Annotated in this window: 115 protein-coding genes (1 of these 115 running past the window's edge); 68 read left to right on the top strand and 47 right to left on the bottom strand. The window is 66.9% G+C overall.

The genetic code is table 11. The annotated features are described in order from the left end of the window. Nucleotides 1–710: 710 nt before the first annotated feature. Nucleotides 711–1754, bottom strand: coding sequence for an amidohydrolase family protein (locus ACZY1G_RS18930; RefSeq protein ID WP_463823294.1), 1044 nt, complete (start codon nt 1752–1754; stop codon nt 711–713). Nucleotides 1755–1780: 26 nt separating this feature from the next. Here ACZY1G_RS18930 and ACZY1G_RS18925 point away from each other — a divergent pair, with 26 nt between their 5' ends. The 3 genes from ACZY1G_RS18925 (at nt 1781) to ACZY1G_RS18915 (ending at nt 3905) form a co-directional block, all read left to right on the top strand. After that, nucleotides 1781–2215, top strand: coding sequence for a MarR family winged helix-turn-helix transcriptional regulator (locus ACZY1G_RS18925; RefSeq protein WP_463823293.1), 435 nt, complete (start codon nt 1781–1783; stop codon nt 2213–2215). A gap of 129 nt (nt 2216–2344) precedes the next feature. Further along, nucleotides 2345–2917, top strand: coding sequence for a TetR/AcrR family transcriptional regulator (locus tag ACZY1G_RS18920; RefSeq protein ID WP_463823292.1), 573 nt, complete (start codon nt 2345–2347; stop codon nt 2915–2917). 61 nt (nt 2918–2978) lie between these two features. Beyond that, on the top strand, nt 2979–3905 hold the full coding sequence (locus ACZY1G_RS18915; protein ID WP_463823291.1) for a class I SAM-dependent methyltransferase: 927 nt from the start codon (nt 2979–2981) through the stop codon (nt 3903–3905). Between the two features lie 325 nt (nt 3906–4230). On the opposite strand, the gene ACZY1G_RS18910 is transcribed toward ACZY1G_RS18915, so the two are convergent. From ACZY1G_RS18910 to ACZY1G_RS18895, 4 genes are all read right to left on the bottom strand, one after another. Beyond that, entirely contained in the window at nt 4231–5475 is a 1245-nt protein-coding gene (locus ACZY1G_RS18910; protein WP_463823290.1) for a hypothetical protein, read from the bottom strand. 108 nt (nt 5476–5583) lie between these two features. Then, nucleotides 5584–5712: a hypothetical protein gene (locus tag ACZY1G_RS18905; RefSeq protein WP_463823289.1), complete on the bottom strand. Its 129-nt coding sequence runs from the start codon at nt 5710–5712 to the stop codon at nt 5584–5586. A gap of 115 nt (nt 5713–5827) precedes the next feature. Next, nucleotides 5828–6004, bottom strand: a complete 177-nt coding sequence (locus ACZY1G_RS18900; protein ID WP_463823415.1) for a 2-oxo acid dehydrogenase subunit E2 — start codon at nt 6002–6004, stop codon at nt 5828–5830. 12 nt (nt 6005–6016) lie between these two features. Continuing rightward, the gene (locus ACZY1G_RS18895) at nt 6017–6874 is read right to left on the bottom strand and encodes a TIGR03620 family F420-dependent LLM class oxidoreductase (protein ID WP_463823288.1); all 858 of its coding nucleotides are present in this window, start codon (nt 6872–6874) and stop codon (nt 6017–6019) included. Between the two features lie 304 nt (nt 6875–7178). On the opposite strand from ACZY1G_RS18895, the gene ACZY1G_RS18890 reads away from it, so the two are divergent. Beyond that, entirely contained in the window at nt 7179–8201 is a 1023-nt protein-coding gene (locus ACZY1G_RS18890; RefSeq protein WP_463823287.1) for a metallopeptidase domain-containing protein, read from the top strand. Between the two features lie 46 nt (nt 8202–8247). On the opposite strand, the gene ACZY1G_RS18885 is transcribed toward ACZY1G_RS18890, so the two are convergent. Next, entirely contained in the window at nt 8248–9453 is a 1206-nt protein-coding gene (locus ACZY1G_RS18885; protein WP_463823286.1) for a benzoate/H(+) symporter BenE family transporter, read from the bottom strand. A 40-nt stretch (nt 9454–9493) separates the two neighbouring features. Between ACZY1G_RS18885 and ACZY1G_RS18880 the strand changes: the two genes are divergently transcribed. The 5 genes from ACZY1G_RS18880 to ACZY1G_RS18860 all read left to right on the top strand — a co-directional run bounded on the left by ACZY1G_RS18880 (nt 9494) and on the right by ACZY1G_RS18860 (nt 15626). Then, entirely contained in the window at nt 9494–10021 is a 528-nt protein-coding gene (locus ACZY1G_RS18880) for a helix-turn-helix domain-containing protein (RefSeq protein ID WP_463823285.1), read from the top strand. A 63-nt stretch (nt 10022–10084) separates the two neighbouring features. Continuing rightward, nucleotides 10085–11761 carry a GMC family oxidoreductase gene (locus ACZY1G_RS18875; protein WP_463823414.1) on the top strand — a complete coding sequence of 559 codons (1677 nt, stop codon included), beginning with the start codon at nt 10085–10087 and terminating at the stop codon, nt 11759–11761. A 216-nt stretch (nt 11762–11977) separates the two neighbouring features. Next, a complete protein-coding gene (locus ACZY1G_RS18870; RefSeq protein ID WP_463823284.1) occupies nt 11978–12343 on the top strand; it encodes an SDR family NAD(P)-dependent oxidoreductase in 366 nt (121 codons plus the stop codon). A 44-nt stretch (nt 12344–12387) separates the two neighbouring features. Next, nucleotides 12388–13635, top strand: a complete 1248-nt coding sequence (locus ACZY1G_RS18865; protein WP_463823282.1) for a glycosyltransferase — start codon at nt 12388–12390, stop codon at nt 13633–13635. 137 nt (nt 13636–13772) lie between these two features. Next, nucleotides 13773–15626 (top strand): ArnT family glycosyltransferase, encoded by a 1854-nt coding sequence (locus ACZY1G_RS18860; RefSeq protein WP_463823281.1) that lies wholly within the window; start codon nt 13773–13775, stop codon nt 15624–15626. A 642-nt stretch (nt 15627–16268) separates the two neighbouring features. On the opposite strand, the gene ACZY1G_RS18855 is transcribed toward ACZY1G_RS18860, so the two are convergent. Next, a complete protein-coding gene (locus tag ACZY1G_RS18855) occupies nt 16269–16931 on the bottom strand; it encodes a TetR/AcrR family transcriptional regulator (RefSeq protein ID WP_463823280.1) in 663 nt (220 codons plus the stop codon). 177 nt (nt 16932–17108) lie between these two features. Between ACZY1G_RS18855 and ACZY1G_RS18850 the strand changes: the two genes are divergently transcribed. The 4 genes from ACZY1G_RS18850 to ACZY1G_RS18835 are packed head-to-tail and all read left to right on the top strand — an operon-like array spanning nt 17109 to nt 21793. Next, on the top strand, nt 17109–17534 hold the full coding sequence (locus tag ACZY1G_RS18850; RefSeq protein ID WP_463823279.1) for an MmpS family transport accessory protein: 426 nt from the start codon (nt 17109–17111) through the stop codon (nt 17532–17534). Continuing rightward, complete coding sequence (locus ACZY1G_RS18845; RefSeq protein WP_463816241.1) at nt 17531–20422, top strand: MMPL/RND family transporter; 2892 nt, start codon at nt 17531–17533, stop codon at nt 20420–20422. The genes ACZY1G_RS18850 and ACZY1G_RS18845 overlap by 4 nt, the downstream gene beginning before the upstream one ends. A gap of 47 nt (nt 20423–20469) precedes the next feature. After that, on the top strand, nt 20470–20913 hold the full coding sequence (locus tag ACZY1G_RS18840; RefSeq protein ID WP_463816513.1) for a DUF5078 domain-containing protein: 444 nt from the start codon (nt 20470–20472) through the stop codon (nt 20911–20913). A gap of 28 nt (nt 20914–20941) precedes the next feature. Beyond that, nucleotides 20942–21793 (top strand): helix-turn-helix domain-containing protein, encoded by an 852-nt coding sequence (locus ACZY1G_RS18835; RefSeq protein ID WP_463823278.1) that lies wholly within the window; start codon nt 20942–20944, stop codon nt 21791–21793. Here the strand turns inward: ACZY1G_RS18835 and ACZY1G_RS18830 are convergent. The 3 genes from ACZY1G_RS18830 to ACZY1G_RS18820 all read right to left on the bottom strand — a co-directional run bounded on the left by ACZY1G_RS18830 (nt 21768) and on the right by ACZY1G_RS18820 (nt 24468). Beyond that, on the bottom strand, nt 21768–22676 hold the full coding sequence (locus ACZY1G_RS18830) for an aldo/keto reductase (protein ID WP_463823277.1): 909 nt from the start codon (nt 22674–22676) through the stop codon (nt 21768–21770). The two genes, ACZY1G_RS18835 and ACZY1G_RS18830, sit on opposite strands and share 26 nt — an antisense overlap. Before the next feature lie 126 nt (nt 22677–22802). Further along, nucleotides 22803–23723 (bottom strand): alpha/beta fold hydrolase, encoded by a 921-nt coding sequence (locus ACZY1G_RS18825; RefSeq protein WP_463816238.1) that lies wholly within the window; start codon nt 23721–23723, stop codon nt 22803–22805. A gap of 118 nt (nt 23724–23841) precedes the next feature. After that, nucleotides 23842–24468 carry a TetR/AcrR family transcriptional regulator gene (locus tag ACZY1G_RS18820; protein WP_463823276.1) on the bottom strand — a complete coding sequence of 209 codons (627 nt, stop codon included), beginning with the start codon at nt 24466–24468 and terminating at the stop codon, nt 23842–23844. Between the two features lie 97 nt (nt 24469–24565). Between ACZY1G_RS18820 and ACZY1G_RS18815 the strand changes: the two genes are divergently transcribed. The 5 genes from ACZY1G_RS18815 to ACZY1G_RS18795 all read left to right on the top strand — a co-directional run bounded on the left by ACZY1G_RS18815 (nt 24566) and on the right by ACZY1G_RS18795 (nt 30205). Then, nucleotides 24566–25309, top strand: a complete 744-nt coding sequence (locus ACZY1G_RS18815; RefSeq protein WP_463816236.1) for an SDR family NAD(P)-dependent oxidoreductase — start codon at nt 24566–24568, stop codon at nt 25307–25309. A gap of 117 nt (nt 25310–25426) precedes the next feature. Continuing rightward, entirely contained in the window at nt 25427–26059 is a 633-nt protein-coding gene (locus ACZY1G_RS18810) for an NADPH-dependent F420 reductase (protein WP_463816235.1), read from the top strand. A 20-nt stretch (nt 26060–26079) separates the two neighbouring features. Next, nucleotides 26080–26622 carry a hypothetical protein gene (locus tag ACZY1G_RS18805; protein WP_463823275.1) on the top strand — a complete coding sequence of 181 codons (543 nt, stop codon included), beginning with the start codon at nt 26080–26082 and terminating at the stop codon, nt 26620–26622. Next, nucleotides 26619–28244: a glutamate synthase-related protein gene (locus ACZY1G_RS18800; RefSeq protein ID WP_463823274.1), complete on the top strand. Its 1626-nt coding sequence runs from the start codon at nt 26619–26621 to the stop codon at nt 28242–28244. Before ACZY1G_RS18805 ends, ACZY1G_RS18800 begins: the two co-directional genes overlap by 4 nt. Beyond that, nucleotides 28241–30205 (top strand): thiamine pyrophosphate-binding protein, encoded by a 1965-nt coding sequence (locus tag ACZY1G_RS18795; protein ID WP_463823273.1) that lies wholly within the window; start codon nt 28241–28243, stop codon nt 30203–30205. The genes ACZY1G_RS18800 and ACZY1G_RS18795 overlap by 4 nt, the downstream gene beginning before the upstream one ends. Here the strand turns inward: ACZY1G_RS18795 and ACZY1G_RS18790 are convergent. Then, nucleotides 30202–33009: an ATP-binding protein gene (locus ACZY1G_RS18790; protein ID WP_463823272.1), complete on the bottom strand. Its 2808-nt coding sequence runs from the start codon at nt 33007–33009 to the stop codon at nt 30202–30204. The two genes, ACZY1G_RS18795 and ACZY1G_RS18790, sit on opposite strands and share 4 nt — an antisense overlap. A gap of 170 nt (nt 33010–33179) precedes the next feature. On the opposite strand from ACZY1G_RS18790, the gene ACZY1G_RS18785 reads away from it, so the two are divergent. The 6 genes from ACZY1G_RS18785 to ACZY1G_RS18760 all read left to right on the top strand — a co-directional run bounded on the left by ACZY1G_RS18785 (nt 33180) and on the right by ACZY1G_RS18760 (nt 37536). Then, entirely contained in the window at nt 33180–33740 is a 561-nt protein-coding gene (locus ACZY1G_RS18785) for a TetR/AcrR family transcriptional regulator (protein ID WP_463816230.1), read from the top strand. Between the two features lie 300 nt (nt 33741–34040). Continuing rightward, nucleotides 34041–34622 (top strand): cutinase family protein, encoded by a 582-nt coding sequence (locus tag ACZY1G_RS18780; RefSeq protein ID WP_463823271.1) that lies wholly within the window; start codon nt 34041–34043, stop codon nt 34620–34622. Nucleotides 34623–34691: 69 nt separating this feature from the next. Beyond that, nucleotides 34692–35660, top strand: a complete 969-nt coding sequence (locus ACZY1G_RS18775; RefSeq protein WP_463823270.1) for a pirin family protein — start codon at nt 34692–34694, stop codon at nt 35658–35660. A gap of 25 nt (nt 35661–35685) precedes the next feature. Then, a complete protein-coding gene (locus tag ACZY1G_RS18770; RefSeq protein WP_463816227.1) occupies nt 35686–36075 on the top strand; it encodes a pyridoxamine 5'-phosphate oxidase family protein in 390 nt (129 codons plus the stop codon). A gap of 181 nt (nt 36076–36256) precedes the next feature. Then, nucleotides 36257–36859: a TetR/AcrR family transcriptional regulator gene (locus ACZY1G_RS18765; RefSeq protein ID WP_463823269.1), complete on the top strand. Its 603-nt coding sequence runs from the start codon at nt 36257–36259 to the stop codon at nt 36857–36859. An 86-nt stretch (nt 36860–36945) separates the two neighbouring features. Further along, a complete protein-coding gene (locus tag ACZY1G_RS18760; protein ID WP_463823268.1) occupies nt 36946–37536 on the top strand; it encodes a Clp protease N-terminal domain-containing protein in 591 nt (196 codons plus the stop codon). Nucleotides 37537–37582: 46 nt separating this feature from the next. Here the strand turns inward: ACZY1G_RS18760 and ACZY1G_RS18755 are convergent, their stop codons facing one another. Beyond that, entirely contained in the window at nt 37583–38374 is a 792-nt protein-coding gene (locus ACZY1G_RS18755; protein WP_463823267.1) for a phosphodiesterase, read from the bottom strand. Between the two features lie 92 nt (nt 38375–38466). Here ACZY1G_RS18755 and ACZY1G_RS18750 point away from each other — a divergent pair, with 92 nt between their 5' ends. Further along, on the top strand, nt 38467–38616 hold the full coding sequence (locus ACZY1G_RS18750) for a hypothetical protein (RefSeq protein ID WP_463816223.1): 150 nt from the start codon (nt 38467–38469) through the stop codon (nt 38614–38616). 85 nt (nt 38617–38701) lie between these two features. Then, nucleotides 38702–39109: a hypothetical protein gene (locus ACZY1G_RS18745; protein ID WP_463816222.1), complete on the top strand. Its 408-nt coding sequence runs from the start codon at nt 38702–38704 to the stop codon at nt 39107–39109. Nucleotides 39110–39187: 78 nt separating this feature from the next. Here ACZY1G_RS18745 and ACZY1G_RS18740 read toward each other — a convergent pair whose 3' ends face one another. Next, entirely contained in the window at nt 39188–39517 is a 330-nt protein-coding gene (locus ACZY1G_RS18740; protein WP_463816221.1) for a hypothetical protein, read from the bottom strand. A 225-nt stretch (nt 39518–39742) separates the two neighbouring features. On the opposite strand from ACZY1G_RS18740, the gene ACZY1G_RS18735 reads away from it, so the two are divergent. The 8 genes from ACZY1G_RS18735 to ACZY1G_RS18700 all read left to right on the top strand — a co-directional run bounded on the left by ACZY1G_RS18735 (nt 39743) and on the right by ACZY1G_RS18700 (nt 49949). Further along, nucleotides 39743–41035, top strand: coding sequence for a cytochrome P450 (locus ACZY1G_RS18735; RefSeq protein WP_463816220.1), 1293 nt, complete (start codon nt 39743–39745; stop codon nt 41033–41035). A 57-nt stretch (nt 41036–41092) separates the two neighbouring features. Next, on the top strand, nt 41093–42388 hold the full coding sequence (locus ACZY1G_RS18730; RefSeq protein WP_463823266.1) for a PucR family transcriptional regulator: 1296 nt from the start codon (nt 41093–41095) through the stop codon (nt 42386–42388). A 111-nt stretch (nt 42389–42499) separates the two neighbouring features. Then, nucleotides 42500–43459 carry a fumarylacetoacetate hydrolase family protein gene (locus tag ACZY1G_RS18725; protein WP_463823265.1) on the top strand — a complete coding sequence of 320 codons (960 nt, stop codon included), beginning with the start codon at nt 42500–42502 and terminating at the stop codon, nt 43457–43459. Between the two features lie 16 nt (nt 43460–43475). Further along, on the top strand, nt 43476–44171 hold the full coding sequence (locus tag ACZY1G_RS18720) for a VOC family protein (RefSeq protein ID WP_463816217.1): 696 nt from the start codon (nt 43476–43478) through the stop codon (nt 44169–44171). A 3-nt stretch (nt 44172–44174) separates the two neighbouring features. Beyond that, the gene (locus ACZY1G_RS18715; protein WP_463816216.1) at nt 44175–45992 is read left to right on the top strand and encodes an FAD-dependent monooxygenase; all 1818 of its coding nucleotides are present in this window, start codon (nt 44175–44177) and stop codon (nt 45990–45992) included. A 23-nt stretch (nt 45993–46015) separates the two neighbouring features. Beyond that, nucleotides 46016–48349: a transketolase-like TK C-terminal-containing protein gene (locus ACZY1G_RS18710; RefSeq protein WP_463816512.1), complete on the top strand. Its 2334-nt coding sequence runs from the start codon at nt 46016–46018 to the stop codon at nt 48347–48349. A gap of 98 nt (nt 48350–48447) precedes the next feature. Next, on the top strand, nt 48448–49749 hold the full coding sequence (locus ACZY1G_RS18705) for a cytochrome P450 (protein ID WP_463823264.1): 1302 nt from the start codon (nt 48448–48450) through the stop codon (nt 49747–49749). A 2-nt stretch (nt 49750–49751) separates the two neighbouring features. Further along, the gene (locus ACZY1G_RS18700) at nt 49752–49949 is read left to right on the top strand and encodes a ferredoxin (RefSeq protein ID WP_463823263.1); all 198 of its coding nucleotides are present in this window, start codon (nt 49752–49754) and stop codon (nt 49947–49949) included. Nucleotides 49950–50378: 429 nt separating this feature from the next. Here the strand turns inward: ACZY1G_RS18700 and ACZY1G_RS18695 are convergent, their stop codons facing one another. Both ACZY1G_RS18695 and ACZY1G_RS18690 read right to left on the bottom strand, forming a co-directional pair. Next, complete coding sequence (locus ACZY1G_RS18695; protein ID WP_463823262.1) at nt 50379–50732, bottom strand: VOC family protein; 354 nt, start codon at nt 50730–50732, stop codon at nt 50379–50381. A gap of 106 nt (nt 50733–50838) precedes the next feature. Beyond that, nucleotides 50839–53073 (bottom strand): catalase, encoded by a 2235-nt coding sequence (locus ACZY1G_RS18690; protein WP_463823261.1) that lies wholly within the window; start codon nt 53071–53073, stop codon nt 50839–50841. Nucleotides 53074–53181: 108 nt separating this feature from the next. Between ACZY1G_RS18690 and ACZY1G_RS18685 the strand changes: the two genes are divergently transcribed. Continuing rightward, nucleotides 53182–53895 carry a helix-turn-helix domain-containing protein gene (locus ACZY1G_RS18685; protein ID WP_463823260.1) on the top strand — a complete coding sequence of 238 codons (714 nt, stop codon included), beginning with the start codon at nt 53182–53184 and terminating at the stop codon, nt 53893–53895. Here the strand turns inward: ACZY1G_RS18685 and ACZY1G_RS18680 are convergent. From ACZY1G_RS18680 to ACZY1G_RS18665, 4 genes are all read right to left on the bottom strand, one after another. Next, nucleotides 53832–54227 carry a VOC family protein gene (locus tag ACZY1G_RS18680; protein ID WP_463816210.1) on the bottom strand — a complete coding sequence of 132 codons (396 nt, stop codon included), beginning with the start codon at nt 54225–54227 and terminating at the stop codon, nt 53832–53834. The two genes, ACZY1G_RS18685 and ACZY1G_RS18680, sit on opposite strands and share 64 nt — an antisense overlap. 74 nt (nt 54228–54301) lie before the next feature. Beyond that, a complete protein-coding gene (locus tag ACZY1G_RS18675) occupies nt 54302–55324 on the bottom strand; it encodes an LLM class flavin-dependent oxidoreductase (RefSeq protein ID WP_463823259.1) in 1023 nt (340 codons plus the stop codon). 64 nt (nt 55325–55388) lie between these two features. Next, nucleotides 55389–56081, bottom strand: a complete 693-nt coding sequence (locus ACZY1G_RS18670) for a helix-turn-helix transcriptional regulator (protein ID WP_463823258.1) — start codon at nt 56079–56081, stop codon at nt 55389–55391. A gap of 19 nt (nt 56082–56100) precedes the next feature. After that, entirely contained in the window at nt 56101–56505 is a 405-nt protein-coding gene (locus tag ACZY1G_RS18665; protein ID WP_463823257.1) for a nuclear transport factor 2 family protein, read from the bottom strand. A 109-nt stretch (nt 56506–56614) separates the two neighbouring features. Between ACZY1G_RS18665 and ACZY1G_RS18660 the strand changes: the two genes are divergently transcribed. Together ACZY1G_RS18660 and ACZY1G_RS18655 are read left to right on the top strand one after the other, a co-directional pair. Next, nucleotides 56615–57319, top strand: a complete 705-nt coding sequence (locus ACZY1G_RS18660) for a VOC family protein (protein WP_463823256.1) — start codon at nt 56615–56617, stop codon at nt 57317–57319. A 32-nt stretch (nt 57320–57351) separates the two neighbouring features. Continuing rightward, nucleotides 57352–57702 carry a nuclear transport factor 2 family protein gene (locus ACZY1G_RS18655; RefSeq protein WP_463823255.1) on the top strand — a complete coding sequence of 117 codons (351 nt, stop codon included), beginning with the start codon at nt 57352–57354 and terminating at the stop codon, nt 57700–57702. On the opposite strand, the gene ACZY1G_RS18650 is transcribed toward ACZY1G_RS18655, so the two are convergent. From ACZY1G_RS18650 to ACZY1G_RS18640, 3 genes are all read right to left on the bottom strand, one after another. After that, nucleotides 57695–58588 carry a helix-turn-helix transcriptional regulator gene (locus tag ACZY1G_RS18650; RefSeq protein WP_463816204.1) on the bottom strand — a complete coding sequence of 298 codons (894 nt, stop codon included), beginning with the start codon at nt 58586–58588 and terminating at the stop codon, nt 57695–57697. The two genes, ACZY1G_RS18655 and ACZY1G_RS18650, sit on opposite strands and share 8 nt — an antisense overlap. Nucleotides 58589–58614: 26 nt before the next feature. Then, nucleotides 58615–59409, bottom strand: a complete 795-nt coding sequence (locus ACZY1G_RS18645; RefSeq protein ID WP_463816203.1) for an SDR family oxidoreductase — start codon at nt 59407–59409, stop codon at nt 58615–58617. A 122-nt stretch (nt 59410–59531) separates the two neighbouring features. Further along, nucleotides 59532–59681 carry a hypothetical protein gene (locus tag ACZY1G_RS18640; protein WP_463816202.1) on the bottom strand — a complete coding sequence of 50 codons (150 nt, stop codon included), beginning with the start codon at nt 59679–59681 and terminating at the stop codon, nt 59532–59534. Nucleotides 59682–59845: 164 nt separating this feature from the next. Between ACZY1G_RS18640 and ACZY1G_RS18635 the strand changes: the two genes are divergently transcribed. From ACZY1G_RS18635 to ACZY1G_RS18620, 4 genes are all read left to right on the top strand, one after another. Then, nucleotides 59846–60655 carry an LLM class F420-dependent oxidoreductase gene (locus ACZY1G_RS18635; RefSeq protein ID WP_463816201.1) on the top strand — a complete coding sequence of 270 codons (810 nt, stop codon included), beginning with the start codon at nt 59846–59848 and terminating at the stop codon, nt 60653–60655. Between the two features lie 124 nt (nt 60656–60779). Beyond that, nucleotides 60780–62051 carry a sensor domain-containing phosphodiesterase gene (locus ACZY1G_RS18630; RefSeq protein WP_463816200.1) on the top strand — a complete coding sequence of 424 codons (1272 nt, stop codon included), beginning with the start codon at nt 60780–60782 and terminating at the stop codon, nt 62049–62051. Between the two features lie 42 nt (nt 62052–62093). Then, a complete protein-coding gene (gene thiD / locus ACZY1G_RS18625; RefSeq protein WP_463816199.1) occupies nt 62094–62933 on the top strand; it encodes a bifunctional hydroxymethylpyrimidine kinase/phosphomethylpyrimidine kinase in 840 nt (279 codons plus the stop codon). 110 nt (nt 62934–63043) lie between these two features. Beyond that, complete coding sequence (locus tag ACZY1G_RS18620; protein WP_463823254.1) at nt 63044–64321, top strand: S1C family serine protease; 1278 nt, start codon at nt 63044–63046, stop codon at nt 64319–64321. Here ACZY1G_RS18620 and ACZY1G_RS18615 read toward each other — a convergent pair. Together ACZY1G_RS18615 and ACZY1G_RS18610 are read right to left on the bottom strand one after the other, a co-directional pair. Continuing rightward, nucleotides 64318–65358 carry a zinc-dependent alcohol dehydrogenase family protein gene (locus ACZY1G_RS18615; RefSeq protein WP_463823253.1) on the bottom strand — a complete coding sequence of 347 codons (1041 nt, stop codon included), beginning with the start codon at nt 65356–65358 and terminating at the stop codon, nt 64318–64320. The genes ACZY1G_RS18620 and ACZY1G_RS18615 overlap by 4 nt on opposite strands. Before the next feature lie 31 nt (nt 65359–65389). After that, nucleotides 65390–65854, bottom strand: a complete 465-nt coding sequence (locus tag ACZY1G_RS18610; protein WP_463816196.1) for an SRPBCC family protein — start codon at nt 65852–65854, stop codon at nt 65390–65392. A gap of 61 nt (nt 65855–65915) precedes the next feature. Between ACZY1G_RS18610 and ACZY1G_RS18605 the strand changes: the two genes are divergently transcribed. After that, nucleotides 65916–66473: an FKBP-type peptidyl-prolyl cis-trans isomerase gene (locus ACZY1G_RS18605; RefSeq protein WP_463816195.1), complete on the top strand. Its 558-nt coding sequence runs from the start codon at nt 65916–65918 to the stop codon at nt 66471–66473. Between the two features lie 9 nt (nt 66474–66482). Here the strand turns inward: ACZY1G_RS18605 and ACZY1G_RS18600 are convergent, their stop codons facing one another. Then, on the bottom strand, nt 66483–66782 hold the full coding sequence (locus tag ACZY1G_RS18600; RefSeq protein ID WP_463816194.1) for a DUF1905 domain-containing protein: 300 nt from the start codon (nt 66780–66782) through the stop codon (nt 66483–66485). 10 nt (nt 66783–66792) lie between these two features. Further along, nucleotides 66793–67524 carry a TetR/AcrR family transcriptional regulator gene (locus ACZY1G_RS18595; RefSeq protein ID WP_463823252.1) on the bottom strand — a complete coding sequence of 244 codons (732 nt, stop codon included), beginning with the start codon at nt 67522–67524 and terminating at the stop codon, nt 66793–66795. Here ACZY1G_RS18595 and ACZY1G_RS18590 point away from each other — a divergent pair. Then, the gene (locus ACZY1G_RS18590) at nt 67518–69527 is read left to right on the top strand and encodes an amidase (protein WP_463823251.1); all 2010 of its coding nucleotides are present in this window, start codon (nt 67518–67520) and stop codon (nt 69525–69527) included. The two genes, ACZY1G_RS18595 and ACZY1G_RS18590, sit on opposite strands and share 7 nt — an antisense overlap. Before the next feature lie 50 nt (nt 69528–69577). Further along, nucleotides 69578–72463, top strand: a complete 2886-nt coding sequence (locus ACZY1G_RS18585) for an aminotransferase (protein ID WP_463816191.1) — start codon at nt 69578–69580, stop codon at nt 72461–72463. A gap of 7 nt (nt 72464–72470) precedes the next feature. Here ACZY1G_RS18585 and ACZY1G_RS18580 read toward each other — a convergent pair whose 3' ends face one another. Together ACZY1G_RS18580 and ACZY1G_RS18575 are read right to left on the bottom strand one after the other, a co-directional pair. Then, on the bottom strand, nt 72471–73340 hold the full coding sequence (locus ACZY1G_RS18580; protein WP_463816190.1) for a MurR/RpiR family transcriptional regulator: 870 nt from the start codon (nt 73338–73340) through the stop codon (nt 72471–72473). 5 nt (nt 73341–73345) lie between these two features. Next, nucleotides 73346–74140: a class II glutamine amidotransferase gene (locus tag ACZY1G_RS18575; RefSeq protein ID WP_463816189.1), complete on the bottom strand. Its 795-nt coding sequence runs from the start codon at nt 74138–74140 to the stop codon at nt 73346–73348. 127 nt (nt 74141–74267) lie between these two features. Here ACZY1G_RS18575 and ACZY1G_RS18570 point away from each other — a divergent pair, with 127 nt between their 5' ends. Genes ACZY1G_RS18570 through ACZY1G_RS18545 form a run of 6 tightly spaced genes read left to right on the top strand, consistent with a single transcriptional unit; the run spans nt 74268 to nt 81524 of the window. Further along, on the top strand, nt 74268–75596 hold the full coding sequence (locus ACZY1G_RS18570; protein ID WP_463816188.1) for a type I glutamate--ammonia ligase: 1329 nt from the start codon (nt 74268–74270) through the stop codon (nt 75594–75596). A gap of 16 nt (nt 75597–75612) precedes the next feature. Next, nucleotides 75613–77115: an APC family permease gene (locus ACZY1G_RS18565; RefSeq protein WP_463823250.1), complete on the top strand. Its 1503-nt coding sequence runs from the start codon at nt 75613–75615 to the stop codon at nt 77113–77115. Continuing rightward, complete coding sequence (locus ACZY1G_RS18560) at nt 77112–78419, top strand: aspartate aminotransferase family protein (RefSeq protein WP_463816186.1); 1308 nt, start codon at nt 77112–77114, stop codon at nt 78417–78419. The genes ACZY1G_RS18565 and ACZY1G_RS18560 overlap by 4 nt, the downstream gene beginning before the upstream one ends. Then, nucleotides 78406–79581 (top strand): amidohydrolase family protein, encoded by a 1176-nt coding sequence (locus tag ACZY1G_RS18555; protein WP_463823249.1) that lies wholly within the window; start codon nt 78406–78408, stop codon nt 79579–79581. Before ACZY1G_RS18560 ends, ACZY1G_RS18555 begins: the two co-directional genes overlap by 14 nt. Nucleotides 79582–79586: 5 nt before the next feature. Continuing rightward, nucleotides 79587–81041, top strand: coding sequence for an aminotransferase class I/II-fold pyridoxal phosphate-dependent enzyme (locus ACZY1G_RS18550; RefSeq protein WP_463823248.1), 1455 nt, complete (start codon nt 79587–79589; stop codon nt 81039–81041). Nucleotides 81042–81077: 36 nt separating this feature from the next. Further along, a complete protein-coding gene (locus tag ACZY1G_RS18545; RefSeq protein WP_463823413.1) occupies nt 81078–81524 on the top strand; it encodes a nucleoside/nucleotide kinase family protein in 447 nt (148 codons plus the stop codon). Here ACZY1G_RS18545 and ACZY1G_RS18540 read toward each other — a convergent pair. Further along, a complete protein-coding gene (locus ACZY1G_RS18540; RefSeq protein WP_463823247.1) occupies nt 81511–81948 on the bottom strand; it encodes a VOC family protein in 438 nt (145 codons plus the stop codon). The two genes, ACZY1G_RS18545 and ACZY1G_RS18540, sit on opposite strands and share 14 nt — an antisense overlap. Nucleotides 81949–81984: 36 nt before the next feature. Here ACZY1G_RS18540 and ACZY1G_RS18535 point away from each other — a divergent pair, with 36 nt between their 5' ends. After that, complete coding sequence (locus ACZY1G_RS18535; protein WP_463816181.1) at nt 81985–82755, top strand: hypothetical protein; 771 nt, start codon at nt 81985–81987, stop codon at nt 82753–82755. Here ACZY1G_RS18535 and ACZY1G_RS18530 read toward each other — a convergent pair. Next, on the bottom strand, nt 82742–83359 hold the full coding sequence (locus tag ACZY1G_RS18530; protein WP_463816180.1) for a dihydrofolate reductase family protein: 618 nt from the start codon (nt 83357–83359) through the stop codon (nt 82742–82744). The two genes, ACZY1G_RS18535 and ACZY1G_RS18530, sit on opposite strands and share 14 nt — an antisense overlap. Nucleotides 83360–83488: 129 nt before the next feature. On the opposite strand from ACZY1G_RS18530, the gene ACZY1G_RS18525 reads away from it, so the two are divergent. Next, a complete protein-coding gene (locus tag ACZY1G_RS18525) occupies nt 83489–84682 on the top strand; it encodes a lycopene cyclase family protein (protein WP_463823246.1) in 1194 nt (397 codons plus the stop codon). 6 nt (nt 84683–84688) lie between these two features. Here ACZY1G_RS18525 and ACZY1G_RS18520 read toward each other — a convergent pair whose 3' ends face one another. Beyond that, nucleotides 84689–86131, bottom strand: a complete 1443-nt coding sequence (locus tag ACZY1G_RS18520) for an HNH endonuclease signature motif containing protein (RefSeq protein ID WP_463823245.1) — start codon at nt 86129–86131, stop codon at nt 84689–84691. A 266-nt stretch (nt 86132–86397) separates the two neighbouring features. After that, the gene (locus ACZY1G_RS18515; RefSeq protein WP_463816177.1) at nt 86398–87195 is read right to left on the bottom strand and encodes a YhjD/YihY/BrkB family envelope integrity protein; all 798 of its coding nucleotides are present in this window, start codon (nt 87193–87195) and stop codon (nt 86398–86400) included. Nucleotides 87196–87198: 3 nt separating this feature from the next. Between ACZY1G_RS18515 and ACZY1G_RS18510 the strand changes: the two genes are divergently transcribed. Next, a complete protein-coding gene (locus ACZY1G_RS18510; RefSeq protein WP_463823244.1) occupies nt 87199–87930 on the top strand; it encodes a CDP-alcohol phosphatidyltransferase family protein in 732 nt (243 codons plus the stop codon). Here the strand turns inward: ACZY1G_RS18510 and ACZY1G_RS18505 are convergent. Together ACZY1G_RS18505 and ACZY1G_RS18500 are read right to left on the bottom strand one after the other, a co-directional pair. Further along, nucleotides 87833–89377: a phytoene desaturase family protein gene (locus tag ACZY1G_RS18505; protein ID WP_463823243.1), complete on the bottom strand. Its 1545-nt coding sequence runs from the start codon at nt 89375–89377 to the stop codon at nt 87833–87835. The genes ACZY1G_RS18510 and ACZY1G_RS18505 overlap by 98 nt on opposite strands. After that, nucleotides 89374–90507 carry a glycosyltransferase family 2 protein gene (locus ACZY1G_RS18500; protein WP_463823242.1) on the bottom strand — a complete coding sequence of 378 codons (1134 nt, stop codon included), beginning with the start codon at nt 90505–90507 and terminating at the stop codon, nt 89374–89376. Before ACZY1G_RS18500 ends, ACZY1G_RS18505 begins: the two co-directional genes overlap by 4 nt. Nucleotides 90508–90580: 73 nt before the next feature. Here ACZY1G_RS18500 and ACZY1G_RS18495 point away from each other — a divergent pair, with 73 nt between their 5' ends. From ACZY1G_RS18495 to ACZY1G_RS18485, 3 genes are all read left to right on the top strand, one after another. Beyond that, nucleotides 90581–91420 (top strand): carotenoid biosynthesis protein, encoded by an 840-nt coding sequence (locus tag ACZY1G_RS18495; protein WP_463816171.1) that lies wholly within the window; start codon nt 90581–90583, stop codon nt 91418–91420. Continuing rightward, nucleotides 91413–92984: an FAD-dependent oxidoreductase gene (locus ACZY1G_RS18490; RefSeq protein ID WP_463823241.1), complete on the top strand. Its 1572-nt coding sequence runs from the start codon at nt 91413–91415 to the stop codon at nt 92982–92984. The genes ACZY1G_RS18495 and ACZY1G_RS18490 overlap by 8 nt, the downstream gene beginning before the upstream one ends. Nucleotides 92985–93145: 161 nt before the next feature. Beyond that, nucleotides 93146–94105 carry an esterase family protein gene (locus ACZY1G_RS18485; RefSeq protein WP_463823240.1) on the top strand — a complete coding sequence of 320 codons (960 nt, stop codon included), beginning with the start codon at nt 93146–93148 and terminating at the stop codon, nt 94103–94105. A 48-nt stretch (nt 94106–94153) separates the two neighbouring features. Here ACZY1G_RS18485 and ACZY1G_RS18480 read toward each other — a convergent pair whose 3' ends face one another. Next, nucleotides 94154–94435, bottom strand: coding sequence for a hypothetical protein (locus ACZY1G_RS18480; protein ID WP_463816167.1), 282 nt, complete (start codon nt 94433–94435; stop codon nt 94154–94156). Between the two features lie 72 nt (nt 94436–94507). Then, entirely contained in the window at nt 94508–94774 is a 267-nt protein-coding gene (locus tag ACZY1G_RS18475; protein WP_463816166.1) for a hypothetical protein, read from the bottom strand. 129 nt (nt 94775–94903) lie between these two features. Here ACZY1G_RS18475 and ACZY1G_RS18470 point away from each other — a divergent pair, with 129 nt between their 5' ends. Next, entirely contained in the window at nt 94904–95248 is a 345-nt protein-coding gene (locus ACZY1G_RS18470; RefSeq protein WP_463816165.1) for a DUF3253 domain-containing protein, read from the top strand. Nucleotides 95249–95252: 4 nt separating this feature from the next. Continuing rightward, on the top strand, nt 95253–95798 hold the full coding sequence (locus tag ACZY1G_RS18465) for a class I SAM-dependent methyltransferase (RefSeq protein ID WP_463816164.1): 546 nt from the start codon (nt 95253–95255) through the stop codon (nt 95796–95798). On the opposite strand, the gene ACZY1G_RS18460 is transcribed toward ACZY1G_RS18465, so the two are convergent. Further along, nucleotides 95781–96164 carry a SpoIIAA family protein gene (locus ACZY1G_RS18460; RefSeq protein ID WP_463823239.1) on the bottom strand — a complete coding sequence of 128 codons (384 nt, stop codon included), beginning with the start codon at nt 96162–96164 and terminating at the stop codon, nt 95781–95783. The two genes, ACZY1G_RS18465 and ACZY1G_RS18460, sit on opposite strands and share 18 nt — an antisense overlap. Nucleotides 96165–96247: 83 nt before the next feature. On the opposite strand from ACZY1G_RS18460, the gene ACZY1G_RS18455 reads away from it, so the two are divergent. Next, nucleotides 96248–96643 (top strand): tautomerase family protein, encoded by a 396-nt coding sequence (locus ACZY1G_RS18455; RefSeq protein ID WP_463823238.1) that lies wholly within the window; start codon nt 96248–96250, stop codon nt 96641–96643. Between the two features lie 27 nt (nt 96644–96670). Here the strand turns inward: ACZY1G_RS18455 and ACZY1G_RS18450 are convergent, their stop codons facing one another. Further along, on the bottom strand, nt 96671–97552 hold the full coding sequence (locus ACZY1G_RS18450) for a TIGR03854 family LLM class F420-dependent oxidoreductase (protein ID WP_463823237.1): 882 nt from the start codon (nt 97550–97552) through the stop codon (nt 96671–96673). Between the two features lie 65 nt (nt 97553–97617). On the opposite strand from ACZY1G_RS18450, the gene ACZY1G_RS18445 reads away from it, so the two are divergent. Then, entirely contained in the window at nt 97618–98370 is a 753-nt protein-coding gene (locus ACZY1G_RS18445; protein WP_463816160.1) for an alpha/beta hydrolase family protein, read from the top strand. A gap of 51 nt (nt 98371–98421) precedes the next feature. Here ACZY1G_RS18445 and ACZY1G_RS18440 read toward each other — a convergent pair whose 3' ends face one another. Then, a complete protein-coding gene (locus tag ACZY1G_RS18440) occupies nt 98422–99810 on the bottom strand; it encodes a hypothetical protein (protein WP_463823236.1) in 1389 nt (462 codons plus the stop codon). A gap of 197 nt (nt 99811–100007) precedes the next feature. Between ACZY1G_RS18440 and ACZY1G_RS18435 the strand changes: the two genes are divergently transcribed. After that, nucleotides 100008–100445, top strand: a complete 438-nt coding sequence (locus ACZY1G_RS18435) for an MOSC domain-containing protein (protein WP_463823235.1) — start codon at nt 100008–100010, stop codon at nt 100443–100445. Nucleotides 100446–100448: 3 nt separating this feature from the next. Here the strand turns inward: ACZY1G_RS18435 and ACZY1G_RS18430 are convergent, their stop codons facing one another. Then, nucleotides 100449–100952, bottom strand: coding sequence for a hypothetical protein (locus ACZY1G_RS18430; RefSeq protein ID WP_463823234.1), 504 nt, complete (start codon nt 100950–100952; stop codon nt 100449–100451). A 179-nt stretch (nt 100953–101131) separates the two neighbouring features. Between ACZY1G_RS18430 and ACZY1G_RS18425 the strand changes: the two genes are divergently transcribed. Continuing rightward, complete coding sequence (locus tag ACZY1G_RS18425; RefSeq protein ID WP_463823412.1) at nt 101132–101662, top strand: YdcF family protein; 531 nt, start codon at nt 101132–101134, stop codon at nt 101660–101662. 13 nt (nt 101663–101675) lie between these two features. On the opposite strand, the gene ACZY1G_RS18420 is transcribed toward ACZY1G_RS18425, so the two are convergent. The 4 genes from ACZY1G_RS18420 to ACZY1G_RS18405 form a co-directional block, all read right to left on the bottom strand. Beyond that, nucleotides 101676–103493, bottom strand: a complete 1818-nt coding sequence (locus ACZY1G_RS18420) for a fatty acyl-AMP ligase (RefSeq protein WP_463823233.1) — start codon at nt 103491–103493, stop codon at nt 101676–101678. Between the two features lie 55 nt (nt 103494–103548). Further along, nucleotides 103549–104169, bottom strand: coding sequence for an NlpC/P60 family peptidoglycan-binding protein RipD (gene ripD / locus ACZY1G_RS18415; RefSeq protein WP_463816155.1), 621 nt, complete (start codon nt 104167–104169; stop codon nt 103549–103551). Between the two features lie 198 nt (nt 104170–104367). Beyond that, nucleotides 104368–104865, bottom strand: coding sequence for a thiol peroxidase (tpx, locus tag ACZY1G_RS18410; RefSeq protein ID WP_463816154.1), 498 nt, complete (start codon nt 104863–104865; stop codon nt 104368–104370). A gap of 42 nt (nt 104866–104907) precedes the next feature. Then, nucleotides 104908–105597 (bottom strand): DUF899 domain-containing protein, encoded by a 690-nt coding sequence (locus ACZY1G_RS18405; RefSeq protein ID WP_463816153.1) that lies wholly within the window; start codon nt 105595–105597, stop codon nt 104908–104910. Nucleotides 105598–105684: 87 nt separating this feature from the next. Between ACZY1G_RS18405 and tenA the strand changes: the two genes are divergently transcribed. The 5 genes from tenA to aceA are packed head-to-tail and all read left to right on the top strand — an operon-like array spanning nt 105685 to nt 111886. After that, nucleotides 105685–106419: a thiaminase II gene (gene tenA, locus ACZY1G_RS18400; RefSeq protein WP_463823232.1), complete on the top strand. Its 735-nt coding sequence runs from the start codon at nt 105685–105687 to the stop codon at nt 106417–106419. A gap of 50 nt (nt 106420–106469) precedes the next feature. After that, a complete protein-coding gene (locus ACZY1G_RS18395) occupies nt 106470–107705 on the top strand; it encodes a GTP cyclohydrolase II (protein WP_463823231.1) in 1236 nt (411 codons plus the stop codon). Next, nucleotides 107702–108919: a URC4/urg3 family protein gene (locus tag ACZY1G_RS18390; protein ID WP_463823230.1), complete on the top strand. Its 1218-nt coding sequence runs from the start codon at nt 107702–107704 to the stop codon at nt 108917–108919. Before ACZY1G_RS18395 ends, ACZY1G_RS18390 begins: the two co-directional genes overlap by 4 nt. Further along, nucleotides 108920–109561: a uracil phosphoribosyltransferase gene (gene upp, locus ACZY1G_RS18385; protein WP_463816149.1), complete on the top strand. Its 642-nt coding sequence runs from the start codon at nt 108920–108922 to the stop codon at nt 109559–109561. A 36-nt stretch (nt 109562–109597) separates the two neighbouring features. Continuing rightward, nucleotides 109598–111886, top strand: a complete 2289-nt coding sequence (aceA, locus tag ACZY1G_RS18380) for an isocitrate lyase ICL2 (RefSeq protein WP_463823229.1) — start codon at nt 109598–109600, stop codon at nt 111884–111886. Nucleotides 111887–111890: 4 nt separating this feature from the next. Here the strand turns inward: aceA and ACZY1G_RS18375 are convergent, their stop codons facing one another. Next, nucleotides 111891–112673 (bottom strand): O-succinylbenzoate-CoA synthase, encoded by a 783-nt coding sequence (locus ACZY1G_RS18375; protein WP_463823228.1) that lies wholly within the window; start codon nt 112671–112673, stop codon nt 111891–111893. 35 nt (nt 112674–112708) lie between these two features. Between ACZY1G_RS18375 and ACZY1G_RS18370 the strand changes: the two genes are divergently transcribed. Beyond that, nucleotides 112709–113446: a glutamine amidotransferase gene (locus ACZY1G_RS18370; RefSeq protein WP_463823227.1), complete on the top strand. Its 738-nt coding sequence runs from the start codon at nt 112709–112711 to the stop codon at nt 113444–113446. On the opposite strand, the gene ACZY1G_RS18365 is transcribed toward ACZY1G_RS18370, so the two are convergent. Together ACZY1G_RS18365 and ACZY1G_RS18360 are read right to left on the bottom strand one after the other, a co-directional pair. After that, complete coding sequence (locus tag ACZY1G_RS18365) at nt 113443–113736, bottom strand: Dabb family protein (protein WP_463823226.1); 294 nt, start codon at nt 113734–113736, stop codon at nt 113443–113445. The two genes, ACZY1G_RS18370 and ACZY1G_RS18365, sit on opposite strands and share 4 nt — an antisense overlap. A gap of 20 nt (nt 113737–113756) precedes the next feature. Next, nucleotides 113757–113784, bottom strand: the 3' end of a protein-coding gene (locus tag ACZY1G_RS18360; RefSeq protein WP_463816144.1) for an Rv0518 family GDSL lipase. It continues 662 nt past the right edge of the window; only the last 28 of its 690 coding nucleotides appear in the window; the start codon falls outside the window, past its right edge; the stop codon is at nt 113757–113759.

Genomic DNA, 113784 nt, shown 5'->3' with positions numbered 1-113784 from the left:
CCACATATCGGGACGGATACGACCGGATCGAATATGGCGGGTTACCACTAAAAGACGCCGTGTTCGACAGCTAAATCACCGACGTTCCGAGTAGTAACCCTCATCCGACACGCCAAGTCAATTGGGTCAAAGCGCCTCGACGCCAAACGTTTAGCGGGTTGCACACCACAAGACATCGACGAGTACCTCGCCTCCGGCCCACCACGCGCCATCTTATCCGGACGTTTCACCAGCAACCGACCCGGCCGGCACATTGACTCGCCGACCATCATGATGCGATTGAAGGCGCTCGGCATCAACCTGCAAGGCGCACGCAACACTGCCCTACCAACACTCGCCTCCGAGATCCCCGCTTCCCTGGTCGCCGAAATGCTCGGCTATAGCGACCAAGTCGCCCAGAAGCACGCCGCGGAAGCCGGCAGGACCTGGGCGAGATACGTAACGCGATGAGGAAGTCGGCCGCCGCAACCTGAATGTTTGCAGCACGAATACGACGTACTGCGCTCGTCGGTGCGTCATATCTCGCACCGCGGGTGAATTACGCTACTGGTCAATCCGTTGAGCAGTCGGCCGACTGGAACCTTCGTTCCCATTTGGCTGCAACGTCATTCGCCGTCGGGTTGCTGCGCACGGCGTAGACCACTTGCGACGTGGCATGAACGTCTGCCCACGGCGGCAATAGTCGTACCCCGTACTCGACTGCCACGGATCTACTGTTCCGCCGGGGCTCCGTTGGTCAGCCGGGGCAAGAGGTCGTATGCGTTGTCGTGCATGACCCGCGCGAGCATGTCGGGCCGAGCTTCGAAGTACGCGTCGACGTTGTTCGTAAACCAATTCACGGTTTTCGGGTTGGCGGCAGGGAAGTCGGTGCCGAAGAGAATGTGGTCCGGCTCGACGAAGCTCTCGAGAGCCACCAGGTTGGTCTCGAAACCTGATAGGGCGGTCTCGTAGTAGAACGTCCGGAAGTCGGCGAGGATTTCTTCTGGACTCAGTTCGCAGCCGAGATGGAACGCGCCCAATGCGGCGACGCGAGCGGCGAGAACTGGTGTGCTACCACCAGAATGGGAGAGGATGATCCTCACGTTCGGGAACTGCCGTTTGCGTCCGCTGGTCACGAGATCTGCTGCGCCCTTGTAGGTTTCGTTCGGAGTTTCACTGACCGGGGTGGGCAAGAACTCGCTCGGCGCCCGGTTGCTACCGGGTGTCTGCTCACCGTGTAAGAACACCAGCGCGCGGCGACGGTCGAGTTCGGCCCACAGTGGTTCGAAGATCGGGTCGCCCAGGGATCGGGCCTCATCGCCGACGCCGTAGACGTTGGTGAGGGTGATCCCGTCAGCCCCCAACACGTCGAAGGCGTAGGTCAGCTCTTCCAGCGCGGCGTCGACGTCCGTCGGGGTGGGAAGATGCGCAAACAGACCGAACCGTCCGGGGTGGTCTTCCATTGCCTGACGGGTCAACGTGTTCAACTCGCGGGCGACGTGACGACGCTTGTCCTCGGGGAGCCGCGATTCGATGTCGTTGGGTATGGACAGGATCGCAGTATCGATCTGTAGCTGATCCATGAAGTCCACACTGACCTGCGGTGACCAACCCGCCTCGTCCTTTTGGAACTTCCAGCCGGACGTATCGCCAAAGAGGCCCGAGGTGAGCATGCTGGTCGGCATGAAGTGATGGTGAAAGTCGATGCGGCCGGGTGTGGTGGTGCTGTCATCAGTCATACCCATACTCAAACCGCAACAGTTGACGTTTGTCAATAATGATCAGATGTTAGGTTTCTCCCATGGTTGACACCGAAGCTCCGGAGCTGCAGCTCCTCGACGCGCTCTACCGACTCAACAAATTGGTCGTGGCCGACGCCCGCGTGCACGTCGCCGCTACCGCAGATCTGGACCTCGTGGACTTCCTGGTCCTGCGCACGGTCAAACTGGGCGTCGACACTCCCAGCGATCTCGTCAGCGATCTCGGACTCAATCCGTCGGTTCTCAGTAGGGCGTTGTCCAAGCTCGCCGACGCGGGATTGGTGACCCGCGAAATTGATCTCGCGGACTCGCGACGATCGCGGATTCGTTTGACGCACAACGGTGTGCAGACCACTGACGATATCGGGGCCCGGCTTCGACCCAGCTTGGCCCAGCGACTTCGCCTCCTGACCCCCGACCGGACCCGAATACTGTTGGAGAGCCTCGAAATCCTCTGCGGGAACACGGTCGACTGAACCCTGAACCACTGGAGAAACCGCACCCGGCACGCGAGCACAACGATCGTCGCAGTAGTCACTAGCCGGTCGGCAAGTTAGTGCGCTATGGTGGAGCCAGATCAACCGTCGAGGCAGGCAGGTGAGCGGATGGATCAGCGACGAACCGATACCCGCGAGCAGATCCAGTCCGTGGCTCTGGAGCTGTTCGCCGAGAGGGGATACGACCGCGCTTCGCTGCGGGGGATCGCCGAGCGGCTGCACGTCACCAAGGCCGCGCTGTACTACCACTTCCGCACCAAGGAAGACATCCTCGCCAGCGTGATCGAGGACTTCCTCCTTCAGCTGGATACGCTGGTGGAGTGGGCCCATGGACAGCCCTCCGACGTCGACGTCCGCGAGGAGGTACTGCGTCGCTACAGCGCACTGCTGACCGGGCGCACCGCGCAGCTGGCCCGCTTCATGCGCGAGGGCATGGCGAAGATCCCAGAGTTGGCACTGGGCCTGAAGATTCGTGCTCACTTCGCCGCGCTGATCGATGTGCTGGCCGGGCCCGGCGAGTCCACTGAAAACCGGCTACGTGCACAGGTCGCCCTGGCTGCACTGCAACTGGCCACCCTGTCCGATCCCGACCTCGAACCCGCCGGCGACGAGACCGACCGCCGCGCCGCCGCTCTGAAAATCGCTACCGAGCTCGTCCAGCCGTCGACCCCCGCGCCGTAGGCCACCCACCACTCACAGCTTTCCCTGACCGATCCGAGACGACCAGAAACAGGACGCAACCATGGCACGCATCGATCACGACAGTTGGGACCTGGCCTCCAGCGTGGGAGCCACCGCCACCGGAGTCGCCGCCGGCCGCGCGCTGGCAGCCCGCGGACCGGAGCCCCTACTCGATGACCCCTACGCCGAACCACTGGTTCGCGCCGTTGGTCTGGACGCGTTCACCCGCATGATCAGCGAGGACGCCGACGAGGTCGCCGACGACCCGGTCTTCAACCGTCAGCAGATGGCCGAACAGGTCACCGTGCGCACCCGGTTCTTCGACGACTTCTTCCTTCGGGCCGGAGCCGCAGGCATCCGGCAGGCCGTGATCCTGGCCAGCGGCCTGGACACCCGCGCCTACCGGCTGCCCTGGCCGGCCGGCACGGTGGTCTACGAAATCGACCAGCCTAAGGTCATCGAATTCAAGACCCGCACGCTGGCCGAGTTGGGTGCCACCCCGACCGCCGAGCTTCGCACCGTCGGCATCGACCTGCGCGCGGACTGGTCGACCGCCCTGCGCGAGCGGGGCTTCAACCCCGACCAACCGACGGCGTGGAGCGCCGAGGGGCTGCTGATCTATCTGCCGCCGGAGGCTCAGGACCGCCTCTTCGACGACATCACCGCGCTCAGTGCCCCCGGCAGCGCGCTGGCCACCGAACACGTTCCCGATCTCAGCATTCTCGCCGACGACGACCGCATGGCCGAATTCGCCCAGCGCTGGCAGCGCTACGGCATGGCAGACCAATGGACCGACCTCGTCTACCAAGGTGAGCGCGCCCAGGTGCCCGCTTACCTGAGCGGCGCCGGCTGGCAGGTCACCGCCCGAGGCACCGTAGACCTGTACGCCGCCAACGGTTTCGCCCTGCCCGACCACGAGATGATGACCGAACTCGCCGACCTGACCTACATCAGCGCCGTGCTGTCGGACCCGACACCCGGCCGCTGACCCGGTCGCCCGTCCCCCTCGCGCCGCATCACGGCACGTGCTCGACGACAGCAACGTTCACAAGAGCGCGGTCGAAATGACCACCGAAAGCGATGCGACGACCGCCGTGTAGCAAACACACGTGCTACAGACCGCGGTAGCGGGTCCCGGCTTGGTCGCCTCTGGCGATCTGTCCCACAAGTCAGCGCCCCTCCCCGTCGTGTTCGGGCGATTCGCTGTCGCATAGCCGGAGGAATACGGCGGGATCGAATATGGCGGGCTACCAGTAAACCACTCCTACTGCATCGGATGAATCAGTCGCCCGGCCCCCCGGTATGCCTAGGTCTCACAAGATGACTGGGTTGCCGGTCAGACCGCCGTCGGAGCAAGGCCACATGCCTTCGCTCAGCGCCCCCAGGCGCCGATCGTGCACGATGGCCAACTCGCCGGCCAGGTCGACAACGAGGTGGCCGTCGTCGAGCAGCAAAACCTTGCCACCCCATTCAGCGTTGAGCTCGAGGAGTCTGCGCATGCGCTGGTCTGCGGTGACAGCCTGTAGCCAGCCGTCACGCCAGAACACGGCGGCGCCGTGGTCGTCGAGGGCGGGATAAGCGGTGTGGTATCCGCTCAGTACGGGGCCGCGGTGCACTTTGCCGTTCGTGCCGAAGCGGACGTAACCCTGTGGTTGCGAGCTGTTCTGCGACTCCGGACCCGATATCAAGCCCCGGTGATCGACAAGCATGTGTGCGTGCGTGGGCCACTCGTCGGCAACGACACCGGCGGCATCGTATCTGCGGGTCCGAAAATCGCCGTATCCTTGCGAGCCGATGAGGAATTCGCCTGTACCGGCGATCGCCTGCAGACCCGTCGGCCCGGGCGCAGTTGTCCCGATCATCTGTCCGGAATCGGTGTCGACGAAAAAGGTCACCGCAATGCCGCTGTCACCGCACATGACGGTGGCCGCGGTGCGCGATCCCGACACCAGCAACGCCGTCGGCCGGCCGGCTTCGATGGATCGAGGCGTCCACGGTGGGCTCTGCCGAACTTCTCCGCCCGCGGAACGGCTCAGGTACACACAACCTCGGAATGCGATGTTGCGCAATGGCAAACGCGTCGACCACATCGTCCGCCCATCGAAGTCGTGGCGAGCCAGTCGTGCATGCCGATACGGAGGCGCGTCACGGGCACTTCTGCTCGGGAACCACCTCCTCAGCTGGCCCCATCTGGACGGCGCCAGCGGCGACACGAAAGCGCCGCGCCGGGCCGGCAACCACAACGCTATGAAACCGTCGGGCAGCATTAGGAACGCGCCGAGCTTCTCCGACGGGTCGTACTCAGGTGTGCACCTGCCGACGACGTCCCCGGTGGCATCCAGTTGACTCAGTTCCGCGCGTTGGTCACCGCCGTGCGCTATCCACGCTGTTCGATCTCCGGTCAACCGCAGGGCGGACGATCTTCCTTCGAATCGCCTGTGCCACAACACCTTGGCGTTGACATCGACAGCGCACACCATGGTGTCGGCGAAATCGCTGCCCTCGAACCCAGCGGCCAAGATCGGGCTGCCCGCGTCCCAGGCAGCGAGAGAGCGCACGGAGCCGGGCAATCGTAGGCTCGCCCGGCGTTCCGTCGTCATGTATGAATCCTGAACCACATCACCTGAAAAGAGCAACGGCCGTGGAGGTGTCCAGCATCCCCTGGCTCAAAGCTTCCGTCGCAGCGACGGGTCGATCAGGTTGTCGATGTCGCGCCGGACCGCATCTGGGTTCACCTGCGGAAGGTTCTTGCGGCGGCGAATGAATTCGGCCGCGCCGGCGCTGGATCCGGGCACGCATGGTCCAAACAGATTTGCTGACATCTGTCGATGCTGCAGGCGGTCGCTCCCAATCAGGCGCTGGTTAGTGTGGCTTCCGAGGAAGACCATCGTGGAATACGGGTCCTCAGCGTCAGATGAGGATCGTCAGCGGATTCTCGATCCGACGTACGAACGCCGCCATCCAGCGCGCGGCTACGGCGCCGTCGACCGCTCGGTGATCAGCCGACAGCGTGACCGTCACGACAGTTCCGACGGCCAGCTCGCCGTCGATCACTACCGGCTTCTGAACAGCGCCTCCGACGGCCAGTATCCCGGAGTGTCAGAGAGCGGTTCGGTGCTCGGCGAGGGTCCGGAAGGCCTCTACCGGCGAGGCGGTGAGATCCTCGGCGAGCACCTGGATTCCGACATGGTCAGCGCCCGCCGAGAAGTGTTTGTCGACCTCTGCGTGGACGGCCTCCGGGGAACCGTGCGCAATCAGGGCATCTATGAGCGCGTCGCTGCCGGGTCGGTCGATATCGGCCTCGGTGAACCCGTGCCGCAGCAGGTTGTTGGTGTAATTGCGCAGGCCGAGGTAGGGGTCGTTGACCAGAGACCGGCCGATCCTCCGCGCCCGGTCGGGGTCCTGACACAGGACCACCTTGTGCTCGGGCGCCAGAAAGGCATTGATGCCCAGTACTTCTCGCGCGTAGCGGGTGTGTTCGGGCGTGGTCAGATAGGGGTGTGCCCCCAACGTCTTCTCGCCGGCAAGTTTAAGTGTTTTCTTGCCCAGGGCGGCGATGACGATCGCCTCGGCCGGCACGCCGCCCTCGAGGAGCGCATCGACGTATTCCGTCATCCGTGTGAACGGTCGCTCGTAAGCGTTGCGGCTCTCGGGGTGGCCGAGACCGATGCCCAGCAGGAACCGGGGTCCGTGGAGGTCGACGATCCGGTGGTAGTGATGGGCGATGTTGCGGGGATCGTCGTTCCACATGTTGATGATCGCCGTCGCGATGATCGCAGTTCTTGTCGCCGCAATCATCTGCTCGAGCAGCGCCATGTCACCTACGGGGTCTGCACCGATTCCCACCCAGATCGTGTGATAACCCAGATCTTCGAGCTGAGCCGCGTAGTCGATACGTGGGGCATCCCCCAGTGCGGGATTGAGCCAGGCGCCGTACTTGCCGAACTGTTCGTACACGTCAGTTGTCCCCTTCGTTGAAAGCCCGCACTGGTGGGCCGTGATGATCTCGGTGTGGAGTCACCGTGCGGTCTCCCCCAAGGGCAAGGTCAATACCGCTGCCGATCAAGTCGGAACGAGCATGCGTACGGTCCGGCGTAACCGCTGGCGCTGAATGGGCGCGTGTATCTGGTGTAGGGAGCTAATCTCACATGGCCTGACAAGATCGCATGAGGGGTTCGATGTGGTTCGTTCGACGCCGTGGGCAATTCTGGCATGCAGGTTCAGCGATTCTCCGAGCCAAGAGACAGACTCACTGGACCACTTGCGTGATCTCTACACCGAGGCCGGTGCAGGCTCCGGGAACGTCATCGATTTCTTCGACTCGATCTCGCACGGCGCCGTCGACCTTCGCGGATCGCGCGTCTTCGGCTGGCTCGACCTGGGCGTACCGAGGACCGACTACATCGGCAACGTGCCGCCCGCCCAGACGCCGCCAGGCAAATTGAACCGCAACGGACTCATCGCCCACGCCAAAGCTGTTGCGTCAGATGACGGCATCGACGTGTCCCCCTTCTTCAGTGTCTTGGTACTGACCAACCCCGGTGTCGACCTGTTCGGAAATGTCACGCCCGTTGGCGCAGTCGCCTCCATCGCCACCACGCCGCAACTCGTATCGCAGGAAATGGGCCACAACTACGGACTCGAACACTCCCGTTCGGCGCAAGGGCCGTTTGAATCCGGCGAGTACGGCGATCCCTATGACGTCATGAGTGGTCCGCAATGTCAGGGCTTCTTCGGACTCTACGGGCTGACCGGACCCGGGCTCAGTTCAGCCAACATGCGCGCGATGGGGTGGCTAGACGAGTCACGAGTCCTCAAGCTGAACAAAGCGACGGACCCGTTTCCGGTCTCCGTAGAGTTGAGGCCTCTCCATGCCCGAGAATTGCCCGGTTTCCTCGCAGTGTCGATCGACGACACCATCATCTCATTGCGCGATTCGCAGGCTTTCGACGCCGGCTTGTCGAAACCGGTTGTGGTGGTGCATTACCTCTCTGACGGAGTCTCGTACCTGCATCGCGGGACCATTGGCCAAAATGGCCTCGGTGTCCGTGAAAACTGGTGGTGGGGAAGCAAATTCGACACACAACTGCCGTGGCTGGAGGCAGCCGTTGATGCGATCGACGCGGGCAACCGGACGGCGGCGGTCACCATTCGTTATCGTCCCGGCACGGGCCCACACGTCGATGTACCGATCGACGTTCTGAAACTGCCCTGGCATCTCAACGCAGACAAGCTGCGAACAAGTGATTTTCGCGAGCCCTGGTCCCTCGTCTTCGGCGGCTGACGACCTCGCAGGCTCGTTGATCTCGATCGATGACAGATGGAGCCCCTCAATCGTCGTCGACGTCATCGATCGAGTTCGGGTGCCGTCGTTTTCGCGCGACCAACCGGTAAACGATCATGCCGATCAGTAGTGCCCAGAACGCTGCGCCGACCCCGGCGACGGTCGCGCCGGAGGCCGCGACCACCAGGGTCACCGCGGCAGGAAGGCGCGCCGACGTGTCGGCGAGGGCGTCGGCGCATGCGCTGGCGAACGCACCGAGCAGCGCGACCCCGGCGACCGCCTGCACGAGGCCGGCTGGGGCGGCGATCATCACGGCAGCCATTCCCGCCGAGGTCAAACCGAGCGCGCAATAGACGATTCCGGTGGTGATTCCGGCGATCCAGCGACGCCGGGGGTTGGGATCGGCATCCGGTCCTGCGGCCAACGCGGCGCTGATGGCAGCGAGGTTGACGGCGTGACCGCCGAACGGGGTCGCCACGAGGGAGGCGACTGCTGTGACCGTCAGCGCCGGGCGCCACGGAACGCGGTAGCCGAACCCGGCCATGACGGCGACGCCGGGGATGTTCTGCGCGGCCATGGTGACGATGTAGAGCGGCAGGGCGATGCCGGTGACAGCCGCCACCGTGAGGCTCGGCGCAGTCACCTCGAGATGCGGGATCCACGCTGAGGCCGCGGGCACCGTGTCGTCGCGCATCAACGTCACTGCCAACACGAGCACGGCGACGCCGAACGCTGCCGGTACCGCCCAGCGGGGCCGGGTTATCGACACGATCAGCCACACCACCAGCACGGGAGCGATCACCGACGGATCGCTGGCCAGTGCAGTGACCGGAGTGATGCACAGCGGCAGCAGCACTCCGGCCAGCATCCCCTGGGCAACGGGGTTGGGAATACGGGCCACAGCGCGAGCCAGCGTCGGCCACAGTCCGGTGGCGAGCAGCAGCACCGCCGTCAGAGCGAAAGCGCCGACGGCCGCAGGCCACCCGCCGGCCACCGAGCCGCTGCTGATCAGCAGCGCCGCTCCCGGCGTCGACCACGCACTGGTGATCGGCATCCGGAACCGCCACGACAGCAGAACTGACGCCAGGCCCATCGCCACGCTCACCGCCATCAGGCCCGACGACGCCTGATACTGGTCCGCCCCTACCGCACGCAAACCCGCGAGCACCACCGCGAACGACGAGGAGAACCCCACGAGCGCGCACACCACACCGGCGCCCACCGGCACCGCCCTCGACACGTCCTTATCCATCGCAACCCATCGTTCTGTAAACAGAACGTAGCATGGCTGGATGAATGCTGGAGATGTCGGCCGCCGAATTCGTGAGCTTCGGTCCGAGCGAGGACTCACCCTGTCCGAACTCGCGCGGCGTGCCGGGGTCGGCAAGGGCTCGCTGTCGGAAATCGAAGCAGGAAAACGCAATCCGACGGTCGAGACCCTCTATGCGCTGTGCGCACCACTGGACGTACCTCTGACCGCGCTCGTCGGCGAGACGCCCGGCGCCCGCTCAACCGCAGACGGTGGAATGCGGACGGTATTGCTGTCCGTGCGGCATCTGGCCCGGGTCACCGTCGAGGTGTTCCGACTGGAGTTCCCCGCCGGCGCGGACCACGTCTCTCCATCCCACGGCGAGGGAACCCGCGAACATCTCACTGTGGTCGACGGACGGGTGCTGGCCGGACCCGTCGGCGAGGAGACCGTGATCGAGGAGGGATCGACACTGAGTTGGTCGAGCGATCGGCGCCACCGGTTCGCCGCGGTCGACGGAGCGGCCGAGGCGATAGTGGTGATCACCACCCAGCGATCGCACCGCACATAGACATCGCGCAGACTAGGACCTGCAATGAAGCGCAATGGAGGAACGGTGCCAGAAACCCACCCGGTGGCCGAATTCGACTACGTCATCGTGGGAGCGGGCAGTGCCGGTTGCCTGCTCGCCAATCGGCTCAGCGCCAACCCCGATCACCGCGTGCTGTTGGTGGAGGCCGGGGGGAACGACGATTGGTTCTGGATCAAGGTCCCCGTGGGATACCTGTACACGATCGCCAACCCCCGCACTGACTGGTGCTTCACCACTGAGCCCGATCCAGGTCTGGCCGGCCGCAGCATCATCTACGCGCGCGGCCGCGTCATCGGCGGCTGCTCGTCGATCAACGCCATGATCCACATGCGCGGCCAGGCAAGCGATTACGAATTGTGGGCGCACGCTACTGGGGATGAGCGGTGGCTCTGGGGCGGCCCAGGCGGCCCCGGTGACACACTCCAGATCTACAAGGAGCTGGAGAACTACTTCGACGGAGCCGACGACTGGCATGGGGCGGACGGCGAGATCCGCGTCGAGCGGCCACGCGTTCGCTGGAAGATCCTGGACGCCTGGCAGGCCGCCGCCGCCCAATCGGGCATCGAGCCGATCGAGGAATTCAACCGCGGTGACAACTCCGGCAGCGCGTATTTCCACGTCAATCAACGGCGCGGCCGGCGATGGTCGATGGCAGACGCGTTCCTGCACCCCATCGCCCACCGCCACAATCTGACCGTCTACACCCAGACCCAGGCACTGCAGGTGCTGATGGACGGTCAGGTCGGAGACGAGCAGCGGCGCGGTGCCTGGACCACCGCGCACCACCGCGCCACCGGTCTGAGGTTGCTCAGAGACGGCCAGATCGTCGACGTCCGAGCCCGCCGCGAGGTGATCCTCAGTGCCGGGGCCATCGGTTCGCCTCACCTGATGCAGGTTTCAGGGCTGGGTCCCGCCGAGCTGCTCGCCCGGCACGACGTGCCGGTGGTCGTCGACCTGCCCGGGGTCGGTGAGAATCTCCAGGACCACCTACAGATTCGCTCCGTCTACCGCGTCCAGAAGGCCCGCACCGTCAACACGCTGTACCGAAACTGGTTCACCCGGGCGGGCATGGGGATTCAGTACCTACTCATGCGGTCAGGGCCCTTGACGATGCCTCCGTCCACCCTGGGCGCGTTCGCCACGAGCGATCCCGAAATGGCCAGTCCCGATCTGGAGTGGCATGTGCAGCCCTTGTCCCTGCCGAAGTTCGGCGAACCCCTGCACCCGTACGGCGCCATCACTCCGTCGGTCTGCAATTTGCGGCCCACCTCGCGTGGCCACGTACGGCTGGCCGATGCGGATCCGCTGACCTACCCGAAGATCTCGTGCAACTATCTGTCCACCGACGTCGACCGCGACGTCGCCGTGCGTGGACTGCGGATGACCCGAGAGATCATGGCGTCCCCGGCACTCGCCCGCTACCGGCCGGAAGAGGTGCTTCCCGGTCCGCACCTGGTCAGCGACGACGACCTTCAAGCTGCGGCCAGTGAATTGGGAACCACGATCTTTCATCCGGTGGGCACCTGCGCGATGGGTGCATTCGATGAACGCGGTGTGCCGCGCTCGCCTGCCACGGTCCTGGACACCGACTGCCGCGTCTACCGCGTTGCCGGCCTTCGGGTCATCGATGCTTCGGCGATGCCCACGATCACCTCCGGCAACACCAACGCCCCGGTGATGCTGATCGCCGAGCGTGCGGCCCGGGCGATCCTGCACTAGGCGACACCCCACCGCCGAATAAAGGGTGCGGCGTGAAGGCGCGGGGCCGCGCCCGCACGCACGAAGGCGCACATGGAATCACTCCGTCGAGTCATGCCTCATCTGTTGTTCTCTCCCGTAAGAGCTGTGTGATGGCGAGAAGCGATAAGCGAGAAGCGAACTGATGATGCCAATCCACAGTCAAGCCATAGGCAACACTCATCGGACCTCGGTTTCATGGGTTCTATGACGAACAACCGGCCGCGAAGCCGGCCTATCCTGGCTGGCGATGACGTGGTGTTGATCATCCATGCAGATTGCGATGCAGGCTACGAGTTGGCGCGCGAGCTGCTGGCCAGCGGTCGGCGTGCCGTGGTCACCGCTCGACACGCCACCTCCTTGACCCGAGTTCTGTTGGGAACGAGTGCCTCTCAAGTATTGGCGATCGCCGCTGATGTCGACGACCCGACACAGCGGGCTCGCCTGATGCAACGTGCCGCGGAGCGATTCGGACACATCGCCTGGGTTCTCGACGGGCGCCAACGCACTGCAGGCCGTGCTTGCTGGTCAGCGTCCACGTTCTGGCTCATAGAAACCGCATAGGTTCGACCAATGCGGCACCCAGTGTGCTGCCTCACGCTGAGAACATGACACGGAGCCTGCTTGACTCGATCGTCAGCTCAACAGCCGCAGCGCGGCCCAACGCCGTCCTGGAGGCACAGGAACGCGGTGTTCCCGTCGTCGACATCGTCGTGCCGGTCTACAACGAGCAGACCGCTTTGGCCGGTTCAATCCGCCGCCTGCACCGCTACGTCGCCGAGACGCTGTCGATGCCCGTGCGGATCACCATCGCCGACAACGCCAGTATCGACGACACCCCGCGCATTGCGGCAGAATTGGCCGACGAACTCGACGGTGTGCGCCACGTGCGACTGGAGCAGAAGGGACGTGGACGTGCGCTGCACACCGTGTGGTCGCGCTCTGACTCCCCCGTGCTGGCTTACATGGATGTCGATCTCTCCACCGACCTGGCCGCTCTGCAGCCGCTGCTGGCCCCGCTGATCTCCGGACATTCCGACCTGGCGATCGGCACCCGGCTCGCCCGGAGCTCGCGCGTCGTCCGCGGCGCCAAGCGAGAGGTCATCTCCCGCTGCTACAACCTGATCCTGCGCTCGACGTTGTCGGCGAAGTTCTCCGACGCCCAGTGTGGGTTCAAAGCGATCCGCGCCGACGTCGCTCATACGCTACTGCCCCACGTCGTCGACACCGGCTGGTTCTTCGACACCGAGATCCTCGTGCTGGCCGAGCGCACCGGTTTGCGCATCCACGAAGTGCCGGTGGACTGGGTCGACGATCCCGACAGCCGTGTCGACATCGTCGCCACTGCAACCGCCGATCTCAAAGGCATCGGCCGGCTGCTGAAAGGCTTTGGCAACGGTTCGATTCCGGTACGCAACATCGCTGCACAGCTCGGTTCCGGACGGGCCGCGGCACCCCGTAGTCTGCTGCGCCAAGGTGTCCGGTTCGCCAGCGTCGGCATCATCTCGACCCTGGCCTACCTGATCATCTTCGCAGGCCTGCACGCCAGCATCGGCTCCCAGGCCGCCAACCTGGTCGCCCTGCTGATCACCGCGATCGGTAACACTGCGGCAAATCGCCGCTTCACCTTCGGCGTCCGCGGTAATGAAGGCGCACTGCGGCATCACCTGGAAGGCCTCGCCGTGTTCGCGCTCGCCCTGGCCGTCACCAGCGGCTCGTTGTCTGCCGTCCACAGCTTGGTCGCGCCGACTCCGCACCGGCTGGAACTCGCGGTGCTTGTGGTCGCCAACCTCACGGCCACCGTGCTGCGCTTCGCCCTCCTGCGTGGCTGGGTGTTCCACCCCAACCGCGACTGACCCAGCACGAATCACGACACCCCCGAAGCGAGACGATCACCTTGACCAGCACTGCCGCCACGGCGCACCGCCCCTGCTCAACCACGACCGACGAACCACAGTCAGATCCCCGTTGGGCACGCCCGGCGCTGTTCGCCGTGCTGATCGCGACCGCCGCGTTCTGGAGTTTCGGGCTGAGCCGGAATGGCTGGGCCAACGCGTTCTACTCGGCGGCCGTTCAGGCCGGAACCACGAGCTGGAAGGCATTTCTCTTCGGCTCCTCGGACGCGGCCAACCTCATCACCGTCGACAAACCGCCGGCCTCCCTGTGGCCGATGGAAATCTCGGCTCGCATCTTCGGCCTCAACACGTGGTCGATCCAGCTGCCGCAGGTGTTGCTCGGAGTGGCCTCGGTCGCGCTGCTGTACGTCATCGTGAAGAAGCAGTTCGGGCCGGCCGCAGGTCTGATCGGCGGCGCTGCACTCGCTCTGACACCAGTGGCCACGTTGATGTTCCGCTACGACAACCCCGACGCACTGCTGGTCTTCCTGATGGTCGCCGCCGTGTGGGCGACGATGCGTGCGGTTTCCGATGGCCGCACCCGCTGGATGGTGCTGTGCGGAGCGCTACTGGGGCTCGGCTTCTTGACCAAACAGCTGCAGGTTCTGCTCGTCATGCCGGGCCTCGCACTGACCTACCTCCTCGCTGGACCGCCGCGACTCCGTATCCGCCTGGCGCAGTTGATCGCCGGACTCGGCTCCATGCTCGTCGCCGCCGGTTGGTGGGTGTTGCTTGTCGAGGTCTGGCCGACCGACAGCCGGCCCTATATCGGTGGCTCGGAGAACAACAGCTTTCTGGACCTGACATTCGGGTACAACGGCTTTGGCCGACTACTCGGCAGTGACAACAACGGTCTCGGTGGTGGAATGCACCCGCCGGCGGATATGACCGAGATGCCTGGCGGTGGCGGCAACTTCTTCAGCACTCCCGGAATCACCCGGCTGTTCACCGGCGAATCCGGCGCACAAATTTCCTGGCTACTTCCCGCCGCGCTCCTCTTGCTGGTCGCCGGACTGGTGGTCTACGGACGCCGGCGGCGCACCGACCTCAACCGCGCCCAATATCTGATGTGGGGCGGCTGGCTCGTCGGCACCGCCGGGGTCTTCAGCTTCATGTCGGGTCTGTTTCACGACTACTACACGGTGGCGCTCTCCCCCGCTGTCGCTGCACTCGTCGGCATTGGGACCGTCGATGTGTGGCAACGACGCCACAACGTCTGGGCGGTAACGGTTCTCGCGCTGGCAGTCGCCGGCACAGGAGGCTGGTCGTGGGTCTTGCTCAATCGAACCCCGGACTTCGTTCCGTGGCTACGCTGGGTGATCCTCGCACTGAGCGTCATCGTCGCAGCGGCGCTGGTGGTCACTGCCCTGCCGAACGCGTATCGCCCTCGGTTGCAGACGTGGGCGGCGGCGCTCGGGATCGTGGTGGCGCTGGCCGGACCGCTGTCGTACTCCATTCAGACCGTCAGCACCTCCCACACCGGTGGCATCGTCACTGCCGGACCGGCGATCGCCGGCGACGATTTCGCTGGGAAGAACGGCGGACCGGGACCGATGTCCGAGATCACGGTCTCCGATGCCACGGTGAGCACCCTGCTCGCCGATGCCGATGACTACACCTGGGTGGCAGCGGTGTCCGGATCCACAGATGCCGCCTACTATCAGCTCGCCACCGATCGTCCCGTAATGGCACTCGGCGGGTTCAGCTCGGGTGACCCTGCTCCGACGCTCGAGCAGTTCCAGCGGTATGTCGCTGACGGCGAGGTGCATTACTACATCGAATCGAGAATTTCTGCAATGGGATTCGGATCCGATCAGGATGCGCCGCGTCCGCCGGGCGCCGACCGAGACAATCAGGCCACCCGCATCAAGGACTGGGTCAAGCAGAACTTCGCGACGGTCACCGTCGACGGCGTGATGCTCTACGACCTGACTGAACCGCTGCGCGGCTGAGGGGTAGCGACTGCCGGGTGCTCGGCACGACGAGCTCGGCATTGAGACGGTCGGCGCCCTTCCGGATGAGCGCGCTCTCCTCCGTTTCGCAGCGATCCTAGCCTTCGTAGCCGCATCGCACCGCAGAGCGATTTCTGGCTGTCAGATTCTGATGAACGTCGAAGATGTTGTTTCGCAACGACATCTACCGACAGCACACACTCAACACAGCTCATGCCCACCTACCGGACTTAGCGTCAAACGTGCACACAACACCGAGAACAGTTGGAGGACGAATGAAAGCACGACACCCCAGGACCCGGTTGCTGTTGGGTTCGACCGCCGTCTGTGCGGGCCTGGCAGTCACCGGACTCGGACTGGCCGCAAGCGCCAGTGCAGCGCCATTTGGGGCCCCGGGCATCTGCCTACCGTTGCTGCCCTGCCAGGGGCCGCCGCCCCCGGCTCCAGGGCCAGGACTGGGACTCGGGCCGGGGCCGGGGATGGGAATGGGACCTGCGATCGGACCCGTGGGCGGCGGTCCGGGGATGCCCTTTCGTCTCTGGCGCCCATGAGGTGAGGGTTTTGTAGCTCCATTCGCACTCGTGTCGCAACGCCCGGGCCGGGCGTTGGTGTGTCCAACGCCGGCCCGGGTGACTCACTCCCCTACGCCTGCCCTGCTCCCGGCTGCCACGCCGTCATTGCTGCCTCTATTTCGTCCTCACTCAGCGGAGCCACCGACAGCGGCGTCTGTCCAGGCTGGCGCCTCAACCCCTGCAGCAGCACCCCGACGTATCGCCGCCACAGATCCGGCGACACTCCGCCCGCATATTCACTCACTGCGCCTGCCATCAATCCGCACAACGGCATATCGGTAGCCGACACCTCAGGCCGCAGATGTCCATCGCGCTTGGCCCTTTCCACGAGCTCCCCCACGGGCGGGTGCAGTCGGGTGCGCCCGGCATCCACACGTCCCCCGCAGTACGCGCGGCTGAATGCGATCTCTCGCAGGCCGCGGTCCGTCGCGGTCATTTCGCACATCTTCCACATCCACCAGGACAGCCCCTCCCAGGAATTCTCGGACTGCAGGGCAGTTTCGGCGAGCGCGACGAGCTGATCGATGCCGTCCTCGAAGATCGCTTCGAACAACTCCTCTTTGGTGGCGAATCGCCGATACACCGTTCCGACACCGAGACCCGCATGGTGGGCCACCTCGTTGAGCGTCGCGTCGAGCCCGCGCGTCGCGCACAGGTCGCGCGCGGCCTCGAGGATGCGTCGCCGGTTGCGTTCGGCATCCTTGCGCAGGCCACCGCCTGTTTTGTCAATCACGGACGCCAGTTTAGTGACTTCCCTTACTAAAACACCACAACCGGATTGACTCTATCCATTTGTGGTCTTAGATTTCCTAACCAAGATCGCTGGCCAGCTGGCGGCTCGCGGTATCCCCCACCTGAAAGGCATGACCTTGCCTGCAGTACTCGCGCGCCCAAATTTGGTGAGCCGCAGGTGATCACCGTCGTCAAACGGGTCTGGTTGCCCGTCCTGATCGTCGTCGCGGTGGTCGTCGGCGGGCTGGCGGTTTCGAACCTCCGCTCTGTCTTCGGATCCCATGGCGCGGTTGTCACGCCCATCGACGCCGACACCGCCGAGAACTTCAACCCCAAGGTCGTCGTCTACGAAGTCTTCGGCACCGGATCCTCCGCGAAGATCAGCTACGCCGATCTCGACGGGAAGCCGCAGCGCACGGGCGATGTGAGTCTGCCGTGGAGCCTGCGGCTCGAGACGACGTTGCCATCCGTGATGCCCAACATCATGGCCCAGGGCGACGGTCACTCCATCACCTGCCGCGTCACGGTCGACGACGAGGTCAAAGACGAAAGGACGGCCGACGGCATGAACGCCGCCACCTACTGCCTGGTCAAGGCCGCATGACAACGGATACGGATACCGACGAGGCGCGCACCGATGTCCTGCCTCGGCACGCGGCCGTCAAGCGCCCGGTGCTGCCACGTGTCATCCGGATGTTCGCCATCCCCATCGTGCTGGGCTGGATCGCCATCGTCGGCTTGCTCAACACCGTCGTGCCGCAGCTCGAGGAGGTCGGCAAGCTCCGCGCCGTCTCGATGAGCCCCAACGATGCACCCTCGCTGATCGCGACCAAGCACGTGGGCCAGAAGTTCGAGGAGTACGACACCAGCAGTTCGGTGATGATCGTCCTGGAGGGCGACAACAAGCTGGGTCCGGATGCACACACCTATTACGACGAGATCGTCCGTAAGCTCGACGCCGATTCCACCCATGTGCAGCACGTGCAGGACTTCTGGGGCGACACGCTCACCGCCGCAGGCGCTCAGAGCATCGACGGCAAAGCGTCCTATGTGCAGGTCTACATCGCCGGTGATCAGGGCGAGGCGCTGGCGAACGAGTCGGTGCAGGCCGTTCGCGACATCGTCGACCAGACGCAGGCACCGCCGGGCGTCAAGGCGTACGTCACCGGGCCTGCTGCGCTGACCACCGACCAGAACATCGTCGGCGACGCCAGCATGAAAACCATCGAGGGCGTGACGATAGGCATCATCATCGTGATGCTGCTGATCGTCTACCGGTCGGTCGTCACGATGCTGGTCACGATGTCGATGGTCATCGTCGGACTGCTGTCGGCGCGCGGCATCGTGTCCTTCCTCGGGTTCCATGACGTCTTCGGACTGACCACCTTCGCGACGAGCATGGTGGTGACGCTGGCCATCGCCGCCGCGACCGATTACGCGATCTTCCTGATCGGCCGATATCAGGAAGCCCGCCGTTCCGGCATGGACAAAGAGTCCGCCTACTACGACATGTTCCACGGCACCGCCCACGTGGTGCTCGCATCCGGCATGACGATCGCCGGCGCGACACTGTGCCTGCACTTCACCCGGTTGCCGTACTTCCAGAGCATGGGCATCCCGCTGGCGGTCGGCATGTCTATCGTGGTCGCGGCCGCACTCACACTAGGCCCAGCGCTGATATCGATCGTGACCCGCTTCGGAAAAGTGCTGGACCCCAAAGGCAAAGGACGTGCCAGGGGCTGGCGCCGGCTCGGTGCAGCCACGGTCCGCTGGCCGGGCGCCATCCTCATCATGGCGATGGTGACGTGCCTGGTCGGCCTGCTGGCACTGCCCGGGTACCACACCACCTACAACGATCGGATCTACCTGCCCGGTGACGTGCCCGCCAACATCGGTTACGCCGCTGCTGACCGGCATTTCTCCGACGCCAAGATGAACCCCGATCTGGTGATGGTCGAAGCTGATCACGACATGCGCAATCCGGCAGACTTCCTGGTCATCGAGAAGATCGCCAAAGCGCTTGTCGGCGTGCATGGTGTCGCGTCAGTCACCACGATCACCCGCCCGGACGGCAAGCCGATCAAGCACGCTTCGCTCGCCTACACAGTGAGCCAGAGTGGCAACGGCCAGATCATGAACAACGATTTCCAGCAGAAGGTTCTGGACAACACCCTGCAGCAGGCCAACGAGATGCAGGTGACCATCGATTCGATGACCAAGATGCAGGGCATCACGCTGGAGCTCGCCGATGTGACGCGCCGGATGGCCGACAAGATGAAGGACACGTCTGCCAACCTCAACGAAGTCCGGGACCATCTGGCTGATTTCGACGACCAGTTCCGGCCGTTGCGCAACTACTTCTACTGGGAGCCGCACTGCTACGACATCCCGATGTGCTGGGCTCTGCGGTCGATCTTCGACAGCCTCGACGGCATCAGCACGATGTCCGACGACTTCAGCGAACTGGTCCCCGACATCGAGCGGATGGCGCAGCTGACGCCGCAGATGGCCGCTCTGATGCCGGCGATGATCCAGACGATGAAGAACCAGAAGCAGATGATGCTCAACCAGTACCAGGCGCAGAAGATGCAGCAGGATCAGAACATCGCCATGCAGGAGGACAGCACGGCGATGGGCGAGGCGTACGACACCGCACGCAACGACGACACCTTCTACCTGCCGCCGGAAGCCTTTCAGACCGCGGATTTCCAGCGCGGTATGAAACTCATGATGTCGCCGGATGGAAAAGCAGTGCGATTCACCGTCTTCCATCAAGGTGACCCCCTGACCGAGGTCGGCACGGCACGCATCGAGCCGATGCGCGTCGCCGCCGCGGACGCCATCAAGGGCACTCCGTTGGAAGGGTCGACGGTCTATGTCGGTGGCAGCGCGGCGATGTACAAGGACATGCAGCAGGGTGCCAACTACGACTTGCTGATCGCTGCCGTCGCTTCGCTGATCCTGATCTTCCTGATCATGGTGATCCTCACCCGGGCCGTGGCGGCGGCTGCCGTCATCGTCGGCACCGTCGTCTTGAGTCTGGGCACCTCGTTCGGGCTGTCAGTCCTGGTGTGGCAACACATCATCGGTATCCCTCTGAGTTGGATGGTGCTGCCGATGACGGTGATCGTTCTGCTCGCGGTCGGGGCGGACTACAACCTCCTGCTGGTGTCACGCATGAAGGAGGAGATCCATGCCGGGGTGAAGACCGGCATCATCCGGTCGATGGCCGGCACCGGATCCGTCGTCACTGCAGCTGGATTCGTCTTCGCGTTCACGATGATCGGCATGATCGTCAGCGACATGATCGTCATCGGACAGGTGGGCAGCACCATCGGTATGGGCCTGCTCTTCGACACCCTGATCGTGCGGTCGCTGATGACCCCGTCGATCGCGGCGCTGATGGGCAAGTGGTTCTGGTGGCCGACACATGTGCGCCCGCGGCCCAAGCCGAAACCCTGGCCACGCGTCGCGCGGGAGGTGACGGTGTGAGAGACACTGATCACGCTGTAACGAGCGCGCGGGACCTCCGATGGGTGATGCGGGCAGTGATGTTGATCCTGGCAGCGGCGATGGTGGCGGCGTTGGCTGCGCCGAGGGCTCTCGCTGATTCCACCGATGACTATCCGATTCCGAGTCGCATCATCCACACCACTTGCGACGTCGAGCAGTACCTGGCCGCGGCGCGCGACACCAGCCCTGTGTACTTCGAGCGGTACATGATCGACCGGAGCAACCGGCCGGCCGACATCCAGCAGATGGCCTTCGATCGCATCCACTGGTTCTTCTCGCTCGATCCGGTCGGACGTCGCCAGTACTCCGAAGACACCGCGACCAACGTGTATTACGAGCAGGTCGCCACACGGTGGGGCAACTGGGCCAAGATCTTCTTCAACAACAAGGGCGTCGTCGCCCACGCCACCGATGTCTGCATGAACTACCCCAAGGGCGACATGTCGGTGTGGAACTGGGTCGCTCGCTGAAGACGGGTGCCGCCTTGCCAGCTCCAGGGTGGCGGCGCAGGATGACTCCATGGCAGATCGATCGGCGGAGCTTTCGTCGTTCTTGCGGGCGAGGCGCGAAGCGGTCACGCCCCAGGCCGCCGGCCTCGTCCCCGGCGACGGTCGACGAGTTCCGGGCCTGCGGCGAGAGGAGCTGGCGCTCCTCGCCGGACTGAGCACCGACTACTACCGAAGGCTCGAACAAGGCCGCGAGCACCGGCCGTCGCTACAAGTGCTCCGTGCCCTCGCGCGAGCGCTGCTGCTCGATGCCCATGCGACTGCCTACCTCATCTCGCTTGTCCATCCCATCCCTGACGCGATGCCGGCTCGCGCGACAGCCGTGTCGGCAGGGGTCCGGCTTCTGCTCGATTCCGGCCTGAGAGTGCCGGCATTCGTCGTCGATGTCGGCCTCAACATTCTTGCGATCAATGCGGCCGGTCGTGCCATGTACAGCGGTTTCGGCGACACGGACAACTTGGCCCACATGGTGTTTCTCGACCCTGCGGCCGGAGACTTCTACAGAGATTGGCACCACGTCGCGACACAGGTCGTCGGCAACCTCCGTTCTGGCCTGACCCGGTTCCCGAACGACCGCCGTGTGGCCGAGGTGGTCGATGAGATCTCCACTCGCAGCTCGGCGTTCGCGGAGCTATGGGCAACCCACGACGTTCGCCCGCGCGCCAGCGAGGACAAGGTTTTTCACCATCCGCAGGTCGGCGAACTCCACCTCCACTTCGAGGCGCTCGAGGTAGCCGATGCGCCCGATCAGCGCCTGTTCGTCTACTGTGCGCTCGAGAACGGCCCGTCTCCCGACGCTGTCGCCCTGCTGCAATCGCTCACGACGCAGACCGCATCGGCGTAGCAGCGCTGAGTTGGTCGATCTCTTCGGGTGTCAACTGCACGCCAGCGGCAGCCAGGTTCTCTTCCAGGTGGGCGCGACGCGATGTGCCGGGAATGGGGAGCATCACCGGTGAGGCCTGCAACAACCACGCGATCGCCACCTGGCCCACCGTGCATCGGTGCGCCCGAGCGATGTCGGCGAGAGCTTGGTGAGCCGCGGCGAGGCCACCCTGGGCCACCGGCGCCCACGGAATGAAGGCGAGACCGTCGCGTTCGCAGACTGCAAGGATGTCGTCGGCGCTGCGGTCGATGACGTTGAATCTACTTTGAACGCTGACGATCTCGGTGATCTCTCGCGCCTCGTCCAGCTGCTCCACGGTGCATTGCGACATGCCGATGTCACGGATCTTGCCCTCATCCTGAAGCGCCTTGAGCTCACCGATCTGGTCTGCCAACGGCACTTTGGGATCGACCCGGTGCAGCTGCAGTAGGTCGATCTGATCGACCCCCAAGCGGCGCATGCTCATCAGTACTTGCTGCCGCAGGTATTCGGGTCGTCCGACCGGTGGCCACGCCGCCGGGCCGAGGCGCTTCGGACCAGAGTCGGTGTCGATGACATCGGGTCCGTTTCGCGTCAGGCCCGCCTTCGTCGCGATCACGACGTCATCGGGGTACGGGTGCAGGGCCTCGCGCAGGATCTGCTCCGCGACGTGCGGTCCGTAGGAGTCGGCGGTGTCGATGAACTGCACGCCGAGGTCGACCGCCCGACGGGCCACGGCGATGCACTCGTCGCGGTCTTGGGGTTCACCCCAGATTCCGCGGCCCGTGAATCTCATCGACCCGAAACCCAAGCGCGACACCTCCTTTCCGGCGATTCTGATCGTCTGCGGGTTCATCTTCACCATGGCGACTTCCTCACTTTCTCTGCGTCTCTTCGTGATTCGCAGCGCCTCGGACTTCCGCCCGGATCTGCGTCACCGAGACCACGCTAAGAGCCATCCGGGGGTTTTCGGGGGGAGCGTTACACCCCCTCACTGCGGGAATGAGCCGGCTAGCCCCCGGGCCGCGGTGTCGAACTCGCAGAACATCCTGGTGAAGTACTCGGGCTGCTCCTCGGCAACCCAATGGCCGCAGTCTGGAACGAGATTTTCGGTCACCGAATCGGCGACCTCTTCACACATCGCTCGGAAGTGGCTGCCCAGGGGCCCGGAAGCACCTCCCGAGGCCAGTACCGGGACAGCGAGCTTGCCGTGTTGTCGCAGCGCTGCGCGATTGTCCTCGGCATCGCGGTCCAGTTCTCGGTAGGTCTCACACATCGCGCGCATGGCACCCGGAGCTTCGAACGCCCGGGCGTACACGTCCAGGTCGTCGTTCGAGATCGCATCCGGTTGATAGGTCAGTTCCTCGAAGAACCGGTTGATGTACCACCGTTCACGTCCGTGCGTGAGGTACACCGCGATGTCGGGGTTGGCGTGAAAGGAGAACTGCCACGCCGACTTCTGAGTCACGCGCCAGTCGTAGTAGGCAGTGCCCGGCAGTGGAGCTTCCATGAAGGTGACGCTTGCGACGTCATCGCGATACCGCAATGCGTAACCCAGAGCCAGAGTCGACCCGAGATCGTGGCCGACAAGGGAGACAGGCTCGGCCACGCCGAGGGTCTCGCGCACGAGACCGTGAATGTCACCGGCCATGGTCCATTTGTCGTAGCCGTCACGAGGTTTGTCGGACGCGCCGGCACCGCGATAGTCGGGCATGATCACCCGGTAGCCGGCGGCGGCCAACGGCATCATCACTTTGCGCCACTCGTATCGCGTCTGGGGCGCACCGTGGAGAAGCACCACGGTCTTGGTGGGTTCCGGCGGCGTGACGACCGTGTAGCCGATGCGAACCGCAACATCCGTGCCGACCCAGGCCCGACCATGGTGGATATTGACATCGCGCGCTGTGGTCATGGTGGCCAGTGTTGTCGAGGCGTCCCCGCGCATGGGGGGAACACGTCGCCCCCCCGGCGCGCTTGACTCGACGCTAGGGCCGGGTCGCGATAGTCGAGAGCCACGCCGGGGGTCTACGTCAGCGGCCACTCGGATCAGCAGGTCCGCGGCAGAGTAACAGCGCCAGGCCATTGAGTGCCACGTCGACAGCGGCGTCGAGCCGGGGCTGCGACACTCCCCCGGCCGCATCCACCGCGAGCCCCTGTCCGATCGTGACGGCGAATCCGGCAAGCGAGGCGGGGTCGATGTCGGACGCATCCTGCGCTGCGGCAAGTGCTTTCGCAATGACGTCTTCGATTCCGTGTCGATAGTCGGCGAGCAATTGCGGTATCCGTGCGTTGTTCGGGCCACAGGAGATGCCGCCCTGGATGGACAGGCACCCCAGCGCGTCGCCGGCCCGCACCGCCGTCGCGGTGTCGCGCAGATAGGACTCGAGGATGTCGTAGGCGCGGGGTTGAGACAGCAACTGACTCAAGTGCCCGTGGTAACGCTGTCCGTAACGTTCGAGGGCGCGAGCGAAGAGTTCTTCCTTGCTGCCGAACACGGCATACAAGCTCGGCTTGTTGATGCCCATGGCCTCGGTGAGCTCCGCCAGTGATGCCCCTTCGTATCCGCGACGCCAGAACACCTCGATCGCGGCATCGAGCGCCGCAGTTGTGTCGAAGGCCCGCGGCCGGCCCCCAGCGTGCCGTTGCGCTGCGCCCATTCGCCGATTCTAGCCTCGCGACGCGCCACCCATACCGAACGGTACAAAACTGCTATGGTCGCGCTGTAACCGATCGGTACAAAACTGGAGGATCATCATGCCCCGCCTGACAGGGAAGAACGCGCTCGTGACTGGAGCGACATCCGGAATCGGGCTCGCCGCAGCGCGAGCACTCGCGCAGGAGGGCGCTCATGTCTTCCTCGTCGGGCGGCGCCAGGACGCCCTCGACGACGCCGTCGCCGGCATCGGCACCACCCAGGCGACCGCCATCCGTGCCGATGTGACCGTGCCTGCGGATCTGGATCGTGTCGCCGCCATCGTCGATGCCACTGGACGCCGTCTCGACGTCGTGTTCGCCAATGCGGGCATCAACGAGTTCGCGACACTGGGCGCTCTCACCTGGGAGCACCACAGGAAGATCTTCGACACCAACGTCGGCGGAGTGACCTTCGCCGTCCAGGCCACGCTCCCCCTGCTGCGTGACGGTGCGTCGATCATCTTGTGCGGTTCCAACGGTGACGTGAAAGCGGCCCCGGGAGCGAGCGTGTACGCGGCGTCCAAGGCCGCGATCCGGTCTCTGGCGCGCAGCTGGGCCGCAGAACTCGTCGAGCGCGGAATCCGCGTCAACGTCATTGCCCCGGGACTCACCCAGACACCCGGTCTGGCCGATCTCTTCTCCGAATCCGGCGACGCTCTGGACGATTTGACCGCCACCGTGCCCATGAAGCGCCGTGCCAGCCCTGAGGAGATCGCCACCGTGATCGCGTTCCTCGCCTCCGACGACAGCTCCTTCATGACGGGCTCAGAGGTCTACGTCGACGGCGGGGTCAGCCAGTTCTGATTAAGGGATGTCTACCGACGCGAACAGAGTCCGGCGCAGCGAGTCTTGTGATGCGCAGAAGGTGGCCCCTTCCGGCCTTCCCGCCACACCTACATCATCGAGATTGAGGCAATCAGTATGAGCAGCATCAGCATCATCGGTCTGGGCCACATGGCCACCGCCCTGGCCGGACGGGCACTCCGTGCCGGCAACACCGTCGAGATCCTGGGGCGTGATCCCGAGAAGGCGAAGGCGTTGGCGGGCACGCTCGGCGGCGCCACCGTCGGGACATTCGGTGAGCTCCCGGCAGGAGACATCGTGGTTCTCGCCGTGCCCTACGCGAGCGCCGCAGCTGCGGTCGGCGCCTTCGGCGACGCACTGGCCGGCAAGATCCTCGTCGACATCACGAACCCATTCGCCCCTGATCTGTCGGGCCTCGTCACCCCCGACGGCAGCTCCGGTGCGCAAGAAACCGCGAAAGCCGCTCCCGCAGATACACGTATCGTCAAAGGATTCAACACCGTGTTCGCCGAGATCCTCGCGACTCCCCCGGCCGCGGATCGACCGCTCAGCGTCTTCCTTGCCGGCGACGACGCACAGGCGAAAGCAGAAGTGTCGGCGTTCGCCGAGAGCATGGGATTCCGTCCCCTGGACGCCGGTCCCTTGTCGATGGCACGAGCCCTGGAGTACGCCGGTCTGTTAGAACTCAACCTCAAGACCCACGGGCTCGAGCAGACCGACTTCGTGCTCGGTATCACCGTCGTGAACTAACCCCGCATATTCGGCACATCATGACTGCACTCGGCATCGTGCGCACCAACGTCCGTGCCTACCTCGTCCTGAACGCGCTCGCATACGGCGTCTGCGCTGTCGGCTTCGCCGCCGGATTGCTGTTCCCCTCCCTCAACGAGGCCGAGGTATCACGATTACACGACGACGGCACAGTGGATCTCGTGCAGTCGCTGATCGGGAATCCGTGGCTGTTCGCTGTGACGATTCTCGGGGTGAACACCGTGACGATCGGCGCTGCGACCATCGTTCTCCCGTCGATGATCGTGCCCTTCGCCGGCATCGTGTTGTTCGCCTCGTGGGCGCTCATCACGGGTGTGACCCTCGTTCCGTCCACCGACGCCGTCGCCGCGCGCTGTGGGAGCCGCCAACCGCCGAAGTGCTTATGTCACAGGTCTGCGCCAACTCGGCTGGCTGTCCTTGGCAGCCATCGTCTTGCTCGTCGCGGGCGCAGTGTACGAAGCGTTCTCCCTGCGCTACTTCGTGCATCCATTGATTCAGTGGCTGCAATGAACACCCTCTCGATCAACAAAGGATTCTCGTGAAAGTTGAGCCCAGGGCAACACCCGTGGTGTCCTTCACCGACCTGACGTCCGAGCGGCCATTTCCCGTTGTGGTCGATGGTGTGGACATCGCCCTGGTACGACGGGGCGAGAACGTGTCGGCGCTGTCAGGGCGGTGCCTCCATCGTGGGGTGCTCCTGAGCGATGGGCACATCGACGGCGATGTGCTCGTCTGCGGGGTCCACGGCTGGCGCTACGACGCCACCACGGGAATCTCGCCAGTGAACCCGTCGGCCGCTCTCACCACGTTTCCGGTGTGGGTGTCAGACGGAGTCGTGTACGTCGATGCGACGGCGGTCGCTGACTTTCGACGAAAAGGTGCGGTGATCTACGACGACGACGGATACCAGGGTCGGTGGATCACGCCGGCCGACTCCGCTGAGGAGCCCTTCGTCACCCAGATTCATGAGGTCGCAGCACACGGGCTCGACAGGGTCGGCCATCACGGACCCATGGCAGCCATGGGTGTGCCCAGGGATCAGCTACCGACATGGGAGTCGATACAGCTCGTGACCGGGCAGCTGGCGCGAATGCCGTTGCTCGAGGCCGAACCGGTCGACACGGCAACCGTGATCGGTCCGGGAGCCAGACGGCCACTGCGGCTGGACATTCCGTTGTTCGTCAGCGATATGAGCTTTGGGGCGCTATCCGAGGAGGCCAAGGTCGCTCTGTCCGCGGGGGCGCAACTGGCGGGCACCGGGATCTGCTCCGGCGAGGGAGGCATGCTTCCAGACGAGCAACGGCGCAACTCGCGGTACCTCTACGAACTGGCCTCGGCCCGCTTCGGGTGGAACGTCGACCACCTGCAGAAGGTGCAGGCCTTCCACTTCAAGGGCGGCCAGGGCGCGAAGACCGGAACAGGCGGTCACCTACCCGGAAGCAAGGTCATCGGCAAGATCGCCGAAGTGCGGGGCCTTCCCGAGGGCGCCGCGGCGATCTCCCCGGCCCGCTTCCCCGACTGGACCTCGGTCGACCGATTCCGTGATTTCGCCACGCTCGTCCGCGAGGAGTCGGGCGGAATCCCCGTCGGTTACAAGATGAGTGCCCAACAGATCGAACGCGACATCGACGCAGCGCTCACCATCGGCGTCGACTACATCATCCTCGACGGTCGCGGCGGTGGGACCGGTGCCGCGCCACTGTTGTTCCGCGACAACATCTCCGTCCCTACGATCCCTGCGCTCGCCAGGGCTCGTAAACATTTGATCGCATGCTCAGCCGACGACGTCACGCTCGCCGTCACCGGGGGTATCCGCACAGCGGCGGACATGGTCAAGGCACTCGCGCTGGGGGCTGACGCCATCGGATTGTCCACTTCGGCGCTGCAGGCCATCGGCTGCGTGGGCATGCGCGCCTGCAACACCAACGCCTGCCCCGTGGGGATCGCCACCCAGCAGCCCCACCTGCGGGCGCGGTTGCCCGTCGACCGCGCCGCTGCGCGGCTGAACCGCTTTCTGCAATCGACCGTGGAGCTGATGACGGTCCTCGCCCGAGCGTGCGGTCACCGACGCCTCGCCGATTTCACCGTCGAGGATCTGGTCACGTTCGATCGCGACCTCGCCTATCTCAGTGGGGTCCCCTACGCGGGGGTGATGCCGCTGTGAGTATCGGTGGGCACGAGAAGGACCGGGACATGCACTGGCACAGGGCAATTTCCACCGACTCTCTCGACGAAGGAGAAGTGACGGTGTGCCCGGTCGGTGTGAAGTCCGTCGCGCTCACGAAGCTGCGGGGTGAGTACGGCGCGATCGACAACCGCTGCCCGCACCAAGGCGGTCCCCTGGGCCAGGGAACCCTGGAGAACGGCAAGATCCGATGCCCCTGGCATGGCTTCGATTTCGATCCGTTCACCGGCGAGGCGGCCGGCGGACCGGATTTCAACGTCGCCACTTATCCCGTCGAGGTCCGCGGTGACGGCGTCTACGTAGGCACGCCCCCGCCCACACCACATGTTCGCACCGTCAGCGACGCGCTCGTCGAGACAATGACGAACTGGGGTGTCGACACAGTGTTCGGAATGGTCGGGCACTCGAATCTCGGTATGGCGGAGGCGCTGCGTCGCGCTGAGGCCGAGAACAAGCTTCGCTACATCGGCATCCGCCACGAAGGGACGGCGGCGTTCGCGGCATCGGCCTACGGAAAGCTGACCGGCCGGCCCGCCGCGTGCTTCGGCATTGCGGGGCCAGGTTCCACGAACCTGCTGACCGGGCTCTACGACGCGAAGGCCGACCGCGCTCCGGTACTTGCCTTGTCGGGCAACGTGGACTCCTCCGTCGCCGGCAAGGGTGCCTTCCAGGACATCGATCTCCTCGCCGCCTTCGCCGACGTCGCGACGTACTCGACCATGGTCCGCTCGGGCTCCGATCATGCGGAACTGATGGCGCTGGCACTCAAACACGCCATCCTGGGCCGGGGAGTCGGCCACCTCGTGCTACCCGATGAGGTCCAGGTGCTCCCGGCGCCGGATCAGCCCGCCGTCGGCCCCGCCGGGCGCATGCCGGACCTCAGCATGGGCCCGCCCGCAGAGGCGCTCGCTGACGCACTCGATCTCATCGCAGCGGCGAACCGGCCGGTGATCGTCGTCGGATACGGCGCCAAAGTGGATATGGCACAGGTGATCTCGTTGGCGGACCGAATGCACGCACCGGTCGTCACCACGTTCAAGGCCAAGGGGCAGATTTCCGACAGGCATCCGCTGGCCTGCGGCGTTCTCGGCCGCTCCGGGACTCCCGTGGCATCCTGGATGATGAACAAGGCCGACCTTCTGCTGGTGTTCGGCGCATCGTTTTCCAACCACAGTGGTATTTCGCCCTACAAGCCGACGGTGCAGGTCGACACCGATCCGCTGATGCTCGGCCGGTTCCGTCCCGTCACGGTTCCCATCCTCGGCGATGTCGGTGTCACCGCACGCGCGTTGACAGAAGCGCTCCGCGTTGGGCCGGCAATCGTCGACCAGCGTCAGGAGATCGCCGAACGCTGGGCTGTGTGGCGTGCGGAAAAGGCTCGACGGGCGGCGGTGGTGCCGGCCGTCGGACGCGTGTCGGCGGCCAGGATCTTCCACGAACTGAGCCGGGTGACACCCGAAAATGCCATCTTGACAGTCGATGTGGGCAATCACGCGTATTCCTTCGGACGGTACTTCGAAGCGACGACGCAGGACGTTCTGATGTCCGGCTATCTCGGCTCGATCGGCTTCGGCTTCCCCGCTGCCCTGGGCGCGAGTGCGGCGGCACCGGGCCGTCCGGTCGTCGCCATCACCGGCGACGGCGGATTCGGCCAGTACCTGGCGGATTTCACCACGGCGGTGAAGTACGACATGAACATCACCCACATCCTGCTCAACAACGGGGAGCTCGCGAAGATCAGCGAGGAGCAGCGCAGCGCCGAGTACGCGGTGTGGCAGACGTCGCTGCTGAACCCGAACTTTTCGGCGTTCGCGCGCGACTGCGGTGCCCACGGCACGCGTGTGACCGATTCATCTGACGTCCGGTCGGCCATCGAGGAGGCGCTGAGCCGGCCGGGAACGGCCTTGGTGGAGATCATGACCGACCCCGCGTCGCATTAGATCGGCAGCTCCCTGAGTTGTCGGCGCGACGTGATTCCCAGTTTTCGGAAGATGTTTCGAAGGTGGGCTTCGATCGTGCGGGGGCTCAAGAAGAGTTGTGCACCGACCTCTCGGGAGGTCGCTCCGGTCGCGACCAGGCGTGCGATGGTCAGTTCTTGAGCGGTGAGGGCGTCGGTGGGTTGGGCGCTTCGTTTGCGCGGATGTTCGCCGGTAGCACGCAGTTCGCGGGCGGCACGAGCGGCGAGCGGCTCTGCGCCCATATCGGCGAGGAAGTTGTGTGCGATGCGGAGTTGTTCGCGTGCCTCGTGGCGGCGACCCGCGCGGCGCAGCCATTCGCCGAAGACGAGGTGAGTGCGGGCGAGGAAGACGCGCATGCGGCAGTTCTGCAGTCGCTCGATCGCTTCGCGGTAGTGCCCTTCTGCGTCGGGTGATTCGGTGGTGAGCGCGCGGGCGTGTGCGGCGACACCGAGCGCCCATTCGGTACCGCTGGCGCGCGCTCTCGCGCTGAGTTCTTCCATCGCGCCCGAGGCGGTGCCGGGATCGCCTGCACGCGAAGCAGCCTCGACCAACTCGTAGAGCGCCAGTCCGCGGATCGACAGTTCATACGTGTCGCACGCTTGCGAGGCCGCCTTCTGCGCCGCCGGATAGTTGCCGCGACCGTTGTGGAGCACTGCCATGGCAAGGGTGGACACCGTGGCTTCGATCCCCCGCGTGCGCTCTGGCCTCCGTGAGTCCCGGGTATCGCGACCGGTGGTCGCCGCCACATCCAGTCCGCGCCACGCGTCCAGGTAGGTATGGGCGTAGGTCAGAGGCATAGCGCCAGACGCCTGCGATATCGCGGCGGCCTCGTCGGAGAACTCGGTGGCACGGGCGAGCTCACCGGTGTAGACCCACGCGAAAGCCGATACGACCAAGGCTGCGGGCAGTGTTGCGAGCGCGCCGACGTCGCGCGCTCGTCGCACGTATCGGTCGGCCAACTCGATGGCCAACTCGTCCTCGAACAGCGCTATCGCTGTTCGAGTGGCCAGCCACAACCAGTTGCCGGCGTCCCCGACTCCGACGGTCTCGACCGGGAACTCGTGATCGCGGAATGCCTCCAGCGCTTCCCGCAGGATGGCGGCACCGGCTTCGTATCCACTCACGTGGACGGTCACGAGGCCGCCGAGTAACAGGTCTGCCGGTCCGTGCGGCGCAGGTGCTGCCTGGACGGCGTCGGCGATCTCGACCAGCGCGGTGTCCAGAGCCAAGCTGCCTGTGATCGTCGCTGCATCGAAGGCCTGCAGGTAAGTCTCGCGAGCGAGCGACGGATCCAGCGGCGTCAGCATCCGTGCCGCGCCCATGAGAATTCCCGGAACCTCGCTGCCGTGGCCGAGATGGAACGTGATCTGTGCGCGAAGCAGCTCCAGACGTGCGCGCTGTAGCTCGTTGAGGTGCTGTGCGTCAACGCTTTCCAGCACGCCAAGCGCAGCTTCGGGTGCCCCGGCGCAGTGGGTGGCATTGGCGGCATCCAACGCACGTCTGGCACGGTTCGCGGGGTCCATGGTCAGATCGGTCGACCTCTGAAGAAACGCGGCCGCGGCGCCGAAGCCGCCGCGGGCCAGCGCACGGTCGGCGCAGCGCTCCAGGTCGGCGGCAGCGTGTTCATCGGTGCCGAGCACTGATTGCGCGTAGTGCCACGCGCGGCGGTCAGGGTCGACCTGCGGGTCGGTCGTCGAGGCCAGAGCGGCATGAGCCTGACGGTGTTCGGGTGCTGTCGCGGCGCGGTAGACCGCCGAGCGCACCAAGGGATGGCGAAATCGGATGTGAGTGTCGATCTCGAGTAGCCCCGCAGCTTCCGCGGGTGCTGCTGCTTCGCGACCGATCCCCACGTGCTTGGCTGCGCGCCAGAGCAGTGCCGCATCGCCGGTCGGGTCCGCGGCGGCTACCAACAGGAGCTGTCGCGTCTGCGCCGGAAGGTTGTTCGAGCGCTGTTGGTAGGTGTCCTCGATCCGTCGCGGAACGCTTCGGAGGTCAGCGGATTCGAATCCACCGGCAAGGTGCACGCCGGAGGGCAGCTCCAACAGTGCCAGCGGGTTGCCGCGGGCCTCAGCGACGATGCGTTCGCGGACCCCTGGATCGAGCGATGGTCCGACTGCGGTGGCCAGCAACGCCCGCGCGTCGGTGTCTCCGAGCCCCTCCAAGCGCATCTCGGGCAATCCGGCCAACGGGTCGGCGCCGCTGTCACCGGAGTCGCGCACGGCGAACACGAAGGCCAGCCGATCGGCTGCCACTCGGCGCGCCACGAACGAGAGGACCTGCGCTGACGCTTGATCCAGCCACTGTGCGTCGTCGACGAGGCAGAGCATCGGTCCCCCGTCGGCGAGGACGTTGAGGACGGCGAGCGCCACCAGGAATCGGTCCGGCGGGTCGCCGGTGACGCGGCCGAGCGCAACGTCGAGAGCGGTGCGCTGTGGATCCGGAAGAGACTCTGCGCCGTCGATCAGCGTCGCGCACAATTGGTGCAGACCGGCGAAAGCGAACTGTGCCTCCGCCTCCACTCCGAGTGACGATTCCACCCGAATCCCCGCCGAGATCGCGCGGTTTCGCGCGTAATGGAGCAGCGCGGACTTTCCGATTCCCGCTTCACCGCGCAGAACCAGCACGCCGCTGCGTCCCTCCGACGCCTCGGCCACGAGCCGATCGATGGTTGTGCACTCCAGACGCCGGCCCAGGAGATCCGCGTCGATCCGCTCTGCCGTGGCCCCCGCGGGGAACGGTTGCTGGTTCGGAGTCGCTTCGCCCGGATCGACCAGTGGAACGGACAAGGCTGGCTTCCTTCCTTCGCGGGCGCCATATCCCCGCGGAGCCATGGTCATCAGGCCGCGATGGGCGACGCCTCGCCCCCTCACAAACCGTAGGAGACGACCTGCGATTCGTCAATACGGACCGCTCCGTATCGCAATAACGGCGTGTTGTCTCGTTTACGGTGAGGACCATGCCCGCCAACCGCAGTGAGCAATCGCGTCGGGCCATCCTCGATGCCTCCGTCTCGATGATCGGAGAACTCGGCTACGACAACATCTCGATCGAAGCCATCGCCCGACGGGCCGGCGTGAGCAAGCAGACGATCTACCGCTGGTGGCCGTCCAAAGGTGCGGTGATTCTCGAAGCTGCTACCGAAAGCCTCGGCGCCGTCGTCACCATTCCCGACACCGGCGACCTCGTAGCCGACCTGCGCACCCAACTCACCGCCATCCTGGATCTCATTTCCACGACGGGCTTCGGACCTGCGTATCGTTGCCTCATCGCCGCCGGCCAGTCTGACCCCGGCCTTCTGCACGCGCTTTTCCAGCAGATCATCGAGCCCAACATCGAGGACTTTCGCGCCCGCACCGGTTTGGCGCAACAGCGCGGTGAGCTGCGTGCCGACGCCGATTGGCAGACCATGCGCGACATCCTCTACGGGGTGATCGAGTACCGGCTGATTCACGCCATGCCCTTGGAACCCGCCCACATCGACGGGGTGCTGTCGATCGTGTTTCAGGGAGTGCGTTGAGGTGATGGCACCCGGAACCGGGTTGTATAAGGGAATCTCACCGACGCGAACGTGACAGCGGTGCTGCAACCCTCATCGCACAGACCAGCCGATTGTGTCGACGGGAAACCGTGACCCGAGCACAGGATGTGTCGCGATGACGAGATCGACATGTGAACAACTCTTTTCACCCCGACCGGAGCGGACCGCAGTGCGCCTGCCTCTCTGTGCGATGGCCGTCGGCGCTGCGATCGCGGCACTGTTCAGCAGTACGACCGCGGGTCAGGCCCACGGTGACCCGGCGTCTGTCGCCGTCACAGCGTGCGCCGACGTCGAGGTCGTCTTCGCTCGAGGCACGTTCGAGAGTCCGGGAGTGGGCAAAGTGGCGAACCGTTCGTCGCGGCACTGCGTCAACGTCTTCCGAACCGCGAGGTGGCTGTCTATGCCGTCAACTACCCGGCGTCACTGGAATTCGGTCGCGCTGTCGACGGCATCCTCGATGCCGACGGGTACCTGGCCCACCTCGTGGCCACGTGCCCCGCGACCGAGATCGTCCTCGGTGGCTACTCACAGGGCGCCGCCGTCACCGGTTATCTCACCAGCGCAACAGTTCCCGCCGGATACGCGCTGACTCCCCTACCTCAGGACATTGCCCGGAAGATCGCGGCAGTGGTTCTGTTCGGCACACCCTCACCGGGGCTGCTCGGGATGCTGCACCACGGCGCCCCTCCCGTCGACATCGGCCCCGCCTTTGCCGCGAAGACGCTCAGCCTCTGCGCCCCAGGAGATCCGGTCTGCGAGCCGGGCGGCCTCGACCGCAACGCCCACAGCGCCTACGCGGTCAACGGCATGGCCGACGAGGCCGCCGACTTCAGTGTCGCCCTTCTGCGTGTCAGCCCGTAGTCGTCGCGAGAGCCTGTCCCCCGAATCGTTCGAACCCAGAGCTTCAGTCAACCTTCAAGGAGGCCACCGATGCCAGCCATCACCGCAGACACACTCACACTGCCCCGAATCCCTCTTCCTGACCCCGCTACAACCACACAGCGACCAGTGGAATCCGTGACCACCGCGCCGAGCGCGTGGGAGGGTGAGGGGTTTCCCGTGCGGCGCGTGTTCGCCTGGGTGTCACCTGAGTCGTTGGATCCGTTCATCCACATGGACGAGATCGGCGCAATCGATTGGGCCGCAGGCGAACCCAAGGGAACACCATGGCACCCCCACCGTGGGTTCGAGACGGTCACCTACATCATCGACGGAGCGTTCGAACACACGGACTCTCACGGCGGCGGCGGAACGATCACGAACGGCGACACCCAGTGGATGACCGCGGGGAGCGGGATCCTGCACATCGAGCAGCCGCCGGAAGGCCTCGTCGTGTCCGGCGGGCTGTTCCACGGTGCGCAGCTGTGGGTCAACCTGCCGCGAGCGAACAAGTTCGTCAGCCCCAGATATCAGGACATTCGCGCTCAGCAGGCCGAGCTCCTGTCATCGGCGGACGGCGGCGCGCTCCTGAGAGTGATCGCTGGAGACATTGCCGGTCACACGGGGCCGGGCATCACCTACACGCCGATCACCTACGTGCATGCCACCATCAGTCCCGGCGCGCGCCTGACAATTCCATGGCAGGCCGATTTCAACTGCCTGGCCTACGTGCTCGCCGGTAACGGCACCGTCGGCACTGCGGCGCAACCGATCCAGAAGGGTCAACTCGCCGTCTTCGGCGCCGGGGACTCCTTCACGTTGGCTGCGCGGGCACGGCAGCGCTCCGCGGAGCCGAACTTGGACGTGCTACTGCTTGGCGGTCGGCCGATCCGGGAGCCCATCGTCCACGTGGGCCCGTTCGTCATGAACACTCTCGCAGAGGTCTACCAGGCCCAGCGGGACTATCAGGCGGGTCGGTTCGGTGCCATCCCGTCCGAGCACCTGCCCCGCCCCGAGTGACGATTGGGAAGGTAGGGCATACACCTTGGCAACACACACGTTCCACGCTCTGTTGCGCCGGGACACGCACGTCTTCATCACCACGATCATGAGTGACGGCTCGCCGCACACCACGATGACATGGGTGGACACCGACGGCGAACACGCACTCGTCAACATCCCTGCCGGAACACTCAAAGCGCGCAATGTTCTTCGTGATCCCAGGGTTAGCCTGGCCATCGCCGATCCAGACAACCCGCGGCACTACTTCGCCGCGCGCGCAACAGTGGTGGCCATCGTCGAGGACCATGGCATGGTCCACTTCGACCAACTCGCGAGGAAATATCTGGGCACGTCGTTGGCCGAACTCGGTGGGCCCGTTCACACCAGGCTCATCGTGACGATCCGAGTGGACTCGATTCACGAGGCTCCATGACCTCCGGCATTGATCCCCAGACTGGCCGATTGCGAATCTCCGTGTGGACGTCGACGAGCGACTGGCTGGGAGCGACAGCGGGTCGACCGGTTCGCCGTGGGGCTCGCCGTCCGCCGCGTGACCCCGGTACGTAGCGAACACGAACTCGCACACGCGCGCCGGATGCTATATATGAGCCGAGATGGCGGATGACAGCGGCGGCGGCTTTACGAGTCACGAGCGCATTCGTGATGCGGCACTCGAGTTGTTCTCCAGACACGGGGCTTCATCCGTGACGTTGCGCGATGTCGCCCAGACTGCCGGCGTGTCCGTGGGTTTGGTGCAGCACTACTTCGGCTCCAAGGACCGACTCATCGAGGCCATCGACGGCCACGTGTTGACCGTCGTCGCCACAGGTCTGTCGGCGGCGTTGCCTGAGTCGGCGCCACAGGCGGTGGACGAACTCGGCCAGAGGGTGCACTCCCTGATCGCGAAGCACCTGCGCGAGGTGGACTATTTCGCGCAGATGATCGTGACGCACTCCGACGCCGGATCGGCATTCTTCGATGCGATGGTCGAGATCATCAGGAGCCATTGGCAAAACGTTGCTGATTCCAGCGAACACGGAGCCGAACTCGATGTCACCTGGGCAGCCCTGAATCCCCTCATGCTGGCGCTGGGTGCCATCATCCTACGTCGACACATCGACCGCCAACTTCCCAGACCGTTCACTACCGAAGCGCAACTGACCCGCTGGGAAACTGCCGTTAATCGCCTGCTCAGCCGCGGTCAACTGCCCGACTGAGACTGCTCGTCCGGCCTGGAGGAACAGCCGGCCCCGAGGGCTGCTCCGCAGAATCCGCACCCGCATTCGAGTGCGCGACGACCCTCATGGCGCGCCAAACCGTGCCGCCAAAGCAATACGGCGATATTGTTGCTGAAGGCCCCGCGATGCGCCGAGTCGGCGTGCACCACGACGGGGTGGAACGAGGTCTTCGCATGCAACAAGCTCTCAGCAGGTCATCACTGCCGCCGGACGACATCACGATCGCAGATCTCGCTTGGGCGCTTTCGTGCCTCGACCCTGCGGCAGAGCTGGCCGTGAATCGCGCACATGACGAGGCGCACCACCGTCACAGCGACCACATCGGCAGCCTTCACCTGCTGCTGGCGCTCGTGACCGACGACGCTGACCCTGTCGTGGGTGCTCTGCGATCCCGGGGAATCGATCTTCAGAAAATGTTCGCGGACATCGATCACGCATTGGGGTCACGTCAGGACCCGCGGTTCGTCCACCTCATGTACGGCCCCAACGCCAAGGCCATCATTTTTCACGCCGCTCGTCGCGCCCAGAACAGCTCCGGCGCCCACGCCTCGCCCCTGCACCTGTGGTGGGCGCTGAGCCGAAGTCCCCACTCCCGCGCAGGAGCACTGCTCTTCAGCCTGGATCAGCTCGACTATGTGCAACGACGAACCCAGTAGCCCATCTGCAGTCGATGTGGCGAATGTCGTTCTCCCTGAGTGGTCGTCAGGCGAAGGGATACGGGCCGTCGTAGTCGCCGATGTGGCTGCTGTGGCTGATCAGTCCGTGTCGGGCGTTCCACAGATGCAGCATGCATGCGCGGGGTCCGACGTGACTGCTGGGCTCCGCGCCTGCCAGGTTCAGATCGATCTGCGTCACAGTGCTCGGACTGGTGCAGATCACTGTGTTCGCCCATCGCTTGACCATCGGTCGATGCACGTGTCCGCAGAGCACGATCTCGATGTTGTCGAAACGCTTTACCACTGAACGCAATTCGCCTCCTTCGACATAGCGGTACTCGTCCATGTAGGAAATCCCGCTGACGAACGGGGGGTGGTGCAGCATCAGGATCGTCGGTGTGATCGCGTCATGGGCGAGCACCTCGCCGAGCCATTCGAGTCCATCACGATCGATGTGGCCGTGGTGTTCGCCAGGCAGGGTGGAGTCGAGTCCGATGACCCGCACCGGATAGTCATCGACGCAGTAGTGAAGCGGTCCGGATCGCGGAAGATAGGTGTGGTCTGAGAACGCCGTTCGAAGGTTCTCGCGGTCGTCGTGATTTCCCGGGATGACCAGGTACGGAATGGTGAGTGTCGCCAGGATGCGCCTCAGGGTTGCGTACTCCTCCGGCTGGCCCTCGTCGACTAGATCGCCGGTAAGCAGCACCAGATCCGGTCGGCGGTCCATGGCGAGCAGGTGATCGATGGCCTCGACGAGCGCCTGGTTCGAGTCGGTCACGCCGTGATACAGGACTCCGGGCGGACGGACGTGCAGGTCGGAGAGCTGAGCTATCAGCACGTCAGTCTCCCGGCGTTTCCTTTCACCGCGCAAGGATGACGCGTCGGACTGCATTCCGCCTCTCGGGCTCGTCGAAGGTGGACAATGGCGACATGTCCGCCGCAGTCTGGATCGTCATCGGGGTGATCGCTGTCGGCACCGTCGCGGCGGGTTTGGTGCGGATGCGGGCGTGGCTACAGAAGCCGGTTCCGCCGGAGGTCATCGAAGCCGCCCACCGCGACGACGACAAAGACGCCACCTAGTTCCCGTCGGGCGACAGCTCTCCCGATATCGCACCTCGGACCGTTCGCTCTGCGCCGCCGCCTCGATGCTGCCAGAGTTAGGGGAATGTCGGGTCTACGAGCCGTCTCCGCGGTCTGTGGGCGGCGGCTGTGCGCGGCAGTTGCCGCCGGCTCTGCAGTCCTTCACGCGATGATGGTCGTCCACGCACGCAGCTCAGCGCTGGCTGTGCTCATCGTCGCGATGGCCGGAGCGTGTCTGTTCTGCGCCTACGAGATGTGGCGAGCCTGCGGCCCCCGGACATGGGCCGTGGTGGCCGTCATGAATCTGGGCATGATCGCTGTGCACTGGTCCACGCCCGTTCATCACCACGGCACCCCGGTGATGCTCCCCGACCAGTCCATGCCCGCGCTCATGGGGCTGACGACGGTTGTGTCCCTGACTGAGGCCGTTATCGCCGCCTCGGTGCTCTACGCGATCACGCGACGACGGGACCCGTCAGTTTTCGGTAGGTAGCCCACGTCGTTCACTCGAGCCCGAGTGCAGCTGCCCCGTACAGCACGGTGCTGGTGTTCAGCCGGGTCGGGTGGGACGTCAGCATCTGTTGGACGAAATCGGCGGCGGTCGGCTCGCTGGCCAGGACTCGATCCGCATGTCGAGGTAGTCGATCGTCTCCGTCAGGACACGGGCATCGTTCGGCGCGTCGGGGCGCCGATGCGAGGCCACGACGATGTCCGGTTGCCACGCTTGCACTTCCCTGATCGTGTCGATCCACTGCCTGCGTTCCTCGTGTTCGCGGCTGCCCATCAGCGCGCAATGCACGTCGTTGTAGGCGATGTCGCCGACGACGGCGGCATTGAGTTCTGGCAGGCGAACGTACGACGAAGTGGCGTGATCGGATTGCCCCGCGGCAACGACGATCACGTCGTGGCCCTCCAATCCCAGCCGATCGCCGGGGAGGATCTCAGGAGAAGAATCCGGTCGCCGAACCCCATCGTGCGCTCTCGGATCGCCGCGTAGAGAGACCCTTTCCCGACCTCATCTTCACGGCTTTGGCGGATCGTCCGTGTGGTTCCCGATACTGTTTCACGCCGTTCCGTTTGGACTGTGATCCATGTGGATGGAACCTGAGTCTCCTATCCTGAACGGATGACCGCCCGACAACGCCTGCATTGGTTGACACTGCACGGCGTGATCCGCGCGCTGACCACACTCGGTGCCCGCCGCGGGGACCTTCAGGGGCGACTGATCGCAGATCCCGCCGCCCGCGCCAACCCGGGCGAATTCTCCGACGAGATCCGCCGTCACGGCAGGGTCGTTCGGGCCCGCGCGGCGTGGCTGACGGCAGATCACGCCGTCGCCCATCAGGTGCTGCGATCCGACGATTTCGCGGTGACGGCGAGCGGGAAGTCGCTGCCCGCGTTCCTGGGCAGGATCGAGGAGCGCCTGCGCGTCAGCGGTCGCGTCCACCCCCTGCTCCCGCCGTCCCTGCTGTCGGTGGAGCCGCCCGACCACACCCGCTACCGCCGCACCGTCTCGTCGGTCTTCACCGCCCGCGCCGTGTCTGCTCTCGAAGAACGCATCGAGTCGGCTGCCAAGGTTCTGGTCGACGAGATCGCCGAGGGGCCGGGAGTCGTGGACATCGTCGACCGGTATTGCTCACGGCTGCCGGTCACGGTTATCGGCGACATCCTCGGCGTGCCGGAGGAGGATCGCCCCAAGATCCTCGAATTCGGGGAACTCGCGGCTCCCAGCCTCGACGTCGGCCTGTCCTGGCCCCAGTATCTTCGCGTCGAAGAGGGCTTGGAGGGATTCACCGAGTGGCTGACCGATCACATCCGCCAGTTGCGGCAGGCCCCAGGTGACGACCTGATGAGTCAGCTCATCGAGGCGACCGATGAGGGCGCGCGCCTCGACGACCAGGAGCTCCTTGCCACCGCTGGGCTGGTATTGGCTGCGGGTTTCGAGACCACGGTGAATCTCCTCGGAAGCGGCATCGATCTTCTGCTGCGCCACCCCGACCAACTCGAACTGCTGCGTGAACGGCCGGAATTGTGGCCCAACGCCGTCGAAGAGATCTTGCGGTTCGAGTCTCCCGTGCAACTGACGGCGCGCCATGCCGTGCAGGACACCGAGGTGGCGGGCCGAACGATCCGGGCCGGCGACGCGATGGTGCTGCACTTGGCGGGCGCCAACCGAGATCCTGAGGTGTTCTCCTCCCCCCACACCTTCGACGTGACGCGCGACAACGCCGGACGGCACCTCTCGTTCTCCGGCGGCCGGCATTTCTGTCTCGGTGCAGCCCTCGCCAGGTCGGAGGGAGCCGTCGGCCTGCGCGCGTTCTTCGCGCGCCATCCGCACTCCGAGCTGACCGGTGGCGGCCGACGCCGCGACACCCGCGTGCTGCGCGGATGGGCGACGCTACCGGTCAGCCTTGCCTAGGAAGCGTCCGCTGGATCGGCGGCCGCCGACCGCCGGAACGTCGGCACGTACCCGGCGATGAGACCCTGGTTCGCCGAGCTGGAAGCCTCGGCACCCGAGGCATTCCCCGCGAACTCCGTGTTGCCTGAGCGCGCCCAGATGCTCGCCGCGCAGTTGGGTCCCGGTCCGGTCGGCTGGGCTGTCGAACTGGGCGCATTCATGGCGGCGCGCGTCACCACCGCGATCCCGGAGCTGGCAGTGGACGTGATCGCCAGCGAGGTCGCAAAAGGGTGCGAAGCCGTGGCACTCGGTGCGCTGTCGTTGATCGCGCTTGACGACGACGTGTCTTTCGCGCAGATGCCCGAAATCCTCGCGGGGCCCACGGAGGTCGTGGCGCGCGGCATCGGCATCGAGCACATGCTCCGCAGCATTCATCTCGCCCATTCCACCGCGGTCGGCGTGCTGCTCGACGCTGCCGAACGTGTGGTACCGGAGGCGCAACGGTTCACCGAGATGCGGCGCATCAACGAGGCGCTGTTGGGCATCGTCGACGTCCTCACCACGCGCATGGCCGAGGAGTACACGCGCGCGCACGAGGAATGGATAGCGGGTTCGGCAGCTCTGCGCACCCAGATCGTCGAGGACCTGCTGGCCGGCAACGCTGTGCCCATGGACCGTGCCACCCGCATTCTCGGCTACGACCTGACTCGCTGGCATCTCGGAATCGTCGTGTGGACCGGGGCTGCGGCAACCGCGGAACCGACGCACCTGAAAGCCGTTGCGGCGCAGATGCTCTCCGCCGCCGGGTGTGCGTCGACCCTCGTACTCCCCGTAGGCGCGCAGCGGGTGTGGGCGTGGGGCTCGCGGACATCGACACCGCCTGAGCCCGTCATCCCCGCGATCTCACCGCCGCCGGGCGTTCGTGTCGCAATCGGAACGGCAGGGTCCGGTGTCGACGGTTTTCGGCAGAGTCACCGACGGGCCGCGGAGGCAGCGCGGCTCGGCTCGATGTCCACACGGCAGGACTGGGCGTTCCGTTATCAAGACGTCGACATCGTCGCGATGCTCAGCGCCGACCTGCCCGCCGCCCGGGAGTTCGTTCTGCGCGAACTGGGAGAACTGGCCGGCAGCGCCGATTCGACCAGAACAGTGCGTCACACGCTCAAGTGCTACCTCGATCGGGACCGGAGCCTGGCCGGTGCCGCAGCCGACCTCCAGATCGCGCGCAACACCGTCGCCTACCGGGTGCAACGCGCTGAACAACTCCGAGGTCAGCCCGCAACGGTGCGACGACTCCAGCTGCACGCCGCGCTCGCCCTTGCCGAAGAACTCGGTGACGCGGTGCTGCGGCCGGCGCCACACCCCTTGGACTGAGAGCTCAGCCTGCCCCGCCGAATCTGGATTCGAGCACAGGATTCGCCGGGTTGACGCGCAGTTGACTGGTCGTCGAGCCGGTCGAACGACCGGCAGACCCGGGAGTTGTCGATGGTCGTCCACCTCGTCCGATACGAGCTCGACAAGCGCGCCTCGTGGGGAGTACTCGGCGGAGATCACATCGCACCGCTGAGCGGTGACTACCCGCGCACCGCCGACCTGATCCGCCACGGCGAATCGGATTGGACGGCAGCGGCTTCGCGGCCCGCCGAGGTGAACGCGGCCGATGTCGCCCTGCTCTCCCCCGTCACCGTTCCGTGCCGGGTGATGTGCCAGGGCGCCAACTACCGTCAGCATGCCATCGAGTCCGGGATGGACCCCGACGCGCGCGAGTTCAATCTGTTCTTCGACAAGACCGACGCGGCCGTCACCGGACCGTGTGACCCGGTCGCGCGGCCCGCTCATGTGAGCCTGCTCGACTACGAGATCGAACTCGCGCTGGTTCTGCGCGGTGGAGTAGACGCACCGGTCACCGTCACCGCCGAGAATCTGCACGAGTACGTCTTCGGAGTCACCATCGCCAACGACCTCTCCGCCAGAGACGTTCAGCTGCCGCAGGGACAATTCCTCAAGGGCAAGAGCTATCGCGGATTCTGCCCCCTGGGGCCGGTGCTGGCGGTGCTGGAGCCGGAAGACTTCCCGCTGTTGGACGATCTCGAGTTGCGACTGGAGGTCAACGGTTCGTTACGCCAGACCGACAACACCGCGAACATGCTCTACAAGCCCGCCGAAACGCTGCGCGAGCTGAGCGAATTCTGCAACTCCGACCCCGGAGACGTTCTGCTGACCGGCACCCCGCACGGCATCGTGGCGGGCTCGCCGCCGGCCGTGGTCCGACGCCTGGCCACCGCACTGCTTCCCGAGAACAAGCTATGGGCCGCATTCGTCAAGATGAACCAGCGCAAGCCGTATCTACGGTCCGGAGATGTCGTGACCGCCTCCATCCGCAACGCCGCCGGAACACTCGACCTGGGCACCCAGCGCACCACCATCACCGCCGCCAATCGCTGACAGGAGAACTCGAATCATGAGCGCGACACCTCATCCCTTGCAACATCCGTCGCAACCTGCCAAGGACGAAGACGACACCGTCCACGCGCCGGACCTCGACGAGCTGCCCGACCGCCTGGTGCCCGACTTCATCGCGCACTGGGTGGTCAAGACCGCGCGAAGCGCCGAGATGATCGAGTGGTACGGCCATGTCTTCGGCGCCCGTGTTGTTCACGAAGACAGTCAGATCGCCTTTCTCACATGGGATCACGAGAGCCACCGATTGGCATTGGTGAAACTCCCCCCACCGCTGCGTTATGTCTTCCCTCTGTCCCGGTGGCGCCGCAAGACCTACGGCATCGACCACCTGGCCTTCACCTTCGTCACGGTGGAGAAGTTGCTGCTGACCTACGAACGCCTCAAGGGCGTCGGCATCACCCCGGTGTGGGCCATCAATCACGGGCCCACGACCAGCCTCTACTACGAAGACCCCGAGGGGATCCGGCTGGAATTCCAGACCGAGAACTTCCCCACGGCGCAGCAGACGGCGGATTACTTCAACAGCAGGGACTTCGACGACAACCCGATCGGCACCAACATCGACCCGGACTATCTGCTCGAGCAGCTTCGCGGCGGTGCCGACCGACAGCAGCTCCTCACCCGGGGCGCCGGCACCCGTCCCGGCACCAAGCAGCGGTCCAACAAGCGCGCCATCACCTGGAAGACGCTGTGACACATGGCCAATGAACCAGTAATCATCGTCGGTGCCGGCGCCGCGGGGTCCACGATGGCGCTACTGCTGGCTCGCTACGGCGTCTCCAGCACGCTCATCGAAGAGCGTCACGACACGCGCCTTCACCCGGCTGCGCACGTCATCAACGCACGGACCTTGGAAATCTGGAATCAGGCCTCCCCTGCCTTGGGCGCCGCCCTGAACACGATCACACCACCGATCGACAGCGTCAACATCATCCGCTGGTGCACCGACGTCCGTTCTGATCCGATCGGGGAGATCGATCTGCTCTCCCAACCGGACCGACTCGCCGAGGTTCGCACCCACAGCCCCCATCTCATCTCGCACATCGGTCAACATCTGCTCATGCCGCAGCTGTGGAACGCCGTGGACAACGAGCCCCTCATCGATTTCCGCCGCGGCACCCGCGCGGAACTGGCCGGCAGAAGGGTGATTCTGCGGTCGGCGGGCAGCGATCCTGTTGTCGCCGTGCCCCGAATCGTCGTCGCCGCGGACGGCGCGAACAGCTCGTTGCGCGACGCCGCCGGTATCACCATGACCGGACCTGTCCTGGCCAATATGGGAAGTGTGTTCTTCCACGCACCCGGCCTCTACCCGACTGGCACGAGCCGACCGCTACTGAGCTGGATCTACCATCCGCGCTTCAGCGGGGTGATGATCGCCCACGCGGACGACGACTACGTGTTGATGACTCCGTATCTGCATGCCAGTCAGGCGATCGCGAGTGCGAGTCGTCGATACTGGAACGCGATCCTTCCCGACGTGATCGGATCCGAGGACTACCGAATTCGTTCGACCGGAACCTGGACCATGACCAAGCAGATCGCCGACCGATTCCGCCGGGGGCCGCTCCTCCTCGTCGGAGACGCCGCGCACCGATTCCCCCACACGGGTGGCTTCGGGCTCAACAGCGGCGTTCAGGACGCTCACAACCTCGCCTGGAAGGTTGCCGCTGTGCTGTGCGACGACGCACCGGACTCCTTGCTCGACACCTATGAGGCCGAACGACGGCCCGTCATCGAGCGGTTCGCCACGCAGAGCACCCACAACCACTTCACTCTCGACCAGGTCACCGCACCCCTGGGAATCACCAACCGATCGCTGCACCGCGCGACCGAGCTCATCGGCAAGCTGCCCTTGAACTGGGTCCCCCATCGGGTGATCGCGCGTGTCGCGGACGCACTGACCACGGCTCAGACGTCGCGAACTCGGCGTCTGCTCAAGGAGAACGCGCGCAGCACGCGACTGCGACGTCGGATGGCGGAGGCGATACCCGGGCAGGAAGAACACTTCGTGGCCAGCGGTCTGGAGTTCGGCTATGCCTACCGGAGTGCGCTGATCGACACCGCGGAAGGACCGTGTCCCGAAGGAGACGTCGCCCTGTACCACCCGACCACGCACCCGGGTGCGCGCCTACCACACGCGATCATCACCGACGAGAACGCGGCCGAATGGTCGACTCACGACAGGATCAGGCCGCGAGGACTCACACTGTTCACCGCCGACCCACACGGCTGGGCCGAGGCCCTCGCCGGCGCACCAGTATCCGCGCCGCTGTCGATCGTCGCCGTGGTCCGCACCGAGGCCGAAGGCCGCGCCGTCGACCTGCTCGAGGTCGGCGAGCACGGCGCCGTCGTGGTGCGACCCGATGGGCACGTGGTGTGGCGCTCCCGCACCGGCCCGACGTCGGTCGACGCACTCCGGACGTTTGTCGAGCGCTCGTGGAGTGAGGTCTACCCCCATGCGAGCACCCATTCCGGAGAACACTCCGCCGAGACCGAAGGACAGGTGACACAGTGACGCTCGCCCATCCGCCCGCGTCCGTGCCCGCTGCCACGGATCCGGCATTCGTGTCGGACCTCGACGAGATCGCCACGCGTGTCCTGTGGTTGTCGACGGCAATGGTGCACCACGCCAATCGGATACGCCCGAACCCGAGTGGCTTGAAAGTCGGTGGCCATCAGGCGTCGTCTGCGTCGATCGTGGGCATCATGACCTCGCTGTACTTCGGGCAACTCGAGGCCGGAGACAGGGTGTCGGTGAAACCCCATGCCTCCCCAGTGCTCCACAGCATCAATTACCTGCTCGGGTTACTCGACGAGCGCCACATGACCACCCTGCGAGAGTTCGGTGGGCTGCAGAGTTACCCGAGCCGGACCAAAGACCCCGACCCGGTCGACTATTCGACGGGGTCGGTGGGTATCGGAGCTACCGCGCCGATTTGGGCCACCTTTGCTCGACGCTATGTCGAAACTGCTTTCGGTGGAGCCGCATCCGGCCGCCAGTACTCTCTCGTCGGCGACGCGGAACTCGATGAGGGCGCGATCTGGGAAGCAGTACTGGATCCGGTGGTGCCGGAACTCGGCGAGATCGTCTGGATCGTCGACATGAATCGCCAGTCCCTGGACCGAGTGGTTCCCCACATCGCCTCGGGACGACTGGAGGCGATGTTCGCGGCCGCGGGATGGCAGGTCATCACCGTGAAGTTCGGAACTCTGCTCGAGACGTTGTTCAGCCGCCCGGGCGGCGACGACCTGCGCTCCCGCATCCTGACCATGCCCAATCCCGAATACCAACGCCTGCTGCGGTGTTCGGCCGAAGAACTGCGCACCAGGTTGCCCGGCGACGGGAAGGAATCGGCCGGAGTGGCCGCGGTGATCGCCGACCTCGACGATGCCACCCTCGTTCGGGCGATCGCCAATCTCGGCGGCCACGACCTCACGACGATGCTGGACGCCTACCAGCAGATCGACGACACCCGCCCCACAGTCATCCTCGCCTACACCATCAAGGGTTATGGCCTGCCCGTTCAAGGACATCCCCAGAACCACTCGTCGCTTCTGACCGACGAACAGTTCGCCGAGCTGGCTCACACCGTGGGCGAGGATCCGCAGCAGCCCTTTCGCCGGTTCGATCCTCAGTCGGCACACGGCCGGCTGTGCCGGCGGGTCGCCGAACGCTTACGTCGGGAGGACGTTCGCCGCGTCGAACCACCACGGGTGCCGACTGACATCGGGCGCACCCCGCCGGCACTGTCCAATACCCAGAGTGCACTGGGACGTACGCTGCTCGACCTCACCCGCGACGCGCCGGACGTGGCACGGCGCGTGGTCACTGTGAGCCCGGATGTCAGCTCGAGCACCAACCTGGCGGGCTGGCTGAACAAGGTGGGCGTGTGGTCGCCGTCGGAGCGGCCGGATTGGTTCGCCGATGACGCCGACACCATCATGCACTGGCGTGAACGACCGACGGGCCAACACATGGAGCTCGGCATCGCCGAGGTCAATCTGGTCGGCCTACTGGGCGAGCTGGGTGCCACGTGGAGCCGATGGGGTCAACCCCTGTTTCCCATCGGCGTGCTCTACGACCCGTTCGTCGAACGCGCACTGGAACCCTGGTCCTTCGGGATCTACGCCGGTGGGCAGTCCATCCTGGTCGGCACCCCGTCCGGGGTCACGCTGGCTGCCGAAGGTGGCGCGCACCAGTCGATCACGACGCCGTCCATCGGTCTCGAGCAGCCTGGCTGCATCAGTTACGAGCCGGCTTTCGCCACCGAAGTCGAGTGGATCCTGCTGCATTGCATCGCCCATCTGGGCAGACCCGACGGAACATCGTCCTACCTACGGCTGTCCACTCGTCCGGTGCGTCAGGAGTTGGCCGGAATTCCTTCAGATCCCGCCGCCCGGGACCGCCGTCGCCGCCATGTCCTCGCCGGTGCGTACACCTTGCGTCCGGCCGTCACGCCCGCCGTCTGCATCGCGGCCGTGGGTGCCTTGGTCACCGAAGCCGTGGACGCTGCGAACCGGCTCGCGGATCTGGGCGTCGAGGCAGAAGTCGTCTGCGTGACGAGCCCCGACCTGCTCTACCGCGCCCTTCGTGCTCGCGATGGGCTGGCCGAGGAGCCAGCGTGGATTCTGGATCAGGTCTTCCCGGCCGAGCGAGCCGCACCGATGGTCACGGTGCTCGACGGGCACCCTCACACCTTGGCATTTCTCGCGACGATCAATCGGGTGCGGTGTAAGTCGTTGGGAGTCAGCTCATTCGGGCAGGTCGGGGACCTCGAATCCGTGTACCGCTATCACGGCATCGACACTGACAGCATCGTCGTTGCGGCGCTCGATCTGTGCGCCCACCTCGGTGGAAAGACAGGGACATGAGCGCGGGGCTGCCGTCGTTGCATCCGAGGGCAATCCGGTGCGACATCCCTGGTCTGCAGTCCAGGACATGACTGGCACGTTCCCTGTTTGCTGAGACGGTGACCCGAGAACAGCGCGACGAACACGCCACGCGGTGCCCGCACTCGCCTGCGTCGCCTACGGAATTGCAATCAGCGCAGTCACTTTCGAGCCAGCCCCTGCCTGTCTACGACCGCGATGTCTTTTCGGCGTCGGCGATCGCGGATCCGTACCCGCACTATGCGGCACTGCGTGAGCTCGGTTCTGTGGTGTGGTTGAGCAGGCACCGGATGTACGCCGCTGCGCGCTACGATTCGGTGCGCGCCGCACTCGCCGATGACGATTCGTTTCGGTCAGGGAATGCGGTTGCGATGACCCGCCTCGCCCAGCTGACCGGTCGCAAGACGACCATCGTCAGTGACGGCGAGCCACATCGAGCGCGCCGCGCGTTGGTCACCGCACGCCTGACACCGCGGGCTCTGAGGTCGCTGAAGCCCGATATCGAGTCGATGGCTGCTGACATCGTCGACAGTGCGATCCGAAAGGGTCGAGTCGACGGTGTGGCCGACATGGCCCTGGCGATGCCGATGACCGTCGTGCCCGACATGATGGGATGGCCGGCCCGAGGTCGGGACAATCTGCTGTCATGGGGAGTCGCCGCCTTCGACTACGCCGGGCCGGCCAACAGGCTGTTCCTGCGGTCCCTGCCCGGGGTCATCGCAATGCGGCTGTTCGTCGCGAGGTTGGTGCGCACGGGCGACGTCGCGCCCGGTGGCATCGCCGACGAACTGCTGCAGGCCGTCGAGGCCGGCGCCCTGACGAAGTCCCAGTGCGCCTTACTTCTGATCGATGTGCTTGCACCCTCGATCGACACCACCGCCAGCATCATCGCCGCTGCTGTGCAGCTCTTCGCCGACCATCCCGAGCAGTTCGAAGACCTGCGCCGCGACCGCACGCTGATGTCGAACGCCGTGAACGAGGTGGTTCGGCACGCGTCCCCGTTGCGGGCCTTCACTCGACGCGTGAACGGTGCGACCTCGCTTGCGGGCCACGTCATCCCGGGTGGTTCGCAACTGCTGGTCCTCTTCGCTTCGGCGAACCGCGACGGAGCCGTGTTCGGTGAGGCGGACAGATTCGACATTCACCGCGACACGACAGGACAACTCGGCTTCGGGCACGGGACCCACACCTGCGGCGGTCAGGGCCTGGCCCGGATGGAGACCGCGGCGATCCTGTCGGCGTTGTGTGACCGGGTCGAGCGAATCCGTCGCATCGGCCCTGGGGTACGAGCGATCAACAACATCATCTACCGCTGGGAATCGCTGCCGGTGGAACTCATTCCACGGCGACCGAAGGCCGCCTCATCTCAGAAGGAGAGCTGATCGTGCGCATCGACGTCGAATGGGATCTCTGTGAGGGCCACGGCCTGTGCACCGAACGGGCCCCGGAGTTATTCGAACTGGACGACGACGGTCAGCTGATGTTCAGCCACGAGAACGAGTCGATTCCCGATCATCTCCAGAATCACGCCGCGTCGGCGGTCACTGCCTGCCCGGTCGCCGCGTTGCGGGCACGGGAGTGACGTCCAGCGTCCTCTCGGAAGACGGCGACGCTGACGGTTGGGTCCTCTGTCACGGGTTTCCCTACGATGTGCACGCTTTCGACGACGTGACGCCGCGGCTCGTCCCACATGGCGCTCGGGTGAGCGGGCCGCGCTGGCCGACGATCTCCGACAACTGATCAGCGCGTTCGACAACCCCGACTTCGTCGATGTGGTGATCCACGCATATCGCCACAACTTCGGTACAGCACAGGGTGATTCGCGATATGCGTTCATTCGCGTCTCACTCGCGCGCCGCCCCGGTCATCGCCCTGCCCGTCGTCACCCTGGACGGGGTGCACGATCCCTCACACCGGGCGGGACCGCCAATCACGTGCTGACCGTGGCCGGGTGGTCGGGTCTCGCGTAACGACCCGCGCCTCGGGGGACCTCGAACCGATCTGGAAGTGCCTAGGACGGCGGCTCGTACACCTGAAGATCGTTGCCCTCTGAGTCCTTGAAGGAGGCGATCCGGCCCCACGGGTGATCGCTGATGTCACCGACGAACGACACACCTTCGGCTTTCAATCGCGACACCTCATCGTCGATACTGCCGTCTGGCTGGAACGTCAGCAGCGCGCCACCACCGCCGTCCGCTCCGGTCGACTCGCGAGCGTTGAGGCCGATCATCAACCCGTTGGCGTCCAACTCGGACCACTCGTCCGTCTCTTTCTTCACCTCGAGACCGAGGGTGTCGCTGTAGAAGCTCAACGCGCGCTTCATGTCCTTGACCGGTAACCACACGGTTGCCACGCCTGACGCCATGTCCTGCACCTCCATTTATTGTTCACTGACCCCCGTGCGATACCCCCTGACAGCGCCGTGAGTCCCTGCCATTTCTGACATCTCGACTCATCGGCGCCGTCCGGGTTCAGACTGCGACGTCGCGGCTCCACACCCGGTGCTCGCCGAGACTCTCGATCAGTGAGGCGGCGAGCGCTGATGCCTCGGACCCGCTCAACACACCCTCAGCGCCGTCGGTCACCCCAGCTCGCGTCAGCAGGTCTGTGCCCTGCGGCAGGACCGCGATGCCCTTGAAGTGCCGGAACACCTCGTCGACGAGGATCTTGGCCTGGACAGTGCCGGGTGAGCCGGCGACGACCAGGGCATCGAATTCGATCGACCGCGCGGTCGCATACGTGCGAGAGATCGGTACGCTGCCGCCGTCGTGGGCCAGCGTGCCGCCGTGCGGCGCGATCACCAGGGGTACCAGCTTCGCCGCCCCGAGCGCGTCGACCACGGTCGAGACGTCGCTGACGTCGGAGTCGGGACCGACGAGTATGCCGATGTTGCGGCCTTCCACCGGCCACTGCCGGCCCACCTGACTCACCGCCGGGCTCAGCACAGTCGGCTCGGCGGGCGGCACGGTGGGTGCCGGCGGCTCGAGACCCAGCCCCGCGGCGACCGTCGCGCACAGCTCGGTGTCGATGTTCGCCAGCACCGCCAGCTGCCGCTCCTTGACCGCCTGCTCGTAGCACTTGCCCAGTTCGAACGTGTACGCGTCGGCCACATGGGCCTGCTCGACAGGACTGAGGCTGCGGTAGAACATCGTCACCTGACTGAAGTGGTCATCGTAGGAGGCCGGGGCCGCACGGACTTTCGTCGATTCGGTCACCACGGCGGGCGCCTCGATGAACGCGCCGGTATCGGCGCCGGCGAAGAACGGGCATCCGCCGTCGAGTGAATTCGGGTGGTAGGGCGCAACGCCCGGATGCACGCCGTGTTGGTGGAAACCGTCGCGGAGCATGTCGTTGACGGGTGCGTGCGGACGGTTGATCGGGATCTGCCCGAAGTTCGGGCCGCCCAGCCGGCTGAGTTGAGTGTCCAGGTACGAGAAGAGTCGAGCCTGCAGCAGCGGATCGTCGGTGACGTCGATACCCGGAACGAGGTGTCCGGGATGGAAAGCCACCTGCTCGGTCTCGGCAAAGTAGTTGGTGGGATTGCGATTCAGCTCCATGGTCCCGATCACCTGAACCGGCACCAGTTCTTCGGGCACCAGCTTGGTGGGGTCGAGCAGGTCGATGCCCTCGAACATCTGATCCGGGGTGTCCGGCATGACCTGCACACCGAGCTCCCACTGGGGGTACGCGCCCTTCTCGATAGCATCGGCGAGGTCGCGGCGGTGGAGATCGGGATCCATTCCGGCCGCGATTTGCGCCTCCTCCCACACGAGCGAGTGCACACCGAGGCGCGGCTTCCAGTGGAACTTGACCAGAGACGTCGAACCATCTGGACCCGTGAGCCGGAACGTGTGGACGCCGAAGCCCTCCATCATGCGATAGGACCGCGGAATTCCTCGGTCGGACATGTTCCACATGGTGTGCGCCTGGGCTTCGGTGTGAAGGGACACGAAGTCCCAGAAGGTGTCGTGCGCGCTCTGGGCCTGAGGTATCTCGCGATCGGGGTGGGGTTTGGCGGCATGGACGACGTCGGGGAATTTGATGCCGTCCTGGATGAAGAACACGGGAATGTTGTTGCCGACCAGGTCGAACGTGCCCTCGTCGGTGTAGAACTTCGTCGCGAAACCGCGGGTGTCGCGCACGGTGTCCGCTGATCCGCGAGACCCAAGCACCGTCGAGAAGCGCACGAAGACACCGGTTTTCGCGCCCGACTTCAGGAAGCCAGCGGCAGTGATCTTTTCGGCGGCGCCGTTGGCCTGGAACACGCCGTGTGCGGCTGCGCCGCGGGCGTGGACCGCGCGCTCCGGGATTCGCTCGTGATCGAAGTGAGTGATCTTCTCCCGTAGGTGATGGTCCTGCAGGAGTGTCGGCCCCCGCCGTCCGGCCTTCAGAGAGTGGTCGGTGTCGTACAGGCGCGCGCCCTGTGCCGTGGTGAGGTACTCCCCCTGCTGTCCGCGGGCGGTCTGACCGCCACCGACGGCCGTGCCTGTCGCAGTCCGGAGATCGGGTCCGCCCTGATCCGGCTTCGGCGGTAGCGGCTCGCGCGCAGATGTCGGCTCATCGAAGGGAGCCGGCTCCGGTCCCGGTGCGCCGGGAATGTAGCTCGGACTGTGCTGCTGCATCCGTTCGGCGACCTCTACCACTTTGTCTTTCGCGTCCTTGACGACGCTCTTGATGGTTTCCTTGGCTCCGCGGTCTGCGGCCATTGCGCCCCCTCTCTCGTGGGCGGGCACCACTGCATGTGCCCACTCAGGTCGACCGCCCGGCTTCCCGCTCCAGTGCCGCCTAAACGCCGGGTCGCTAACCTGACGGTGATGAGTTACTCCGAGTTCGCGGCACCAGTGCCGCTCGAGAATCTTGCGGAGTGCCGGTGGGTGGCCGAAGCTGCCGGCGCGGCACGCATCCTGCCCGACGGATGTATGGATCTCATCGAGATGGATGGCGACGTGGTGATCGCCGGACCGGACGCCACCGCTCATGTCACCGGTCACCGCAGTGCGGGCGCCACCGGAATCCGGTTCCGCCCTGGTGCGTTACCCCGCCTGCTCGGGATTCCCGCTTCTGAATTCGTCGGCGCCCGTGTGGTACTCAGCGATGTGCGATATGACGTTCCGCGCGGCACGATGCTGGATGTGGCGACGCATCTGCTGACCCGAGATGCCGTCGCCGACACCGCGCCGTGGCCGGTGGCACAACTGGCCCATGTCACGGCGCGGTTCGCTGCAGGTGCGTCGGCCACGTCGGTGGCACAGGAGATCGGCTGCTCGACACGGACGTTGCACCGGCACTGCACGGCTGTGTACGGATACGGTCCATCGACGCTGCGGCGCATCCTGCGGTTCCGTGCAGCGGTCCACAAGCTGAGAGCCGGTGCTACGGCCGCTGACGTGGCGCAGGTGAGCGGGTACGCAGATCAGGCGCACCTCTCGCGGGAGATGCGCGAGTTCGCGGGCGTCTCCGTTCGTCAGTTCGTCAGTGCCGCAAACAAATCGACCGAGGTTCCGTCGGGATCCAGCACCGTCGCATAGCGCTGCCCCCACGGGGCGTCGAACGGCTCCAACGATGCGGGATGCCCGGCTGCGGTCAGCCGGCTGAACACCGCATCGACGTCTGCAGGCCGGTCGAACCCGAAGGCGAGGGCGACGCGCCCCGCCGACGTCGGCGGGGCCCACCCGGGGTGCATGCCCGCGATCGTGTCCTCCGTGTCGAGCATCAGACGGTTCCCACCGGGAAGTTCGATGTCGATGTGAGGGCCGTCGCCGGCAGGGACGACCAGACCGACCAAGCGGTAGAAACGGACGGACGTGTCCAGGTCGGCGGTCACGATCTCGACGGCGGCAGCAAGGGGGCGAATGTGCATACGCGTGACGTTAGATCGCCGTCACACCACTGTCTTGAACGAATCGGACATGACAGCGGCACCCCTCGAATCCGTCACCGCCACCCGAGTTCTGGCGCAACATGGGTGAGCACGTTCTCGATCACGTGCGCGTTGTAGTCGACGCCGAGCTGATTGGGGACCGTCAGCAGCAGAGTGTCAGCCGCGGCGATTGCCTCGTCCTCGGCGAGCTGGGAAATGAGCTTGTCGGGCTCGCCCGCATAGGTTTTACCGAAGCGGGCTTTGCCGCCGTCGAGAATCCCGACCTCGTCGGTGCTGTTGCGGTTGTGCCAGAACAGTTGCTTGTCCAGGTCGTTGACGATCGGAAAGATGCTGCGGCTCACCGAGACACGCGGTTCACGCTGGTGACCTGCCGCGCGCCATGCGTCCCGGAAACGCTGAATCTGCTCGGCCTGCAGCTGATGGAAGGGCACGCCCGTGTCTTCGGTCAGCAGCGTGGAGCTCATCAGGTTCATCCCCTGCTGGGCCGTCCACTCCGCAGTGGATCGACTGCCTGCACCCCACCAGATCCGTTCTCGCAAACCGGGCGAGTGCGGCTCGACTCTCAGGAGACCGGGCGGGTTCGGGAACATGGGGCGGGGATTGGGGTGCGCGAACCCTTCCCCCTTCAAAACCTCGAGGAATACCCGCGTGTGTTCGCGCGCCATCGCGGCGCCGTCGGTGTCGTCCTCGCCGGGTTGGTAGCCGAAGTAGCGGTAGCCGTCGATCACCTGCTCGGGCGATCCACGGCTGATGCCGAGTTGGAGTCTGCCGCCGGAAATCAGATCAGCAGCACCTGCGTCCTCGGCCATGTAGAGCGGATTCTCGTATCGCATGTCGATGATGCCGGTGCCGAGTTCGATGCGATCGGTGCGGGCAGCCGCTGCGGCGAGCAACGGGAACGGCGAGCCGAGCTGCCTGGCGAAGTGGTGCACCCGGAAGTACGCACCATCGGCACCCACCTCTTCGGCGGCGACTGCGAGTTCGACCGACTGCAGCAGGGCGTCCGCTGCGGAGCGCACCTTCGAGTGAGGGCTGTCTGACCAGTGCCCGAAGGACAAGAAGCCGATCTTTTTCACAGCTCCCTCAACCACCTCGAGACGGGCCCAATTCCCCGGCGGTGTGCTGCCCAGCCCCGCACACTCACCCGAGCCGACGAGTGCGCCACCGCGACAGGTCGGCATCGAGCACCGCAGGATCCCGTTCGGAAAAGACTTCGTCGGTGATCTCCAGGTGCCGGATACGGTCGAGGTGGAAACCTCTGATGCCTTTGCGCAAGCGACACCATCCGACGAATACCCAGGCATCACCACCGCGTAGCAGTCCCATCGCCTCGACGTCCCGCTTGGTGCGAGTGTGTCCGTCGTCGGCGACGTATTCGAGCCGAACCACCCTGCGGGCGGCGATCGCTTCGGGAACGAGCGCGATCGCCGCCTCCGTCGGAGGTTCGGCATCGATGACGAACATCGATGCCAACGCGTCGTCGACCGGCGCCAACTGATCCTCTCTGCTGATCGCGAGGACCTTCGCCCGAGCCCGCCGGGCCGCCGCACCGTACGGCGACGTCTCGAGGAGGGCGAGCCCAGCCAGCACCGCCAACGACTCCGTGACCGTCAGATTCAACGGAGGTAGGGAGTGTTCGCGAAGGATCGAGTATCCGCCCGACGCCCCGCGATCGGCATAGATCGGGACGCCCGCCAGCTGAAGTGACTGGATGTCACGCTCGATCGTGCGCTTGGACACCGCGAATTCCTCAGCGAGCCGTGCAGCAGACATCGGTCGGCGTGATCCCCGCATGAGGTCGACCAGCGCGTACAACCGCTCCGCCCGCCTCATGACGCAAGTCTCCCCGATCTCAGGCGCGGTGCGGCCGCGTTCCGCCCACCGACCACACCTGGCTGATCAACCCGTCGTCGGTGAAGTCGAAGACATCGACCCCTCCGGCACGGACGTCTCCGGTTCGCACGTCCCACAGCAGTCGCCCGTGCGCACCGTCCACGGCCCGGCTCACCTCGGTGAAGACCACGTCTGGATGGCGCCCGCGATACGCATCGAGGTATCGGGCGAAGCTCTCCGCGCCGAGGACGTCGTCACCCGGGTTCGAGCCGTCGATCTCGGAGTTCAGGAAGTGAATCCGGAAATCGTCACTGCAGATGCGGCGGGCGATCTCGCCGCCGCTGTTCCACATCGTCAGCCACACTGCGAGCGCCGCATCCGCGGTCGCTTCGGTCGTCGTCATCGTGATTGCGTTCTCGGTCATACCGACAGCATCGGGCAGCCCCGCGACAACGGTATGTCGGCATTCGACGAGAAACCACATCTGCTGCAGCACTGCCGAGTCCAGGCAGGGGAAGCGCTACCGTCGGGGCGTGGGCGTCGACCGCATGACCGTGGTGGTGGAATCACGGAATCCGCAGCTGCTGGGCGAGTTCTGGGCGCAACTGCTCGGGTGCCGTCTCCGCGCCGACGCCGGTAGCTGCGTGATAGAGGTCGCCCACCGCACTGTCCTCCTGTTTCTCCCGTCGGCGGCGTTGCACCACGAACCCCACCGCCAGCACCTGGACGTGGCCTCGGCATCGCTGACACACCAGGCAGCGTTGGTCGCGCGAGCACTGGCCCTGGGCGCCCAGCATGTCGACATCGGTCAGGGTGAGGTGCCGTGGCGTGTGATGGCCGATCCCGAAGGCAACCTTTTCTGCGTCCTGGAACCGCGCGAGGAGTATCTCGACTCCGGTCCTCTCGCGGCGGTCGTCACGCAGGCGAGGCAACCGCAGACCGTCGGCCGGTTCTGGGCTGCGCTCGTCGACGCACCGGTGACCGGGAGCGATTCCGAGCTCACGTCCGTGCAGTGCGGCTCGTCCGGGCCGGCGTTGGAGTTCGTCAGGCACTCGAATCCCCCAGACGGAAGAGGTCGCCTCCACCTGCGGTTGGCACTCCCGGGTCGGCCTCCCGATCCGTCGGCCCGAACCGACGCGGTGGACCCCTGCCCCCTCTGCGGAAACTCGTATGAGGCTGCGACCGACCCGGAGCAGAACCATCTCTGCGTGTCCGGTCGCCAACCGGAAAAGCAGTAGACGGCGCCATATTCGGCTCGTTAGCGTGCCGCATGGGGATCGATGCCGAGACGTTCAGCCAGCAGTGGGTCGACGCGTGGAACGCTCACGACGTGGACGCAGTCCTCCACCACTTCGACGACGCGGTCGTGTTCACCTCGCCGGTCGCCGCGCAGGTGCTCCCGGTGACCGGCGGCCGGGTCGAAGGCAAAGCGGCGTTACACGACTACTGGGTCCGTGCGCTGAGTCTGCGCCCCGATCTGCATTTCACCCTCGAGGCCGTCTACCAAGGCGTCGACGTCATCGTCATCAACTACCGAAACCAGCGGGGCGGGCTCGTCAACGAAGTCCTGCGCTTCGCCGGCGATCTCGTCATCGAGGGGCACGGAACGTATCTCATCTGACAGGTGCGCCGATTCCTGTCGCGGCAGACTGCCCGCGAGCCCATGCAGCCAATTCCGCAATCTTCGCCGCTGCTTCTCCGACAGCCGGCACCGTGTAGACATTCAACTGCAGTCCCGGATCGCTGGGCAGATCCATGGATTCGTAGTTCAACTCGAGCCGGCCCACCACCGGATGGTTCACGCGTTTGGACCCCGAGCCGTGCAGCCGGACATCCTGCGAAGCCCACTGCTGCCGAAACACCGCACTGCCGGCGGATAATTCGCCGATCAGCGCATCGAGCTGCCCGTCGTGTGGATTGCGCCCGTACTCCAACCTCAGCACCGCCGCCATGTTGTGCACCACCTTGTCGTAGTCGACGAAGAACTTCTGTGCCTCAACGGAGTCCAGGTACACGAAGCGGGCGGTGTTGGCGGGTCGTCGGGGATCGGACAGAACCGGCGAATACAGCGCGCGCCCGAGATCGTTCATCGCGAGCACATCGTGGCGAGCATTGCGGATCCACGCCGGGGCGCCGGTAAAGGCGGCGAGCATCTCGTGCAGCTCCGGACGTACGGAGACGCACGATGACGGCAGGGACCGATCACCCGGTGTTCCCGATCGGCGCGCGAGGCGGAACAGGTGCTCGTGCTCCGCGGCGTCGAGTTGCAGCGCCGTGGCGAGCGCCTCGAGGACACCGTCGGAGGTTCCGGCCAGACTCCCGCGCTCGATGCGTACGTAGTACTCGACCGAGACGCCCGCGAGCATCGCGACCTCCTCCCGTCGCAGGCCTTTCACACGACGGCGACGCCCGTACGCAGACAAGCCGGCCGTCTCCGGAGCAATGCGGGCTCGGCGCGACGTCAAGAACTCTCGGATCTCGGCGCGTAGATCCAGGCTGACCTCCATCCGCCCCACTGTAGGTCCGAAGGACGTCACGCCGTCGTCGCGATGCCTCCGTCGACGGGGATGACAGCACCGGTCAGGTAGGCGCCTGCCCTGCTCGCGAGAAACACCGCGACGCCCGCCATGTCGTCGTCGCGACCGATGCGGCGCAGCGGAGCCGACGCCGCGATCGACTCCCCCAGTGCATCCAGCGTTTCGGCCATCATGGCCGACGGGAACGGTCCCGGGGCCACCGCGTTCACCGTGATGTGCTGTGGCCCCAATTCGAGGGCGAGCGCCCGGGTCAGCTGATGCAGAGCGGCCTTGCTACTGGAGTAGGAGTAATTGGGCCGACGTGGGACGTGGATGGCGGCGATGCTGCCGATGTTGATGATCCGTGCAGGATCGTCGGCGGTCCCGGCGCTCCGAAGTGCCGGTAGGAGACCCTGCACCAGCCAGAACGGGGCCTTGAGGTTGAGATCGATGACCGTGTCCCAGGCAGCGTCGGGGAAACTGTCCAGCGGTTCATCCCACAGGGCGCCCGCGTTGTTGACGAGGATGTCGAGTCGTCCGCCTTCCGCAGTGACGATGTCGACCAGCCGCGTGCACTCCTCGTGCATCGACAGATCGGCTGGCACGGCGCTCACCTCGCCGAATGCGGACAGGTCCGCCTCCGCACGAGCGCATGCGTCGTCGCTACGGGAACTGACGACTACCGCGGCGCCCGCCTGAAGCAGGCCGCGCGCGATCATCAGACCGATGCCCTTCGTACCCCCCGTGACAAGCGCGCGCTTGCCCGTCAGATCGAAGAGATCGTGATGCGCCGAGAACTGGTTGATGACCACGTGTCGCCTTTCCGCGCTTGCCGGCACCGCTGGATCGATGCCGCTTCGCACGCTAGGCGGTAGGCCAGACGTCAGGCAGATGCCCGCGATACGGGTACTGCCAGGCCCCCTCTTGGTGCGGGTCAGCGTTGCTCGTTGGCATCCCCCGGGTGGGGAACGTTGTTCTCGTCGACGTAAGCGGAGTGCTCGGTGTCGACCCCCTCGTGATCGCGCGGCCCGTCATTGGAGCCTGCCGGCTCGACGGCGTCGGCAGCGTCGCTGGGCATCGTCATGTTCGCGGAGTCCTCTCTGGGGGCAAGATCGCCGACTCGGCGATTCGTGCCAGAGTGCCCAGTCTGTGCGGCGCTGAACCCGCATCGCCGCTCGGGTCGGAATAAACGAGCCGGCTTCGGAATTGGCTCAAGAGTCGCCCCCCTCCCCCGACTCAGGAGCACCCATGACCCGTCCCGTCCGTGTAGCCGTACAGATTCAGCCCGGCGGAACGCCTGACTACCGCAGCTGGCGCGATGCCGTGGTCGCTGCCGACGATCTCGGGGTCGACGTGATCTTCGGCTACGACCACTTCCACCGCCCGGTGATGGACGCCCTGGTCGACGGCAAGCCCGTGCTGTCCGAGGTGCAACCCGACGTCGCCAACTTCGAGGGATGGACGGCGCTGGCGTCGTGGGGCGAGATCACCTCGCATGCCGACATCGGGCTGCTCGTGACCGGCGTGGGTTACCGCAACCCTGACCTGCTGGCGGACATGGCGCGCACGGTCGATCACATCAGCGGCGGTCGTCTCATCCTCGGCCTCGGCGCCGGCTGGTACGAAAAGGACTACACCACTTACGGATACGACTTCGGCACCTTCGGATCCCGTTTCGACCTGTTCGACGAGAGCCTGATCCGCATCGAGAATCGGCTCGCCGCGCTGATCCCGCCGCCCGTGCGCAAGCTGCCGATCCTCATCGGCGGCACGGGACCCAAGCGCTCTCTCCCCGCCGTCGCCCGTCATGCCGACATCTGGCACGCATTCGCCGAACTCGACACGTTCCGCCGGCTCAGCGACCGGGTCGACGAGCTGGCCGCAACGTTCGGCCGCAGCGGCGCGGACATCGAACGCTCGACGCTCTGGCAGAACAGGCACACCGCGGACAGCTTCCGCGAGGCCGGTGTCACGTTGTTCCAGACCGAGCTCACCGCCGACGACGGCTACGACCTCGGTCCGCTCAAAGACGTGCTCGCCTGGCGCGACGACAAGTGATTCGCGTATCGGCACACCTGGCGAGCGCTCGCTGATACGTTGGCTGCAGCCAGCGCAAGCTGCGGGGAGGAAGTCAGAAATGGGCATCAGCCACGAGAATTGCGGACGTCGCTAGGGTCCGACGTTGCAGAATCTCGTCGCGGCGATCAACGCGTCCATCGATCCTTCAGCGCTCATGCAGAGGATCGCCGAGCAGATGTGCCTCCTCACGCCCAAAGCCGACGGAGCGGCGGTCAGTCTGTTGACGCCCGAGGACCGGTTCGTGGTCGTCTCGGCGCACGGTCTGGTCGCACCGCTACTGGGGCTGACTCTGCCCCGGGAGGGAACGTTCCAGGGGCGGGCCATCGAAACCGGGCGTCCGCAGATCAGTCTCGACCCGCTGGCGGACCCTGATCTGACAGACGAGGTCCGCACCATCGGTGCGCGCCTCGGTATCGGGTCCCTCGTCGTGATCCCGCTCCTGCACCGTGGCAACGGGATCGGGGCTCTGAGTCTCACAGCTGTCGACACGTGTCGATTCACCGAACGCGACATCTCGGCGATGGAGGCGACCGCCCGCTTCATCTCGGCTCTGATCGGGTCACACACCGAACTCGCGTCGATGCTCGACGACTTCCTCGGCGATCCCCACCACGAGGGTCGCGACCTGGCCGCACAGTTCCTGGCGTCCGTTCTGCTGCCCGACATGGCGCGCGAGGATGCGCTGCACCAGCACGTGAACGACCTGCTGGCGGCGCCGTCGCCGCTTCGGGCCGCATACCAGCCGATCGTGAACCTGGCGTCGGAATCCGTCGTGGGGTTCGAGGGTCTGTGTCGTTTCCCCAGCGGCGCAGAACGGTCCCCTGCCTACTGGTTCGATGTCGCCCGCCGTCTCGGACGCGGCGTTCCCCTCGAATTGGCTGCGCTGTCCACGGTGCTCGCGGAGGTCGGAAGTGTCCCTCCCGACTGCTTCCTCGCCGTGAACGCCAGTCCCTCGACGGCTATGGACGCCCGGTTGCACGATGCCTTGCTGGCTGTGGGTGCGCCGCTGGTGCTGGAGATCACCGAGCACGAGCCGTTTCCTGATGGCCTGGCTGACGCTCTGAAGCCATTGCGGGACAGAGGTATTCGTTTGGCGATCGACGACGCCGGAGCCGGTTACGCCAGCTTCAAGCAGATGCTGCAGCTGCGGCCGGACATCATCAAGATCGATGGATCGCTCACGTCGGGTATCGACCGCGATCCGGCCAAACGTGCCCTGGTGATCGCCATCGTCCGGCTCTGCGCAGAGATGGGCGCCATGACGATCGCCGAGGCGATCGAGAAACACGACGAACAGGCGACCTTGTCAGAACTCGGCGTCACGTGGGGTCAGGGCTATCTCTTCGGCCAACCGGGAGCGCTTCGCCCGTCGTAGATCAGCGTCCCGGCGCCGAACAGCCATTTACAATCACCCGTGATGACGAACCGTCTCCCGCTGACTTCGCCCGGACAGACGCCGCGCCGCGTGATGACGATCGCGGGTTCGGACTCCGGTGGCAGCGCCGGCCTGCAAGCCGACATGCGCACGTTCGCGATGCTGGGTGTGCACGGCTGCGCTGCGGTGACGGCTGTGACGGTGCAGAACTCGTTGGGTGTCAGAGCTTTTCACGAGATCCCAGTAGAGGTGGTCGCCGCCCAGATCAGCGCAGTGGCCTCCGACATCGGGATCGAAGCAGCGAAGACGGGCATGCTCGCCTCGACGGCGATCATCCAGGCGATCGTGGCCACCTGGACGGCCGAGAAGCTTACCGGCACAGTCCCTTTCGTGGTCGATCCGGTGTGCGCATCCAATGCCGGTGAGCCGTTGCTGCACCCCAGTGCGCTCGATGCGATGCGCGACGAACTGATTCCGTTGGCCACGCTGGTCACGCCGAACCTCGACGAAGTACGACTTCTGGTGGGCATCGATGTCACCGACGCCGACACCCAGCGCGCCGCGGCCCGGGCGTTGCATGCGCTGGGACCGCAGTGGGCTCTGGTCAAAGGCGGCCACCTCCGAACCTCCCACGTGAGCTCGGACCTGCTCTTCGACGGTTCGGAATTCCACGAGTTCGCTGCTGCCCGGGTGGACACCCGAGACGACCACGGCGCCGGCGACACCCTCGGCGCGGCGATCACGGCGGCGTTGGCACACGGCTATTCGGTTCCCGACTCGGTCGCGTTCGGCAAAATGTGGGTGACCGAGTGCATCCGCGAGGCCTACCCCCTCGGTCACGGCCTCGGTCCCGTCAACGGGATGGCCAGCCTCTACCGCTGAGCGCAACCTTCTCGGTGTTTGCTGAGCGTGCTCTCAGTCGGGTCTCAGTTGCGGTGGGCAGGTTGGAGACAACCGACCTTTCATGCCCATCTTCGAAGGGAACACCACCGATGGCGACCACGCCCCCACCTGCCCCGCACAGTCACGACTGGGCGCGCGGAAGCTGGCCTGCCCCCCACACCCCGGTGCCCGGCAGCCCGACACCGTGGCCGCAACCGCCCGCACCAGGTGGGCCGCACATGCCGCGCCGAAACCGGCAGTCGCGCACCCCGCGTGCTCTGGTACTCGCGGGCGCGGCGGCTGTGGCGATCGCCGGCGGCGGCATCGGCGCGGCGGCTGCGGTAGCCGTGAACGACCACCAGCAGTCCGCCGCTACGACACCAGCAGCGATTCCTGCCCAGCCGGTGAAACCCGCTGCCAACGCCGCGCCGGGCTCGGTGGAGGCTGTCGCCGCCAAGGTGATGCCCAGTGTCGTCAAGTTGCAGATCGTCGCAGGTCAGGGGATGGCCGAAGGATCGGGCATCGTGCTGAGCCCCGATGGACTGATCTTGACCAACAACCACGTGGTCGCGCCTGTCACTGCGGGCGGCACGGGTGCGCAGCCCGCGGCTTTCGACGGAGGCGAATCCCCGGCGACGGTCACGTTCTCCGACGGCCGCAGCGTGCCGTTCACCGTCGTGGGCACTGATCCCACCGGTGACCTGGCTGTTGTGCGCGCCCAAGGCGTCAGCGGCCTCACGCCGATCACGATCGGCTCCTCGAAGGGCGTCAAGATCGGCCAGGAGGTCGTCGCCATCGGATCTCCGCTCGGCTTGCAGGGCACGGTCACCAAAGGCATCGTCAGCGCCCTGAACCGGCCGGTGGCCGCCGGTGACGGCGAGGGCAGCTCCCCCGTCGTTCTCGATGCCCTGCAAACCGATGCCGCCATCAATCCCGGCAACTCGGGCGGCCCGCTGGTGGATATGAACGGCGACCTGATCGGCGTGAATTCGGCCGGCGCCAGCATGGGGTCCGGATCCGGCGGCGGCTCGATCGGACTCGGGTTCGCGATCCCGTCCGACCAGGCCAAGCGCATCGCCGACGAGTTGATCTCCTCCGGAAAGGCCAGCCACGGCTCGCTGGGAGTGCAACTGGGCACCGACACGGGTGGCGACACGGGTGGCTCAGACGGCGCAGCCGTCGCACAGGTGGCCGCCGGAAGCCCCGCCGCTGCGGCCGGTCTGTCCAGCGGAGCGGTGATCACGAAAATCAACGACCAGGTCATCGACGGGCCGGAGGCACTGACTGCGGCCGTGCGCTCCAAGGCGCCGGGTGACCAGGTGTCTGTCACCTATCGCGACGACAGCGGCGCGACGCGGACCGCACAGGTCACGCTGGGTTCGGCTTAACGTCGAACGTTCGGCTCGATGATCGTGATGCCGGCCGGCGACGCGCTGTCGACGGCAGGCAGGGCCTCCGCTGCTTGCTCGAGGCTGATGGTGCGTTCGATCAGGTCCTGCGGTCGCAGGTCGCCGTGTTCGATCATCGCCACCATCGGCGGGTAATCCGCCGCCGCCATTCCGTGGCTGCCCAGCACGGAGAGCTCCCACGCGATCACCCGATCCATGGGAAGGCGTGGATGCCCGTCGACAGGAGGCAGCAAGCCGACCTGCACGTGACGACCCCGTCGGCGAAGGCTGAGGATGGACAGCGCGCACGCCGATTCGGAGCCCACCGCGTCTACTCCCACATGACTTCCGCCGCCAGTGATCTCGTGAATCCGTGCCGCTGTCTCGGCGCCGTCGGCGAGCGTGTGATCAGCACCGAGAGCCGTGGCGGCGACCAGTGCGCGGGCAGTGCGGTCGACCGCAATCACGTTGGCGCCCAGCGCTTTGCCGATCATCACCGCGCTCAAGCCGACCCCTCCGGCGCCGACGACCGTCAGCCACTGTCCGCGCTCGACACCGCCCACGGCTGTCAGAGCGCGGTATGCGGTCGCGAATCGGCATCCCAGTCCGGCCGCGGCAGCGAAAGAGACAGAGTCGGGAAGTCGCACGAGGTTGGTGTCGGCGGCGGGCAGCGCGACGTACTGCGCGAACGATCCCCAGTAGGTGAACCCGGGCTGCTCCTGGTGCGGGCACACCTGTGAGTTCCCGGATCGACACCACGTGCAGATTCCGCACCCGCACACGAACGGCACAGTCACCCGGTCGCCCACCCCCCAGCAGCGCACGTCCGGGCCGACCGCCTGCACGACGCCCGCCAGCTCATGGCCGGGAACGTGCGGGAGCGTCAGATGCTCGTGTCCTGCCCAGGCGTGCCAGTCGCTGCGGCACAAGCCGGTGGCCCGCACCGCGACGACGACGCCGTCGGGTCGCGGACTCGGATCGGGGACGGTCCGGACCGAGAGCGGGCCGCCGATACTGTCCATCACCAGTGCGCGCATCAACCCAGTCTGACGTGGGCCGGCGGACGGCTCAGGACGAGGTTTCGGCCGCCAGCCGAGAGAGGGTGTCGCTGAGCTGATCCTCGGTCACCAACGGGAACTTGACCTTCTTCAGCAGATCCTTGTCGGTGACCTTGGACCAGTCGTAGGTATGGCGTACCAGTGTCGCGTTGGGTCCCTGAGCCTCGATCTCCCACAACCATTCCCAGCCGGGAGGCTCGGTGCCGGCGGGAGCGGTCTGCCATGCCAGCAACTTGTCTTTGGCGTAACCGGTGACATGGTTGTCGGTCTTGTACTCGCCACCCATGTGATCGCCGGCCATGTTCATCGTGAACACGTCGCCGACCTTCTGGATGCGGTCGGCATGGTCGACACTGCGGATGAATCCGGAGCCGTCAAGGGCCGCATGCCGATGTGGATTGGACAGGACGTCGAAGACAGCGTCGGCGGACGCGTCGATGGTCCGTTCCACTATCACCTTGTTGTCGTCGCTCATGTGTTCCTCATTGCCCAGACCCACCACGTCCTCAAACCTGCGGGCCGGTAGCGTGGCACGAATGCTTCTGCGCCGTCTGCCGTCCTCGCTCGCTGTCGCCGTCTGTGTCGGGTCGACCCTGGCCCTGACCGCCTGCGGTTCCTCTGAGGCTCAGGCAGCAGCGTGTCCGACAGCCGCTCCGAGCAGCGCCACCGCCGCCGAATGGACCCTCCCCGGTGCCACCGGCAGTGTCGCCGTCACCGGCTCGACCGACTCCACGGCTCCGCTCGTCACTGTGACCCCGCCGTTCACCGTCGCCGAAACTCAGGTGCACACGCTGCAGGCCGGGTCCGGTGCCGTCGTCGGCGACGACGCGACGGTGTCCGTCTGCTACCAGGGTGTCAACGGACGCGACGGCTCCGTGTTCGACAGCAGCTACCAGCGCGGCACCCCCGTCGACTTCCCGCTCAACGGCGTGGTGCCGGGCTTCCAGAAGGCCATCGCCGGTCAACGCGTCGGCTCGACCGTCGCCGTGGCGATGACGTCGGCGGACGGCTACCCCAATGGTCAGCCCGCCGCCGGCATCCTTCCCGGTGACTCCCTGGTCTTCGCGATCAAGATCCTCGACGCCACCGCCTGAGCCGGCGCGTCAGTTCGTCCTAGCGGTTCCCACCCGTAATCGGATCTGCACCCGATCGCCGTCGTCGACGTCCTCGGCACGACGCAACGCCACCTTCAGCGGGACCAGGTAGACGTCGTCGCGCGGGATCAGCGACGTCGTCACCTCGGTGCTCCCGATGCGCACCTGCGCCGGGATGACACCCCACCCGTAGGTCAGTTCGCTCGACTGCGCGTGCAGGAAATCGTCGACGTCCGGCGGGGTTTCGACGAAAAAGTACGGTGCCGGGCCGCGCCATTGGAAGACGTCGGCATCGAACTCCCACTCCACGCCGATCAGACTAGGACGTCGGAGGTCTCGCCGAGGCCACCAGCATCGCCAGCCCACGCTCGAATGCCCGTGTCGCGACAGGGTCGGCGACGTCGTGGTCGGCCAGCGTCGCGTAGGCGGCAGTGAAGCGGGGGAACCGTTCCTCCTGCCCGGTCGGGTCGAACAGCACGGTGGGGCCGGACATGTCGAGCACGCTGCCGAGGATGAACGATTCGAACGCGGTCAGCAGCGGAAGGATCTCGTCGGTCGGCCAGCCGGCCGCCTCGGCCGCGACCACGAAATCCTCGTACTCGGCGAGCAGGACCGGTGCGGAGGCCCGGGTGGTCATCAGCAGGGGGATGGCGCGGGGGTGGCGCGCGAACGCGACGCGGTAGGAGCGAGCCCACTCGAGAAGGCCCTCATCCCACGGCCGCTCGCGTAGCGGTCGCGAGTCGATGTGCGCCGATACCAGGGCGCGGACGTCTTCGATCATGGCGGCCCGGTCCGGTACGTGGTTGTACAGCGACGTCGGATTGACGTTCAGCTTCTGCGCCACCCGCCGCATGCTGGCTCCGTCGGTGCCATGACGATCGATGAGCGCCAGCGCGGTGCGGGCGATCAGGTCCCTGTGGAGAAGCGGACGAGATGGTCGAGCGATGGCGTTCTCCTCTCGGGCCGGAACGACGAATCCGCCCCGAGCATAAACCGACAGTGTATGTTTTATCGCGTGTCGGTCGAATACACAGTGCCCACCACATGACACCCGGTGATTTCACGGTCGTCGATGCCGACCTCGGGGTCTTGCGCAGCGCTCTGGAGCGCGGGGCCGTGACGAGCGTCGAGCTCGTCGCGCGGTACCTCAACAGGATCGGCCACTACGACCGCTCCGGAATCCTGCTCAATGCGGTTCCGGTACTCAATCCCGAAGCCTTCGACGAGGCGCGAGCCTCAGACTTGCGCCGGGCGCGTGGACAGACCCTCGGGCCAATGGACGGCATCCCGTTCACCGCCAAGGCCAGTTTCAAGGTTCGCGGTTTGCCGGTGACCGCCGGTTCGCCGGCGTTCGCCGATCTCGTCGCCGATGACGACGCGTTCGCGGTGGGCCGACTGCGCTCGGCTGGGGCCATCTGCCTCGGGCTGACCAATATGCCCCCGATGGCGGCCGGCGGCATGCAACGCGGGCTGTACGGTCGCGCCGAAAGTCCCTACAGCGCAGATTATTTGACCTCTGCCTTCGGTTCGGGATCGTCGAACGGCTCGGGAACCGCCACCGCGGCGAGCTTCGGCGCCTTCGGCCTGGCCGAGGAGACCTGGTCATCAGGGCGTGCTCCCGCGTCGAACAATGCGCTCGTCGCTTACACCCCGTCGCGGGGCATGATTTCCATCCGTGGTAACTGGCCGCTGGTGCCGACGATGGACGTCGTTGTCCCCCACGCGCGTTCGGTGGACGATCTGCTCCAGCTCCTCGACGTCGTCGTCGACGACGATGCGGTGCGCGACGGGGACCTCTGGAGGATGCAGGAATGGGTCGACATCCCTGCCGCCTCGGCCGTGCGACCGCCATCGTTCACCGACCTCGCAGCGCTGCCCATGCAGGGGTTACGCCTGGCGGTGCCCCGGCTCTACATCAACGGCGATCCCGACAGCGCTTTCCCGATCCGCACCCGCGACTCGGTGATGACACTGTGGCGATCCATGCGCGACGACCTGGTCGCTGCCGGCGCCGAGATCGTCGAGACCGACTTCCCCGTCGTGGAGAACTACGAAGGGCTGCATCCGGATTCGCGCACCATGGTCGAACGCGGTCTGGTTCCAGCCGAGTTCCTCGAACGCGAGGTGTGGGATCTGTCGATGTGGGCTTTCGATGCCTTCCTCCGGTCGGTGGACGGTTCGGGGCCTGATGATCTCGCAGCCGCGGACGGGCCGCTCATCTTCCCCGCACCGACAGGAGCCCTGCCGGACCAGTACGGAGTCTTCCCGTTCGACATCGCCTACGACCTCGCGGAGTACGTCGATCGGGCTCGCGCCGGCGTCGTGCCCTTCGACAGGATCCCCTCGGTGGAAGCGGGAATGCGGGGCCTAGAGGAGACCCGGCGTGTCGACTTCGAGAACTGGTTGTCCGACAACGGCTTCGACGCTGTCATCTTCCCTGCGGCAGCCGACGTCGGCCGAGCCGACGCCGATGTCGACGCCGGCTCGGCCGAGATCGCCTGGCGCAACGGTGTCTGGGTGTCCAACGGCAACCTGGTGCCCCGACACCTCGGCATTCCGACGGTCACCGTGCCGATGGGCACGATGGAGGACACGGGCATGCCGGTCGGTCTGACGGTCGCGGGTGCGGCGTACTCGGACACGACGCTGCTGCGACTGGCCCTCTCGGTCGAGGGGCTTCGGACGCGCCGCACTCCCCCGCCGCGCACCCCGGCGTTGCCCGACGAGGGAGTGTTCGAGAAGCCGTGCCGCCCGGGCGGCGGTGAACTGCGCATCCACGTGTCGGACGTGACGACCCACCGCGACGTCGACGGCCGCATCATGCTGAACTTCCACGTGGACGCTGACGGCGACTCCGCTCTGCAGATCACCGCGTTCGTCGACGGCGAGCGGGTGCCTGTGAACGAGGGCACGTGTGTGGTGCCCGTCGGTCGACACGACCGCGCGCACAGCGAATGGCGCCCGCCCTACGGCCCACTGATCGTCGCCGTCGCTCGATGCGATGACGGAGCCGTCGCGGGTGCGATGGCGACCACCGTAGGCTCACCGCTCTGAAACCCCATCGTCGCCTCAGGCGGCGACACCCCGTCGAGACGAGGCATCTGATGATCGAGACCGAGGTGTTCGACTTCTTCGCACACGCCGAGTTGCCCGCCCCGGGTCTCGCCGTCGACGAGGTCCGCCGTCATCTGCAGGAGTCCTTTTCCGCGACCTGCGACCTCAAAGAGCTGGGGAGTCAGCAGGATCAGAACTTTCTGCTCACCGATCCGGACACCGGCGAGCCGATCGGCGTGCTCAAGCTGACCAACCCTGCCTTCAGCGAATCGGAGATCGACCTGCAGAGTCTGGCCGCCGACACCGTTGCCGAGCGCGAGCCGAGCCTGCGTGTTCCCCGCGTCGTCCTCGGGTCCGGCGGCCCCATGTCCGCATGGTGGGACACCACCGCCGGTCGCCTGCACGCACGTGTTCTCGAGTTCGTGGGCGGCACGACGCTGACGGGATCGGGCTACCTCTCCCCCGCGACCGTTGCACGTATGGGCGAGCTCGCGGCGAAGGTCAGCGTGGCGCTGTCCGGCCTGACGCACCCCGCGTCAGGCCGCGTGCTGCAGTGGGATCTGCGCCACGCCGACCGGGTGATCGATACGCTGCTGCGCGACGAACCGGACTCTCGCATCCGCGATCTCGCCGTCTCCGTCGCTGACGCCGCCCGCAGCCATCTCGCGCCCGTCGCATCCCGACTTCCCCTGCAGCTCGGGCATTTCGACCTGACCGACGACAACGTCGTCGTCCCGCACGGGCCCTGCGCACTGCCGGACGGCATCATCGATTTCGGCGATGTCAGCGAATCATGGGCGGTCGGCGAAATCGCCGTGACCGTCTCGTCGCTGCTACACCACGATGGGCTGAGCCCGGTCGACGCGCTGCCCGCCATCGGCGCGTTCCATGCGCGGCGCCCCCTGACCGAGGACGAGGTCGACGCGCTCTGGCCGCTGGTCGCGCTGCGCGGCGTGGTGTTGGTGCTCAGCGGTCGGCAGCAGGTCCGCATCGATGCACAGAACGCCTACGCCGATTCCGCGCTCGATCGCGAACTCCTCATCCTCGAGCAGGCGATATCTGTTCCTTTCCCGGTGATGAACACGCTGATCCGCGACGCGGTGGACATGCCGGTCCGCCCCGGGCCGGTGTGGAGCGCAGGGCCACTGATCGCCGGCCTCGCCGGTGCGACGGTTCTCGACGTCGGCACGACGGCCGTGATCAACGACGAGGGACGGTGGACCGACGAGGCCACGCTGGGCCAGGTTGCGCTGGCCGCGCTCTCCGAAGGCGCTCCCGCCGCGGTGATTCCGGCGTGGCGCCCGCGGCTCACCGGTGCGCCGATGCGTACCCCCGCCGTCCCCATGACCGTGCCCACCGCGCTCACTGTCTGGCTGGCGCACGACACCTCCCTCGACATCCCTGCGGGCGCGCGACTGGAGGACACCGACGACGGGGTCGTGGTCTCGACGGCTGACCACCATGTGGTGCGCGTGACGGGCTTCTCTCCCAACGGAAGTGCACTGCCGGCGCGCACGCCGATCGAGATCCAGCACACCCGCGCGAACCAGGACCCGGTCCCGCTGCTGGTCGACGCCCGCTCCGCCGGCGGTTGGCGCCGCATGGCCGGTGACCCGGCTCCCCTGATCGGACTGCCACCGCAGGCGGGCGAGCGGCGCGACGACACGCTCGTGCGCCGACACCGGGTACTCGCCGACGTACAGGAGCATTACTACGCCGAGCCTCCCCGCATCGAGCGCGGCTGGCGTGAATACCTCGCCGACACCGACGGCCGGGTATACCTGGACATGGTCAACAACGTCGCGTCCGTCGGGCACGCCCACCCACAGGTGGTGGAGGCGGCCAACAGGCAGATGCGACTGCTGAACACCAACTCGCGGTTCAACTACGGCGTGATCACCGAGTTCGCCGAACGGGTCTCGGCCACGCTGCCCGACGAACTCGACACCGTCTTCTTCGTCAATTCCGGTTCCGAGGCAACCGATCTCGCGATTCGGATCGCGATGGCCGCCACCGGCCGCCCGGACATCGTGGCGATGCGGGAGGCCTACCACGGCTGGACCTTCGCCAGCGACGCGGTGTCCACGTCGATCGCGGACAACCCGAACGCGCTGGCCACGCGGCCGGCTTGGGTGCACACCGTCGACGCCGCGAACGGCTATCGCGGAGTGCATCGCGGCGCCGACGCCGACAGGTATGCACCAGAGGCCGTGTCGGTGATCGATGCGCTCGCCGATGCGGGCACACCGCCCGCGGGATTCATCTGCGAATCCTTCTTCGGCAACGCCGGCGGCGTCGCATTGCCCGACGGATACCTCGATCAGGTGTACACGGCGGTGCGCCGGCACGGCGGCATCGCGATCGCGGACGAGGTGCAGGTCGGCTATGGGCGTCTCGGCGAATGGTTCTGGGGATTCCAGCAGCAGGCGGTCGTGCCCGACGTCGTGGCCGTCGCGAAATCGGTGGGCGCCGGACAACCGATCGGCATCGTCGTCACCCGCCGAGCGATCGCGGCCCGCTACCGGACCCAGGGGTACTTCTTCTCCTCCACGGGCGGCTCACCGGTGTCGTCGGCGATCGGCCTCGCTGTCCTGGATGTGATCCAGCGAGAGGGCCTGCAGGAGAACGCCCGTGTCGTCGGCGCGCATCTGAAGAATCGGTTGGCTCAGCTCGCCGAGTCGCATCCGATCGTCGGAACCGTGCACGGCTCGGGTCTCTACCTCGGGCTCGAATTCATCCGCGACAGAGAGACACTGGAGCCTGCCACCGAAGAGACGGCGGCGATCTGCGACCGCCTTCTGACGCTGGGGGTGATCATGCAACCCACCGGTGACTACCTGAATGTGCTGAAGATCAAGCCGCCCCTGTGCGTGTCGCGCGAATCGGCGGATTATTTCGTGGACAGCCTCGACCGTGTCCTCACGACGGGCTGGTGACGGCGGGTCAGGTTTGATCCAGCACTTCGCCTCGCCGCCGCTCTTCCCACAGCGCCATGCGCGTGCGCGCCGGCTCGCCGATCGCGTCCATCACCAGCGGGATCAAGAGTTCGGTGAGCAGGAAGCCTGCCGACATGCTCTGGTACACCGTGCCGACCGTGCTCGAGGCGGCCAGCACGACTTCGGCGTCGGGCGCCACCGGGCAGGCCATGTCGTCGGTGATGAGCAGCAGCGTCGCCCCGGCCCGATGAACGTCGTCGGCGAGTTCTGCGGCGCTGCGGTGATAACGGTGATAGTCGAAGAGCACCACCACATCTCGCCGGCTGAGGTCCATGATCGTGCCGAGATCGCTGCCCTTCGGATCTGAGAGCAACCGCACACCCGGCCGCAACTGCTCCAGATGTGCCGCCAGATAGACGGCCAAGAGGTGGGAGAACCGGCCGCCGTGAAGATGCAGTGGCCGCGTGATGTCGGCCATCAGCGTCACCGCGGCCTCGAGCGTCGTCACCGGCAGCTGCGCCAGCGTCTGCTCGGCGCGCTCGTTCTGCGCACGCGCCTGATGCAGTAGCCGCTCGAGGTGACTCCCGGCAGGGGGAGGCGCATCGGCGAGCCGGGTCAGTGGCCCGCTCGACTGCCGGGTGAGTTCTGCACGCAGTGCCACCTGCAGGCCGGCGAACCCGTCGTAGCCCAGTGACTGCGCGAAGCGCAGCACCGTCGGCGGGCTCACCTCAGCTCGTTCGGCGAGCCGGGCGGCGCTGCTCAGGCCGGCGCTCGGATAGTCGGCCAGCAGTGCTCTGCCCACCCGACGTTCTGCACGGCTCAGCCCGGCCAACGCGGCACTGGTCCGCGCTGCCACCGACTCGCTGTGTTCGGTCATGCAGGTCAATCTGCCATGATCGGCCGCACCGTCATCGACAGATCGTCGAGCACGACCTCCGCCACGCTCTCGGGGGGCAGCGGCAGCCACGGCAGATCGCCGAAACCGGTGGAGCCGATGACCACCGTCCCGTCGTCGAGGCGGGCAACGCGCAACGAAAAGTAGTCCTCCAGATGCTCGGCGGGTAGATCGGTTGCGCTGATCTCCTCGATGTCCTCGTCCAGCAACACACTTCGGGCATGCGCGTGCACCGCGATGAGTCGACCCTCCCCCAGCACCAGCGCGTTGAGGCTGGCATCGGGATAGATGCCGCGCAACTGGGCGACCGCCCGCCGCACGGCCTCGGCGAGATCGGGGGCCGTTGGCCGGTGCTGGCGAATCAGTGCGAAGTAGCGCTCGCTGTCGGTGCTGCCCTGCAACGCGGCCACCATCGAGGGGTCCAGCAGCTGGTCGAGCGCGGCGATCGGCTTGATCGAGCCGTTGTGGGCCATCGCCAGCCCATCGGCCCCGAAGGGGTGAGAATTCTCCGGCCTGACCGCCAAGCCGTTGGTCGCCCACCGCAGGTGGACCACTGACGCGCGCGCCGACTCCTTGACCGCCGTGCCGAACCGGGGATCGCCGATCGCGCTGTCGGGTGAAACCTCGACTCGCGGAACGTCATCGGGCTCGATCACAGAGGCCACGCCCCAGCCGTCGCCGTGGATCTTCGTCAGCGCGAGGAAGTCGGTGAGTACCGCCTCGCCCACGACGTCGGCCACCGAGGTCGGTTCGGCCGACGCAACGCCCAACAGCCGGCACATCGGCATCCCCGTTCGTCGAATCTAATGAATCGATCATAAACAGACAAAGTTAAAGACTCTGAAACATTTATGACATAGCGTGAACGTGACCGCCACCGCCTGAGGAGTTCCGAGGAGTTCGTTGCCCATGGAGGACCCCGACCTGACCGCCTACGTCGACGCTCTGCGTGAGGAGGGCGTCGCCATCGTCGCGGGCTCGGTCACGGACCTCGCTGGCGTGACTCGAGCGAAATACGTGCCGACGTCACGGCTCGGGGCGTTCACCCGTTCCGGGATGGGGGTGTCCCCGTCCTGGAGCGTGTTCTGTGTGGACAGCGGTATCGCCTTCACACCGACGATCGGGGTCGCCGGTGATCTCCGGATCCGGATCGACCAGAACGAGGTGCGGGTGGTCGAGAACGGGGTGGGTTGGGCGCCGGGCACTTTGACCGATCAGCAGGGTCGACCGGCACCCCTGTGCACGCGGACCCGGCTCGTCATGGCCGAGCAGGCAGCCGCCGAGCATGGCCTGCAGGTGCGCATGGGTGCAGAACTGGAATGCACGATGCTGGCCGCCGATGCCGGCCCCGCGACCACCGAGCCGTGGTCGCCCTACGGAATCAGGACATCACTCGACCGGTCGGGATTCCTGGTCGATCTTGCCGTGAGCGCTCAGCGCGCCGGCCTGTCCGTCGAGCAGCTGCACACCGAGTACGGACACGACCAGCTCGAGATGTCTCTGGCCCCAGACACGCCCGTGGCCGCAGTGGACGCCGTCATCCTGGCGCGGATCGTGCTCAGCCGCGTCGCCGCCCGCCACGGTCTACGAATCTCGTTCTCGCCGGTGCCTTTCGACGGCGCAGCCGGCAACGGGGCGCACCTGCATCTCTCACTGTCCGATGCGCAGGGGCCGGTGCTGTCGGGAGGTAGCGGTCCCCACGGCCTGCGCACATCCGGCGGGCACGCCATTGCCGGGGTCATCGACACCCTGCCGGATCTGATCGGCGTCTATGCCGGCTCGGTCGTCTCGCCGCTGCGGCTCAAGCCCGGCAACTGGGCGGGCGCCACCGCATGCTGGGGACTCGAAAACCGGGAAGCAGCCGTCCGATTCGTCGCCGCCACACCCGGTAATCCGCACGGTGCGAACATCGAGTGCAAGCTCATCGATCCGAGCGCGAACCCTTACCTGGCCGCCGCCGCGTTTCTGGGCAGCGCACTCCGCGGGATCGATCGCGCCCTTGACCTGCCGGAGGAGATCCCGGAGAACCCGGCACACTCGGACATCGAGACCCGACCGCTGCCGCTGGCCCAGCGGGAGGCGCTCGACGCGATGGAGACCTCTCAGGTCGCCGCCGAGCTGCTGGGCGCCGACGTCGTGGACGCACTTCTGGCCGTACGTCGATACGAGCAGAAGACCTATGGAGACCAATCGCCAGAACAGATCTGCGACGCCGTCCGGCTCGCCTGGACCTGCTGAGATGAAGGAGACATCCGTGACCGCAGGAACATCTGATGCGCCCGATCAGATCCCGCACCGCCGACTCCCGTTCTGGGTGGCGCTCGCGTTGTCCGTCGCGCTCGTCGGCCCGACACTGGCCATGTCGGGCAACGGCCAGGGATTGATCGGGACCGTCGGCAAATCGATCCCGCTGGTGTTCCTCATCGGCCTGGTCGGCGTCTCCCTGGTCGGGTACAGCTTCGTGCGCCTGACACGGCACCTGAATCACGCCGGATCGGCCTATGGGCTGGTGGGCGGCACGATCGGTCCGCGCACCGGATTCTTCTCCGGCTTCGCAATGCTGGGAGCCTACTGGGGTTTCTCGATCGGGACGCTCGCGCTGACCGCGGCGTTCGTGAACTCCTTCATCGCCGCGCTGCAGCCCGGCGTCGACGATCCCTACCAGGTGCCCTGGCTGATCATCGTCGTCATCGGCGCGGTCATCTCGTTCCTGTTGTCCGGCCGTGACATTCAGCTCCTCGCCAAGATCCTGCTGGCGATCGAGGGCATCGGCATCCTGGCGATGATCGTGCTCGTGATCGCCATCTTCGCCAAGGGTGGCGCGCCCACCACGGGGATCGACTTCTCGGTCTTCTCGTTCTCCGGTGGCGACGTCTCCGGATCCGCGGTGCTCGCCGGTGTAGTGGCCGCGTTCCTGTCGTGGGCGGGTTTCGAGGCGTGTGCCTCCATGGGTGAGGAGACCGACGACCCGAAACGCAACATCCCCCGCGCACTGGCCGGGACGCTGATCCTCACCGGGGTGCTGTTCGTCGTGGTGATGTTCGCCCAGGTCGTCGGATTCGGCACCGACGCAGCAGGTTTGGAAGCCTTCCAGAGTTCGGGTAACACCCTCGGCGACCTCGGCGGAACCTACATCGGGCAGTGGTTCTCCCTGGTCATCATCTTCACCGCGGTCGTCTCCGCATTCGGTTGCCACCTCGCCACCTCGGCGACCTCGGGTCGGATGCTCTACGCCTTCGGACGTGACGGCTTCGGCCCGAAAGCGCTGGCGCACATCCACGCCGACACCGGCGGCCCTCGTCGTGCCACCTGGCTGGTCGTCGTCGTCGCTCTCGTCGTCGACCTGATCTGCGGCGCCACCGGCTGGCCCGACATGGGCACCGGCAACGACGCGATCGATGCGTACTTCCTGTTCGCCGTCGCGGGCTCGGTGTGTCTGATGGTGTGCTATCTGCTCGTCGAACTCGCCGCCGCCTACTTCATGGGAGCGCCGAAGTTCATGCCGGTGCACAACGGCACGGGCAAGATCGCGGGCTTGGTCCTGCCCCTGCTCGGCGCGCTCGTGATCGTCACCGTGCTGTGGTTCAACGTCAAAGACGCCGAAAGCTGGTCAGCTGCACCCCTGCTCGGCCTGTACTGGTGTGCACTCGGTCTCGTCATCGCGATCGCCCTGTCGGGGATCGCCAAACGTGTCGGTGAATCGCTGGCGATGGAACTGAACATGACGCCCACCGCTGATTCGACCCGGCCGGCGTGAGCACGCTCTACGCCCGCGATGAGGCCGTCATCGCCGGCATCGAGAAGCTGCGCTTCTTCCCGCTGGAAGTGGAGTCCGGGCACGGCTGCATCCTCGTCACCCCCGACGGCCGCGAACTGCTGGATCTGTCGGCCACATGGACGGCCTCCGGGCTGGGACACGGCCATCCCGCCATCGTCGACGCGGTCAGCCGTGCCATTCGCACCGCACCCGGTTCGGGGGGACTTTCTGCGGTTCACCCCGACTCCGTCGGCCTGGCCGAGGACCTGCTCGCCCTGGTGCCCGGCAGCGGCGAGCGGCGGGTCTACCTCGGCCACGCCGGGTCCGACGCCAATGACGTCGCGCTGCGTGCGTGCCGGCACGCCACCGGACGGCCGACCGTGGTGGCCTTCGAGCACAGCTACCACGGCGGCGTCGGTGTCGCGATGGGTGTGTCCGGCGTGCACGTCGACGCGGGTGTGCCCGCCGATCCGGAGGCAGTGTTCCTGCCGTATCCGAACCCGTTCCGGCCCGGCCCGCAGGGTATCGACGCCGATGTCGCGAACTGCCTTTCGCTGGCCGAACAGCACCTCGCGGGCGGACGGGTGGCCTGCCTGATCGTCGAGCCCATCCTGTCCGACGGCGGGCTCGTCGTGCCGCCGGACGGGTTTCTCGCCCAGCTGCATCAGATCTGTCGGCGCCACGACGTCCCGCTGATCTGCGACGAAGTCAAGATGGGACTGGGCAGGCCCGGCACTCTGCACGCGTTCGAGCACGACGGTGTCGTGCCCGACATCGTCACCTTCGGCAAGGTACTCGGCGGTGGGCTCCCCCTGTCCGCCGCGGTCGGGCCGGCCGCGATCCTGGACGAGCCCCCGGCCGCCGCGCTCCTGACCACCGCGGGCAACCCGGTGTGCACCGCGGCCGGACGCGCCGTGCTCACAACGGTGGTGGAGGACGGGCTCATCGAGAACGCAGCGACGGTGGGTGCGATGCTGGCCGGCGCCCTGCGCGACCTCGCGGACATGCCCGGCGGCGACCGCATCGGCGACGTTCGCGGTCGTGGGCTGGCCATCGGGCTGGAGCTCGTCGATCCTGCTACCGGTGACCGGGACCCCCGGCTGGCCGCCGCGGTGGTCTACCGTGCCTGGGAGTTGGGTGCGGTCGTTTACTACGTCGGTGGGAACGTCCTGGAGATCACCCCGCCGTTGGTGCTGACCGAAGCGCAGGCAGCAACGGCGGCAGACATCCTCGGGACAGCCATCGCCGATGCGGCTGCAGGGAGGGTCGACGCCGAGGAGGTCGCGAAGTATGCCGGGTGGTGAGCTGGACGACGTGTTCGGGGGAATCGAGGCGTCGGTTCCCGAGGGACTCGCCGACCACCTGCGCACGGTGTCACTGATCGACCACCATGTGCACGGCACGTTCAGTGCGGACATCGACCGAGCGACGTTCGAGTTCTCCATCAACGAGGGGTCCAACGACCCGGTGCCGCCGTGGATGACGAACTTCGACTCGCCGCTCGGGCTGTCGATACGACGTTGGTGCGCACCACTTCTCGGACTGCCAGCGAGAGTCGACGGGGAGACGTACTGGAGGCGGCGCTGTGAGTTCGGTGCCGACGAGCTGGCCGCCACGATGCTGCGTGCCGCCGGCGTCTCGCACTGGATCGTCGACACCGGGTTCAAGGGCGACCAGATCACCACCCACCGTCGACTGGCCGAGCTCGCGTCGGGACGAACGTCGGAGATCGTGCGGCTGGAACGGGTCGCCGAGGATCTCCTCGACGGCGGCACCTCCGCGCAGGACTACCCCGACGCGATGCGCGCGGCGCTCGCGGGCGCATCGGCCGATCCGACCGTGGTGGGCGCCAAGACCATCGTGGCCTACCGCACCGGATTCGACATCGACTGGACCCGCCCCAGCGACGCCGACGTCGTCACCCACGCGCAGGCACTGGCGGCGCGCCCCGGTCCCACACGCGTCGACGATCCGACACTCATCGCGTTCGGCGTGCACGAGGCCGCCGCCCACGGACTCCCTGTGCAGGTGCACGTCGGGTTCGGTGACCGCGATCTCGATCTGCACCGGTGCGACCCGTTGCTGTTGCTGCCGCTGCTGCGGATCATGCCACCGGTGCCGGTTCTGCTGCTGCACTGTTACCCCTTCCACCGCCACGCCGGTTATCTGGCACAGGCGTTCGACCACGTGAACTTCGACGTCGGCCTGGCGATCAACTACCTGGGTACGCGGTCCACCGGCCTGGTCGCCGAGGCGCTGGAAGTTGCCCCGTTCGCCAAGCAGCTTTACTCCTCGGACGCGTTCGGTCCGCCCGAGCTGCATGTGCTGGGCTCGGTCCTGTGGCGGCGCGCCGTGGGTGTGGTGTTGGGCGACTGGATCCGGTCCGGTGACTGCGCCGAATCCGACGCGATCCGCATCGTCGACATGATCGGTACGACCAACGCGCGACGCGTCTACGGGCTTTGACGGCGATGAGCAGTGACCACAGCCGGGCGCCCCTGTTCGAGTCGCTGCGGTCGTTTGTCGAGCGCGATCAGGCGCCGTTCTACTCCCCCGGTCACAAAGGGGGCCGCACGTTCGATCCGTGGTTCCGGGCTAACATCGCTGCCCTCGACCTGAACAACCTGCCCGACACCGACACCCTGCACTGCCCTGAGGGGCCGATTCTCGCGGCAGAGCAGTTGATCGCCGACGCCTGGGGCGTACCGCAGAGTTTCGTGATGGTCCAGGGCTCCACCGGTGGCAACATCGCCGTTGCGCTGACCGCGCTGCACCCTGACGAACCGGTGCTCGTCGCGCGCAACGCCCACAAATCGGTGCTTGCCGGGCTCGTCCAGGTCGGCGCCCGACCGATCTGGCTGGAACCGCGTTGGGACGATCGGTTCGGCGTCGCCCACGGGCTCGACCTCGCCGTCGTCGAAAAGGCACTCGCCGAGACCGATGCGCGCGCGCTGTGGGTGTTGCATCCCACGTACTACGGCACCACCGGCGACATCGTCGCCCTCGCGGCGCTGTGCCGGCAGCGTGGAGTGCGTCTGCTGGTCGACGGAGCGCACTCTCCACATTTCGCCTTCCACCCCGAATTGCCCACCAGTGCAGAGTGTTCGGGTGCCGCAGCCACGGTGCAGTCGGTGCACAAGATTCTCTCCGGGTTGAGTCAGGCCGCGGTGCTGCACGTCGACACGGCGCAGCTCGACGAGGCGTCGGTGCGGCGCTCGCTGCAACTCGTCCAGACGACGAGCCCGCACTTCGCGATCATGGCGTCGATCGACCTGGCGCGCCGGCAGATGGTCACCGACGGGCGAGCCTTGCTGGACGACGCGCTGGGCCGGGCGCGTGTCGCTGCGGACAAGCTCCTGCGTGTTCCGGGGTTGACAGTGCTGCGACCGCAGGACCTGGCCGGGGCCGGCACGGGACTTCACCAATTGGACGAGACCAAGCTGTTGATCGGTGTAGCCGGTCTCGACGCCGACGCCCGCGAGATCCTCTCGCGGCTCAACCGGGTGCATGGCGTGCAGCCCGAACTCGCCGGAACCGGACATGTGCTCTGCATCAGCACTATCGGAAACACTGATGCCGATTTCGACCGGCTCACAACCGCTTTCGCCGAAGTCTCCGGGCATTTCGGGCAGCGGCACGGCGAGGTCGCCGGTACGTGGACCGGCGACCTGCTGGCCGTGCGGCCGGAGGTGGTGCTCACCCCGCGCGAGGCCTTCTTCGCTGCCCGATCGACTGTCGCGCTGGCCGAGTCCGTCGGCCGTATCGCCGCCGAGGCCATCACCCCGTATCCGCCCGGCATCCCGCTGGTGATGCCCGGTGAGCGGCTCAGCGCCGAGGTGATCGGTCTGCTGAGTTCGCTTCGGGCGGCGGGCAATCCGATCAGCGCCTCGGACCCGACGCTGGACTACGTGACGACGGTGCGCTGAGCGGTGCCGGTACACGCCGCGGTGCTGATCACCGGAATGTCGGGCGCCGGCAAGACCACGGCACTGAACGGCCTGGCGCTGCGCGGCTTCGCCACCGTCGACACCGACGACGGACCGTGGATCGAACTCGTCGACGGCGAACCGTTGTGGCGTGAGCCACCCATCGATGCGCTGCTCGAAAGGCCGCGTACAACAGCACTTTTCGTGGCGGGCACAGTGGCCAACCAGGGTGTGTTCTACGAGCGCTTCGATGCCGTCGTCTTACTGAGCGCGCCCAGCGCGATCACCTTCGAGCGCATCGCGACCCGAACCGACAATCCCTTCGGCAAGAACGAGTCCGAGCGTCGACAGATCGCGCGTGATATCGCCGAGGTGGAACCGCTTCTGCGGCAGGCGGCGACGCACGAGATCGTCACGGTGTGTCCTCCCGAGGAGGTCGTCGACAGACTGGTCGCGATCGCGGCCGCGGTCACCCGCCGGTGAGTTCCTGGGCGAGCATCACGAGGATGCCGCTGGGGCCTCGGACATAGGTCAGTTTGTAGACGTCCTGATAGGTCGCCACACCGCGGAGGGGATGGCACCCGTGCCGCGCCGCGATGGCGAGCGCCTCGTCGAGATCGTCGACGGAGAATGCCACGCGGTGCATGCCGATCTCGTGGGGCAGCGTCGGCTCTGTCGCGATCGCGGTCGGGTGGATGTACTCGAACAGTTCGAGCCGGCCGTGCCCGTCGGGTGTCTGCAGCATTGCGATCATCGCGTGGTTGCCGTCGAGACCGACCGCTGTATCCGCCCACTCGCCGCTGACGGTGTCGCGACCGATGAGCGACAGACCCAGGTCGGTGAAGAACGCGATGGCCGCATCGAGATCGGACACCGCAATGCCGACGTTTTCGAGCCTGATCGCCATGGTAGGCATGCTACGACGACCGGGAAGGGAGAGTGCGTGCGCCGCATCGTGATCCTGGGCGGTCTCGCACTGATCCTCCTTGCGGCGTTTGCTGTCGTGCCGGCGCTGCTGGTCGGTGGCGGACTGGCCACGGTGAGCGACAACGCGCCCCTCACCCGCGCGTTCGCCATCGAACTCACCGCGTTCTGGAATGCACAGGCATCCGGTGTGACGCCCGGGCTCGCCGATCTGATCGACCTCTGGCGACGGTGGCACGCCCTCAAAGTACTGATCTCTCTGCTGTTCACCGCGACGATGCTCGCGCTGTCCGCGGCGTTGTGGAGGCAGTCTCTCGTGGCCGGGGCGTCCTGCGCGCGACGCTGGGGCGGCGGCGCGGCCGCTGTGGCGGCAAGCCTGCTGATACTGGGCGGACTCGTCGCGGTGGCCGCCAACATCCAGGCGACCGCGGCACCCCTGTCTGCGCTGTTGCCGCTGCTGCCCTCCGATCCGCCTCCCGGCGATCTCCGGATGGCCATGAGTCAGATCCACGACGGACTTGCCCACGCCGACAGCGCTTTTGCCGGTAAGCCGGCGCTCGTGGTGATGATGGACAGTCAGCGCACGTATCTCACAGCACTCGCGCTCACGGTCACCGTGATGGCGATCGGCTGTGCAGTATGCACCGGGTACGCCGCGCGCCGACTCCCGCGCGGTGCCGGGGTCGCCGGGGCGACGGTGACCGCTGCCTTCGTGGCCGCCGCGGTGGCGGCGTGGATGCCGGTCGCCGACCCCGTCGAGTCGCTGCTGGGTGTCTTCAGCGTCGGGTGACTCCGAATCGGAGGTGGACCACTCCCGGCGCCTCGAGCACCCGCTCGAGCCGCAGGTCGGGAGTGCCGAGCGGGAAGCCGTCGAACAGTCGCTCCCCGGAGCCGAGCAGGACCGGGTTCAGTTGCAGGTCGATTTCGTCCACCAGACCGGCGCTGATGGCCTGCCGAGCGCACGACGCACCGCCCGCGATCGAGATGGCCCGATCGCCCGCGGCCGCCTCGGCCTGCGCGTATGCCGCCTCGATCCCCTCGGTTACGAAATGGAACGTGGTGCCACCACCCATCTCGATTGGGTCGTGTGCATGATGCGTCAGCACGTACACCGGACAGTGATATGGCGGCTCATCTCCCCACCACCCCCGCCATCCGGAATCGTCCCAGGGGCCGCGAATCGGGCCGAACATGTTGCGGCCCATGATCACTGCGCCCATTCCGTCCATCATGTCGGACACCACCTGCCGATTGGCCGGGTAATCCTTCTCCGGTCCGAGGTGCCATCCGTGCAACCGTTCACCACCGATCCCGAGTGGATGGTCCCGGCCCTGGTGCGGGCCGGCGACGAAGCCGTCAGCGGAGATCGACATCGACAGATGAGTTCGGGGCACGGCTCCTCCGATCAGAGTGCGGGCAGTCGCCATAGTGACTCACACGGCGGGCTGAACTCATCGTCACCGGGGAAATCTCGCCGACGCGTCACCCGTTGCGGCTGACAGCGCGGTGGCCGGACCGGCACGATGGGACCAATGGACGTGTGCGTGGTCGGGGCCGGCCCGGCGGGAGTGGCACTGGCCGGGGCGTGTCAACGCCTCGGCCTGACCACGGGCCTGGTCGACGTGGCACCTGAGCGGCCCTGGAAGGCGACCTACGGCATGTGGGCCCCCGAATTGCCGCCCGAGCTGCCGGCCGAGGTCGTCGCCGCACGCGCGGCGGGCAGGGTGGTCGCGCTGACCGACCGGCTCCTGGGCTGGGAGTACGCCGTCCTCGACGTCCCCGCCCTGCAGTCCCATCTCGTAGGCGGCCTGACCGGAGTGCGCGTGCAGTCGGGTCGCGTTGTCGGGTCCCCGCAGCCCGGCGTCGTGGCGCTCGCCGACGGCACGGAGATCCGGGCTTCGGTCGTCGTCGACGCCGGCGGCCAGGCCCGACCGCTGAACACGCGGCGCAGAGGACGGGAACGCGCCGCCCAGACCGCCTACGGGATGTTCCTCGACGAACAGACCGCGGCGCCGCTGATCGCCCCGGGTGAAGCTTTGTTCATGGACTGGCGCCAGGAACACGGCGAAGACGGCTGGCCGACGTTTCTGTACGTGATCCCCCTGGGCGGCGGCCGCGTGCTGGTCGAGGAGACGTCGCTGGCCCGGCGGCCGGGCCTGCCGCTGCCCGTCCTTCATCGCCGCCTCAGCGCCCGCCTGGCCCGCTACGGCATCGCCCCGCCCGCCGACGCGCCCGTGGAGCGGGTGGCATTCACCGTGGACCATCCGCGACACCGCGCTCCCGGTGTCCTGGGGTTCGGTGCCGCCGCGCCGCTGATCCACCCGGCGACCGGCTTCAGCCTCGCCGCGGCGCTGCGCCTCGCGCCGCAGGTGGCCTCGGCGGTCGCGACCCACTTGCCACGCGGAACCGATCGCGCGATCGCCGCCGCCCGCGACACCGTGTGGCCGCGCAGCGCCCGGATCGTCCACCATCTGCGCCGCGTCGGGCTGGAAGCACTGCTTCGGATGCCGCCCGCCGACGTGCCCGCATTCTTCGAACAGTTCTTCGAGCTTCCCGAGCGGCACCGCTGGACGTACCTGACCGCGCGCGACGACGTCGCGGGCAACGTCGCCGCGCTGACCCATCTCTTCCGGGAGTCCAATCGACAGCTGCGCGGTCACCTCGTCAGGCCCGCGCTGCTGCCCCCACTGCCGAGCAACGAGCGCGTCCTCAACTAGCGGCCCTCAGGCAACTTGGTTGTCGGGTGGTGCGGGTCCGCCGGGTTCTGCGGGGTCGACGGCTTTTCCCGATACTTCCTCCTGTTCGGGTGGGCGGAGGAGGCGTTCGGGGGTGTGGTGGGTGTTGACCTTCGACTGTCCGGTGTCGAGGTCGGGTGGTGGGGTCCATTCGACGTCGTGGCGGGTGTTCATCGCGGTGGTCCAGCCGCCGGGTGCGACGGATCGGTTGTCGGGTGGACAGGCCAGGCCGAGGTGATCGATGTTGGTCAGCCCGCCCGCGGCCCAATCCTGTGTGACGTGGTGGACCTGGCAGCCGTAGGCGCCGACTCGGCAGCCCGGTTTGGTGCAGCCACCGTCGCGCGCAATCAACATGATTCTCTGGGCTGGCGAGGCAGTGCGTCGGGTTCGGAACAGGTCGAGTGCCGCCCCGGTGGCCCGGTCGAAGACGGCCAGGTAGTGGGAGGCGTGCGCGCCCATCCGGATCACGTCGCGGATGGGCAGCCGGGTGCCGCCACCGGTGGTGCCGATTCCGGCGCGGGATTCGAGGTCTTGCAGGGTGGTGCGCACGATCACCGTGACCGGTAGCCCGTTGAGCTGACCTAACTCCCCGCTCATCAGGGCGATCCGCCCCACCGCGAGCAGCGCGTCGTGTTGGCGTTGGGCGAGGCTGCGGTGATCGTTGTCGATCTGCGCCTGCGTCGGTGTGCCGGAGACACACGGTTCGGGGTCGTCGGGGTTGCACATCCCGGGGGCGGCGTACTTGGCGAAGATCGCCTCCCACACCGCGGCCGCTTCCGGGGTCAGATCCGCCCACCACGCCGTCATCCCGTCCCGACACTGCCGAGACTTCTTCAAACCCCGCTTGCGGACACGTTCCGCATCGTCGGGTTCGGGGCCGTCCTGATCGAGAAGGAACAGCTCCAGATCGGCGGCATCCTGGGTGGCTTTTGGGCCGGCACCGGCCGCGATGCGCACGACATCGGCCTCGAACTGCTCGGCGGTGATCGTGTCGACGAAGCCGGGCAGCTTGTCGACGGCTTTACGGATGATCTCCACATGCTCCGGGGTGATCTGTCCCTGCTCCTGTGCGGCGGCGGCGGCGGGCAGCACCGGCGGCAACGGCTCTCCGGTCAGCGACACCCGCGGACCGAGCAGCGCGGCCTCGGTCAACCGACGGTTCGCTTCCGGACCGCTGATCCGGTAACGCACAGCGAGGACGTCTTTCCAGTTCTTGGCGCCCATCTGCTGCGGGGTCGTCTCGGCCTGCAGCCGTGCCAACGCCCGGTGCTGGGCGGCCGGCAACCGGCACCCGGCGGATTCCAGCTCGTCGAGCAACTCCGTGAGCTCCGCAGCCGTCGACAGGTCCAGATTGCACGCGAGCACGCCGTCGACCGCGGCCCGTAGGACCGCCACCGCCTCCCGCACGCCAACCATACTTCGAACATACATTCGACCACCGACAAATCTTGATGTCGCTCGACGTCACCTCTGAAGACATCGTTGACGGTTCGGAGAATCATGTTGGTTTCACTGCTGCCGTGCGCGGTGCCGATCTTCTGCACCAAGCACGGCGTCTCTCGATTCCTCGTCGAGCACACCTGCCTCGAATCCGGTGTCAGCTGCGGCGGCAACGGCCGACCCCGCAGCGCGCGCCCCAACCGTCATCGAAGGTCCTGAACACATCGCACCCAGCGTCAGCTGTCCCGCTGAGACGACTAGTTCATCTGGTCGAGCACGACCGTGGCCCGGAACCCGCACAGCACCAGGATGTGCATGATGTAGAGCCACAGCGCCAGCGCGGTCACCGCGCCCACGATGGGCAGGCCGCCGAACGGCGCGGACCACGGGATCGGGATCGCGAGGAACAACACGAAGCCCTGCAGGAAGCCCGACAGGATCGACCCGGTGGCGAACGCGCCGATCGCCAACGCACGCCAGCCGATACGGCCGGGCCCGATGAGCCCGAACACTCCGAGCAACGCCGTCGACACGGTGACCCACACGATGTGGAAGGCCACGACCACTCCCCACACCAGCGACCACCCACCCGCTGTGTACAGCGGGGCGATATAGGGAGCCGACAGCAGCACGGCCAGGACCAGGAACGGCGCCACCGCCGCCACACCCAGCAGGCCGGCCCGCCCCCGCCACCCCGTCAGCGAATCCGGCTCCGCCGACATCTGCACGAACGCGCGGCGCAGCCCCTCCCCGTACAGACTCGCGGGGAACAGCACGACCAGCGCCTGGACCCATGACATGGACAGCGCCACCCGGGTCAGGGTGCGCAGCGCCTCCGGCGTGCCATGCCCGCCCGGCAGCCCGTCGATCGCCGCCGTCATGGCCGTGGTGACCGTGTCATGGCCCGCCAGCGCGCCGACGGCCCACAGCGCCGCGAGCGCCAGCGGCACCAGACCGATGACCCCGAAGTACGTGGCGCCGGCCGCCCACAACGCGAGATCGCTGCCCGGAAACGTCGTTCGAACGCCTGCGGCGAACTGCCGCAATCGACTCACGGCATGTCCTCCTCCGGTCGCGGGCTGCGCTGGCAGGCTGACACCATGTGCCCTGACATACCCGCCAGACCCGGCGGCGACGACGCGGGGTGGTCGCATCTGCATGGCGGTGTGCAGCCGTCACCCGTGGTGCGCGGCTGGTTGCGCATCATGCGTGCGCTGTCCGCCGGGCCTGTCTCCCGCGTTCCGCCGGACGTGCTGTCGCTGGCCGGCGTGCTCGCCCTGGCCGCGGCCTGGGCCGTTGTCGTCGTGCTGGGGTGGCCGGGTGTGGTCGTTCCCCTGGTGCTGATCGCCGGAGTGCTGGACGGACTCGACGGCGCCGTCGCGCTGGGCACCGGCCGGGCCCGCCCGATGGGCGCGCTCGTCGACTCGGTGGCCGACCGCATCGGTGATCTGCTGCTCGGCGCTGTGCTGTACGGGCTGGGCGCTCCGCTGGGCTGGGTGCTCGCCGCGGTGACGTCGGTGCTCCTGCTCGAGTACGTGCGGGCCCGTGCCCAGGCGATCGGGATGCCGGGTGTCGGCGCAGTCACCGTCGCCGAGCGCCCGACCCGCCTCATCGTGGTCGCGATGGCGGCGGGCGCGGTGGCGGTGTTGCCCGGTGGGACGCCGGGGCCGGGCTGGCAGTGGGCAGCAGTGTTCACGATCGCGTGGACCGCGGTCGGCGTGGTCGGGATGGCCCAGCTGCTCCACGGGATTCGCCGGTCGATGCCTGCGACGTTCCCGCCGGACCGATGAGACCCGCCACGATCTCGGCCGACATCAACACCAGGGGGATGCCGCCGCCGGGGTGAGCCGACCCCCCGACCAGGAACAGGCCGGGGATCGGGCTGCGATTGGCAGGGCGGCGCAGCGCGGCCCGCGGACCGTGGGAAGCGGTGCCGTAGATCGCGCCGCCGGGAGCGCCGGTGCGGCGTTCCAGGTCGGCCGGCGTGATGACCTCGACGAAACGCAGCCGGGGCCGGACGTCCACACCGCGTTCGGCCAGGACGTCCAGGACGTGCTCGGCGTAGGTGTCGGCCAGGCCGTCGGCGTCCCAGTCGATACCACCCGCCGGATCGTGGGCCGGAGCGTTGACCAGGACGAACCATCCCTCGGCATCGTCGCCCGGCCGCAGCGCCGGGTCGTCAGGGGCGTGCACGTACACCGTCGGATCGGCGACCGGATGCGGCCGCCGGCCGAAGATCGCATCGAACTCGGCGCCGTAGTCGCGGGGAAAGAAGATGCGGTGCGCCGCGCCCGGCTCTCGACCGGACAGTCCGAGCATCATCACGAAGCCGGCCATCGAGCGCGGGGTTCTGCGCAACCGCCTGGTCAACCGAGCCGGCGCAGGCACCAGCCTGCCGTACAGCTCGCCGGCGTCGGCGTCGCTGACCACCACATCAGCGGTCACCGTCGTGCCGCCGCAGCGCACGCCGTACACCCGGCCGCCGCCCGTCATCACCTCGTCCACCGGACAGTCGGTCCGGATCTCGACGCCGAGCTCGGCGCAGCGCCAGGCAACCGTCTCGACGATCCGACGCAGCCCCCTGGAGACGTACCAGGCGCCGAACTCCTGCTCGACGAACGAGGTGACCGCCAGGACCGACGGGGTGCGCCTCGGATCCGAGCCGGAATAGGTCGCGTAGCGGTTCAACCACATCCGCAACCTGGGATCGGCGAACGCGGCGCGACCCAGCCCGTCGATGGTCCGCCACGGAGCGACCGCCTTCAGATCGGCCGGCCGCACGCTCATCCGCACCAGTGCGGGCAGCGAAATCGGTTGCCGCAGCACGGGATCACCCACGAGCTCCCACAGCCGCCGGGATCGCTCGTGAAGACGGCGCCAGGACTCCCCCGCGTCCAGGCCCAACGCCTCGTCGATCGCAGGCCCCACCTCAGTCGGGTCGTGAGGCAGCGTCAACTCGGTGCCGTCGGCGAAGCGGTAGGCGCACGCCGGGTCCACACGCTCCACGGGCAGCTCGGACGGACCGCCTGTGGCGGCGAACAGCTCGCTCAGCAGGCCTGGCATCGTCAGCAGGGACGGTCCGGTGTCGAAGGTGAAGCCGTCGCGCTGGAATATCCCCAGCTTGCCGCCGACGGTCGAGGCGGCCTCACACACGGTGACCTGATGACCGAGCGCGGCGAGCCGGGCGGCGGCGGCCAATCCGCCCAGGCCGGCCCCGATCACCACCACGCGGCTCATACGACCCGGCCCTTCCACCGGAGGGTCCCACGCCGTCGGCCCATCCACGACGAGCCCAGCAACCCCAGCAGAGCCACCACCGACGCCGGATGGCCGGCGGCGTCGAGCAGATCCCCCGCGCCGCCGCGCCCACACCATCGGCGTACCGGGATCCGACCCGCGACGGCCGCTGCGTAGCCGAGCGCTCCGACCCGCGAACCGGTCACGGCCGCCGCAGGCGGCACGACGTACACCAGACACAGGGCAGCCCCGACGGCCGCGGCGCCGAGGGGAGATCCGAACGCGGCCCACAGCGACTTCCGGTAGCCGGCGCTGAGTTCGCGGCCGGTGGCATACATCTGACAGGTGGCGACGCCGGACCCGTCGGCGACGCCGGTGCGTCCCCCGCTGATCCGCACCGCCCGCGCGAGCCCGATGTCATCGAGTACTGCGTCGGCCACCGCGGCCCAGCCGCCCGCGCGGGCCAGCGCCTCGGCGCGCATCGCCAGGAACTGTCCGTTGGCGACCGCCATGGATGGCCGCCGCGACCGTTCGGCGAATCGCAACGGCACCGTCGTCAACCACGACCAGGCCAGCAGCGGCTGTACGAGGTGTCCCAGCACGCCCGCGGCGACCTGACGCGGCCACACGCTGACGAGATCCGGGGCCTGGGGTCCCAGCAGCATCGCCGCCGCACCCGCGACAGCGGTCGGCGCGAGCACCACATCGGCGTCGACGTAGACCAGGACGTCGCCGCGCGCCGCGGCGGCCAGCTGCGCACACGCGTGCGGCTTGCCCAGCAAGCCACGCGGCAGCGCAGACCCGGTCAGGACCTTCACCCGGGGATCGTCACCGGCGGCACGCCGGACGACGTCGGCCGTACCGTCGGTCGACCCGTCGTCGAGCACCAGGATCTCGGCGTCCGGCAGACCGCGCTGCGCCAGCACCGAGCAGATGGTGGGTGCGATCCGGTGCGCCTCGTCGCGGGCCGGAATCAGCACCGACACGGTCGCCACCACCGGGTTCGGCCGCTCGTCCGGCCGGCGCAGCAGACGCAGATTCACCAGCTCATGCAGGGTGCCCAGGCAGGCGAGCGCCGATCCGACCGCCGTCGCGGCGCGTAGGATTTCGACAAGGCGCGCATCGGGCACCTGCAAACTCTACGCAGTTCGGCGATGGCGCAGCGCCGGCGGCACGGGCCGTACGGCCAGACAGACTCTCGAGGTGGAGGTTCTGCCGGTGGCGGTTGCGGTACGCAGCGCCGACACTGCCGCGGTGCGCTGGCGCCCGGTGGTGTGGGCGCTGGTGATCTCCGCCGTCGTCGTGCAGATCGTCTATCCGTTGATGCCCGAGGCGTGGCGCACCCCGGTGACGGTGTGCAGTGTGGCGATCTTCTTCCTCGCCTCGCTGGCCGACGTGGGGCGCGTCCACGGGCCGCGCGGGGCGCTCACCCTGGCAGCCGTCGCGGGCGGTGGCGGTCTGGTCGCCGAAGCGATCGGCGTCTCGACCGGGATTCCGTTCGGGGACTACACCTACACCGGCACGCTGGGCCCCGAGGTGCTCGGCGTTCCGGTGATCGTGCCGATGGCGTGGGTGATGATGGCCTGGCCGGCGCTGATCGTCGGGCGCACCCTGGCCCGGCGGGGACCGGCCGTCGTCGCCGTCGCCGCGTATGCGCTGACTGCCTGGGATGTCTTTCTCGACCCGCAGATGGTCGCGGCGGGTCACTGGAGGTGGTTCGACGCCACCCACACGCTGCCCCTGATACCCGAGATTCCGTCGACGAATTACGCTGGCTGGCTGCTTGTTTCGACCGTGATGATGGTGGTCCTGCATGCGGTGCTGCCCTCGCGTGAGGAGTCGTCGTACTCCGGTCCCGCCGCAGCGCTCTACCTGTGGGTGTACTTCTCGTCGGTGCTGGCGCACGCGGTGTTCTTCGGTCTGCCCGGCTCGGCGATCACCGGCGGGCTGCTGATGGGGGTGGTTGCGCTGCCGTTCGCGGCCCGCGTGTTCGGCCATATCCGTGCCGACCGATCGACGGCGAGGAGCCGCACTGATGAGTGATGTCCTGACCAGTCGCGCCGCACCGTTGCGCATGCGGCCGCGCCGTCTCGTGGTGCCGGATCCGTTGCAGCCCAAGCAGGTACCCGCCGGCAGCGAGGCTGTCGTCGTCGGCGGGGGAATCGCCGGCGTCTCGGCCGCGGTGGTGCTCGCCGAGCGCGGTGTCGCGGTGACTCTGCTCGAGGCGGCAGGCCATCTGGGCGGCAGGCTGGGCGCGTGGCCGGAGCGCCTGCCCGACGGTGCCGACCAGATCATCGAGCACGGCTTCCATGCCTTCTTCCGGCACTACTACACCTGGCGGGCGATTCTGCGGCGCGCCGACCCGACGCTCTCGTTTCTCGCGCCGGTGAAGAGCTACCCGGTGATCTCCGCCGAATGGCCCGCCGAAGACCTCTCCGGGCTGCCCGCCGCTCCCCCGCTCAACCTGCTGGCTCTGGCGGTGCGCTCGAAGAGTCTGACGCGCCGGGAACTGCTGCGGGCCGACGCCGACACCGGCCGGGCGCTGCTGGCCTATGACCGCGCGAGCACCTATGCCGAATTCGACGCCATCGACGCCGCGGCATTCCTCGACGGGTTCGGGATGACCGAGCGCAGTCGCAGCATGCTGTTCGAAGCCTTCGCGCGGTCCTTCTTCTGCAATCAGGGCCAGCTGTCGGCCGCCGAGCTGATCGCGATGTTCCACTACTACTTTTTGGGCAACCCGGAGGGCATCGGCTTCGACGTCCCGTCCACCGATTACGCCACCGCGATCTGGGATCCCCTGCGACGTCATCTGCAGCAGCACGGCGCGGAGGTTCAGATGGGCACCGGGTGCGTCTCCGTCGAACCGCAGGGCCACGGTTGGCGGATCGCCACTACGACGGGAGTGATCGACACCCGCCACGTGATCATGGCGCTCGATCCCGGGGCGCTCAAAGGTGTCCTCGGTCGATCGCCCGGCGCCGCGCAGGCCGCCCCGCGGCTGGCGCAATCTTGCGAGAATCTCTCGGTGGCACCACCTTTCGCTGTCAGTCGAATCTGGTACGACCGTGACGTGGCCGTGGACCGGGCGCCGTTCTGCGCCGTCAGTGGACAGCCGACTCTCGACTCGATCGCCGTCTACTCACGCATCGAGGAGCCGAGTGTGCAGTGGGCGCGCGCCACCGGCGGGTCGATCGTGGAACTGCACTCCTACTCGTGCCGGTTGCCGGACGCCGCGACCGCCGCGACGGCGCTGCGCAAGGAATTGGAAAGCCTGTGGCCAGAAACCTCCGCGGCGCGGATTCTGCACACCCACGACCGACTCGAAGCCACCGCGCCGGCGTTCCCGCCCGGCTCGGCGGGCACCCGGCCCACGGTGCGCACCGACGCGCGGGGCCTGCGGGTGGCCGGCGACTACGTCGACACCCCCTATCTGTCGGGGCTCATGGAACGCTCCGCGATGTCGGGCGTGCTCGCGGCCAATGACGTGCTCGCCGAACTCGGGGCGGCGGCGGAACCGATCCTCGGTGTGCCGCAGCGCGGCTTGCTCGCGGGGGTGCCGCAGTTCGGTCGCAAGCCCAAGCAGCCCGCTCACCACAATCTGTGACGAAACCGTCAGGCCGGTAACGCCGATACGTCACGTGACGAACTAGTCCACGCGGGCGCGGTGTGAAGCAACAGCATCGCCACGGCTTCCAGGCCGACCGTTGACAGTTCCCGTGACGCGCGCCGTGACGGCGCGTGGTGGAGAGGACGGCACACACAACCATGAAGTACTTGCTCGCATTGAGACGCCGGCTGATCGCCGGCGCGATGGTGGCGCTGCTGCTGCCGGGGCTCGTTGCCGTCGCCGGCGGATCAGCGACCGCCGCGGCCTACTCCCGGCCCGGACTACCCGTCGAGACGCTGATGGTGCCCTCGGCGGCGATGGGTCGCGACATCCCGGTCAAGTTCCAGGGCGGCGGGCCCAAGGCGGTCTATCTGCTCGACGGACTGCGCGCCCGAGACGACAACAGCGGCTGGGACATCGAGACCGCGGCCTTCGAGAACTACTACCAGTCCGGTCTGTCGGTGGTCATGCCCGTCGGCGGCATGTCCAGCTTCTACACCAACTGGCAAGGTCCCGCAGTCGGCAACGGGCAGACGTACAACTACCAGTGGGAGACGTTCCTGACCTCGGAGCTGCCCGCCTACCTCGCGGCCAACAAGGGCATCTCCACGACCGGCAACGCCGTCGTCGGCCTGTCGATGTCGGGCAGTGCCGCGCTGATCCTCGCCGCCTACCACCCCGGCCAATTCAGTTACGCCGCATCACTATCGGGCTTCCTCAACCTCTCGCAGGGCATCTGGCCGACGCTGGTCGGCTTCGCGATGCGCGACGCGGGCGGCTTTGACGCCACCGCGATGTGGGGGCCCGGCGGCGGGCCGGCGTGGCAGCGCAACGACCCGACCCTGCAGGCGGGACGGCTCGTGGGCAACGGCACGCGGCTGTGGATCTACACCGGCAACGGACGCCCGGGTGACCTCGGCGGCGGCGGTGACATCCCCGGTCAGGTGCTGGAGAGCATCACCGGCGACAGCAACCGGGCCTTCCAGAAGGCCTACACGGCTGACGGCGGACGCAACGCGACGTTCAACTTCCCGGCCAACGGAACGCACGGCTGGGGTTATTGGGGGGCACAGCTGAACGCGATGAAGCCCGACATCCAGCGCACCCTCGGCGCCTGATCAATTAACGCGTCCGGCCGCAACGAATCACGTTGCGGCCGGTTCGCGCTATTCGGGTGCCGGCACCGGGGTCTCCCAGCGGGCGCGGCGCTCGTCGTCGGACTGCTCCCACCATGGCGGTGAACCGCGTTCCCCGAGAGCCACTTTGGCCGCCTGCACGCCCGCCCGCGATGCGGCTTCCTCTGGCGTGCCGCGGGTGCGTCGCACTTCCCGGCGCCACGCCATCAAGACGCGGGTCAGCTCGTCGCGGCGCTGTTCGGGGATGGCGGGATCGGTGGCCCGCCATCGTCTGCCCTTGATGACGATGTAGTGCTCGGCGTCGGCGCTCATGGGCACTCAGAGTCACTCATGACACACGGCCGCCGCGGACCCGGTGGATCCGCGGCGGCCGTTGCACATCGATCAGTAGGTCGGAACGAAGACGCCATTCAGCCATACACCCCAGTGCTGCCAGCCCTCGTCCCACACCTGCGGGTTGCCGGCGGCCCAGGTGGGATCGACGGGCTTGGGCGGGGCCCATGCCGGGGCGGTTCCCGTATTCGGCCCGGCGGGCGGAACCGGCGGCGGTGTCCAGCCGGGCTGCGCGACCGCAGAACCGGCGACACCCAACGCACCGGCGGTGAGGCCGCCGAACACGGCTGCGCTGGCAAGAACCTGAGTCAACTTCATCGGTGAAACTCCCCTTTCGGGCCTGGTCGGCCCACGGTCGTTGAGTACTGCTAAGTACTAACCGGTCCGTGTCGCGGATAAACGCACGGTGTGGCACACCTCACAGCGTCGGGCTGCTTCACTGGACCTGTGTCCGACCGCCTCCGCACCGAACTCGAGACGATCGCCGACGGCCCGGGCCCGCACGCCGGTACCGCCCGCGCCGCGTTGGGTGATGGTCCGCTCGAGCAGCGACTCGACGCGGCGATCCGCGCGCTGGCCGGACACCGCGGAGCCACCAGCAGCACCTGTCCCTCGGACGCCGCCCGCGCTGTCGGCGGCGCGGACTGGCGGGCCTCGATGGACACCGCCCGCGACATCTCCCGCCGCCTCGCCCGGCGCGGCCTGGTCGAGATCACCCAGCGCGGTGAGGTCCTCGACCCTGACGGCGACTGGCGCGGCCCGATCCGTATCCGCGCGGCGGACCTACCATGACGGCGTGTCCGACGACGACCGTCTCCGGTGGGAGGAGCGCTACCGATCGCTGCCCCCGGGAGACGACGGTGCCGTCGGCCTCCCCGCGCCCTTTCACCCGTTCGCCGACGTGATGCCTCGGCGCGGTCGTGCGCTCGATCTCGCGTGCGGGCGCGGCGGCGCCGCGGTGTGGCTGGCGCAGCGGGGGGTGACCGTCCACGCCTACGACATCTCCCCCGCCGCGGTGGATGCGGCGCGGGCACTGGCCGACACGAGCGGCGTTCTGCCGAGCTGCCACGTCGCGGTAGCCGACCTCGACGACGGTCTGCCCCTCGGTGAGCCGGCGGATGTGTTGCTGTGCAGCATGTTTCGCGCACCTGCGCTGTACCGATCGATGATCGAGCGGGTGGTGCGCGGCGGGCTGATGGCCGTCAGCGTGCTCAGCGAGGTCGGCGCGGGACCCGGCCGCTATCGCGCACCGGCCGGAGAACTCACCCGGGCGTTCGCCGCTCTCGACGTGATCGCCGCCGGCGAGGGAGACGGACGCGCGTGGCTACTGGGCCGGCGCTGACCCGGCCGCCCAGCTGACCGCCGCGTCCAGCTCGGAGAGGGAGAACAGCGCAGCCTCGCCGGGTACCAGCCAGGCAAAGGCGTGCAGCGCGTGGATCACCCAGTCCTTGTCGGTGACCACGGCGATCCGGCGGAACGCGCCATGGTGATGCCTCAGCACATCGAGCCCGAGCCGCAGGTCCTCGGCCAGGCCGCCCGGGCCGAACCCCTCGTAGTCGTCGGCGATCACCTCGACGAGCCGGATCTCCCCCGTCGCGAGCATCTCCTCCACCGAGGGCTGGAACTCCCGCAGATCGGCACCGTCGAGGCGGCCGGACACCCGGAATCCCGCGACGCCCGGCGGCAGGTCCGACAGCATCTCGATCATGGTTCGCAGTGTGGCACGTGCGGCTGATCCGCTGCGCTGAAATCCAGCTGACCGTCAGCCGGACCGTGTGTGAGGATGCTGCGATGCCCAGCACTGTGATCGAAGTTCGGCAGCGATACCGCGTCGATGAGGAGATCGCGATCATCGACGCCGTACACGAAGCCCTGGTGGTGGCGTTCCAGATTCCCCGGGAAGACAAGCACGTTCGGCTCGTCAGTCACGAGCCGCATCGGTTCGCGCACAATCCCACGTTGGCTCAGCCGGAGCGGTACACGTTCGTGGCCGTCGACTGCTTTGCCGGTCGCTCGGTGCAGGCCAAGCGCAGGTTGTATCAGGAGATCGTGAATCGCCTGAGCGCGTTGGGCATCCCGCCTGATCACGTGACCATCGTCGTGCGTGACAGCGCGCTCGAAAACTGGGGCATTCGTGGTGGCAGGGCTGCCTGTGATGTCGACCTGGGCTTCGACGTCACCGTCTGACGATCGTGCTCGCGTTGTCGTGCGAGATCAGTTCTGCCGCGGCAGAAGCTCTTCGACGAACCTGTCCAGGAACTCACCCGTGTCGGCCGAGCCGAGTGGACGGATGACGAACTTCGTCAGGCCCGCGTCGATGTAGCCGTCGAGCATCGCATGCAGCGAAGTCCAGTCGCGAGCTACGAGTTCCGCGGCGTCGACGTCGGGCCGTCGAGCGTGGACCGCCGCCCGCACCGCATCAGGCAGATCGCCGGCGCCGACCGCCACGTTGATGCCGAAGTGGTCGTCGGGGACGTGCCGGCCGGCCTTGGCGGCGGCCGCGCGGATCTCCTCCACCGCGCCCCGGGTCTCGTCAGGGGTGAGGAAGCTGCCCAACCATCCGTCGGCGTAGGTCCCGATGCGCCGATACCCCGCCGCCGAGGATCCGCCCAGCCACACATCCAGTCGCGCAGCGGGTTTCGGAGTGATCGCGGCGTCGCGCACCGAGAAGAACTCCCCGGTGAACGTCACTGAGTCCTCCCGTAGCACACGGCGCAGCAGCGTCAACGACTCGTCGAACACCGCACCGCGCTTGCCCTCGGGCACGACGAACAGATCGCGCTCGGCCGGCAGTGCCGAGCGCAACCCGAACACGGGTAACACCCTTTTGGGCGCCAGCGTCGCCAGCGACAGCAGCTGTTTGGCGACCAGCACCGGGTGCCGGCCGGGAAGCACCGCGACCGACGTTCCCACCTTGAGGTGCTCGGTGCGCGCCAGCGCGACAGCCATGCCGACGGTCGGGTCGATCGCCGGCGAGTACACGAGCTCGGAAAACCACAGGGAATCGACCCCCTCGGCTTCGAGTCGGTCGACGACATCGCCCAACCCGTCGGGGCCTACATCCGTGCCCAGGCTGACTCCGAACCGCACCTTCATCGCCACATCTGCTCCCGTCGCTCCTCACCAGGATGCGCCACGGGGAGAACTGAGAGGATGACGGCGTGGCAGAACGCGTGAAGTTCCCCAGCAGCAGCGGTCCGGCGTTGGCCGGCCTGATCGACACCCCGGACGGCGAGATCCGCGGCTGGGGCGTCTTCGCACACGGCTTCACGCTGGGCAAGGACTGCCCGGCCGCCAGCCGCATGTGCAAGCAACTGGCCAGCGAGGGCATCGGGATGCTGCGCTTCGACAACCTCGGCCTGGGCCACTCCGAGGGTGACTGGGGTGACGGATCGTTCTCCCACAAGGTCGCCGACACCGTGCGCGCGGTCGAATTCATGAACGACTCCGGGCGCGAGGTACGTCTGCTGGTCGGTCACTCCTTCGGCGGTTCCGCCGCGATTGCGGCGGCCCACGAGTGCCCGACGGTGACCGCGGTGGCCAGTGTCGGCGCGCCGTTCCAGCCCGCCCATGTGGAGCACATCTACGACGCACTGGTCGAACGCATCGAATCCGACGGGGAGGCACCGCTTCTCATCGGTGGCAAGGCGCTCACACTGCGGCGGCACTTCATCGAGGACGTCCGCGACGCTGACCTGCGCGAGCGCATCAAGACGCTGCGGCGCGCACTGCTGGTCATGCATTCGCCCACCGACAACACCGTCGGCATCGGCAATGCCAGCGACATCTTCCGCGCCGCGCGGCACCCCCGCAGCTTCGTGTCGCTGGAGGGTGCCGACCATCTGCTGACCGAGAAGAATCAGGCCGCCCGCGCGGCCCGGATCATCAGCGCCTGGGCCGACCCCTACCTGTGAGCGTGGCTGCGGGTGGGCTGCGCGTCGCGGCGCAACCCACCCGCGCCGCACTCAGTCCTCGGAACCGCCCTTGCCCGAGTCGCTGCTCTTGCTGGCGCTCGTGCTGCTGCTCGACTCGGTGGCCTTCGGCTTCTTCGAGAGGCTGTCGGTCACCTTCGAGACGCTCGCGTTGATCGAGTCGCGCACCTGCTTGATCGCCGTGCTCGTCGCGGTGGGCTTGCGGTGCTTGGGTCCCGACGTGGTGCTCGTGCTGCCTGTGGTGTCGGAGACGGCCTCGTCCGCGGCGGAGGTCTTCACCTCGGCGGGAGTAACGGCCTTCTCGTCGGTCTTCGTCTCAGGCGTGGCCTCGGGCGCGGCGGTCTTCTCGTCGGCGGCCAGCGTCGTGGCAGTCGAGCTGTCGGGATCGGTGAACACCGGTCCCGGAATCGGCTTGTTGTCCGGGTTGGGCACGAACGGCGCGCACACGGTGCACTGCGTGCCGAGGACGAACGGGTTGAAGTCGGTGTTGATGCCGTTGGCGAGGCTCGTCAGGCTCCCTGCCACGAATTGCGGTGTCACCGGCTTGATCTCGGAGAAGTCGGGCGTCTTGGTGAGGCTGTTGTAGAAGCTGGTGAACGGCGCTGTCGGGTCGAGCTTCACGGTCTCACCGGACCACGGCACCTCGGGACCGTCCTCGTCCTTGACGTAGCACTGGCCGTCCGCGCTGCACGTGATGCCGGCACGGGTTTCGGGATACGTGTAGCCATCGGGCGAAAACAGCGCCACCACGTGACGAAGATCAAACATTTTGCTGAGAATTGCCTCGGGATGGTCACACGCGCCGGGGCCGGTTCCGGTGCATCCGACATCCATGGGTAGCTGCGAGGCCGCGATCGCTGCGACCATGTTCCCCAGCGGGACCGACAGCGCCGGGAACGGCACGAGCACGTTGGTCAGCGCCTGATACCGCGACGGATCCGCCGGATCGGTGCCCAGGATGTTGGTCTGGCTGTACACCCACCAGTTGCCGGTGTAGCGGAGGTTGCGACCGAGGCCGACGACGCTGCCCTCCGGCTGGGTCAGCGTCACCCCCTCGTAGGTGGGCTGGAAGCTGAAGTCACCGTTGGGATCGGAACCGAGCGCGACGTTGCCCTCGCCGAGGGCGTTGAAGAAGTTGTACGGCGTATTGGCAAGTGCGATAAACAGGTTCGCCGGAATGTTGAGAATGTTCGTGCTGTCTGTGGTGGTCGCGAACGGGGCCGCCGACGGGAGGCCCGTCGTCGGGGGCGCGCACAGGGCGCTCGTGCTGCCCGCGGCGCAACTCTGCGTGGCGGCGACCAACCCCACGTCATAGCTCTTCATCTGCAGGTCGAGGTTCGGGGTGACCGGTGTGGCGGAGATGACTCCGGCCCCCATCAGGGCTACGCCGGCGGTGACATAAGAACGTGCGGTAGTGCGCATGACGCGACCCCTCCATGTTGCTGTGTGGCCCCGACCGCGTGAAACGTATCCAGAATGTGATGAATTGTCCACCGAAACGCGAGGAATAATTTGTGTCGATCGATTTGCTGACGGGCACGTCAGTTAATTCGGCCACCACATGTGAGCAAATTCTTACGCCATTCCGTCAGCTCCGGCGATGAGTAGGCTCGCCAGTCGTGCACATCCTTGAGATCCACGTGGCGCCCGGCCGGCGCATCCCGACGCGGTCAGTGGAGTCGGTGATCGCCGAAGAGGGCAAGGGGTTGGTGGGCGATCGATACCACGGCACCCGCCACCGGCACGTGACACTTCAGTCCCGAGAAGCGCTCGACGCTGCCGCCGCTCAACTCGGCCGACCTGTCGATTCCGGCGCGACGCGCCGCAACATCACCGTCGACCGCGGAGACGTCCCCACCAAGCCCGGCACCCGGATCCGCATCGGCGACGTCGATCTGGAGGTGGTGCGACTCAGCGCCCCGTGCCGGCTGCTCGACGACTGGATCGGTCCCGGTGCCGCTGCTGCGATGTCACGGCGCGGCGGGTCGGTCTGTCGGCTCCTGAGTTCAGGAACCTTGCGCGTGGGCGACGAGGTGACGGTGCAGCCGGTGCAGTGACCGTCAGCTCCCGTCGCCGCCGACCTCGGCAGGCAGTGGGGGCGGAAGCGGGGTGGTCGACGTCTTGGGTGTCTGGGCATTGGGTGTCTGCGGCGCGGCGGCGCTGCCCGGCCGGTGGAAATCGAGCATCTCTTCGTCGCGGATGACCTTCTCGGCAGCACTGATGACCAGCGCGTCGGAGGTCACCATGTACTCGATGCCGTCCCGGGTGGCGGTGAAGGCACCGTCAGCGGACTGAGTCGCCGGAGCGATCAGTTTGGCGCCGTCGCGCACCCTCACCCCGCGGTACTCGAGTTCCCCGTCGGTGCCCTTGCAGATCGCCACACGTGAGCCCGACGTGCTGCCGAACACGACCACGGTCGCCGGCGCAGCGCACCGCGCGGTGGAATCGACATATCCCTGACTGTCCGATGGAGGGGTCGAGGCGGCCGACGGAGCGGCGGCGAGCAGGGCTACAGCGCCGGCGGTCACGGCCAGCGCCGCTCGGATGCGAATGTGGGAAGACATCGAGGAAGACATCATCTTCCACCAGACCACGTCCGCGTCGATCGCGCCAACAACGACGACGGATACTCCCGCATCGTTGAGTCTTCGAGACCGGACCGTAATACGCGGCGGCTGTGTGGCGATGAACAATCGTGACCCAATCCGGTACCGCGGCGCGACTGGTGTACGCGCTCACGGCCATGCTCGCGGTGCTCGTCGGTGTGGCGCCCGCTTCACACGCGGCCCCTCCCCTTGCGGCCAAGGACTTCTCGAAGCCGGCCATCGTGATCCTGGGATACGGACTCAAGGACAACGGCACCATGCGGCCGATCCTCTACACCCGCGTGCTCACCGGGCTCGCCGTGGCGCAGATGTTCCCGCAGTCGCCGGTCATCGTGACGGGCGGCAATCCGCACAACGGACGCACCGAGGCCGGCGAGATGCGCAAGACGCTGCGCGTTCTCGGGCTGCCCGACGACAGGATCATCGTCGAGGATCGCGCCAACAGCACCGTGCAGAACGCGCAGTTCTCGGTGCCGTTGGCCCGCGACGCCGGCGCCTCGGGCATCATCCTGGTCACGTCGTCGTCACACCAGGACCGCGCGGACGGCAACTTCGCCGATGCCGGTGGCAATGTGCTTGCCACGGTGAGCTTTCCGGACAGCAATCCCAAGACCAACGTGACGCAGTTCGTCAGGGACGTGCTGAGTCCGTTCGTCTCTGTGACGTGACGGTGGCGGTCACCTAGTCGAAAGTGCCGGCGAGGTATGCGTCGCGGCATGCTCGCCGTGCCAACTTGCCACTGGTGGTGCGCGGGATCGTCCCGGCAGGGACGATACGGACGTCACTCACCGTCGCTCGATGACGTTGCCGGACAGTGTCGGTGACGGCTTCGGCGGCGACAGTCGGATCGCTGCGCCCGCTGCCCGTCGCACGCTCGGCGACGATGACCAGGCGATCGCCTACCGCGAACGCCGCGACGTAACCTCGGCGCACCATCGGTGAGGCGTCCGCAGCGGTCGACTCCAGATCCAGCGGCGAGTAGCGCTGCTCGCCGAGCACCACGACATCGGCGATCCGGCCGACGATGTACAGCTCGCCGTCGAGATAGAACCCGAGATCGCCGGTGCGCAGCCATGATCGACCGAGGTCCGCACCCGTGGCGTGGCTGCCGTCATCGAGACGGGACGCCAGGCGCGCGCCGAAGGTGCGGCGTGTCTCGTCGGCGCGGTTCCAGTAGCCGCGGCCGAGGTTGTCCCCCTGTAGCCAGGGCTCGCCCACTTGTCCGTCGGGGACCTCACTTTCGGTGTCCGGATCGACGATGGCGCACCACTGGCTGCGGGCGACCTGCCCGCATGACACGTGTGCCACCGCGCGCTCGTGGCCGCGCGGGACGGGAATCGCGACACCGCGGGCCAGTTCGTCACGATCGACATGGAGCACGCGTGGGGCCGCCGTGGGCGCTGTCGTCGCGACGAGCAGTGTCGCCTCGGCGATCCCGTACGAGGGTTTGAACGCGGAGGGAGGCAGGCCGAACGGGGAGAACGACGCGGTGAAAGCATCGATGGCGTCGAGGCTGACCGGTTCGGAGCCGATGATCAACACGACGTTGGCGAGGTCGACGGCCGAATCGGCGGCAGGAACGCCCCGGGCCGCGGTCCACTCGTAGGCGAAATTCGGAGCGGCGGTGACCACGCGGCCGGCCGCTGACCCGGCCGACAGCGCCTCCACCCAGCGAAGGGGCCTGCGCAGGAACGCCGTCGGCGACATCAGTGTCGAATGGCCGCCGTAGACAGCCGGGAACCCGATCATCGACAGACCCATGTCGTGGTAAAGGGGCAGCCAGCTGACCCCGTGGGTGTTGCGGTCCAGCAGGTCGATCGACAGGATCATCTGCACCAGGTTGGTGCCGACCGCCCGGTGGGTGATCTCGACACCGACCGGCGCGCGGGTGGCGCCACCCGTGTACTGCAGATGCGAGACATCGTCGACGTCGAGGCTGGTCGGGACGAACTCGGTTGCCGCGCCGTCCGGTACGTCGTCGACGGTGACGATCGGCGGCCGGTTCAGACCCGTCATCTGATCGAGGAACGCCACCACGGATTCCCGTGCGGCGCGCGTCGTCAGGATCGCGGCGGGGCGTGAATCGTGTAGTGCGACGTCGAGACGTTCGGCGTGGCCCGGCAGTTCGGGCGCGAACAGGGGGACCGCGATCGTGCCGGCCTTGATCGCGGCGAAAAACCCGGTGATGTAGTCGATTCCCTGCGGTGCGAGCACCGCGACGCGCTCCCCCGCGGCCGTCAGGCTCTGCAGCTGGGCGGCGATCGCGGCCATCCGCACACCGAGCCGGCTCCACGTGATGTCGCGGGTCGTCGTGGCGGGACCGGAGAAGTCGAGGTAGCGGTAGGCGACCTCGTCACCGACATGGGCGATGTTGCGGTCGATCAGCGAGACGAAGGTGGTGCCGTCGGGCAGATCGATGTGACCGTCGGCGGCCAGACAGTCCTCGATCTGCAGCAGCCCTGACTCGATCGGGACGCGCCGTCCGGCTCGAAGGCTCATGCCCGCATCCTAGAAGGCCTGGACGCGGGCATGAATCCCTCTGTGGCGCAATCGGTCAGGCGATGATGCGAACCAGGTAGGGGGTCATGTCCTTGGTTCGTACCTCGGACACGGCGACGCCGGAATCGGTGGTCTCCACCATCTTTCCGTTGCCGATGAACAGTGCGACGCTCTGGGTACCGTCCGGGCCGTAGAACAGCAGGTCACCCGGCAGCGCCAGCGACGGCATCACCTTCTGGCCGACCTTGTACATCTCGCCAGAAGAGCGCGGCAACTTCACGCCCACTCCGGCGTAGGAGTAGACCATCAGACCGGATGCGTCGAAGCCCACCACCTCGACCCGAGGAGCCGGTGCCGGTGTCGGAACGGCAGCGGGCAGGTTGAGCCCGGGAGTGGTCAGGTCGAGGGCGGAGGCATCCGAGGCCGCCTGATCCGGCTGTGCCGGATCGGCGGGCGCGGCGGCCGTGCCCTTGCTGGGCCCGGACGCGCCGCCACCGCCGTAGGCGAAGGGGACGCCGCGCTGGGACAGCGCGCGGGCGATGACGATCTCGACGGCCTTCTGGTTGGTGGCCGAGCGCGTGGGCTGAGCGCCCGCGAGGCCGGGCGCCGCGACCATCAGGGCCAGGCTCAGCGCGAACCCGAGAACCAGGACGACAAACCCACGAACCGCTCGCATGGCACTTCCACCGCTTTCTGTCAGCACCGCCGAGGCGCTGATCTCATCGACACCAGATCACAACAGTCACTATGACCACTTCTACACCACCTGAGCGGGTGTTTTTACGTCGTCGCAGGACTGCGAATCAATCAGATGCCCGACCGGGATCGAACGGTGACCTATGCCGGCGCGTCGGCCTCTAGGGTGTGTCGCGCATCACGCGCCCAGGGCGGCCAGCGCAGCGTCGTAATCGGGCTCCTGGCCGATCTCGGGCACCAGTTCGGTGTAGGAGACGGTGCCATCGGCGCCGACCACCACGACCGCGCGCGCCAGCAGGCCGGCCATCGGGCCGTCAGTGATCGTGACGCCGTAGTCGTCGCCGAAGCTGTCCCGGAACGCCGAGGCCGGGGTCACGTTCTCGATGTCCTCGGCGCCGCAGAATCGCTTCTGGGCGAACGGCAGATCGTTCGACACGCAGAGCACGGTGCCACCCGCCGCGGCCGCGCGCTCGTTGAACGTGCGCACGCTGGCCGCACACACCGGGGTGTCGACGGAGGGAAAGATGTTCAGCAGCAGCGGCTTACCACGGAACTGATCGTCGCCGACGGTGCCGAGATCGGTTCCGACGAGCGTGAACCCGGGTGCCGACGATCCGACAGCGGGAAGCTCTCCAACGGTGTTGATCGGGTTTCCACGCAAAGTTATCTGTGCCATGCGCACAGTGTGCCAAGCGGCGACGGTTTCGTCGCGCCCGGGTCAGGCCTCCGGATCGCCGTAGATGCGCGCGATGTCGGGCGAATCCAGCCACCCCGAGTACGTCGGGCGCTGAGGCCAGCCCTGCGGTGAGTCCTGCCAGACCTCCTGGCGGCCCCACGGCAGGATGTCGAGCAACGCGAACGAGTGGCTCAACTGCTCGGTGCCCCGGCCGTTGGTGTGCCAGGTGCGATAGACGCGGTCCCCGTCCCGCACGAACACGTTGACCCCGAAACCCGTTCCCGGCGCGGCGTCGACGTCGGCGGCGAACGAACTCTGCGACGATGAGTACCACTCCATCTGGTTCCCGACCCGCTTTTTGTAGGCCAGCGCCTCCTCGATCGGGCCCGCAGTGACGATGACGAACCGGGCGTCGTAACTGTCGAGGAAATCCAAGCGGGTGAACTGCGAGGTGAACCCGGTACAGCCGCCGCACTGCCACGTCTGGCCGTCGCTCCACATGTGGTTGTAGACGATGAGTTGGCTTCGTCCGTCGAAGATGTCGGCGAGCCGGACCGGGCCGTCGGCTCCGATCAACGTGTAATCACCCATCTCGACCATCGGCAGCCGACGGCGCTGCGCGGCGATCGCGTCGAGTTCGCGGGTGGCGGCCTTCTCGCGGGCGCGCAGCTCGTCGAGCTCCGCGCGCCACGTGGCGGAGTCGACGACGGGGGGAAGGGCGGACTGGCTCATTCGGACCATCCTGTCAACGGTGGGGCAACGGGTCGTCAGTTTTGACCGGACGGGCACACAGAATTCATCGCTGACAGGATGATCGGCATGACATTGCGCATCGGGGTCGCGCCCCGCATCGGTTCTGGCCGCACCGATTCCTGGAGCTCACGACTGTGGCGCGACATCGCCCCGATCTTCGACGCGATCACCGCCCACCCCTTTCTCACCGGGCTGACCGACGGCACCCTCGACCCCGCGGCCTTCGCCCACTATGTGGCACAGGACGTCCACTACCTGCGGGCTTACGCCCGGGCGCTGGCGGTCGTCGGCGCCAAGGCGGGCACGCTCGCCGATACCGCGATGTTCGCCCGGCACGCGGCCGAGGTCTTCGACGTCGAGCTCGAACTGCATTCTGCGCTGCTGCCCGCGCTCGGTCTGTCCGCCGAGGCGGTGGACGCCGTCCCCGTCGCCCCGACCACACAGGCCTACAACAGCTACCTGATCGCGACGGTCTACGAGGGCTCGTTCGCCGACGGGCTCGCCGCGGTGTTGCCCTGCTACTGGATCTACGCCGAGGTGGGTGCTGAGCTGGCCCAGCGGGGCTCGACCGACCCGCGATACCAACGCTGGATCGACAGCTACGGCGGCGACGAGTTCGCCGCGACCGTCTCCGAGGTCATCGCGCTCGCCGACCGGGTGGGGCCCACGCTCACCGAGGCCGACGAAGCCGCCGCCCGCGCGCATTTCGTGACCACCTCCCGCTACGAATGGATGTTCTTCGACGCCGCGCACCGGCATGAGACGTGGCCGCAGGCGATCGCGGGCGCATCCGCCACGTAGTGGCTAAGCTGGCGGATTCTCTGGTCGGACCGAGCAAACGGAGGACACCGATGCCCACCGGACACGTCCGACTGACGTCGCACAGCGGGGGGATCGACGCGCCCGCTCTGCACTGGGGCGCGAAGACGGCCGCCGAGCGCGGTCCGATCGTCGGTACCACCGCCCGTGCGAACCGCAACGTGATCGGCGCGCACAGTGGCGCCTACGGCGTCTACCGGGCGCTGGCCGTCGCCGCGGGCAAGCTGTCCCCCGACCACCGCGCCGACCTGACCGACACAGCGCCGACCGATCGCATCGGCCCGTTCCCGCAGTGGACGGACCCGACGACCATCGTCAGTCTGGACCCGTGGGGGGCGATGGTCACCGAGGCGTTCGCCGACCAGATCGCCGCAGGCATCGACATCAGGCCCACCATCGCGGTGACCAAAGCGCAGGTCATCCTGCCCGAGATCGCCGATGCGCTCGCGAAAGGCCGGCTGATCCCTGACGGGCGCATCCTGCTCGGGACCGGCGCGGCGCAGGTCACCAAGGCCGCCGTCGAACCGGTGTGGCACCTGCCCGGTGTCGCCGCACGCTTCGGATGCAGCGAAAACGATTTGCGCCGTGTGCTTTTCGAAGAGACCGGCGGCATGTATCCCGAACTGGTGACGCGTCCGGACCTCGAGGTATTCCTGCCTCCGATCGGCGGTCAGACGGTGTACATCTTCGGCGACCCCCAGCACTTGGCCGACCCGACCGTCGAGCTCACCGCGCGGGTGCACGACGAGTGCAACGGCTCGGACGTCTTCGGCTCCGACATCTGCACCTGCCGGCCGTACCTGACCCACGCCATCGAGGAGTGCATCATGGGCGCCCAGCGCGGCGGGGTCGGGCTGGTCGCGTACTCCCGCAAGGAAGGTCGCGCGCTGGGCGAGGTGACCAAGTTCCTCGTGTACAACGCGCGCAAACGCCAGGTCGGCGGTGACACCGCAGACCAGTACTTCACTCGCACCGAATGCGTTGCGGGCGTGCAGGACATGCGTTTCCAGGAGTTGATGCCCGATGTCCTGCACTGGTTCGGGGTGACGAAGATCCACCGGTTGGTGTCGATGAGCAACATGAAGTACGACGCGATCACCGGTGCGGGCATCGCCGTGGGCGAACGTGTCTCCATTCCCGACGAGCTGATCCCCGCCGATGCCCGCGTCGAGATCGACGCGAAGATGGCCGCCGGCTACTACACGCCCGGTGAGGTTCCCGACGCCGAAGAACTCAAGCAAGTCAAAGGCAGGGGGCTGCAGGGGTGACGGCCCCGGCCGAGGCCGCTGAGGCTGCGGAGGTGCTGCGCACCACGACGGCGGTGCGGACACGGTCGGCGTCGCTGCTCGACCGTGCCCGGGCGGGTGACTCCCGCTGGTTCACCGTCGACGACGGCGCCCTCCAGCGCGTCGCCGACGACGTCGCTGCGCTGACCCGCAGCCGGTTTCCCGATCTCGACATCCCGCCGCACAGCCGCTGGCGGCATTTCGCCGCCGGCGGTGTCGACCGCACCGGCCAGCTCACGCATCTGCTCGGTGACGTGCCGGACAGCGACCGCGCCCGGGCCATGATCGACCTCACCGCGGTGAGCGTGCTGCTCGACGCCGGGGCCGGTGCGCAGTGGGCGTTCGTCGAGAACGGAGTGCGCTACCACCGCTCGGAGGGCCTCGCGGTGGCCAGCTGGCACGGCTTCACGGCGGGCGCGTTCTCCAGCGATCCGGACCACCTGCTGCAGGTCGATGCTGACGCGCTGCGCGGCCTGACCGACGACGATCTCGCCAGCGTCCTGCAGGTGTCCGCCGACAATCCGCTCGTCGGCCTGTCCGGCCGGGTTGCGCTGATGCGCAGTCTCGGCGCCGCGCTCGCCGACCAACCCGATGTGTTCGGTCCGCACGGCAGGCCCGGCGGCCTGTTCGACGCCTCCTCGTCCTCCTCCGGCACAGTGGACGCCCACGACCTGCTGGTCCTGCTGCTCACCTCGCTATCGCGAATCTGGCCGTCGCACAACGTCATCGACGGTGAACCACTCGGCGACTGCTGGCGCCACGACGCGGTGGCGGGTCCCGGCGCGACCGCGGGCTGGCTTCCGTTTCACAAGCTCTCGCAGTGGCTCACCTATTCACTGATCGAGCCGCTGCAGTGGGCCGGTGTGACGGTGACCGGGATCGACGCGCTGACCGGGCTGCCCGAGTACCGCAACGGCGGCCTGTTACTGGACGGCGCCGTAGTGCGGCTGCGCGATCCCGCGGTCGCCGCTCGACCGTGGACGCCCGCCGACGAACTGGTGGTCGAATGGCGTGGGTTGACCGTGGCCCTGCTCGACGAGATCGCCCCGCTGGTGCGTGAGCGGCTCGGGGTCGAGGAGTTGCCGCTCGCGTGCGTGCTGGAAGGCGGTACATGGGCGGCCGGGCGGGAATCCGCGCAGCGGTTACGCGGCGGGCTGCCCCCGCTGAACGTGGTCAGTGACGGGACGGTGTTCTAGATGACTTCCTCTGTGTCCGGGGTGCACCTGGTCGACCATCCGCTGGTCCAGCACAAGATCACGCTCATGCGGCGCCGCGACGCGTCGACGAACACCTTCCGTCGCCTGGTACGCGAGGTGTCGGCCCTGATGGCCTACGAGGTGCTACGTGACCTCGCCGTGCACGAGGTCGAGGTCGACACTCCGATGGAGACCACCACCGGCACTGTCATCGACGGCAAGAAGGTGGTGTTCGTTTCGGTGCTGCGGGCGGGCACCGGAATCCTCGACGGCATGCTCGACGTGGTGCCCTCGGCTCGCGTCGGCCACATCGGGCTCTACCGCGAGCCGAAAAGCCAAGTCACCGTGGAGTATTACTTCAAGATGCCGAGCGATCTGGCCGAGCGCGACGTCGTGGTGCTCGATCCGCTTCTCGCCACCGGACACTCGGCGGTCGCGGCAGTCGAGCGGGTCCGCGAGCTCCACCCCACATCGGTCAAATTCGTCTGCCTGGTCACCTGTCCGGAAGGGATCGCGGCGATGACGAAGGCGCACCCCGACGTGCCGATCTTCACCGCCGCCATCGATCGGGAGCTCGACAGCAACGGCTACATCCTGCCCGGCCTCGGCGACATCGGCGACCGCATCTTCGGCACCAAATAGCTCCCCGCCCGCTCATGCCCGGCTCTAGGGTGGGTCATGGCCATCACCGAAGCTGACCTCGCGCCCCAGACCCCGTTCGAGCGCGATGTCGTCGACACCCAGCGCTATTTCGACAGTCCCCGTTTCGAGGGCATCATCCGCCTCTACACCGCACGTCAGGTCGCCGAGCAGCGCGGCACGATCCCCGCCGACTACCCGGTGGCGCGTGAGGCCGCCACCGCGTTCCACCCCCACCTGCGCGAGCTGTTCGCCCAGGGCAAGAGCATCACCACCTTCGGCCCCTACTCCCCCGGCCAGGCCGTGGTGATGAAGCGGATGGGCATCGAAGGCATCTACCTCGGCGGCTGGGCCACCTCGGCGAAGGGGTCGATCAGCGAGGACCCGGGACCTGATCTGGCCAGCTATCCGCTCAGCCAGGTGCCCGAGGAGGCCGCCGGCATCGTGCGCGCGTTGTTGACTGCCGACCGTAACCAGCAGTATCTGCGGCTGCAGATGACTCCCGAACAGCGGGCGGCCACCCCGGAATACGACTACCGGCCGTTCATCATCGCCGATGCCGACACCGGCCATGGCGGAGATCCTCACGTGCGCAACCTGATTCGTCGCTTCGTCGAGAACGGAGTGCCCGGATACCACATCGAGGACCAGCGCCCGGGAACCAAGAAGTGCGGCCACCAAGGTGGCAAGGTGCTGGTGCCGTCGGACGAGCAGATCAAGCGGCTCAACACCGCTCGCTTCCAGCTCGACGTCATGCGGGTGCCCGGCATCATCGTCGCGCGCACCGACGCCGAGGCGGCCAACCTGATCGACAGCCGGGCCGACGAACGCGATCAGCCGTTCCTGCTCGGCGTCACCAATCTCAGGATTCCGTCGTACAAGTCGTGCTTCCTGGCGATGGTGCGTCGCTTCTACGACAAGGGCGTGACCGAGCTGAACGGTCACCTGCTCTACGCGCTGCCCGACGGCGAGTACGCCACCGCCGAGGCCTGGCTGGGCCGCCATGGCGTGTTGGAGGTCATCGACCAGACCGCGGCCGCATGGCAGGACGGGGCAGAGCAATCCCTTGACGCGGCGTTCGACACCGTCGAGTCCCGCTTCGTCGATGCCTGGCAGGACGACGCCGGCCTCGACACCTACGCCGGCGCGGTCGCCGACCTGCTGGAATTCCGGGAGCGCGAAGGCGAGTCGGCGGCGATGAGCGCCAGCCAGTGGCGCGAGTTCGCCGAACGCGCACCGCTCTACATCGCGCGGGAGAAAGCCAAGGAACTCGGTGCCGACGCGGCGTGGGACTGCGAACGGGCCAAGACGCCCGAGGGGTACTACCAGGTGCGCGGCGGCATCCCCTACGCGATCGCGAAGTCCCTGGCCGCCGCCCCGTTCGCCGACATCCTGTGGATGGAGACCAAGACCGCTGACCTGGCCGACGCCAAGCAGTTCGCCGACGCCATCCATGCGGTCTATCCGGACAAGATGCTCGCCTATAACCTCTCGCCGTCGTTCAACTGGGACACCACCGGGATGACCGACGAGGAGATGCGCGCGTTCCCCGAGGAGATCGGGAAGATGGGGTTCGTCTTCAACTTCATCACCTACGGCGGCCATCAGGTCGACGGCGTGGCGTCCGAGGAGTTCGCGACGTCGCTACGCCAGGAGGGCATGCTGGCCCTGGCGCGGTTGCAGCGCAAGATGCGCCTCGTCGAATCGCCGTATCGCACACCGCAAACGCTCGTCGGTGGCCCGCGCTCCGACGCCGCGCTGGCGGCCTCGTCCGGGCGGACGGCGACCACGAAGTCGATGGGCAAGGGCTCCACGCAGCACCAGCACCTGGTGCAGACCGAGGTGCCCAAGAAGCTGCTCGAGGACTGGCTGGCGCTGTGGAGTGCGCACAACGAACTGCCGGAGAAGCTGCACGTGCAGCTGCGTCCTCGACGGGCCGGCTCGGACGTGCTGGATCTGCAGATCCTGGGTGACGGGGAGGAGCCGCTGGCCAACGTCGTCGTCGACCCGATCAAGGATCGGCACGGCCGCAGCATCCTGACGGTGCGCGATCAGAACACGTTCGCCGAGCAGTTGCGGCAGAAGCGGTTGATGGACGTGATCCATTTGTGGCTGATCCACCGCTTCAAGGCCGAGATCGTCTACTACGTCACGCCCACCGAGGACAACATCTATCAGACCGAGAAGATGAAGAGCCACGGCATCTTCAGCGACGTCTACCAGGAGGTCGGCGAGATCATCGTCGCCGACGTGAACCAGCCGCGGATCGACGAGCTACTCAACCCCGACCGCGAGGCCTTGACTCGGCTGATCAGCAAGCAGGATTGACGCCCTACAGCAGCGCGGCGGCGCGGCGCAGCAGGTCGCGCCACTGCGCGACGATCGCGGCGTCGGTGACGCGGAACTGCGCGAGGCGGGTCGCGTCGGGCCCGGCGGGCATCGGCGCGGCGGGAAGGTGACCGTCGGAGGGCACCAGCGACCGCGCGCTCGACACCACGTCACCGTCGCGCAGCCACTGCGGGACGGGACCGCAGGGGTAGGGCAGGTCGGGCAGCGCGGCGGCGAGTGCGACGTCGGCGGCGACCCCGATGCTGGTGGTTCCGCTGAACGCCACCAGCACCGGCATTGCGAGCCGCTCGGCGCGGCGCATCGCGCGACGAACTCCGCCGAGAGGCCCGCACCGCAGTGCGACGACATCGGCGCAGTCCGGATCCGCGGTGAGGACGTCGGCGTCGACGGCGACCGGGACGTCGACACAGGCCCGGATCGCGGAGGCCTGCTGGGCGCTGCAGTCGACGAGATGGGCCACGTCCAGACCGGCCCCCTGGATGCGTGCGACCGCCGTGTCGACAGCGTCGACTCCGTCGCACCCGACGGACACCGGCGGGCGGGCGGCATCGACGGGCACCCGCCCGCGAAGCGCGTCGGGCCAGCCGACCGTGCTCGGCTCCATGGCCGCGGTCAGCCAGCGCGCCGCCACCTCGTCGGAAGCCCCAGGGGGCGGGCTGAATTCACCCCAGCCCTGCGGGCCCTCCAGCAGAACCCCGAACCGCGGGCCGCCGGCGGCGGGGATCGCGAACACGGGTGCGTCGTCGAGATCGATCAGAGTTCTCACTGCTCGACAAGCTAGCCCGTGACTACGCTGGATCGGTGGCCGGTGCCCCATTCCTGCTGTTGTCGATCCGTGGCGAGGACGACGCTGCTGCCGACGAGTACGCATCGGTGATGCGGTTCGCCGGGCTCGACGGGCGGAGCCTGCACCGCATCGGGCTCACCCATCGACCGCTCGGCGAGCTGGACCTGGACGACTGGTCGGGCATCATCCTCGGCGGCGGGCCCTTCACGGTGAGCGATGATCCGGCCACGAAATCGCCGGTGCAACAGCGCGTCGAGGACGAACTCGCCGACCTGACGGCCGCCGTCATCGTCGCGGACTTCCCGTTCCTGGGCTGCTGCTACGGCATCGGCATCGTCGGCGCCGCGGTCGGGGCGCGTATCGACCGCTCGCACAGTGAGCCCGTCGGGCCGCTGACCGTCGAACTGACCGACGACGGGCGCGCCGATCCCCTGTTCGCCGGTCTGCCCGACACCTTCGACGCGTTCGGCGGACACAAGGAGGCAGCCTCGGTCCTGCCCGATCACATCACCCGACTGGCCCGCTCTCCTGACTGTCCCGTCCAGGCGTTCCGGGTCGGCGCCAACGTCTACGCCACGCAGTTCCATCCGGAGCTCGACGTCGACGGGTTGTGCACGCGCATCGACGCCTACAAGAACGACGGCTACTTCGCGCCCGAGACCGCGGAGACGCTCAAGAATGCCGCGCGCGCCCGCAGGGTCACCCACCCGATGGCTATCCTGCGCGCCTTTGCGGCCAGGTACGCCCGCTAGCCGGGCGGAATCTCCATCTGCGCCCGCGCGATCTGCTCGACCATCGGGGCCAGGCGAGCCCGCAGCGCATTGTGCTCGGCGTCGGCGTCATACGCGCGGTAGGAGTCGATGTCGGCGAAGTCGGCGACGATGACGAAATCCCAATTGCCCTCGCGCAGGCCCGCATCGGTCCCCGCCGAGTACGCCACCGTGCCAGGGCAGTTCAGCTCCCGCAGGCCCTGCTGGATCTGCGCGAGTTCGGCGGCGTCGTAACCGTCTTTGAGCTTGGCAAGCACCACGTTGCGGATCACTCGCGCACCGTAACAGCTCCTCAGTAGGGCGCGAGCTGAGTACCGATG

Source organism: Mycobacterium sp. IDUB_5, from assembly GCF_055419565.1.
The sequence above is the reverse complement of the archived record's forward strand: the minus strand, read 5'-3'. Positions and strand labels throughout refer to the sequence as shown.

Coding starts and splice junctions, on each gene's coding strand:
- ACZY1G_RS18925 (WP_463823293.1), top strand. CDS start 1,781: ATGGTTGACACCGAAGCTCCGGAGCTGCAGCTCCTCGACGCGCTCTAC.
- ACZY1G_RS18920 (WP_463823292.1), top strand. CDS start 2,345: ATGGATCAGCGACGAACCGATACCCGCGAGCAGATCCAGTCCGTGGCT.
- ACZY1G_RS18915 (WP_463823291.1), top strand. CDS start 2,979: ATGGCACGCATCGATCACGACAGTTGGGACCTGGCCTCCAGCGTGGGA.
- ACZY1G_RS18885 (WP_463823286.1), bottom strand. CDS start 9,453: ATGGATAAGGACGTGTCGAGGGCGGTGCCGGTGGGCGCCGGTGTGGTG.
- ACZY1G_RS18880 (WP_463823285.1), top strand. CDS start 9,494: ATGAATGCTGGAGATGTCGGCCGCCGAATTCGTGAGCTTCGGTCCGAG.
- ACZY1G_RS18870 (WP_463823284.1), top strand. CDS start 11,978: ATGGGTTCTATGACGAACAACCGGCCGCGAAGCCGGCCTATCCTGGCT.
- ACZY1G_RS18865 (WP_463823282.1), top strand. CDS start 12,388: ATGACACGGAGCCTGCTTGACTCGATCGTCAGCTCAACAGCCGCAGCG.
- ACZY1G_RS18845 (WP_463816241.1), top strand. CDS start 17,531: ATGACAACGGATACGGATACCGACGAGGCGCGCACCGATGTCCTGCCT.
- ACZY1G_RS18840 (WP_463816513.1), top strand. CDS start 20,470: ATGCGGGCAGTGATGTTGATCCTGGCAGCGGCGATGGTGGCGGCGTTG.
- ACZY1G_RS18830 (WP_463823277.1), bottom strand. CDS start 22,676: ATGGTGAAGATGAACCCGCAGACGATCAGAATCGCCGGAAAGGAGGTG.
- ACZY1G_RS18825 (WP_463816238.1), bottom strand. CDS start 23,723: ATGACCACAGCGCGCGATGTCAATATCCACCATGGTCGGGCCTGGGTC.
- ACZY1G_RS18820 (WP_463823276.1), bottom strand. CDS start 24,468: ATGGGCGCAGCGCAACGGCACGCTGGGGGCCGGCCGCGGGCCTTCGAC.
- ACZY1G_RS18815 (WP_463816236.1), top strand. CDS start 24,566: ATGCCCCGCCTGACAGGGAAGAACGCGCTCGTGACTGGAGCGACATCC.
- ACZY1G_RS18810 (WP_463816235.1), top strand. CDS start 25,427: ATGAGCAGCATCAGCATCATCGGTCTGGGCCACATGGCCACCGCCCTG.
- ACZY1G_RS18805 (WP_463823275.1), top strand. CDS start 26,080: ATGACTGCACTCGGCATCGTGCGCACCAACGTCCGTGCCTACCTCGTC.
- ACZY1G_RS18785 (WP_463816230.1), top strand. CDS start 33,180: ATGCCCGCCAACCGCAGTGAGCAATCGCGTCGGGCCATCCTCGATGCC.
- ACZY1G_RS18775 (WP_463823270.1), top strand. CDS start 34,692: ATGCCAGCCATCACCGCAGACACACTCACACTGCCCCGAATCCCTCTT.
- ACZY1G_RS18765 (WP_463823269.1), top strand. CDS start 36,257: ATGGCGGATGACAGCGGCGGCGGCTTTACGAGTCACGAGCGCATTCGT.
- ACZY1G_RS18760 (WP_463823268.1), top strand. CDS start 36,946: ATGGCGCGCCAAACCGTGCCGCCAAAGCAATACGGCGATATTGTTGCT.
- ACZY1G_RS18750 (WP_463816223.1), top strand. CDS start 38,467: ATGTCCGCCGCAGTCTGGATCGTCATCGGGGTGATCGCTGTCGGCACC.
- ACZY1G_RS18745 (WP_463816222.1), top strand. CDS start 38,702: ATGTCGGGTCTACGAGCCGTCTCCGCGGTCTGTGGGCGGCGGCTGTGC.
- ACZY1G_RS18735 (WP_463816220.1), top strand. CDS start 39,743: ATGACCGCCCGACAACGCCTGCATTGGTTGACACTGCACGGCGTGATC.
- ACZY1G_RS18730 (WP_463823266.1), top strand. CDS start 41,093: ATGAGACCCTGGTTCGCCGAGCTGGAAGCCTCGGCACCCGAGGCATTC.
- ACZY1G_RS18725 (WP_463823265.1), top strand. CDS start 42,500: ATGGTCGTCCACCTCGTCCGATACGAGCTCGACAAGCGCGCCTCGTGG.
- ACZY1G_RS18720 (WP_463816217.1), top strand. CDS start 43,476: ATGAGCGCGACACCTCATCCCTTGCAACATCCGTCGCAACCTGCCAAG.
- ACZY1G_RS18715 (WP_463816216.1), top strand. CDS start 44,175: ATGGCCAATGAACCAGTAATCATCGTCGGTGCCGGCGCCGCGGGGTCC.
- ACZY1G_RS18695 (WP_463823262.1), bottom strand. CDS start 50,732: ATGGCGTCAGGCGTGGCAACCGTGTGGTTACCGGTCAAGGACATGAAG.
- ACZY1G_RS18690 (WP_463823261.1), bottom strand. CDS start 53,073: ATGGCCGCAGACCGCGGAGCCAAGGAAACCATCAAGAGCGTCGTCAAG.
- ACZY1G_RS18685 (WP_463823260.1), top strand. CDS start 53,182: ATGAGTTACTCCGAGTTCGCGGCACCAGTGCCGCTCGAGAATCTTGCG.
- ACZY1G_RS18680 (WP_463816210.1), bottom strand. CDS start 54,227: ATGCACATTCGCCCCCTTGCTGCCGCCGTCGAGATCGTGACCGCCGAC.
- ACZY1G_RS18670 (WP_463823258.1), bottom strand. CDS start 56,081: ATGAGGCGGGCGGAGCGGTTGTACGCGCTGGTCGACCTCATGCGGGGA.
- ACZY1G_RS18665 (WP_463823257.1), bottom strand. CDS start 56,505: ATGACCGAGAACGCAATCACGATGACGACGACCGAAGCGACCGCGGAT.
- ACZY1G_RS18655 (WP_463823255.1), top strand. CDS start 57,352: ATGGGGATCGATGCCGAGACGTTCAGCCAGCAGTGGGTCGACGCGTGG.
- ACZY1G_RS18650 (WP_463816204.1), bottom strand. CDS start 58,588: ATGGAGGTCAGCCTGGATCTACGCGCCGAGATCCGAGAGTTCTTGACG.
- ACZY1G_RS18640 (WP_463816202.1), bottom strand. CDS start 59,681: ATGACGATGCCCAGCGACGCTGCCGACGCCGTCGAGCCGGCAGGCTCC.
- ACZY1G_RS18635 (WP_463816201.1), top strand. CDS start 59,846: ATGACCCGTCCCGTCCGTGTAGCCGTACAGATTCAGCCCGGCGGAACG.
- thiD (WP_463816199.1), top strand. CDS start 62,094: ATGACGAACCGTCTCCCGCTGACTTCGCCCGGACAGACGCCGCGCCGC.
- ACZY1G_RS18620 (WP_463823254.1), top strand. CDS start 63,044: ATGGCGACCACGCCCCCACCTGCCCCGCACAGTCACGACTGGGCGCGC.
- ACZY1G_RS18615 (WP_463823253.1), bottom strand. CDS start 65,358: ATGCGCGCACTGGTGATGGACAGTATCGGCGGCCCGCTCTCGGTCCGG.
- ACZY1G_RS18610 (WP_463816196.1), bottom strand. CDS start 65,854: ATGAGCGACGACAACAAGGTGATAGTGGAACGGACCATCGACGCGTCC.
- ACZY1G_RS18605 (WP_463816195.1), top strand. CDS start 65,916: ATGCTTCTGCGCCGTCTGCCGTCCTCGCTCGCTGTCGCCGTCTGTGTC.
- ACZY1G_RS18590 (WP_463823251.1), top strand. CDS start 67,518: ATGACACCCGGTGATTTCACGGTCGTCGATGCCGACCTCGGGGTCTTG.
- ACZY1G_RS18585 (WP_463816191.1), top strand. CDS start 69,578: ATGATCGAGACCGAGGTGTTCGACTTCTTCGCACACGCCGAGTTGCCC.
- ACZY1G_RS18580 (WP_463816190.1), bottom strand. CDS start 73,340: ATGACCGAACACAGCGAGTCGGTGGCAGCGCGGACCAGTGCCGCGTTG.
- ACZY1G_RS18575 (WP_463816189.1), bottom strand. CDS start 74,140: ATGTGCCGGCTGTTGGGCGTTGCGTCGGCCGAACCGACCTCGGTGGCC.
- ACZY1G_RS18570 (WP_463816188.1), top strand. CDS start 74,268: ATGGAGGACCCCGACCTGACCGCCTACGTCGACGCTCTGCGTGAGGAG.
- ACZY1G_RS18555 (WP_463823249.1), top strand. CDS start 78,406: ATGCCGGGTGGTGAGCTGGACGACGTGTTCGGGGGAATCGAGGCGTCG.
- ACZY1G_RS18550 (WP_463823248.1), top strand. CDS start 79,587: ATGAGCAGTGACCACAGCCGGGCGCCCCTGTTCGAGTCGCTGCGGTCG.
- ACZY1G_RS18545 (WP_463823413.1), top strand. CDS start 81,078: ATGTCGGGCGCCGGCAAGACCACGGCACTGAACGGCCTGGCGCTGCGC.
- ACZY1G_RS18540 (WP_463823247.1), bottom strand. CDS start 81,948: ATGGCGATCAGGCTCGAAAACGTCGGCATTGCGGTGTCCGATCTCGAT.
- ACZY1G_RS18525 (WP_463823246.1), top strand. CDS start 83,489: ATGGGACCAATGGACGTGTGCGTGGTCGGGGCCGGCCCGGCGGGAGTG.
- ACZY1G_RS18520 (WP_463823245.1), bottom strand. CDS start 86,131: ATGTATGTTCGAAGTATGGTTGGCGTGCGGGAGGCGGTGGCGGTCCTA.
- ACZY1G_RS18510 (WP_463823244.1), top strand. CDS start 87,199: ATGTCCTCCTCCGGTCGCGGGCTGCGCTGGCAGGCTGACACCATGTGC.
- ACZY1G_RS18505 (WP_463823243.1), bottom strand. CDS start 89,377: ATGAGCCGCGTGGTGGTGATCGGGGCCGGCCTGGGCGGATTGGCCGCC.
- ACZY1G_RS18490 (WP_463823241.1), top strand. CDS start 91,413: ATGAGTGATGTCCTGACCAGTCGCGCCGCACCGTTGCGCATGCGGCCG.
- ACZY1G_RS18485 (WP_463823240.1), top strand. CDS start 93,146: ATGAAGTACTTGCTCGCATTGAGACGCCGGCTGATCGCCGGCGCGATG.
- ACZY1G_RS18480 (WP_463816167.1), bottom strand. CDS start 94,435: ATGAGCGCCGACGCCGAGCACTACATCGTCATCAAGGGCAGACGATGG.
- ACZY1G_RS18475 (WP_463816166.1), bottom strand. CDS start 94,774: ATGAAGTTGACTCAGGTTCTTGCCAGCGCAGCCGTGTTCGGCGGCCTC.
- ACZY1G_RS18460 (WP_463823239.1), bottom strand. CDS start 96,164: ATGATCGAGATGCTGTCGGACCTGCCGCCGGGCGTCGCGGGATTCCGG.
- ACZY1G_RS18455 (WP_463823238.1), top strand. CDS start 96,248: ATGCCCAGCACTGTGATCGAAGTTCGGCAGCGATACCGCGTCGATGAG.
- ACZY1G_RS18450 (WP_463823237.1), bottom strand. CDS start 97,552: ATGAAGGTGCGGTTCGGAGTCAGCCTGGGCACGGATGTAGGCCCCGAC.
- ACZY1G_RS18440 (WP_463823236.1), bottom strand. CDS start 99,810: ATGCGCACTACCGCACGTTCTTATGTCACCGCCGGCGTAGCCCTGATG.
- ACZY1G_RS18430 (WP_463823234.1), bottom strand. CDS start 100,952: ATGTCTTCCCACATTCGCATCCGAGCGGCGCTGGCCGTGACCGCCGGC.
- ACZY1G_RS18425 (WP_463823412.1), top strand. CDS start 101,132: ATGCTCGCGGTGCTCGTCGGTGTGGCGCCCGCTTCACACGCGGCCCCT.
- ACZY1G_RS18420 (WP_463823233.1), bottom strand. CDS start 103,493: ATGAGCCTTCGAGCCGGACGGCGCGTCCCGATCGAGTCAGGGCTGCTG.
- ripD (WP_463816155.1), bottom strand. CDS start 104,169: ATGCGAGCGGTTCGTGGGTTTGTCGTCCTGGTTCTCGGGTTCGCGCTG.
- tpx (WP_463816154.1), bottom strand. CDS start 104,865: ATGGCACAGATAACTTTGCGTGGAAACCCGATCAACACCGTTGGAGAG.
- ACZY1G_RS18405 (WP_463816153.1), bottom strand. CDS start 105,597: ATGAGCCAGTCCGCCCTTCCCCCCGTCGTCGACTCCGCCACGTGGCGC.
- tenA (WP_463823232.1), top strand. CDS start 105,685: ATGACATTGCGCATCGGGGTCGCGCCCCGCATCGGTTCTGGCCGCACC.
- ACZY1G_RS18395 (WP_463823231.1), top strand. CDS start 106,470: ATGCCCACCGGACACGTCCGACTGACGTCGCACAGCGGGGGGATCGAC.
- upp (WP_463816149.1), top strand. CDS start 108,920: ATGACTTCCTCTGTGTCCGGGGTGCACCTGGTCGACCATCCGCTGGTC.
- aceA (WP_463823229.1), top strand. CDS start 109,598: ATGGCCATCACCGAAGCTGACCTCGCGCCCCAGACCCCGTTCGAGCGC.